Source organism: Nocardia mikamii NBRC 108933, from assembly GCF_001613505.1.
GTDB lineage: Bacteria > Actinomycetota > Actinomycetes > Mycobacteriales > Mycobacteriaceae > Nocardia > Nocardia mikamii.
In genome coordinates, this window is the sequence record NZ_BDCM01000002.1 from 114,144 (window position 1) to 229,486 (window position 115,343).

A 115,343-nucleotide genomic window follows, 5' to 3' on the forward strand; every position below is an offset into this window, starting at 1 on the left:
CGGGCCAGCCGGGCGACCTCCTGCGGGTCGTCGGCCTGCCGCTGGATCAGCGCCAGGGTCTGCAGTACCGAATCGTGCAGATGTGAGGCGATCTCCTCGCGTTCCTCGTTGCGGATGCGGGCCGCGCGTTCGGCATTGAGGGCGCGCATCATGCGAAGCCACAGCGGCACCGTCAACAGGCCGACACCGATCAGGGTGACCGCGACCGCGATCAGTGCCGACCCCAGCGAACTCAGGTCGATGCGGGCCAGCACCACCACGCCCAGCCCGACCACGATGAGCGTCGCCCCGGCCAGGATGCGCGTCCAGGTGAGCACGGTCGGCCGGGCGGGCAGACCCAGAATGGAACGCGGCCCCTCGGCATCGAATTCGCGCCACACCAGCGCGGCACCGACGGCGACCACGATGATCGGCGCCACGACTCGCGCCGCGGTCCCGTTGAACAGCCACGCCATCGAGACCGACAGCGCCAGCCCGAGCAGCACCAGCCCGACGGCCTGCCGCCGCTCGGATGCCGTGGGCGGCGGCCCGTCCGCACCGGAGGAGGTGAAGATCCACAGCAACCCGTAGGCCACGATCCCCGCCCCCATCAAGGCCGACAGCAGGACGAACGCCATCCGCACCTTGAAGACGTCGACACCCAGATGGTCGGCGATACCGCCCGCGACCCCACCGACGACCCGCCCACCGGATCGCCGCAGCAACCGCGGCTGCGCGAGGACCGGATCGGCGCCCCGGCCGTCCGGTCCGAGACCGTCCACACCGGCGCGAGGTTCGAACCCCACGCGACCGTCGAACCCCGAACGCGCGTCGAATGCGGGCATGGAGGGGTACATGCCTTCGATCCTGGCACGTCCCCCCGACAACCGACCATCGGGAGATACCCGGATTCCCGATCTCGGGGTGCCGGCGGCGCCGTGCCGGAACCGCCGTCTCATCGACGGGAACGGCGCCGTCTTCGCGGATCCGACCCTGCTCTGAGTGGCGTATCCGGGACCGTGAAATATCGCGGCGGACCGGCGCACCGTCCAGCCCTGCACGACGATCAATGCCGTCACTTCCGGCGACAGCGGGACCGGCATGCTCCTGGGCGATCCCATCAAGATGTAGTTCAGGTTCGTTTTCAGGGTGAACCCCGATGCCATTCGATACTGCTCACGGCCACCATTGAGCTATGACCACAGCGAGCGGCGGGACCGGCGGCACGAGCCGGACGGGATTCAGCGAACAGCTCCAGCACCTGTGGCGGACGCGTCCGACACGGCTGCCGGGACAGAGCCCGGTCGCCGGCGTGGCGTCCGGATTCGGCCGTCGTTACGGCGTGGACCCGGTACTGATCCGGGTCGCGTTCGTGGTGTCGACGATCTTCGGTGGTGCGGGCATCGTGTTGTATCTGGCGGCATGGTTGCTGCTGCCCCCGGCGGGTGATGCGGTATCACCCGCGGAGGGCCTGATCAGCCGCGGACACAGTTCGCAATCGTCCACCAAGACCATCGTCCTGATCGTCGCCCTGGCGATCGCGGTCACCACGATGGGTCCGGTGGGAGTCGGACTCGGCGGCTCGGGGGTGATCAGTTTCGCCCTGATGGTGGCCGGTTGGTGGTTGCTCTACATGCGGCAGCCGGAACCACCGTTCGACGGCTCGTATCCGCTGCCGGCCGAGGGCGGTATCGCGGCGACGGGATATCCGGGAGCGAGCTTCCCGGGTGGATCGCCGTGGAGCGGAAGTCAGTACGGGCCGTTCACCAAACTTCCCGACCGCTACGAACCGGAGCCGAACGGTGTTGCGGGCAGCCAGGTTCCGGCCATGGCCACACCACCAGCGAACGACAACGCCTCGACGGCAACCGAACCGATCGGCGCAGCCGCCACGGCCCCACTGCGGATCGATCCGGCCGCGGTGGGCCCGGACACTCACCCGGACGACGCACGCGCCGACTCGCCGGACACTGCGACCTCAGCCGACGAAGCGACCGAAAGCATCGCGGCCGAAGGCGTTCCGACGGAAGAGGCACGCGACCGACCGGCCCGTTCCACGTCCGCGGCCGATTCCGGCACTTCCGAATCCGTTGCCGCCGAATCGGGTTCGCCCTCCGGTGAGACGACCACGGGCGAGATGCCGGCCGACGATCGCCCCACGGTCGCGATGACCCGGCCGCTCGCCGTCGAATCCGAAGCGGCGGCAGCCTCCGACGAGCGCACGGCCGAGGACGAGTCCGACCCGGGTGATTCGTCGGGCCCCGGCGGAAGCGCCCGTCCCACCCCGACACCTCCCCCCGGCCCGCGCCCGATCGGCACCCGCCCGATCCCGGACCCGGCGCATATCGGCCCCACTCCGGCAGGCTGGGATCCGCTCGGCGTGGCGCCGATGGCCTGGGATCTGCCCACCCCCACGCAGGAACGCCCGGTCGCCGTCGTCCCCGCACAGCGGCCGCGGTCCCGGCTCACCCCGGTGGTGATCGGCCTGGCCGTCTTGGCGGCAGCGGCCGCGGGCGCGGTGGCCGCGGCGGGGGCGGACTGGATGACACCCGCGCGAATCGGCGCGGTCGCCCTGGCGGTGGTCGGCCTCGGTCTGCTCGTGGGAGCCTTCCTGCGTCGCGGTTACGGCTTGATGGTGGTGCTCGCGCCGCTGGCCGGATTCGTCATCCTCGCCTCGATGGTCGGCCCGGTCGAATTCGATCGCGGGGCCATGGGCGACCACGTCTGGACCCCGGCCACGGCCGCCGATCTGGCTTCGGAATACAAGATCACCATGGGCTCGGGCACCCTCGACCTGCGCCAACTGCCCCTGACCGAGAATCGCACGGTCCACGTGAATGTGCAGATGGGCGACTTCCGGGTGCTGGTGCCGGAATCGATGCGCCTGCACGCCACCTGCAACGCCAGCATGGGCGACGTGTCCTGTCCGCAGGGGCCCACCGGACCGGCCGACGGGCCGATTCTCACTCTCGACATCGATGTCCACGCCGGAAACGCGGAGGTGAAACGTGGCTGACAACGAAACGGCCGACACTCGGACCGACAGTCGGCGCGGACCGTCGTTCTCGCTGCTGCTGGCCGGAATACTCGCCCTGCTGGTCAGTGTCTGGGCCTTCATCGGCCCCACGTCGTGGCCCTTCCACAGTGCGGTCCCGCTGGGCTGGATCGTGGTGGGTGTCGCGGTGGTCGTGGGCATCGCCCTGGTGATCTCACCGCGACGAAAGAAATAGCCTCCCGGACACGAGGGAAAAAGGGGCCTGCCAGCCGACGCTGGAAGGCCCCTTCTCCGCTATCCGTCGAGACAGCCCCTCATTCCCATTCGATGGTGCCCGGCGGCTTGCTCGTCACATCGAGCACCACGCGGTTGACCTCGGCCACCTCGTTGGTGATGCGGGTGGAGATGCGTTCGAGCACCTCGTAGGGCAGGCGGGTCCAGTCCGCGGTCATGGCGTCTTCACTCGACACCGGCCGCAGCACGATCGGATGGCCGTAGGTGCGCCCGTCGCCCTGCACGCCGACACTGCGCACATCGGCCAGCAGGACCACCGGGCACTGCCAGATCTGCCCGTCCAGACCGGCGGCGGTCAGCTCCTCACGGGCGATCGCGTCGGCCTGCCGCAGGGTTTCCAGCCGGTCCGGGGTGACCTCGCCGATGATCCGGATCGCCAAACCGGGGCCCGGGAACGGCTGGCGCGCAACGATGTCCTCGGGCAGCCCGACCTCGCGCCCGACCGCGCGAACCTCGTCCTTGAACAGCAGTCGCAGCGGCTCGACCAGCTCGAATTCCAGATCCTCGGGCAGGCCGCCGACATTGTGGTGGCTCTTGATGTTGGCGGTGCCGGAACCGCCGCCGGACTCCACCACATCCGGGTACAGGGTGCCCTGCACCAGATATTCGACCGCGGGGCCGTGACCCTCGTCCTCGCCGGTGGACTTCACGACCTCGGCGACCGCATCCTCGAAGGAGCGGATGAACTCCCGGCCGATGATCTTGCGCTTCTCCTCCGGATCGGTGACGCCCTTCAGCTCACCGAGGAACTTGTCCACCGCGTCGACGGTCACCAACTTGGCCCCGGTCGCGGCGACGAAGTCGCGCTGCACCTGCTCGCGCTCACCGGCCCGCAGCAGGCCGTGATCGACGAACACACAGGTCAGCCGGTCGCCGATGGCGCGCTGGACCAGCGCGGCCGCCACCGCGGAATCCACTCCGCCGGACAGCCCGCAGATCGCGTGCCCGTCGCCGATCTGCTCACGCACCTGCTCGACCAGCGCGTCGGCGATATTGGCCGGGGTCCACGCCGCCGGGATGCCGGCGATTTCGTGCAGGAACCGGCTCAGCACCTGCTGGCCGTGCGGCGAATGCAGCACCTCGGGGTGGTACTGCACCCCGGCCAGCCGCCGGGCGCGATCTTCGAAGGCGGCGACCGGCGCACCGGCCGTCGTCCCCGTGACCTCGAAACCGGCCGGGGCATCGGTGACCGCGTCGCCGTGGCTCATCCACACCGGTTGCACCGTCGGCAGTCCGCCGTGCAGTACGCCGCCGTCGATGTTCAGTTCGGTGCGGCCGTACTCGCGGGTGCCGGTGTGCGCGACCGTGCCGCCGAGCGCCTGCGCCATCGCCTGGAATCCGTAGCAGATGCCGAAGACCGGGATGTCGAGGTCGAACAGCCGCGGATCGAGCTGCGGCGCGCCCTCGGCGTACACGCTGGACGGGCCGCCGGACAGGATCACCGCCAGCGGCTGCCGATCGGCGATCTCCTCCACGGTCGCGGTATGCGGTACCACTTCCGAGTAGACACTGGATTCGCGCACGCGCCGCGCGATCAACTGCGCGTACTGCGCCCCGAAGTCGACGACGAGAACTGGTCGCTGGGTTTCTGCCACCCGCACAGTTTAGTGAGCGCATCGGCGCACCTCGAGGGCGGGCGAGCCTGCCACTCGCGGCCGTGACCGCCCCCACTCCCCGGTTCGACGCCGGTCGTATCGACCGATGTCCGAAACGGCCTATCCGCCAACGCATATCCATGCTCGCCGGCCTCCGCGACGATCGCGAAGGCGGAGCAGCAGTAGTCGGCGACCGCTATCCTCGTGCTCGTGCCATTCGCCCGCGCGATCGATGCCGAAATCCATTACGAGGATTCCGGCGGTCGTGGTCCCGTGGTGCTACTGGGGCACGAATTCTTCATGGACCGAACGATGTTCGCCTCGCAGGCGGCCGCGCTGTCGCCGGAGTTCCGCATCGTCACCTGGGATGCGCGCGGACACGGACGCACCCGCGACGAGGGACTGCCCTTCACCTATTGGACGGCGGCCCGCGACGCACTGACCGTGCTGGATCAGCTCGGCGTCGAACGCGCGGTGGTCGGCGGCACTTCACAGGGCGGGTTCAGCGCCATGCGCACCGCGCTGCTCGCGCCCGAACGGGTGGCCGCGCTGATTCTGATCTCCACCGAGGCGCACAGCCCTACCCCGCAGGAACTCGCGACCTCGCGCCGCTTCCTGGACCGCTGGCGGGAGCCGAATATCCGGCACGCTCTCGCCGAGCACATGGCGCACTGGCTGATCGGCGACGACGCCTGGTATCGGTCGGTTTGGACCAAGCGATGGCTGGCGCGCGACCCCCACGAACTCGAGGTCGCGGCCGGATGCCTGCTGGCCCGCGACTCGATTCTGGATCGGCTGGGTGAAATCACCTGTCCCGCACTGGTCATCCACCCCACGCGGGCCGGCATCCCGCGCGCACACGCGCTGGAAATGGCACGGCGACTGGTCAGATCGCGATTCTGCGAGATCGAGGGTGCCCGGCAGGCGGTCAACATGACCCACCCCGCGCAGGTCAACGCCGCGATTCGCGACTTCCTGCGCGGGGAGGTGCTGACCCGGCTCAACTGATCCGGGTCACGGCGCGCGAACTCAGGCCCGCACGCTGAGGCCGACCCGCTGGAATTCCTTCAGATCGCAGTATCCGGCCTTGGCCATCGAACGACGCAGGCCGCCAACCAGATTCACCGACCCCCACGGATCGCTGGACGGTCCGTAGAGCACCTTCTCCAGGGTGGGCTGCTCGTCCGGCTCGGCGAACTGCAGCAGTGCGCCGCGCGGCACCGACGGATGCGCGGCCGCCGAGGGCCAGTACCAGCCGCGGCCGGGCGCGTCCTGCGCCAGCGCCAGCGGCACCCCCAGCATCGCCGCATCCGCACCGCAGGCGATGGCCTTGGCCAGCTGGCCGGAGGAGACGATGTCACCGTCGGCGATCACGTGGACGTAGCGACCGCCGGTTTCGTCGAGGTAGTCACGGCGAGCGGCGGCGGCATCGGCGATCGCGGTCGCCATCGGGACACCGATACCGAGCACCTCACCGGTGGTGGTGGCGCCGGGCATCGACCCGTACCCGACGATCACGCCGGCGGCGCCGGTGCGCATCAGATGCAGGGCGGTGCGGTGATCGCTGACGCCACCGGCCACGACCGGCACGTCCAGTTCGGCGATGAAGGTCTTCAGGTTCAGCGGTTCCACCGACGAGCCGGAGTCTTCCGCCGGCACCGCGCTCGCGCCGCCGACGTGCTCGGCGGAGATGATGGTGCCGTGGACGACCAGCAGGTCGATGCCGGCCTGCACCAGACTCGGAGTCAGAGCGCGCGCGTTCTGCGGGCTCACCCGCACCGCGACCGTCACCCCCGCGGCGCGCACTTGCGCGACGGCGGCGGCCAGCAGATCGGGCTGCATCGGCGCGGCGTGCAGTTCCTGCAGCAGTTCGACGGCGGCCTCGGGCCCCTTGTGCTCGGCGACCTCGACCAATTGCTCGATGCGCGCGCTCACATCGGCGTGCCGCGCCCACAGGCCCTCGCCGTTGATGACGCCCAGTCCGCCGAGGCGACCCAGTTCGATCGCGAATTCCGGCGACACCAGCGCATCGGTCGGATGCGCGACCACGGGGATGTCGAATCGGTAGGCATCCAGCTGCCATGCCAGCGACACCTGCTTCGACGACCGGGTGCGCCGCGAGGGGACGATGTCGACATCGTCCAGCTCATAGGTACGCCGGGCGGTCCGACCCATCCCGATCTCGACCATGTCCCGCACTGATGTCTCTCCTTAGTGTGTGCTGCCACGCCCGTGTGTGCGACGAACTTGCGCGCGCCGGCGTCACGACGTCGCGGCGATCTCACGCCGACGCGCGTCCATCCTCCCAGTTCCCGGCGTACGCCATACGCCGGGGGCGGTCCGTGTCGGACGGCAGGCATGGGGACCGGCCGGGCGTGGTCACCCATCGACACGACCGACCGGTATCTGATGGACCGCAGGGGGCCGGCTCATCCCGCCGACACGCCTTGTCTCCGAGGCACTTCCGCTATCCCGGCACAGCGGCCGACTTTCCGATGCGAATCCCGACTGGCGGACCCGATCCGCGGGGGCCTCCCGATGTCCGGAAAGCCGCCGCGACGACGGCGTGCACCGAGCGCGGGGGCAGGAACTTCGTCGTCGCCCCTCGCTCCGGCTCCTACTTGCCGCGGCCGGTGTAGTTCGGGGCCTCGACCGTCATGGTGATGTCGTGCGGGTGGCTCTCCTTGAGGCCCGCCGCGGTGATCTGCACGAACTGCGCCTGCTGCAGGTCGGAGATCGACTGCGAACCGGTGTAGCCCATGGCCGCGCGCAGACCGCCCACCAACTGGTGGATGACCTGGTTCACCGGACCGCGGAAAGGCACCCGGCCCTCGATGCCCTCGGGCACCAGCTTGTCCTCGGCCAGCACGTCGTCCTGGAAGTAGCGGTCCTTGGAATAGGACTTGCCCTGTCCGCGTCCCTGCATGGCGCCCAGCGAACCCATGCCGCGATAGCTCTTGAACTGCTTGCCGCCCACCAGGATCAGTTCGCCCGGGGATTCGGCGGTACCGGCGAGCAGCGAGCCGAGCATGACCGTCGACGCGCCGGCGGCGATGGCCTTGGCGACATCGCCGGAGAACTGGATGCCGCCGTCGGCGATCACCGGCACGTCGGCGGCGCGGCACGCGGCCACGGCCTCGAGAATCGCGGTGATCTGCGGGGCGCCGACGCCGGCGACCACGCGGGTGGTGCAGATCGAGCCGGGCCCGACACCCACCTTGACCGCGTCGGCGCCGGCCTCGACCAGTGCCGCCGCACCCTCGCGGGTGGCGATATTGCCGCCGACGACCTGGATCCGGTCGCCGACCTCGTTCTTGACCTTGGCGACCATCTGCAGCACCTGGGCCTGATGGCCGTGCGCGGTATCGACGATCAGCACGTCGACCCCGGCGTCGGCCAGGCTCATCGCGCGCGACCAGGAGTCCTCACCGACACCCACCGCCGCGCCGACCAGCAGACGGCCGTCGCGGTCCTTGGTCGCGTTCGGGTACTGGTCGGTCTTGACGAAGTCCTTGACGGTGATCAGCCCGCGCAGCCGGCCGTTGCCGTCGACGATCGGGAGCTTCTCGATCTTGTGCCGGCGCAACAGGCCGAGCGCGGCCTCGGCCGTGACACCCTCCTGCGCGGTGATCAGCGGCGCCTTGGTCATCACATCGGCGACCCGGCGGTTCTGATCGACCTCGAAACGCATGTCGCGGTTGGTGATGATGCCGACCAGCGCACCGGTCTCGTCCACCACGGGCAGACCCGAGATGCGGAACCGCGCACACATCGCGTCGACCTCGGCGAGGGTGTCGGACGGGCGGCAGGTGACCGGGTCGGTGACCATTCCGGCCTCGGACCGCTTCACCGTCTCCACCTGGGCGGCCTGATCGGCGGCCGACAGATTGCGATGCAACACGCCCATACCGCCGGCGCGGGCCATGGCGATCGCCATCCGCGCCTCGGTGACGGTATCCATCGCCGAACTCACCAGCGGAGTGCGCAGCGTGATCTCGCGGGTCAGCCGGCTGGAGGTCTCGACCGAGCTGGGGATCAGATCGGAAGCGGCCGGCAGCAACAGCACGTCGTCGAACGTGAGGCCGAGCATGGCGATCTTGTTCGGATCGTCACCACCCGTATGCGGGCGGACGGCTCGTTCGCCCATCACGGGACTACTCATCTGATCGACCCCTCCTGGACCTCGAAAGCACCGATACGGCACTCCGGCCCGGCATTCCGGGGACCTCGGTACCGATCGAGAACAGCTGATGGATGGTGGAGCCGAAGCGTGCTACCCGGCGCCTGTGTATCCATGGTATCGGCCGCCTGCGGGGGCGACCTCGTCGCCTCCGACACAGTGGTGGACGAGGGTGACAGCCGCGCAACAAGCGCGTCAAAATGCCTTCAGCGCTGGCGCGGAGGGGGTGGTTCTGCGTACCGTGGGATTGTGCGTGACCATCTACCACCTGGCCTGCCGCCGGACCCCTTCGCCGGAGATCCCTCCGACCCGTCGGCCGCGCTCGATGCCATTGAGCCTGGGGAGCCGCTGGACCCCCATGAGCGCCTAGCGGTCGAAGAGGATCTCGCCGATCTCGCGGTGTACGAGGCGCTGCTGTCCCATCGGGGCATCCGCGGTCTCGTGGTGAGCTGTGAGGATTGCCGGCAGGACCACTACCACGATTGGGACATGCTGCGCGCCAACCTGCTGCAACTGCTGGTCGACGGCACGGTCCGCCCGCACGAGCCCGCCTACGATCCGACGCCGGAGGCCTACGTGACGTGGGACTACTGCCGCGGATACGCGGATGCCTCGATGAACGAAGCTCTGCACGGCGACGGATTCGACGGCTTCGACGCCTGACACGTTCCGCCACAGCCGCGTAGTGCTCGCGCCGGCACAGCCGCGCGCACGTCCGGCGTGTGACTTTTCGCACTTCTGCCGCGTCTTTACTTCTGCGGAACTTCTGCCGAGTCTTTCGGCGCGCACATCTACCCCGGAAAACACGAATCCGACCGCCGGAATCGGCGATCGGTTCTCGTATCGGATATGTCGTACAGCCGGATATGTCGCTCTAGCCGACGCCGGTGTGCAATCCCCCACCGGCCGGCGGCACCACCACGGTCGGCGCCGAGGGCACCGACGGGCGGACCGGGGCGACGGTCTGCTGCTGCGGCTGCGTCGGCGGAACCACCGCCCCTCCACCGATGGTGGTCGGCGAATTGGCGGTGGGCTGATTCGTCGGCGGCAGTTCCTGAGTGGGTGGCTGCTCGTTGGTCGGCGGCTGCTGCTGTGTCGGCGGCTGCTCGTGCGTCGGCGGCTCGGCAGTCGTCGGTGGTTGCTGCTGCTGTTGCGTCGGCGGCTTGGAACCACTCCCCGGCTCGGTGCCCGGCGTACCCGGTACCGAACCGTTCGCTCCCGTTTCGGGCGCGGTCTGGCTGCGCATGATCTCCGGTCCCGGAGTGTTCTGCTTGGAACCGCTGCCCTCGTGCTGGCCCGGGTTGGTGGACTGTCCCGGCGTCGTCGGCGCGACCACGGTCGGAGTGGTCGGCGTCGTACTGGCCTTCGGCTCCAGCGACTCCAGCGCGGCGGCCACCGCGGGTGCGGTCGTCTTCAGCTGATCCAGCAGATGCTGCCAGCGCAGCTGCAGATCCTGCTTGCGCGAATTGTCGTCGACCTGGGTCGTGTTGGTGGAAGCGCTCTCCAACAGTGCCTTGGCCTGTTCCGGATGCCCCTGGTCGATCAGCGTCTGCGCCTTGGCCATATCGTCGTCGGCGCGCTGGGCGATCGTGGTCTGCGCCTGCTGGCTGAACACGACCTCCTTCACCCGCCACAACGGATCACCCGGCTGCGCGCCGTAGGAGAACGCCGTCGTCCCGCCCGCGATCACCGCGACCGCGGCCGCGGCACCCATCAGCGGGCGTACCAGTCGCAGCCTGCCGCGGCGATGGGCGTTGACCCTCGCCTCCCGCGCTCCGATCTCCTGGTTGATGGCCGCTACCACGGCGTCCAGATCGGGACCGGCCGGCATCGGAGTCTCGACGATATCGGCCCGCCAATTCGCGAGCAGGCTCGCGAGTTGATACTCCTCGGCACTGTCGGTCGCGACGGGACCGTCGCCGGCGATGGCGTCGATCAGCGCATCGTCGCGGCGTACCGCCGCGATATCCACCGGCCCGGAATCACCGGACTCCCCGGATGCCTCGGCATAGGGACCGCTGTTCGGCGATCCAAGCCGCGCCTTCCAGTCGCCCCGACCGCGCTCGCCATCCCTAGCCATACATTTCACCTGCCCTCGCCACTTGTGACTTGAGTTTCGCGAGCGCCCGATGCTGAGCCACTCGTATAGCTCCCGCCGTACTGCCCACGGCGACAGCAGTTTCTTCTGCTGACAAACCCATGACCAAACGCAGGATCAGGATCTCTCGATGCTTCTCCGGTAGCGTGGCCAGCAGACTGTTCATCTGCCGGCTCGTTTCGGATTCGAGAGCGCGCTGCTCCGGCCCCTGGTCGGTGGATATGACATCTGGTACTTCGGCCATCGCGTCCGCCTTGTTACGGGCGGCGTTGCGATGAGCGTCGGCGACCTTGTGCGAGGCGATTCCGTACACGAAAGCCATGAACGGCCGCCCCTGGTCCTGGTAACGCGGCAGGGCTGTCATCACAGCCAAGCAGACCTCCTGCGCCACGTCGTCCGCGGAGAGCTGCCCACGCTCCGCGGAACCGATCCGCGCACGGCAATAGCGAACTACCAGCGGGCGGATGATTTCCAGTACCTGGGCTAAAGCGGAACGGTCGCCCTGAGCTGCAGCAGCTACGGCGGCGTCCAACTCCTCGCCCGAGTGCGTCATCGTCAGAGATATTCCTGGCGTTACAAGTGGCACGGCCGGATTTCGACCGGTGCTTCCACCGGTCGGTGGAACGGAACCAACAATAGCGGCTCAGCTATGTGAGTCGGACAACATGGGGGATCACTGCTCACCCGGTTTCCGGACCGAGCCGCAGCCGACCGCCCCGACCAGCCAGGATCTGCGCGTACGCACCCGATTCCGCGGCAGCGCGGCGGGCGGGCTCCGGCTCGCAGACCCCGGCCCGCAACATCGCGGCGGCCCATCGCAACGGCAGCAATCCGTGTGCGGCGCAGTCGGAATCGACCAGCTCGGCCACGGCGCGGCTGCGATCGATGTCACCGTCGCCCGCGGCCGCGGCGGCCACCAGCAGCCGCGACTTCACTTGATGCCGAACCGATCCCATCCGCTCGGCGGCCGCCACAGCCGCCTCGGCGTGAGCCAGGGCAGGCTCGGCGACCAGTCCCGTACGGGGTGCGGCGAGGGCGGTTTCGGCGCTGACCCAATGCCAGCGCACCAGCGTTCGCAGATCCGCGGGTACCCGATCGAGTTCGTCGCGACAGCGCCGCAGCAATCGCGCGGACACCTGGGGCTGCCCGGTTCCGAGCGCGTCCGCGGCCAATCCGGTGAGCGCGTCGCAGACCGCCGCGGCACACATCGAATCGGCCGCCTTCCCCACCGGCAGGTTCACGACCAGCGCCGCCGCGCGCCCGTCCAGAATCGCCGCGCGCGCATGCCAGCCGAGTTGACGCAGCAACGACGCCTCGGTGGAGGCCACGAGCGAGCCGAGTATCGGATCCCTGGTCAGCCGGGCAGCCCGGAGCAATTCGGTGCGCGCCGCCGCGTATCGCCCTTGACCACCGAGGACGACCGCCCGCAGCCACGTTTCGGCGGGGTCGGTGGCGGCGGGAAGATCCGCGGGCGCGATCCCGGGGCGGCCGCCGAACGCCGCGTCGACCAGTACGGCCGCGCTCCCGGAGTCCAGCAACCCGCCGACTCGCGGGGACAAATCCAACACCAGCGCACCTTATCCGGAGGACTGCGGTGCCCCACGCCGCGCACGGGCTATTTCTCAGCGAAAAATCGGCGACACCATGTTTCCATCACGTAAATCTGCAACGAGCTAACCGCCGGCGCACCGAAGTGAAATTCGCATGCTTTTCGGATTATTAACCTGCCCGCCCCGGCTCGGCCATCCGGACTTCTTCCGTGCCACCGGGGCCAGTGTGCCACATCACATATCACACTCCCCAGCGTTGGCAAGTACAACAGGTCATTTCTTCCGCTAAGCACGGCGTGAACTGGGAAAATGCGAGAATCTACGGACACGTCGCAATACTGGCGAAACAAGTCAACCGGTCAGTATCGCTTTCCCGGTCCGGAAAGTAAACAGCATGCAGGTTAAATCTGAGATCTGCCGGAATTGCGATCACTGTCGACGTATCTATTGACGTGATTTCACTGCGCGACCTAACGTACTTCATCGCCGTCGTCGGCGCCGTGCGAAATTGCGGCGACCGCGTACTGCGATCGCCGGAGATCGGCGATACGGTCCGAGCCCGATCTCGGCGAGGTCACTGTCGCCCCCGCCCAGGGTCCGGACAGACCGCTGCTGACAAGCACCGCTCGACAACGCCGACGAGCTCGCACCATGAGGAGTTCACCATGCCCATGCCCACCCACCTCCCCGGTCCCAACGCCGACATCTGGGATTGGCAGATGCGCGGCTCCTGCCGCGGTGTGGACTCCTCCGTCTTCTTCCATCCCGACGGCGAGCGCGGACGCGCGCGCACCCAGCGGGAGTTGCGCGCCAAGGAGATCTGCCGGACCTGCCCGGTGCTCATGCAGTGCCGCAGCCACGCCCTGAAGGTCAGCGAGCCGTACGGCATCTGGGGCGGCATGTCGGAGACCGAACGCGAGCTTCACGCCCGGCGCAATCGCCGCCGGATGGCCGTCTGACCGGCGCACGCGAAATTCGGTCGCACCGCACCGATCCGAACCAGCTGGGGCGCCGAATACCTAGCAAACACCCGGCCACTGAACGTGGCCGGCGACACCGGTACAGCGCAGGTTCTCGGCCACCGCCGATTCGCCTGCCGCATGTTGACCAGCAGCCGCACCCAAGCCTCAGCGTTTCGTGAAAGTCATCGGCGTGTCACGGCGTGTCTTCATACACTCCTCGGCGTGTCGTTTTATGCGCGAAATCCGCTGGGCCACAGGTGCGTTGCTCGACGCACCCCACCTGGAAGGAGGTCATAGCGGCGCGCTACGGTAGTGGCCGATGACACAGAATGGAGCGTTGTGACAACGCGGCCGCCGGCCGCAGAGGGCGACTCGTTCCAAGGATCCATCGGGGACGGTCGGGTGGCCACACCGAGTGTGGACTCTGCGATCACGGCACGCGCAAGCGAAAGTATCGAGCTGGCGGCACTTCTGGAGCGCTGCGGACGGTCCGATCGGCAAGCATTCGCCGAGCTGTACGACCGCACGAGCGCCCGGGTATTCGGATTGGTGCTGCGTGTCCTCCACGATTCCGGTTACGCGGAGGAGACGACCCAGGAGGTCTACCTCCAGATCTGGCGTACCGCAGCCAATTTCGACCCGGCCAAGGGTTCGGCGGTGACCTGGCTGATGACGCTCGCGCATCGGCGCGCCGTCGACCGCGTCCGTGCCGAACAGGCGCACGCCCAGCGTGAGGTCACCTACGGCGCCGCGACTCTCGGCAACGAATTCGACGAGGTCACCGAGGAAGTCGGCCGCCGACTCGAACAACAGGCCGTACGCGAGAGCCTTGCCACCCTCACCGAAACCCAGCGCGAGGCGATCTCGCTGGCGTATTTCGGCGGCCGGACATATGCCGAGGTGGCGACTTACCTCGGAGTAGGGTTACCGACCGTCAAGTCCCGGATTCGGGACGGATTGACACGACTGAAGAAGAGTTTGGGAGTGACGTGAGATGAACGAGAGCCAGATCGATCTCGCGCATACGGTCGCGCTCGGATCGATCGGCGACGAGGACCAGCGCGCGGTGCAGGAGCTGTTCGACTCCGGCGATCCGGTACTGCGCGCGGACTTCGACACGGAAGTGCAACTGACCAGAGAAGCTCTTACCCTGTTCGCCTCGGCGTCGGCCGTCCAGCCACCCGCCACCCTCCGCACCCGGCTCCTGGCCGCGATCGCCGACGATCACGCCCCCGCCGCACCACACATTCGCCCACCGGCTCACCGCAACGGCGAGGAAGCCGGCCCTACCTCCCTCAACTGAGCCTCCGGGTAGACACCACGCTCCAGCTGGACAGCCACTCGCGACGGCCTCTCCACAACGCCAACGGCCCGTTCACGTTTCGAACGTGAACGGGCCGTTGCGGTTGCACAGGCTCCCGTCACCGAGACTTCGGCCCAGCCCGACCCCGCCGGAGCGAAGCGGAGGCCGAAGGGTCAGTGCGCGTGACCGTGGTGGTCGTCGGCCTCTTCCGCGGCCGGCTTCTCGACCACGGCGCTTTCGGTGGTGAGCACCATCCGCGCCACGGAGGTGGCGTTGAGGACCGCGGAACGGGTGACCTTGACCGGGTCGACGACGCCGTCGGTGATCAGGTCGCCGTAGGTCAGGGTGGCGGCGTTGAAGCCGTCCTTGCCCTCGCTGACCTTGCTGACCACGACCGCACCGTCGATCCCGGCGTTGGTGGCGATCCAGTACAGCGGTGCCCGCAGCGCCTGCCGCACGACCTCGACGCCGATGGCCTGGTCACCGGTCAGCGAGTCGCGCAGTTCGACCAGCTTGGTGGCCGCCTGCACCAGCGCGGTTCCACCACCGGAGACGATGCCCTCCTCGACCGCGGCCTTGGCCGCGCTGACCGCGTCCTCGACCCGGTACTTGCGCTCCTTGAGCGCGGTTTCGGTGGCCGCGCCGACCTTGATGACCGCGACGCCGCCGGACAGCTTGGCCAGCCGCTCCTCCAGCTTCTCGCGGTCCCAGTCGGAGTCGGTGGCCTCGATCTCGCCGCGCAGCTGCGCGACGCGCGCGTCGATGGCCTCCTGGGTGCCGGCGCCGTCGACGATGGTGGTCTCGTCCTTGGTGACGACCACGCGGCGGGCGTGGCCGAGCAGGTCCAGACCGGCCTCGCGCAGGCTGATGCCGAGGTCGGGGTTGATCACGGTGCCACCGGTGACAACGGCCAGGTCGTCGAGGAACGCCTTGCGGCGGTCACCGAAGAACGGCGCCTTGACCGCGACGACCTTGAGGGTCTTGCGGATGGCGTTGACGACCAGGGTGGACAGCGCCTCGCCCTCGACGTCCTCGGCGATGATCAGCACCGGCTTGCCGGATTCGGCGATCTTCTCGAGCAGCGGCAGGAAGTCGGGCAGCGAGCTGATCTTCTCCCGGTGCAGCAGCACCTGGACGTCCTCGAGGACGGCTTCCTGCTTGTCGTGATCGGTGACGAAGTAGCCCGACAGGTAGCCCTTGTCGAACTGCACGCCCTCGGTGATCTCCAGGTCGGTGCTGACCGTGGAGGACTCCTCCACGGTGACGACGCCGTCCTTGCCGACCGTCGTCAGCGCCTTGCCGACCATCTCGCCGATCTCCTCGTCACGCGAGGAGACGGTGGCGACCTGGGCGATGGCCTTCTCGCCGGAGACCGGCTGAGCGGCGGCCAGCAGCGCCTCGGAGACGACGTCGGCGGCCTTGCTCATGCCGACGCCGAGGCCGATCGGGTTGGCGCCGGCGGCGAGGTTCTTGAGACCGCCCTTGATGAGGGCCTGGGCCAGCACGGTGGCGGTGGTGGTGCCGTCGCCGGCGACGTCGTTGGTCTTGGTGGCGACGCTCTTGACCAGCTGCGCGCCGAGGTTCTCGAAGGGATCCTCGAGGTCGATGTCGCGTGCGATGGTGACGCCGTCGTTGGTGACGGTGGGGCCGCCGAACGCCTTGGCCAGCACCACGTGCCGGCCGCGCGGGCCGAGGGTGACCTTGACGGCGTCGGCCAGCTTGTCGACGCCGCGTTCCATTGCCCGACGAGCCTTCTCGTCGAACTCGATCTGCTTTGCCATGGTTGAGATGTCCTTGGGGTGGGAGTGGTGGACGGGCCTGCGACGACCCGCGGCCGGGAAGCGGGAGTCACAACGATCACTGCCCCGGGGCCCATGCGTGGGGCACCGGGGCAGTGGTCGTTACGGTGCGATCCGAATCGCGACGGCCGCGAGGGTCATCGGTCGGTCATCACTTGTCGACGACGGCCAGCAGGTCGCGCGCCGACAGGATCAGGTACTCCTCGCCGTTGTACTTGATCTCGGTGCCGCCGTACTTGCTGTAGATGACGACGTCGCCTTCCTTGACATCCAGCGGAATGCGCTTCTCGCCGTCCTCGTCCCACCGGCCGGGTCCTACGGCGACGACGGTGCCCTCCTGGGGCTTCTCCTTCGCCGTGTCGGGGATGACCAGGCCGGAGGCGGTCGTCGTCTCGGCCTCGTTGGCCTGGACGAGGATCTTGTCCTCGAGCGGCTTGATGTTCACGCTCGCCACGTTGAGCCCTCCACTTTCAGGGGATTCGGTCGTCCGGGGCTGTTCCCCGGACTCACGGTTTGGTCACGGTGTTGATGCGGCGTTCGTGGAGCCTTACCACTACCGCCGTGCCGACCCTGCGCACAGCCCCGTCGTCGCGGGTGCCGGGACCCTTGCCCAAAGTCGAGCTGGCACCTGAGCACAACCAGTGCCGACTAGCACTCTATACACGAGAGTGCCAGCGCTCAAGGGTGGGCAGTGCTGACTTCGCGACACGCCCGAGGGCGTGGCAATTGATCCGAAAAATCTGTAACGTTCGGATAACGGATTGTGACAGTATGTAAGACGGTTCCGTGATCGGTCATGTCGTACGACAGCTGTGTCGTTACGGCGTGCCCATCGGCCGTAGCCGTCACGCGATCCGACAAGTACAACCGCTTCACCAATCGCGCGACAACCTCGCGCACACCTGAGACGAGAACAAGACCGCACGTGATCGACGGCCGGTCCCGACCCTGAAAACGGATCGCACCTGATGGGACCGACAGCCTGACGGTATGGCGCCTCACCGGACCGCCTCCCCGACGGAGGAAGACCCGTCCCGATCCGCGCGCGGAGCATTCGCCGCACAGCGGATGCCCCTGTTGTCCGTTCGAGATGGTCGGTTCCACCATGGCCGTCCGCTCGACCAGCTCGAGAAGGGAGGTGAACATGCGAACATCCCTCGGTATCTCCGCCGGGAACGAGGTCGTCTGCTCGGCCGTCGTCGCCACCGCGCCCAACGGGGCCCAGAGTTTCGACTACCGCGTCGTGTCGGCGGATGTGGCACATTCCGATCCGGGTGATCTGGTCGCCTCGTCGATCGAACTGATGACCACGCAGATGCCCCGCGACTATCTGCACCGCGTCGGCACGCACTCGCCCGGCGCCTCGGCGCCGCAGACCCAGCCCGTCCCGGCCGGCGCCATCGCGGTCGCCTACCGCGATCGCGAGCAGGCGATGGCGATTCGCGCCGCGATCGGCCGGCAGCGCCGGGATGTGCAGCTCATCCCCGAAAGTACTGCGGCACTGACCTATTTGCGCGATACCGGCCTGCTCGACCGCTACGAGACGGTGGCGGTGATCGACCTCGGCGCCTCCGGTACGACGGTCACCGTGGCCGATCTGGCCGAGGACACCGTGCTGCGTTCCGAACGCACCGAGGCGATCAGTGGCTCCGCGGTGGACGAGCTGATCTACCACCACCTGCTGGACTGCCATTTCGCCCGCCGCGGCACCCGGCCGAACCGGAACATGCTGATCAATCGCAGCCGGGCGGCCAAGGAGCATCTGTCCATCGCCCCGGCGGTGACCATCGACCACGTCGCCGGGCAGGCGCTGAAGCTGACCCGCGCCGATTTCGCCGAACTGATCGCCGATCTGCTGCACGAGGCGGCCGACTACGCTCGCGCGGTCTTCGCACGCGCGCCGAAAGTCCCGGAGGCGGTGGCGATCATCGGCGGCGGCGCCAACATCGCCTCGTTGGTCGAGGGGCTCGACGCACTGCTCGACATCCCGGTGGTCTCGGTTCCGGAGCCGGAGGCGGTCACCGCGAAAGGTGCGGCGCTGGTGGCCGATTCGGCCCAGCCCTCGACCTTCTCCCCGATCGCCCTGGGGAGCGACGGTTCGGCCGGAACCTTCACCAAAGTGATCGGCACCCTCGTCGGTGCGGTCGTGGTGGTCGGTCTCGTGGTCGGCTACGGCGTCAAGGAACTCGTACCGACCGCCCATCAGGACGTGACTCCGGCGGGTACGACCGATACTCGGCTGACCACACCACCCTCGACCCCCACGCCCGCGGGCACACCGACGGACGGCACCGGGCAGAGCCGGACCGAACATCCGCCGGCGAGCAGCACCCAGCCGGGCAGTTCGGCACCCGGCACATCGCCGGGCAGTTCGCTGCCGACGTCCAATGCCGATCAGGTCCCGCCGGTCACGCCGACCACCAGCGCGCCGGTACTGCGGCCGGATCCGAATCTGCCGCAGATTCCGCTGCCGCCCAACCTGCCTCATCTGCTCGGTCCGCTGCTGGGAACCACCACACCGCAACCGGTTACGCCCGGCACGAGCACACCGAACACCCCGACGCCGGGCGCCGCGCCGACCAAGCCGGGCAGCACCCGGGTTCCGGTGCTGCCGCGTTCGAGTTCCGGATCCGCGGATTCGGACCCGGCCCAGCCCACCGAGCCGGGTGATCCGATTCCGTCCGGGCGGTCGGCAGCGCCCGGCACGGCGACCGTGCAGCCGCAGGATTGAGTCGACACCATCCTCTTCGGGACGGCGTCAGCGAATCTGGCTGGTGGACACCGAAAGTCCCGGGTCGGTCGCGACCGTCAACGGTGACGGTTCCGCGCCGCCCGCGATCACGTGAGCGCCCAGGGTGGCGATCATGACGCCGTTGTCGGTACACAAGCGCGGCTTCGGCACCCGCAGAGTCAGACCGGCGGCCGCGCACCGCTCTTCGGCCATCGACCGGATCCGGGAGTTGGCGGTCGCGCCGCCCCCGAGCACGAGCGTGTCCACATCGACATCCTGCGCCGCCCGCACGGCCTTCATGGTCAGCACATCGGCCACGGCCTCCTGAAACGAGGCCGCGATATCGGGGATCGGCAGTTCGGTCCCGTCGCGCTGGGCCGCCTCGACATAGCGGGCGACGGCGGTCTTGAGCCCGGAGAAGGAGAAGTCGTACCGCGGATCACGCGGCCCGGTCATCCCGCGCGGGAACGCGATCGCGGCCGGATCACCGTGGGCCGCGGCGGCATCCAGCGCCGGGCCACCAGGGAAGCCGAGATCCAGCAGCCGCGCCACCTTGTCGAACGCCTCGCCGGCGGCATCGTCGACGGTGCTGCCCATTTCGACGATCGGCTCGGCGAGATCGGTCACGTGCAGCAGATGGGTGTGCCCGCCGGAGACCAGCAGGGCCACGCACGGCGGCATCGGACCGTGTTCGAGGGTGTCGACGGCGACATGCCCGCCGAGATGGTTCAAGGCGAACAGCGGGATATCCCAGGCCGCCGCATAGGCTTTCGCGGCCGCCACGCCCACCAGCAGCGCGCCGGCCAGGCCCGGCCCGATGGTGACGGCCAGCGCATCCGGCTTGGCGATCCCCGCCGTCGACAGGGCACGCCGCATGGCGGGCACGATGGCCTCGAGATGGGCGCGCGAGGCGATCTCGGGAACCACTCCACCGAACCGCGCGTGCTGGTCGACGCTGGAGGCCACCTCGTCGGCGAGGAGTTCGCAGGTGCCGTCCGGATGGCGGCGCACGATGCCGACACCGGTTTCGTCACAGGAACTTTCGACACCCAGGACGATCATGACAGGACCTCGGAGTCGTGGGCGCGCTCGGCGCCCGGGTGCGGGAATCCGGTCATCGCCGGGCGGCGCATGGTGAACGCGTCGGCGCCGCTCGGCTGGTAGTAGCTCTTACGCAGGCCGATGATGTGGAAGCCGTGCTTCTCGTAGAGCGCGATGGCCGGCGCATTGTCGGTCCGCACCTCGAGGAAGACCGGTCCACCGCGCCGACCGGCCTCGGCCAGCAACGCGCGCAACAGCACGGTCCCGATTCCCCCGCGGTGCACGTCCGGATCGACACCGATGGTGTGGATCTCGGCCTCGGGATGGTCGAGCGTGCCCAGCAGCGCGATGCCCGCGTACCCGAGCAGGCGCCCGGCATCGTCACGCGCCACCAGATAGCGATTGTGCGAGCCGGCCAGCTCCGAGCGGAAGGCCACGTCCGGCCAGGGGTCGTCCTCCGGGAACAGCAGCAGTTCCAGTTCGACGCAGCGCGCGATATCGGCCGGGCCCATCGGTTCGATATGGACCACCGGCGAGGATTCGGTACTCATCGCACCGCCTGATAGCTGCGTTCGACCGCATCGGGCCGGCGCAGATACAGCGGTACCAGCGGCTCCGGGGTCGCGCGCGCGAGGATGTCGTGGGCCGCGCATCGCACCAGCCCCGCGGGCGACGGGGTCTCCACCGGCAACACCGGAAGATCGAAAAAGTCCACGTGCGAGGCCGATCCGGCGATCGCGGTCGCGTCCCCGGAATCGAGATCGACGGGTTTGCACACGCCCGGGCCGTCGACGCGCCCGCTGCGGCGATACCGCGCCCAGTACACCTCGCGACGGCGGGCGTCGGTCACCACGAGCAGTTCGGCGCCGGAACTCTCGTCCTGACCGCCCGGCACCTCGGCCCACGCCTCCGCGGCGATGGCGTCGAGACTGCAGACGCCGTGCACCGGCAGGCCCAGGGCGTCGCCGAAGGCGGCGGCGGTCGCCATACCGACTCGCAGGCCGGTGAACGGGCCGGGGCCGATACCCACCACGACCGCCCCGATATCGGTGCGTGTGCGGTCGGTCTCCTCGAGGCAGGCCAGGATCTGCGGGGTGAGCACCTCGTTGTGGGCGCGCGCGTCCACGGTCACCCGGGAGGCGAGAGTGCGGACCTGCGGCTGTGTGGCGGCCTGCTCCAGTTCCACCAGTCCTGCTGTAACGGCAGGCGTCGCGGTGTCGACAGCAAGTACAAGCATGATTGCCTCAACGATACCGGTTGGTCACCTCCCGTATGCCATCAGCGCCGTCGGCGTATCCGCATGTCGCAACCGCACCGCAAACCGCTGCGCGCGGGAGGTGCGCACGTCGCGACGAGGCGCCCGCGTGGGGGTCGTCAACGACCAAGTGCCGCAACGACTGCCGGGACGCCGATGCGGCGCCGCGCGGCCGGGCGGGCCGGATTGCGCGCTGCCGCGGATTCGCCCGATCGGCGTCGGTGGCGAGCATCACAACCGATCAGTACTGTCCGACCCACTCCCAGGTGGCGGTGCGCGTCTCCGATTCCGCTTCCCGATGCAGCCGCACCCGCAGATGACGGTCCGCGAGATGTTCGACCACCCCGAGCCCCCATTCCACCACCACGACCGACTCGTGCAGATCGGCATCGAGATCCAGGGCGTCCAGCTCGTCGAGATCACCGCCCAGCCGGTAGGCGTCGACGTGCACCAGCGGTATCGACCCCGGCGCCGCGCCGGCGCGATGCTGCCGCGCGATGATGAAGGTCGGTGAGCTGACCCGTCCCTCGACCCCGAGCCCGGCCGCGATCCCCCGGGTCAGCGCGGTCTTCCCCGCGCCGAGTGGACCGTCGAGCACCACCAGATCCCCGGGCCGCAGCTCGGCCGCCAGCTCCCGGCCCAGCGCCTCGGTATCGGCGACCGTGGGCAGCTCCCGGCGCTCGGCCGCGCCCTGATCGTCCGGTGCGCTGTCGCGACGCTCAGCCATTGCTCGCCTCCCGGCCCGCGCCGAATTCGACGGATGAGCCGCCGAAGACGCCCGCGCGCAACAGCAATCGCTCCAGCGCGGCGTTGATCAACTCGGGATACTGCAGATGCACCATATGCGCGGCGTCGGTGACCCGGATCAGATCGGCGTCCGGGAGCCGGGCGGCGAGTTCACGCGAATTACGGAACGGGATGATCAGGTCGTGGTCGCCGCCGACGACCAGCGCCGGCTGCGGTGCGAGCACCGGCAGTGCCGCCGATTCGTCGTGAACCTGTAGTGCTTCGAGGAATTTCACGATGGTCTCGACCGGTGTCCGATCGATCATCGAGGTGGTGAATCGCGACAGTGTGGGACTGACGTCGCCGTGGAACGAACTGACATGCAGTACCGGGGTGATCAGCTGGCGTGCCGTGACCCGTCCCGCCTGCACCAGTGCCGGGGAGGTGTGGACGAGTACCCGGAACCCGTCGATCGCCGGACTGCGCAACAGCTGTGCCGCACCGGCGCGGGTCACTCCGGCCGCGGTGGTGGACAGCAGAGCGGAAGCCAGCACACGGCGCTCGAACAATCGGGGATTCCGGGCGGCCGCCGCGAGAATCGCCATCCCGCCCATCGAATGCCCCACGAGCACCAGCGGCCCGTCGGGGGCGCACTCGTCGATCACCCGCAGCAGGTCACGTCCCAGCTGCGCGACCGTGCAGCTCGCACTGCTCGGCGTGCCGGAGCTGCCGTGCCCGCGCAGATCGAAGAACACCATGCGAAGCTGCTCGCCCCACTGCCGCGCCAGATCGCGGCGCTGAAAGTGGAACGAGTGCATGCTGTTACAGAATCCGTGCACGAAAACGACCGTGGCGGAGGGATTCTCGGCGCCGACGACGCGGGCGGCCAGCGGCACGCCGTCGTCGGCCACCACGCGGCGCGCGGGGTCGCGGTCCAGCAGCGTGAAATCCTCGTCGCGCAGATCGTCACCGCGGGCCGGCCAGGCGACGGCGGCGCCCATTCGCCGCAGGGCCTGCGCACCAGCCAGTGCGCCCAGCACGCTCGCGGATGCCACCCCACCCCGCAGCAGTGTGGACCGTACCCGCCGCGCGTTCCGAAACCGATGTGCCCGTTCGGGTTCCATCACACCACCCCTGCCTGTCCGGTATAGCCTCGCACGACACGGCCACGGGGGGAACACACGATCTCGTAGTGGATGGTGTTCATCAGTTCCGCCCACCGCTGTGGGTGCGGATCGCCGGGAGCCCCGCCGAACAGCACCGCGTGGTCGCCCTCCTGCACTCCCTGCCGGTTCTCGCCGAGGTCCACGACCAGCTGATCCATACATACCCGGCCGATGTTCGGATACTCCGCATCCCCGATCCGCAGTGCGATCCGGCCGCCCAGACCGCGCGGCACACCGTCGGCATAGCCCGCCGGGATGAGCGCCACCGTGGTGTCGTGCGGCGCGATCCACTCGTGGCCGTAGGACACGCCCTCCCCCTGCGCCACCCGCTTGACCAGGGCGACCCGGGCCCCGAAGGTCATGGCCGGACGCAGGCCGAAGTCGGAGATCTCCGGAATCGGACTGAGGCCGTAGACGGCGATACCGGGCCGCACCATGTCGAACGCCAGATCGGGCCGGGTGAGGGTGGCCGCGGAGTTGGCCAGGTGGACCACCTCGGGCTGCAGCCCGTAATCCTTGGCGACCGCGATGGCCTCGACGAATCTGTCCCGCTGCACATCGATGACCGGATGCTGCGGCTGATCGGCGTGGGCGAGATGGGAGAACATCGCCCGCAGATGCACCACCTGCTCCGCGACCAGCTCCTGCAGCAGCGCCAGCACGTGCGGGTATTCCGTGGAGGAGACACCGTTGCGGTTCAGGCCGGTGTCGAGCTTCAGTGTGACGGTCGCAGTGGTTCCGCTCGCCCGCGCCGCGCGCTCGACCGCCCGCAGATGGGCGGTCGAGGACACGCCGATCTCGACGTCGGCGGCAATCGCGGCGGCATAGTCCGCGTCGGAGGTGTTGAGCCAGCTGAGGATGGGCGCGGTGATCCCGGCCGCGCGCAGCTCGAGCGCCTCGGGAATGGTGGTCACCCCGAGTTCGGCCGCGCCTGCGGCCAGTGCCGCCCGGCCGACCTGCACCGCGCCGTGGTTGTAGGCGTCGGCCTTCACCACCACCATCACCGCGGCATCGCCCGCGTGTTCGCGCAGTATCCGCACGTTGTGTGCGATGGCATCCAGATCGACGACGGTCTCCACCTGCGGATCAGCGCTACTCACGGCTACCGATCCTGCCACGCGCCGCGCCGCGGCCACCCGGCGCGCCCGACCGGCTTCGGATCGGGTCGAGATCAACCCTTGCTTGGAGTGCACTCCAGCTCGTTAGCGTGGTTCACGCGGGCATACGCCGCCCGCCACCACCCATCCACCAGAGGGGTTTCATGAGCAAGGTTTGGTTCATCACCGGTGTCTCGCGCGGATTCGGTCGCGAATGGGCCCTCGCGGCCCTCGAACGCGGCGACCGGGTCGCCGGAACCGCGCGCAAGCCGGAGACGCTCGACGACATCGTCGCCGCCTACCCCGACACCTTCCTGCCGCTGCGGCTGGACGTCACCGACCGCGCGGGCGATTTCGCGGCGGTCGCCGAGGCGGCTCAGCGGTTCGGCCGCCTGGACGTCGTGGTCAACAACGCCGGTTACGGCCATTTCGGCATGATCGAGGAACTCACCGAGGACGAGATCCGCGCGCAGCTCGAGACCAATGTCTTCGGGGCGCTGTGGGTCACCCAGGCGGCGCTGCCGATTCTGCGCGAGCAGGGCAGCGGGCACATCATCCAGGTATCGAGTATCGGCGGGATCAGCGCCTTCCCGAATCTCGGCGCCTATCACGCGTCGAAGTGGGCGCTCGAGGGGTTCTCGCAGTCGCTGGCGCAGGAGGTCGCCGGTTTCGGCATCCACGTCACCTTGATCGAGCCGGGCGGGTTCAGCACCGATTGGGCCGGACCGTCATCGGTACACAGTGCGGAGAACCCGGCATACGACGAGGTGCGAGCGGCGCGCAATCGCACCCGTTCGGCCCAGCAGGCCGGCGAGCCGACGGCAACGCGGTCGGCGATCCTGGCGGTGGTCGACGCCGACAAACCGCCGTTGCGCCTGTTCCTGGGTACCGCGCCGCTGCGGATCGCCACCGCCGACTACGAGTCGCGGCTTTCGACCTGGCGCGAATGGGAGTCGGTAACGCTGGCGGCGCAGGGGGATTGATCCGGAACGAACCGTAGGGGACGCCGGCGGTACGAACCGGCGCTTCGCTCTCGGCACCCGGCCACCGAACCACCTCGGGGCGGAAAGTGCACGGCGCGAGCGGATCAGCCGGTCGCCGGTCGGCTTTCGGCAAGACTGCGCAAGGTCCGCACCGCGGCTCGTAGGTGCTGCAGCAGCGGAGTAGCCGAAATGGGCGCTCCCGCATCACCGTTCGCGTGAGCGGCGAGGTTGGCGGCGAGAGCATGGACGCGCGCGGCGGCCGCCGCCGCCCACGCCGGTTCCCGCCCCGCCGCCAGCAGGGCGCCGATGACGCCGGACAGGACGTCGCCGGCGCCTGCGGTGGCGGGCCAGGAACCGCCCGCCTCGTTGACGAGCGTCGGCTCGCCGGGGGTGGCGACCAGCGTGGACCGCCCCTTCAACAGGACCGTCACCTGCCATTTCTCGGCGAGTTCGCGTACCGCCGCCACTCGGTCGGGGCCGAGTTCACGGCCGGTCAGACGCGCGAATTCGCCTGCGTGCGGGGTCAATACGGTCGGTGCGCCGCGTCCGGAGACGAGCTCCGGCGTGGCGGCCAGCAGGGTCAATCCGTCGGCGTCGACCACCACCGGCAGATCGGTGGCCAGGATGTCCGTCAGGCGTTCGCGCGCCGCGTCGCCGGTGCCCGACCCCGGCCCGAACACCCAGGACTGCACCCGGCCGGTATCGGAAATACTCTCGGCCGCGATGACTTCCGGGAACTGCGCGAGCACTTGCGCGGCCGCGGTCCCGGCGTAACGCACCATGCCGGAGGTCGCGGCCACCGCGGCGCCGGTGCACAACACCGCGGCACCGGGATAGGTGTCGCTGCCGGCGTGGATTCCGGTCACACCCTGGGTGTACTTGTCGTCGTGCGGTCCGGGCACCGGCCAGTCGCGACCGATCGACACCGGCTCCAAGGCGGCCAGGGTCGGGGCGGGCAGCCGTAAACCGATGTCGATCAGCTCGATTCGCCCACACCAGGGCGCGGCCAGCGCGTGCACCGGTTTGTACGCACCGAAGGTCACCGTCACCGCGGCCCGGACCGCCGGGCCGTCCACCGCACCGGTATTCGGATCGACACCGCTCGGCAGATCGGCGGCGACGATCGGCGCCTCGACCGCCGCCACCAGTTCGGCGGCCCGCGGCCGCAGCGCACCCCGGCCGGAGATGCCGACGATCCCGTCGACCACCAGGTCCGGCGCGCCGAGCAGTTCCGCGGCCGATCCGGTGTCGGCCTCGCGAATCCGCCCGCCCGCCCGGCGCAGTGCCGCGAGCCCTTCCGCATGCGCGCGCTCGGGCGACAACAGCACCGCCGTCACCGCCACCCCGCGCCGGCGCAGCGTGGCGCCCGCCCAGAGCGCATCGCCACCGTTGTCCCCGGACCCGACGAGCAGAGTCACGGCCCGCCCGGCGACACCTCCGGTCCGTTCCCGCAGTTCGGCCGCAACCACATTCGCCAATCCGTACGCGGCGCGGCGCATCGGTACCCCCGCGGCGACCCGCTCGAACAGTTCGGCTTCGGCCGTTCGCACCTCGTCGACGGTGAAGTATCCCCGCAGGGCCGGTGCCATCATTCGCCTCCTCGTCGGGATCACGGTAGGAATCGCGCTCGAATCGGAACCTCCAGCAGAGTACGCCCGGAGAGCTCCGGTCTCCGGATGCCCGCGGTTGCCTCGCCGGCACCGCGCGCGGGTGCGGCGAACCGGACGCCACCGCCGGACTAGGCTCGTGGCCATGGCCCACCGCACCGTACGCATCCGCGCAGCGCGTTTCCTCCCGACCGCCGGAGCGCTGGTGGCTGCCGTGCTGATCGCCGGATGTGGTTCGAACACAACGACATCCACACCGTCGACCACGACCGCGGCCACACCGTCGGGCACCGCGGCAGCCTCGCCGACCTCCGCCCGACCGGCCTCGGTCACCGTGCGCGCCGAGGATATGAAGTTCTCCCCCGACGCCGTGACCGTGCAGGCGGGCGACACCGTGACCTGGAAGTTCTCCGACAAGGTGCCGCATGCCGTACAGGGCATCGGCGATGCGGCGATGGGCATCAACAGCCCCATCTTCACCGGCGGCGAGTGGAGCCACACCTTCGCGATCCCCGGTGTCTACCGCTACCTGTGCCCGCTGCATCCCGAGATGCGCGGCACGGTCACCGTGCGGTAGTCGCTGCCCCGTCCCCTGCCCGCGCCTCGCGACGGTTCAACGCCTCCACAGCCGTGACCAGCGGGGCGAGTTCGGGATCGGCCGCGGCCTCGCCGAGCGCCCGCGACAGGGCGGCATCGTGGGTGGGCCGCGCCTGTTCGAGCAGTTCGAGACCCACGGGCGTGACGTCGGTGTAGATGCCCCGGCGGTCGTCCGGACACAGATAGCGCTGCAGGAGACCGCGGTCCTCGAGCCGGGTCACCAGCCGCGTGGTCGCGCTCTGACTCAATGCCACCGAATCGGCGACCTGATTCATCCGCAGGTGGCCGCCGGGCCCGTCGTGCTGCCGGCTCAGCACGGTGAGCAGTGAATATTCGCGCACGCTGAGCTCGTGACCGGCCTGCAGGGCGCGTTCGATCCGCGCCTCGATCCGGTCGTGCAGCACGGAGAGCGCATACCAGCCATCCGCCAATCCGGTCAGCGCGGCTTCCGCGGTCATCGGCCCTCCTCCTGTCGCCTTCGTCCCCAGGATAACGCGCTTCCTCAATAGCGGGCGCTTGCAATTAACGCGCGTATGCAATTATTGTCTACGCCTGTAACGCCCGTCTACAACTTTGTGTGGAGGCTTGTACCGATGCCACTCGCACTTCTCGCACTCACCCTCGGCGCATTCGCCATCGGAACGACCGAATTCATCGTGGTCGGATTGCTGCCGGGAGTCGCGGACAGCTACGCGGTCTCGATCCCGACCGCCGGCTGGCTCGTCACCGGATATGCCCTCGGCGTGCTCGTCGGCGCGCCGGTGATGACCGGCCTCGGCACCCGCGTGTCACGCAAGCGCATGCTGTTGATCAGCCTGCTGCTCCTGATCGCCGGCAACGCATTGTCCGCCGCCGCACCGACTTTCGGCCTGATGCTGACGGGCCGCATCATCGCCTCACTGGCGCACGGCGCCTTCTTCGGCATCGGGGCGGTGGTCGCCGGATCGCTCGTCGCCCCGGACCGCCGCGCCGGTGCGATCGCCATGATGTTCACCGGACTCACCGTCGCGACCGTGGTCGGCGTTCCGCTGAGTACCCTGCTGGGTCAGCATTTCGGCTGGCGGCTCGCCTTCGCACTGGTCGCCGTCGTCGGCGCGCTCGCCTTCGGCGGAGTACTGGCGCTGGTACCCGATCGGCCCGCACCGCGCGATGCCCGGTTCACCCGGGAACTGGCGGTCCTGCGCAACCCGCAGGTCCTGCTGGCGATGGCCATGACCGTACTCGGCTTCGGCGGTGTCTTCGCCGCCATCACCTACCTCGCGCCGATGATGACCGAGGTCACCGGCTTCGCGGAAACCTCGGTCACCTGGATCATGGTGCTGTTCGGTCTGGGATTCCTGATCGGCAATCTGGTCGGCGGCCGCTACGCCGATCGTCACCTGCTGCCCATGCTCTACGTCACGCTGGCTGCGCTGGCCGTCGTCCTGGCCCTGTTCACACTCACCGCGCACAACAAGGTCGCGGCGGCGATCACCGTCGTCCTGATCGGAGCGCTGGGCTTCGCGACCGTGCCGCCGCTGCAGAAACGGGTTCTCGATCAGGCCGCGGCGGCGCCGACGCTGGCCTCCGCGCTGAATATCGGGGCCTTCAACCTCGGCAACGCGCTGGCGGCATGGCTCGGCGGGTCGGTCATCGCCGCGGGCTTCGGCTACACCGGTCCGAGTTGGGTCGGCGTGGTCCTGGCCACGAGCGCACTCGGCCTCGCCCTCTGGTCGGGCGCCCTGGAACGTCGCACGTCACGCTCCGTAGCTGCGACCGAAGAGCTTGTGGCCGTGGGAGATTGACCGGAGCGCCGACCGCTATTCGACGGTGACCGACTTCGCGAGATTGCGCGGTTTGTCGATGTCGTAGCCGCGGGTCTGCGCCACCTCGGCGGCGAAGATCTGCAGCGGCACCGTCGACAGCAGCGGCTGGAAGAGGGTCGGGGCGGCCGGGATCTCGATCAGATGGTCGGCGAACGGGCGGACCGTATCGTCCCCCTCCTCCGCGATCACGATGGTGCGCGCGCCGCGAGCCTGAATCTCGCGGATATTGCTGAGCAGCTTCGAATGCAGCACCGCGCGCCCCTTCGGGGAGGGCATCACCACGATCACCGGCAAGCCCTCCTCGATCAGCGCGATCGGGCCGTGCTTGAGTTCACCGGCGGCGAAACCCTCGGCGTGCATATAGGCCAGCTCTTTGAGTTTGAGCGCACCCTCGAGCGCGACCGGGTAGCCGACGTGGCGGCCGAGGAACAGCACCGTCGACTGATGCGCGAACCGGCGGGCGATCTCACGCACCTGCGGCGCGGTCTCGAGCACCCGCTCCACCAGCTTCGGCATGGCCTCCAGCTCACCGAACTCGCGGGCCACCTCGTCCGGGTACTTGGTGCCGCGCGCCTGCGCGAGGGCAAGGCCCACAAGGTAATTCGCGGTGATCTGAGCGAGGAAGGCCTTGGTCGAGGCGACGCCGATCTCCGGGCCGGTGCGGGTGTAGACCACGGCATCGGATTCGCGCGGAATCTGGGCGCCGTTGGTGTTGCAGATCGCGAGCACGCGCGCCTTCTGCTCCTTGGCGTGGCGCACCGCCTCCAGCGTGTCGGCGGTCTCACCGGACTGCGAGATAGCGACCACCAGCGTGGACCGGTCCAGGACCGGGTCGCGGTAGCGGAATTCGCTGGCCAGTTCGACCTCGACCGGAACCCGCGTCCAATGTTCGATCGCGTACTTGGCCAGCAGCCCGGCGTGATACGAACTGCCGCAGGCCACCACGAACACCTTGTCGAATTCGCGAAGTTCCTGGTCGGCGAGGCGCTGCTCGTCCAGCACGATGCGGCCGTTGTCGAAATGGCCCATCAGAGTCTCGGCCACCCCGGCGGGCTGCTCTTCGATCTCCTTGAGCATGAAGTAGTCGTGGCCGCCCTTCTCGGCGGCGGCCAGATCCCAGTCGATGGTGAACGGCCGGGTCCGCACACCCTCGGTCTCGCCGGCGAAATCGGTGACCACGTAGCTGTCGGCGGTGATCACCACGGCCTGGTCCTGACCGAGCTCGACCGCCTCGCGCGTGTGCTCGATGAACGCCGTCACATCCGAGGCGATGAACATCTCCCCCTTGCCCACACCGACGACCAGCGGTGTCGAGCGACGCGCGGCCACGATCGTGCCCGGATGATCGGCATGGGTGAACACCAGCGTGAACGCGCCCTCGAGCCGGCGCAGGACGGCCAGTGCGCTGCCGACGAAATCACCGGCCGTGGGCCCGGCCGCATAGGCCTGCGCGACCAGGTGCACCGCGACCTCGGTGTCGGTATCGCTGCGCAATTCGACCCCGGCATCCTCGAGCTCGCGCCGCAGCGGCGCGAAATTCTCGATGATGCCGTTGTGCACGACCGCGACCCGGCCCGCGAGGTCGCGGTGCGGGTGCGCGTTGCGATCGGTGGGCGCGCCGTGCGTGGCCCACCGGGTATGTCCCATACCGGTCGTACCGGCGAACGCGGCGGGACCGGCCTCGGCCAGCTCGGCCTCCAGATTGGCCAGCCGACCGGCCTTGCGCTCCACCGCGATAGTGCCCGCGCCGTCCAGGATCGCCACGCCCGCGGAGTCGTAGCCCCGGTACTCCATGCGGCGCAGTGCGTCCACGACGACGCCGAGCGCGTCCCGGTACCCGACGTAGCCAACGATTCCGCACATGGTGTCCCAGCCTACTTGGGCCGCGTGGACACGCGAATCGGCCTGCTATCGCAGCAGGTGGCGGCGTGTCCGGGCCGCTCCGCTCGCGACGGTGCCGCATTCCGGGCGACTCTCGGTAGAGTTCACCCCCGTGTCGGTGTCTGTGAAATCGCTTCTGAGCATTCTGACCAGCCCCGGTCCGCACCGGGTGATGCGCGGCAACCTCGGCATCGCCGGGCAGCCCGGTGTGGTGTACACGCCCGAAGAGGGCCACAACCTGCCGGCGGTCGCCTTCGGACACGGCTGGCTCGCCGGCGCCGGCAACTACCGCCGACTGCTCGAACATCTCGCGTCCTGGGGTTTCGTCGCCGCCGCACCCGACACCGAACGCGGCCCGCTGCCCTCGCACCTGAATCTGGCCACCGACCTGCTGACCACCCTCGACATCTGCGCGGGTGTGCGGCTGGGCGGCGGCAACATCAGCGTGCACCCGGACAAACTCGCGCTGGCGGGGCACGGAATGGGCGCGGGGGCCGCCGTCATCGCCGCCTCGCAGCGCAAGGTCGGCGCCGTGGCGGCCCTCTATCCGGCGCCCACCGCTCCGAGCGCGGAAGCTCTCGCACCCCAGATCGACACCCCGGCCCTCATCGTGGCCGGCGGTGTCGACATCTCCACCGGCACCTGCACCGCGCAGGCCCTCGCCACGGCCTGGTGCGGCCCGATGTCGCTGCGCACCGTCGACAAGGCCACCCACAACGGCATCGTCGAGGGCCGTCGCGCCCTGGCCGCCCTCGGCGCCGCCAAATACGAACCGAAGACCGAACGCATCACCCGCGCCCTCCTGGTCGGCTACCTCAGCTACCAACTCCTGGGCGACAAGAAGTATCAACCCTTCGCCGACCCCGAGGCCGACATCCCGCACACCGCGGCGGTCGACCCGGAAGCCACCGAAGAGCCCGAGCCCGAACACGTTTCGCCGCTGCAGCTCGTCCAGATGGCCCGCGCTCTGCGCAAGTAGAAGGCCGTCGCCCGGCGCGCCCGGGTATCCGGAACCGAAACCGCAGCGCGATCCGCTCAAAGGACGATACGAGCCCTGGACTCGTAAGCCGTTGTGCTACCGGCCAATCCTGATCTGTGGCGTACGAGCGCACAAATCCTGGCGGCCCCTCCGCGCCAGGACCTCTCGTTCAAGACGGCGAATTCCCCGACGGCACACCCGTCAACCGCACGGAAGGCTGGGGTCCCTTGTCAGTGCGCCTTTGCGCCGCGACCAGCACATCCAAAGCTGCCGCCGGGCCGTCGGTCGAAAACCGAAGGCACGCGGCTCACTTGCCCATCTTGCCCTTGTCCACCTGGACCCACTCGGTGCGGCCGTCGGGATAGTGGTGGAATTCCCACGCCGAGTAGTCGCCGCCGTCGTCGACGATGCTGACGTGGTCGGCGTAGCCGTCGTGGTCCATATCGGACCAGACTTCCATCGAGTGGTCGCTGTGGAAGGTTTCGGTGTCCAGGATGCCGTCGGCGTCGATGTCCTGGGACGGGTGGTTCAGCTCCACGGCGCCGATGCCGCCGAGGTCGGAGTGTGCGTCGACTTCCGGCAGGTCCAGGCCCGGCAGATCGCCCGAATGGATCATGTACGTGCTCCTCGAGGGACGTGCGGGAATTTCCTCCATCCTGGCATCCGGAAGTGGTGTGGCGCATCCCCGGTCCGGCATGTTGTGGATAACTTACCGGCGCCGAGGTGGGCCGAGGGTTTGCCTGTGGATAACTATCGTCCTGCCGCGCCCGGCTACTGCTTCGGGATGATGAGCCACAGGACCAGGTAGACGATGAACTGCGGGCCGGGCAGCAGGCAGGAGAGGACGAACAGCAGGCGGATCACGTTGGCGTTCCAGCCGAAGTATTCGGCGAGGCCACCGCAGACGCCGCCGATCCACTTGTCGGAGATCGATCGGGTGAGGCGGCGGGTGGGGGCGGTCATGACGCTCTCCTTCTGTCACGGTCGTGCGTGGTGATTCCACTGTGCTGTGCGGGCACCCTCGCGCGCATCGGGCGCAAGACCCATCCCGACCCTGATTTCCACGGCCCGGACTCGGGGTGATACCCCGAACCCGGCAGACTCATGGGCGTGAGTACGACTCTGCACGCGCACGGCCTCTCGGCGGGGCACGGAGACCGGGTGCTATTCGAGGACCTGGATCTGGTGCTGGCGCCCGGCGATGTGATCGGCCTGGTGGGGGTGAACGGAGCCGGCAAGTCGACGCTGCTGCGGATGCTGGCCGACCGCACCCCGCAGACGGGTCGGATCACGCTGAGCCCGCCCGATGCGACGATCGGCTACCTCGCGCAGGAACCGGAACGCCTGGCCGACGAGACGGTGGCCCGGTTCCTGGCCCGCCGGACCGGAGTGGCGGCTGCGCAGCGCACGATGGACGCCGCGGCCGAACGGCTGGCGACCGACGATTCCGCCGCCGAGGACTATTCGACCGCCCTGGAACGCTGGCTCGCACTGGGCGGCGCCGACCTGGAGCCGCGCGCCGACGAGGTGGCCGCCGAACTGGGACTCACCGAAAGTTTGCCGCAAGGCCTCGACACACCGATGGCCGCGCTGTCAGGTGGGCAGGCCGCGCGGGCCGGGCTGGCCTCGGTCCTGTTGTCGCGCTTCGACATTCTGCTGCTGGACGAGCCGACGAACGATCTCGACCTGGACGGCCTGGCCCGGCTGGAGAATTTCGTGACCGGGGTGCGGACGCCGTTGATGGTGATCAGTCACGATCGCGAATTCCTGGCGCGCACCGTCAACCGGATCGTCGAACTCGATCTCGCCCAGCAGCAGGTCGGCAGCTACGACGGAGGCTACGACTCGTACCTGGCCGAACGCGAGATCGCTCGCCGGCACGCGCGGGAGGCCTACGAGGACTACGCCGATACCAAGGCCGGGCTGGAAGCGCGGCAGGTGATGCAACGGAACTGGCTCGAGCACGGCGTGCGCAATGCGCGCCGCAAGGCTCGCGATCCGCGAAAGGTGGACTCCGACAAGGCCGGTCGCAAGATGCGGGCCGAATCCACCGAGAAGCAGGCGTCGAAGGTGCGCCAGACCCAGCGCCGCATCGAACGGCTGGAGGTGGTGGAGGAGCCGCGCAAGGAGTGGGAGTTGCGGATGTCGATCGCCTCCGCACCGCGCAGTGGCTCGGTGGTGGCGACGCTGTCCGATGCCGGCCTGTCGCGCGGCGAGTTCGTCCTCGGTCCGGTTACCACGCAGGTCGACTGGGGTGACCGGATCGTCCTGACCGGCCCCAACGGGTCGGGCAAATCCACGCTGCTGGCACTGCTGCTGGGCAAGGTAGCGCCGGATACCGGAACCGCCGCGCTGGGTTCGGGAGTGGCGATCGGCGAGGTCGATCAGGTCCGCGGACTGTTTCGTGGCACGGCCTCGCTCGCCGATACGTTCGGCGCCGAGGTACCCGACTGGCCGGAAGCGGAGATCCGCACACTGCTGGCCAAATTCGGGCTGCGCGGAGCTCACGTGCTGCGCGCCAACGACACCCTGTCGCCGGGTGAGCGCACGCGCGCCGCGCTGGCGCTGCTGCAGGCGCGCGGGGTCAACCTGCTGGTACTCGACGAACCGACCAACCATCTCGATCTGCCCGCGATCGAGCAGTTGGAGCAGGCCGTCGAATCCTTCGACGGCACACTGCTGTTGGTCACCCACGATCGCCGCATGCTCGATACCGTGCGGGCGACCCGGCGCTGGCACATGTCCGCCGGACAACTCACCGAAAACCGTTGAACCAGAACTCGCTCGGCGTAGCGATCGCGATGCCGCACGCGGCCGCCCAGGAAACCCGGATGGAACAGATACAACTCGGTGTGGACACCCGGGTCACCCTCCTGATCGCCGGTCTTCTCTTCGTCTGGGCCCTGCTGCTGGGCGTGTGGAAGTACCACGGGATGCGGACCTCGGCGGAGGGGCACGCGCATCCCTACGTCGATATCGCACACCGTGCGGCCCTGATGTACAGCTTCGCCGCGCTGCTGCTCGCGGTCTTCGTGGAACTGTCGGACTGGCCGACTGTAGTGAATCTCGTTGCGGCGCTGCTGGTTCTCGGCTTCTTCGCCGGTGCCGTCGCCTCCTACTGCCTGCACGGGCTGCGGCGGGATACGGCCAATCAATTCCGCGGCGACATCGGGCTGCCGCTGCGGTCGGCCATGTACGCGTTGATCGCCTGTGAGATCGGCGGCTTCCTCGTGCCGTTCACCGGGTTCGTGCACGCCCGGTTCTGAACCCGGATGTGGTTCAGCCGGCCGCGATCCCGGTGATCAGCGTGCGCCCCGATTCCGCTCGGGTGCTGATAATCTGGGTGAACGCATGCGGCTGTTCGTCCGGCTTCTGCTGGGTGAGGCGGACCTCCCACTGTCCCTCGTCGCCGGTTCGGGTGATCTGCACGCAGTAGCGGGTGCCGACCGGCACCTGATTGATGCCGCGCTGGATCTGGTCGGCCGGCGGCACCGACGAGTCGTCGGCGACGACCGCGCGGGCGGCATACCCCGAACGCTGAACGTAGTACGCCCGCTCGAAGGCCAGAATGGCGTCCGGACCACTCGCGGTGCCTCCGGGGTCGGTCCCGGAGACCACCTCCGCGGTGCGCTGCTGCTCGCAGCCGTCGGTGGCGATCGTCGAGGTCGCCGCGGCCGTGGTCGTGGGCGGCGGCGCGGTCGCGCTCACCGTGGTGGGCACCGGCACCGCCGCGACCATCGGTGGTTTGGTCGCGACCGGCTGGGACCGCTTTCCGGTGTGGATGACGGTCAGCACCACCGAGACGACGACGATGCCGACACCGATCAAAGTGAGTGCGGCCAGCAGCTTTTCACCGCGACGGTGGTCGCGGCGCGGGCCGGCCGGGCGTGGGCGCGGACGCCGCAACGCGGGACCGGGGTTACCGCCCGAGCGGTCGACGATATGCGGAACCAGCGTCGACTTGTCGACCAGATCCGGATCGGTCAGCGGCCCACCGACCGGGATGCGTCGCGGTTCCGGTTCCACCTCCGGCTCGGGCTCCGGGGTCGTGCGCTGCCCCGGTTCCAGCCACTGCTCCCACTCCCCCGACGGATAGGCGGTCGACGCCGGGCCGGGCCGCGCCGGCGGCACGGCGACGGCGCCGTGATACGCCGCCGCGGCCGGGCGGTTCGGACTTCGCCGGCCCGGCCGCCGCTTGCGGCCCTGCTTGCCGACGGGAGTCCGGACCATCGGCAGGCCGAGGTCGAACGGGTTGTCCTCCTGCGGGTCCGGCTCAGACCGTGTCATCGCCGAAGTCGCCGATCACGGCGGCGGGAACCGTTGTCTCGGCCGCCGGCACGGTGACACCGAGCTGGCCGTCGCGAGGTTTGTGGTCCTGTCCGCCACCGGACGGCGGCGGCAAAGCCATACCTCCGGCCACCCCGCCCGGATGCGCCGGCTCCGGCGGGGGTGCCGGTGCGGGGGCGGGCGCCGGTGGCCTCGGCATCGGCGCAGGGTCGGCAGGTGGCGGAAGGATCGACGACGGTGACGGGGGCGGCGGATCGGATTTGTCGGCCGGGGCCTTGTCGGCCGGCACCTTGTCGGGTGCCGGTGCGCCCGGAATGATCGAGCCCGGTCCCGTCGTTCCGGGGGCCGTCTTGCCGGGACCGAAGTCGAACAGCTTCGCCGAATCTCCGGAATTCCCCGCCGGATTGGTCTTGTCACCGGTCGCGTGGTCCGGGTTGATCAGCTGCGGTATCGCCTGGTCGACCGAGGAGGCCACCGTGTCGATGGTGTGCGTGCCGACCTCGGCGATCTTGTCGATCAAATGGGTACCGATGTCCACACCGGCATTGATGGCCGAGGTGCCGACCTGCACACCGGCCTGCACGAGCAGCTGCTGTAGTTGCAGCTGGGCCATCTGCGCCGGGTCTATCGGCTGGCCGGGCGCCACGCCGTATTGCGCTGGGGCCGTGCCGTATTGGCCCGGAATCGCACCGTAGGCGCTGGGCAGGACCGTAGCGGGCGTATCTCCCCATGACTGCGAGGAGTTCAGCGCGGCCGGCGTGGTGACCGTGAGCGGACCCATCTCGTCCAGACGGCGCGAGTGATCGTCCATTTCGGTGCGTGCGGAGGTGACGGTGGTGATCGCGTCGCGCAGCGCCTGGGTGGCCCGGTTGATCACCGCGTCGGTATCCGGCGCGGCGGTGGCGTTGCCGAGGATGGTTCGAGCGTCGCGCCGGAAATCGGCGATGATCCGGTCCATCCGGCCGGCCGCCCGCGCACTGGTCGCGTGGGCGTCGGCCAGGACGCCCAGGTAGGCCGGGCCCCGGTCGGAGATGTCACCGATCTGAGTCTGGGTGGTGCGCAATGCCGGAACGGCCGCGTCGGAGCCCGGACCCGTCCAGGTGGATTCCAGCGCGTGGACGCCGTCGCGGTGTGGTCCCTCGGTGTCGGCGGCCTGCGTGGACGCGCTGGACAGAGCGCCGGTGATGGTCGCGGCCGGCGTCGCGACCCCGGTGCCCAGTGCGGCACGCAGGTCCAGCAGCGGCCGGACCAGGGTCGCGACGATCGGCGGATCCACGGACGGATCGGATGTCGTTGCGGGCGTGGTGGTGTCGTTGCGCGCGGCGGTGGGCCGGCGACGCAATGCTGTGGGACGCCTCATGACCGCGACTCCGTCCGGGTGATCGCGATGGCCGAATCCTCGTCGGTGCCCTGCACGCCCGCGGTATAGGTGTGCAGTCCACGTCCGTAGGCCGAGACCAGTTTGCCCGCGGTCGACAGCGCCTGCGCGTGTTCGGAGACCGCGGCCGCGAATTTGGCGGCGAAGTCCGCTCCCACCAACCCCAGGTCGGTGGCCAGCTGCTGTGGATCGACCGCACCGGCTGTCGCGGACGCCGCCGAAGCGAGCTGTTGGGAAACGGTATTCGCGATGGCCGTATACGCCGCCATCGCCTCGGGATCGACCCGCATCACCGTATCCGGAGCGGATGCGGTGGCGGTCGGCGGCGGCGCCGAATGCGCGGAGTCGTCGAGCGTCGGAGACTTGTCAAGCTTCAGCGGGTCCACTGTTCCCCCTCACGGAAATCAAGCTTCGCTGTCGCGCCATGATCTGCGTCCAACCATACTTCCCGGAGCCGACAGTCGCGCCCCGATCTCCGGGACCGTCGGCGCGCCGACGACCTCCGCACGCCCCCTCCGGGATCCGTCGCCGACCGCCGACACTTGCGATGACCAGCCGATTTTCGAACGATGACGGGCGAGTCCCGCCATCGTGGCCGCGGCGCCCACCGCTCGGCAACGACCTATACAGCCGCACCCCTACGCGGCGTACGCACCCCGTTCATCGCGCCGCCGACGTGCCCGCGGCGCTCAGACCGCGGACACACACTTGGCGAGATCGTCGGCGAGTTGTTTGGCACGATGCGAATCGGTCGCCTCGACCATGACCCGGATCAGCTGTTCGGTCCCGCTCGGGCGCAACAGGACTCGGCCGTTGTCACCGAGCGCGCGCTCGGCCTCGGCCACCGCCTCGCGAACCTCCGGCGCGGCCGCGACCGCGGCTTTGTCGGCGACCGGGACATTGACCAGAACCTGCGGCACGGTCGTCATGACGCTCGCCAGATCGGCCAGGCCACGACCGGTTTCGACCATCCGGGCCATCAGTTTCAGACCCGTCAGCAGCCCGTCGCCCGTGGTGCCGTACCGCGGGAAGACCAGATGTCCGGACTGCTCACCGCCCAGGCTGTAGCCACCGCGACGCAACTCCTCCAGTACGTAGCGATCGCCGACCGCGGTGGTGCGCACGGTGATTCCCGCATCGCGGAGCGCGATGTGCAGACCCAGATTGCTCATCACGGTCGCTACCAGGGTGTCCTGCACCAGCTCGCCCGATTCGTGCATCGCCAGGGCGAGGATCGCCATGATCGCGTCGCCGTCGACGACGGAACCGGAACCGTCCACCGCCAGGCAGCGATCGGCGTCGCCGTCGTGGGCCAGGCCCAGATCGGCGCCGTGTTCGAGCACCGCGCGCTGAATATTTTCGAGATGCGTGGACCCGCATCGTTCGTTGATGTTGAGCCCGTTCGGCTCGGCGTTGATCGCGACCACGCGCGCGCCCGCCTCACGGTACGCGGCCGGGCCGACGTCGGAGGCCGCGCCGTGCGCACAGTCGACGACCACGGTGATGCCGGACAGATCGCGGCCGGTGGCCTCCACCAGATGTTCGACATAGCGCTCGTGGGTGCCGGCCAGGCTGTAATGGTCCTCGACATGACCATCGACGCCGGAGAGGCTGAGCACCCGGCCGATGCCGGCGCCGGTCGGGCGGACGAAACTCTTCGCGCGGACCAGTTCCTCGATCTTGTCCTCGACGCTGTCGTCGAGTTTGTGACCGCCCGCGGCGAAGATCTTGATGCCGTTGTCCGGCATGGCGTTGTGCGAGGCGGAGATCATCACGCCCAGGCAGGCGTCATAGGCGGCGGTCAGATACGCGACCGCCGGGGTCGGCAGGACCCCGACCGAGAGCACACTCATTCCGGCGGCGGTCAGACCGGCGGTCACCGCGGCCTCCAGCATCTCGCCGCTGGCGCGCGGATCGCGGCCGACCACCGCCACCGCGCGCGATCTGCCCCGGCCCAGCACCTGTGCCGCGGCCGCCGAAATCTGCAGTGCCAGTTCCGGACTCAGCGAGTCGTTGGCAAGGCCACGGACTCCGTCGGTACCGAACAAACGCCCCATCTATCTCGCCCCTCGAGTTGAATTGCGGTGAGCGCGGAGACCCTGCGTCGCGGACGCAGGCTGCCCGCCCCGGCCTACCGTCGATCGATACAGCACGAGAGCAGGCGCCCGGGAGTGGGCGCCTGCTCTCGTACGGGGTCGCGCCGGCCGTGCTCCCACCGGCACACCGTGCGGGTGCGGGTGGGAGCGGCCGCGCGCTGCAAGATCAGCGCTTCGAGTACTGCGGAGCCTTGCGGGCCTTCTTGAGGCCGTACTTCTTACGCTCGGTGGCACGCGGGTCACGCGTCAGGAAGCCGGCCCGCTTCAGGGCGGGGCGGTCGTCCGGGGTGACCTCGATCAGCGCGCGGGCGATGGCGAGGCGCAGCGCGCCGGCCTGACCCGACGGGCCGCCGCCGACCAGGCGGGCGTGCACATCGAAGGCTTCGGTGCGCTCGACGGTGACCAGCGGGGACTTCACCAGCTGCTGGTGCACCTTGTTCGGGAAGTAGTCCTCGATGGTGCGGCCGTTGAGCACGAACTGGCCGGAACCCGGGACCAGGCGAACCCGGACCACGGCCTCCTTGCGGCGGCCGACCGTCTGCACGGGGCGGTCGATCACGACCGGCGCGGCGAAGCCCTCGGACTCGGTGTACTCGGCGTCGTAGCCGGCACCCTCGTCGACGACCTCCACGGCGGCGTCTTCGACGTATTCCTCGTTGAATTCCTCAGGAGCGGTCACTGGGCCACCTGCTTGATCTCGAACGGAACGGGCTGCTGGGCCGCGTGCGGATGCGACGCGCCACCGTAGACCTTCAACTTGCGCGCGATCTGGTTGCCCAGCTTGTTCTTCGGGATCATGCCCTTGACGGCACGCTCCACGACGCGCTCCGGCCGGGTGTCGAGCAGCTGCCCGACAGACCGGGACTTCAGGCCACCGGGGTGCCCGGAGTGGGTGTAGAGGAGCTTGTCCTCGCGCTTGTTGCCGGAGACGGCAACCTTGTCGGCGTTGATGATGATGACGAAGTCGCCACCATCGACGTTGGGGGCGTAGGTCGGCTTGTTCTTGCCACGCAGCAGATTCGCTGCCTGCACGGCAAGGCGGCCGAGCACTACGTCAGTGGCGTCGATGACGTACCACTGCCGGGTCACGTCACCCGCCTTCGGGCTGTACGTAGGCACAGTGCTTCCCTGTCTGTCGTTGATGTTCTGCCAGCCAGGCGAACGGTCGAGTGATCCCGGCGGCCGGTGGAGACCCGGGGCTCGTGTGACGGCACGGACGAATTCGCGACGTACCGCACGCCGAACGACGACGATACCAGCACCGGTTCGGGGTCCCGAAATCGCCTCCGCACTCGTCAGATGTGAATCGGTGGACCCGAGTCGAACGTACCGGGGACCGTCGGGACGACGTAGTGCAGATTGTCGACCGCCAGATGCGCGCAGGGATGGTCGGCTACCGTTCGCATACCCGGCCCCGGACGCTCGACGGCGTTCGGGGTGACCGAGCAGGCCGGGCTGGCCTCGGGTGCGCGTGACACCTTGTCCACGGCCGGCCACGAGCCGAAATCGGATCCCGCGCCGAGACCACTCGGCGAGCGCGCGTCGAAGGCCGCGGCGCCGTCGGTCCGCGCATCGGAGGTTCCGGCTGCCGCAGCGGCGGCCGCCGCCGAGCTGTGTCCGGGAAGCGGCTGCGCCAGGTGATCCGCCTCACCGTCGGCATGGATCGCCAGCGCCGCCAGCGCTACCGCTCCGACGATCGTCGGGGCGCCGAACAGATTGTCCTTGACCTTGCTCCACAGTTTGCCCTTGTGGGCGTGTTCCTCTTCATCCGGTTGTTCCCCGGCCGATGACCGACCACCGGATTCGGTGGTCCGCTGATCATCGACCGGGCCGGCCGGGGGGCGGGTGAACCTGCTTTCCAACTGGCCGGCCTCCCGGGTCAACCGGGTGGTCGGCTCGCCGGTGGGCAGCGGCTGGGGGGCCGATCCCGGCCCGAGGTCACGCGCCGCATGCCGGCCCTCGGCGCCCCCGTGCGGATTCGGCGGCTCCGGGCGACGATGCGGTTCGGCGGGCGGGAGGGCGGGTTCCGGCGCACCGGCGTCCTGCCACGCATGACGGCCCGCGTTCTCGGACCGGGAATCCGACTGCGGCGCGCCGCGATTCGGGATGCTCTGATTCGACGCCGCCTGCATCGGCCCGGGTCGCGGCGGACCCGGCTGCTTCGGCACCGCGGTACCCGGCTGATTCGGCACCGCCGGACCCGGCTGATTCGACACCGCCGGACCCGGCTGATTCGACACCGGAGCCGGGCCCTGCTCCGCCTCGGCGTATTCGCTGTCGGTGACGAGCAGATGCGCCGCACCCAGCACCAGGGCGTGCATCGGATGATCGGCGACCCGCAGCCGGGCGCCCAGATGGTTCTGGAACGCCAGCCGCAGCGCGTCGTTGAAGCACACGTTGCCGGTGAGCAGCACCGTCGAGGTGTCGGCGCCGATCGAGCGGGCCGCGGCCATCACCTCGATGACCACGTTGTCCGCCGAATGGGCGTCCCGCATCGAATCCGGTGTGATCGGCACGCCGACCGATTCGGTGGGCTGCTCGTCGTCCCCGTCGACGGCCACCACCAGGCAGACCCGGCCGTCGGAATAGACGCCGGTCGCGCCCACGCCCCGGCGGCCGTGCGCGGGCGGCTGCACCAGCCCGAGGGCCCGCACGTAGCCGGACAGCGCCACGGATTCGGGCAGCGGGTCGGTGACGACGTCCATCTGCTCGACCAGACGGCAGTACTCCTCGACCTTCTCGTCGGGCCAGTCGTCCGGGAACGGCAACGCCACCACGTCGGGCTTGCCGCGCAACCGGGTGCCGATCGCGGCGAGCGGGTTGTAGAGCCGGGCACGGAACACCAACTCCGCCGGCCAGGTCGCCCCGGCGATGCGGATCTGCTGATGCCCGAGGATGTCACGCACGTCGGAGACCGCGATGCCCAGATCGGGCCGCTGCCGGTCCACGCCCGCGGTGTGCAGTCGCCCGGACTTGTCCGCCAGCAAATACGCAGGCGGCGTATATGTGCCTTCCACCTGGACCGGGCGGATCGGTGTCCCACCGCCACCGGCGGCCACGGACACCACATCCCATCCGAGATGTATCGCCCCAACTCGAGCCGTCACATGCATAAGTGTGCCTGCTGTCGCGCCGGGACGCTCGGGGCAGGCCCGATTAGTGCGGGCATTCCCCGTCGATGCTCGTAATCGGCCCCGTTCACGCGGCCGACTTCTTCAGCCGCAGACGCCACCACGTGAGCGTGGACAGCGCCGCGGTGAGCACGATCAACATGCCGGCGTCGAGTAACCAGAAACCGGGCGTGTGCTGCCAGATCGCATCGGGCTGGGCGTTGACGAACAGGGTGCGCAGATCGATGGTCGACGCGCCGCTGGCGAATCCCCAGCGCGACGGGAAGACGTACGAAAGCTGTTCCAGCACCACGCGATCGGTCACCGGAATCATGCCGCCGGCCATCACGAGCTGGCACATGATCATGACCACCAGCAACGGCATGACCTGTTCGTTCGACTTCGCCACGGTCGACAGCAACAACCCGACGACCACACACGTCACCGCGGTCAGCGCGATATCGACGTAGAGCTCCACACCGCCGGACGGGATGAGCGCCCCCTTCCCGGGCGGATTCTTCCCGGCCAGCACGATGGCCACCAGCACCGCCGATTGCAGCAGCGCCGCGACACCGAAGACCATCACCTTCGCCATCAGATACGCCGAGGGCAGCAGGCCGACGGCCCGTTCCCGCAGGAAGATCGGGCGTTCGCCGACCAGATCGCGCACGGTCAGCGTCGATCCCATGAAGCACGCGCCGAGGATGAGAACGACCAGCAGCTGCTGAGATTCACTGCCGCCGGTGAGTTGCGGATGCAATTGACCATCCGGCCCGAGAATCGGTGGGGCGGCGGCGAAACCGTTCTTTCCCGGCACAACCAGGCACAGCACACCCAGCACGAACGGCAGGACCACCAGGAAGGCCAGGTAGCCGCGGTCGGCCAGGATCAGGCGGACCTGCCGCCGCGACAGTGTCGACAGTTGTTTCCAGCCACTGGATTTCGGCGGCTGCCCCATCACACCGCGGGGCACGGCAGGCGGTGGCGGTGGCAGCGCCGCCTGCCGGGACCGATAGTTCGCGAAGGCGCGGTCCGGTTCGGCGGCGACCCGCGCGAAGATCTCCGCCCAGTCGCTGGTGCCGAGAAAGTCCCCGACCCCGGCCGGATGTCCGCAGAACGCGGTCTTGCCACCGGGCGCCAGCAGCAGCACCTGATCGCACATGTCCAGGCAGGCCACCGAGTGGGTGACCACGATGACGGTGCGCCCGGCGTCGGCCAACTCGCGCAGCATGGTCATGACCTGGCGATCGAGCGCCGGGTCGAGACCCGAGGTGGGTTCGTCGAGCAGCAGCAGAGCCGGACCGGTCAGCAGCTCCAGCGCCACCGAGGCGCGCTTGCGCTGACCGCCGGAGAGCCGATCGACGCGGGTCTCGGCATGTTCGGTCAGCGAGAGTTCCTTCAGCACGCCGTCGATGACCTGCTGCCGGTCGGCCTTCGAGGAGTCCGGCGGCAGCCGCAGTTCGGCGGCGAATCCCAGCGCCTGGCGCACGGTCAGTTGCCGGTGCAGCACGTCGTCCTGCGGCACCATGCCGATACGACTGCGCATGGCCTCGTATTCGGCGTGCAGGTTGCGGCCCTCGAAGGTGACCACACCCGCCGACGGATGTGTCGTTCCCGCAATGAGTTTCGACAGTGTCGACTTACCCGCGCCCGAGGGGCCGATGAGCGCGGTCAGGGTGCCGCGCCCGGCCTGCATGTTGACGTCGACGAGCAGTTGTTTGTTGCCCTCGACGACGAAGCCGACGCCGTGCACGCTCAGCCCCTGCTCGGTGACCGGCTTCTTGCGGTGCTTCAGCGTGCCTTCCTGCACGACGAAGTCCACATTGCCGATGGTGACGATATCGCGCTCGCGCAGCGCGACCCGCTGCTCGCGGCGGCCGTTGACGAAGGTGCCGTTGGCCGAGCCGACATCCTCGAGGACGAGACCCTCACCGCTCTTGACCAGGCGGGCGTGCCGGCGCGAGGCAAGCGGATCGTTGACGACGATCTGGTTGTCGCTGGTGCGGCCGATGGTCAGCCCACCGGCCGGAATGCGGTCGGCGCGTGCGATCGGTGCGGTCGAGGCCCGCGCACGCACCGGCGGCAGCGCCGAGGTGTCGGCCTTGGTGGTCATATTGACGTTCGGCACACCGCCCGAGCCGTGGGCCGCCGGAACCGGTTGGGACGGGCGCTGATTCGGTCGTTGCGCGGGCCGCGACGGCGGCTGTGGCGCGGCCGGGCGGCGCATCTGCCCGGATTGCGGTGTGGGATGGGACGGTTGCCGGCGCTGCTGCTGACCCCCACCGTGGCGATCCCCACCGTGCTGACCCCCGCCTCGCGGCCCGGCGTCCCGGGCGGGCGGATTCGGCGAACGGCCCGGTGACTGCGCCCGGGTGGGCGGCGCGGGCGGGCGGAATTGCGCCTCGGGCAGCAGATGAACCAGCGGCCCCGTGACCGCGTCACCGAGCCGGACGAGCATCGGCCGATCCACCGGAACGGGCCGCGTGATCCGCTGGGCGTCCACGAAAACCCCGTTGGTACTGCCGTTGTCGGAGAGCACCCAGGCGCCCCCCTGCCAGCCAAGTGTCGCGTGCACACGAGAGACCAGCGGACTGTCGACGAACACCGTCACCTCGGGCGCGCGGCCCAGGGTCACCTGCTGAGTGTTTTCGAAGATCCGATCGGTTCCCTCATGGCGCACGGTGATCTTCTGCGCCCCCGGTAATGACATGAGCCGGATAATATGCGATGGCCGTGACATCGGTGGGGCTCGAACGTGCCTCCGATCGCCGGGGGCGGCGCAGGTGACGCAGCGACTACCGGCCCGGGGAGGGATGGGGAGATGGCGAAACGCCCGGTGACGGCGACCCTCGCCGTACTGGTGCTGGCGGTCGGTCTACTGGCCGGCTGCACCATGACCACCGGTGGGCACGCCGTATCCATCTACGACGACCCGTTCCAGGTCGCCGGACTGCCCACCACCAGCGGCCCCAGCGGTCCCCGGCAAGGTGTCCCCGATTCGGCGCTGACCGCGACCGGTGGCGACAAGAGCGCGGTGGACACGTTGGCGCTCAATGCCATCGACGACATCCAAAGCTATTGGCGCGGTGAGTACCACAACGAATTCCAGGGCGACTTCACCCCCGTCACCAAGTTCTATTCCTGGAGCGCGAAGGCGCCGCGCTCACAGGAGGCGCAGTTCTGCAAGGACACGACCTATCACCTGGTCAACGCGGCGTACTGCCGGCTGGACAATTCCGTCGGCTGGGACCGGGGCGTCCTGCTGCCGATGATGCAGGACAGCTTCGGGAAGATGGCCGTGGTGATGGTGCTCGCGCACGAATACGGCCACGCCGTCCAGACGATGTCGCGCATCGTCACCGCCAAGGATCCGGTCATCGTGAAGGAGCAGCAGGCCGACTGTTTCGCCGGCGCGTTCATGCGTCACGTCGCCGAGGACAAGGCCGCGCATTTCACGATCAACACCTCCGACGGCCTCAACAACGTGCTGGCCGCGACGGTCGCGATCCGGGACGCCAATCCCGAGGATCCGGAATCGGTGCACGGCTCGGCCTTCGAGCGGGTGACCGCGGTGCAGATCGGTTTCACCGACGGCCCCAAGGGCTGCAAGGCGATCGACATGAAGGACATCGATCGCCGCCGCAAGAATCTGCCGCAGTCCTTCGGCGACGACGTCAATCGCGGCGAATTGGCCATCACCAAGGACAGTCTCAAGGAGTTGAGCAAGGCGATGGCGGCGATCATGCCGATCCCGTCCGAACCGACCTACGACTATCACGGCGCCCTCATGCACTGCAGCAACGGCGCCGACACCGTGCCCGTCACCTACTGCCCCGCGACCAATACGATCGGCACCGACATTCCCGCCCTCGCGCAGCGCGGTGCGGCGAATACCGATGAACAGGACGGGTTTCCGACCCGCGTCGGCGGTGACTACAACGCCTACGTCGTGTTCGTCTCGCGTTACGCGCTCGCGGTGCAGCGCAACGCCCATCAGCAATTGACCGGGGCGAAGACCGGCCTGCGCGCCGCCTGCCTGTCGGGCGTGATCACCGCGAGGCTCGCCGATCCGCATCGCGACGCCGGCCAGGGCGATATCGCGCTGTCTCCGGGCGATCTCGACAAGGCGGTGTCGGGTCTGCTCAGCGATGGGCTGGCGGCCAGCGACGTCGAGGGTAAGACCGTGCCGAGCGGCTTCTCCCGGGTCGACGCGTTCCGGGCCGGTGTCCTGGGCACACAGGAGATCTGCGAGGCGCGCTACTCCTGAACGCTCGGCCGACTCGGCCGAACGGCTCGCTCGGCTCAGCCGAACGGCTCGGCCGACTCAGCCGAACGGCGGGGGCGCGGCGGGCTCCAACCGCAGTACGCGGTTGCCGAGTTGGATCTCCGAGCCCTGGGCCAGCACCATCGGCTGATTCGGTTGCAGCCGAATCCAATCGCGATATCCGGCCGGCCGGGCCCGGGTGCCGTTGGTGGAGCCGCGGTCCACCACGGTGATATCCCAGTTCGTCAGCCGGATCTCGGCGTGAGCCCGCGACATTCCGCCGGAGGAGTCCTCGATTTTGACCGGCACCAGACCGCGCTGGGCGGCCTCCGAGTTCTCCGGGTCCCGTCCGATCACCGCATCGGCCGCGAGCAGATAGGTCATCCCGTCGTCGAGGACGAGCATGCCCAGCGGCGGCCGGACGACCTCGGCCGGTTGCTGGGTCTGGTCGACCGGCATCCCGCAGACCGTGCAGAACGCCGAGCGTGGATCGCTCGGATGAGCACGGGCGCATTTGAATCCCATCACCCGCACCGTCAGCGAGGTCGCGCGGGCCGTCGCCTCCATCCGGCGTTCCAGTTCCGGATCGGGGCCGGGGGCGGGATTGGTACCGCGCAACCGGGTTTCGGCCAGACGCGGATCCTCCGCCGGTTCGGGACGTGATGTCCCTTGCCGCGCATCGACTTCCGGTGACCGGTCCGGCCGGGTCGGCGGTGGTGGCAGTTGGGGCTCGGGTCGCTGCGCGTCCAGTTGTGACGTGGGAGCGTCTTCGGCGCGATGGTGCGCACCCGCCGCGGGCCGGACGGCACGATCACGCGCGCGCGTCCGCTCACCGTCGAACCAGACCACCGCCCCCGCGGCGGCCGCCACGCCTTCCACCAATGAGCCGATACCGCGTTCGGGCAGTTCCGGAATCCGGCCGCGCTCGTCGTCGATGAACAACGCCGCGGCGCGGGCCGGCGGCTCGATGAAGCGGTCGACGGTGAAGGCGGCATCCACGCCGCGGTAGTACTCGACACCCCGGGCGCCCGCGAGGACCGCGGTCACCGACCCGTGCAGGAAGATCGCCACCCCACCGGTATCCGAGCGCGAGAGAATACCCAGGTCGACCGGGCTGCCCTCGACCTGTTCGGCCTCCCGCATCAGCCAGCGGGTGGCCTCGCGCGCGATGATCCGGCCGGGTCCTTGCGGGGCGTGCTCGGAGGCCTCGGACACCATCTGCGCCAATGCCTCGGCGGCCCGCATCGCCGGTGCGTCGGGGTGAACCCGGCCCCGACCACGATGTGCGACGACCACCACAGCCCCCGCGACGCGCACGACGACATGGTTACCGGCGACAACCTCGACCTGCCGATCCATCAACGGAATCGGCCTCCGAGCGATATCAGCGCAGCGGTCACCACACGGACAAGGTTAAGGCAATCGTCGTCCATGAGTCCCCGCTGCCGGGTCCGGTCCGGTAATTTCGATGGCGGAGAACCGGGAGAGAGCACCGGGAGAAGGGGGGCGGTCCATGGACCGAACGATTCGCAGATCTCTGGTTTTCACGTGCGCCGCACTGCTGGCCGTGCTGACCGGTTGCGGTGTGCAGGGCACCCCGACCGCGGCCGAGATCGATGTCCGCACGCTCGATGTCGGCCCGTATCCGGTCGACCGCCACAGCTATGACGCCACCGCGGGCGGCAAAGGTGCGCTCGCGGAGGGGATGCGGATGTCGCAGGCGGTGGTCCCAGCCGTCCGCATCGACCCGTCGCTGACGATCGGCGCCGGCGGACGCGTCGTCCCCGACAGCACCGATGCCACCCGACGCCTGCTGGCCGCGGTCTCCAAACCGGTGCTCGACCGCAACAAGATGGTTGTCGCCTACGTCGCGGCGGGTTCCGACAAACCCGGCTCGCTGGACAGCGCGGCCGCGGCGACCTCGGTCACCGATCTGGTGTTGCGCTTCCCGGACGAGTCCGCGGCCCGGCAGGCCGCGCGCGAACTGGAGGACGTCGACTTCGGTGTCGCGCCCGACCTCAATCGCAAACTCGCACTGCCGAAATACTCGGACGCCTATATCCACTACCGTCCGGGGATTGCGACCATCGGCACCTTCATGGCCACAAGCAGTTCGTGATCTCACTGTTCATCGAGCGGCCCCGGTCCGAGGAGGCCGATCTGCTGGCCTGGGTTCAGAAGACCCTCGACGCCGAGGTGCCGGCACTCGATCGCTTCCAGGCGACCGCGGCCGGCGGCCTCGACGCACTGCCGGTGGACCCGGACGGCCTGCTCGCGCGCGCCGTGGTGCGCGACCGCTCGAACCGCACGCCCGATGTCGATCGCTTCGCTGTCTATGCCGCACCGGCATTCGTCCATATCTCCTCCGACGAGGCCACGCGTCAGCGGCTCGTCGACGACACCGGCATGGATGCCATCGCCGTCGCCGACAACAGCTCGGTGTTGCGCGTCCGCGACGCCGATGCCGGGGCACGCATGATCAAGGGGCTGATCGCCAGTTCGGGTGAGCAGTACGAGCCGGCCGATGCGCCCAAGACGGTGCCCGGGGCCAAATGCCTGACGCTCAACAGTTCGGGAGATCCACAGAAGGACAGCAGATTCCGCTGTTATGTGCCCTACCGGCGATACGTGGAGGTCGTCAACGCCAACAGCCGTGACGATATCGATCAGCGGGTCGATGCGGCATATGCGTTGCTGGCCAACAGCTTCTGACCGGTCGCGGGTGGCGCGGAGGCGTCACCGTACTGGAGTACTATGCCGCGAGACCCAGCCTGGGAAGGGGGAGCTGATGTCCACGGTCGATCTGATACTGACCGACAGCCGATTGTGGGCGCGCAGCGAATCGACCCATTGGGACGGCGCTCCCTCGGTGGTCCCGGCCAGCGACGGCACGAGTCTCGTGGTGGGAGAACCACTTCAACCGCCCTACCCCGCTGTCTCGGTAATACGGCTGGCCGCGGCCGACCGCATCGCCTTCGTCCCGATGCTGCCGACCGTCGCCGACGCCTTCGCCGCGATCTTCGGTGCCGTGCTGACGAATCTGCGGCTGCCCACCGCGTGTGGACGACTCACCGTGGTGAGCCCGTCGGAGTGGGGCACGCGCCGCCGCGCCGCGCTCGAGGCCGGCGCCCGCCGTCTGGTCGGCGAGATCAGCGTCGAACCGCTGGCATTGCGGGTGGCCGGACTGTCCGCGAGCACCTCGCAGCAGCAGCGCATCGCGGTGGTGGAACTGAATTCGCTCACCACGACCGTCACCCTGACCGGCCGTTCGGGCACCGAGACCTGGATCGAGGCCTGCGAATACGAGCCGACGATCGGATCCGCGGACCTGGCCGAGGGGCGTGGCGTGGAGGCCGTCGTCGACGTCGTCGATCGTCTGCTCGGCGGCCGGAAGCCCAGCTATCTCGTGGTCGTCGGTGCCACCGAACCCGCGCTGCTCGACGCGATGCGCGCGGAATTGTCCCGGCGCTACGGTTTCGGTGTCGACCTGCGCGCGATGTCCGGCGTGGACCTGGTCCGGGGCGGGCCCGCGATGCCCGTCGCGGCCGAACCCGCGCAGTTCGCCCCGCAGACCCCGTGGGCCGGTTCCCTGCACGAGCATGCGGCCGCGACCGCGCGGCCACCGAAGCGCCGCACTCCGCTGCTCATCGGCGCCGCTGTGGTCGCGGTGGTCGTCGCGGCGGTGGTGGCCGCCGTCGCGCTGACCCGTTCCGGCGGCGAGTCGCCGACAGCTCAACCCACCGCGGCTCGCCCCTCCGCCGTCGCGTCGCCGCCCGCGGCGCCCGCACAACCTGCCGAAACCTTCGGACGGGTCGGCGCGGTGGTCCCGGCGGGCTGGCATATCACCAATCGCTCGGGTGCCCGGGTCGACATTTCCCCGAACAACGGTGCGCGCGAACGCATTTCGCTGGTTCAGAAGGACCTTGCCCCGGGCTTCGGCGGCGAGGACGTCGCCGCCACGCTCGAAACCCAGATCGCCAAGCGCCCGGACGGCACCGTCGGGCCGCTGCAGCGCAATGTGATCTTCGGCGGGCGCCCGGGGATGTCCTACGAGGAAACTCCCGGTGACGGCACCACGGTGCGCTGGCAGGTTCTGGTGGATTCCGGCCTTCAGGTCAGCGTGGGATGCCAATACCCCACCGGCGACTGGCATCCCATCGCCGCGGTATGCGAGAAGTTCGTCGGCGATCTGCGCCCGGGGGCGTGACACCCGGCTCGGACCGATGCCCGCATACCGGGTGCCGCCGCCGGTGAGGGGCACCTCGTCGGAGACGGGTGCTATCTTCTTCGCAGCGTCGGCCGAACAGGCACCTGTGTTCACCGGCGTGGAGCCTGTGGGAGGGGACTATGCGAAAATCCGTGCGCGTGCTGGCCGCTGCCGTGGCCGCGCTGACGCTGGCCGCGACGGGATGCGGCTCCGATCCGACTCCCGCTCCGGCCGCCGAGCCGACGGTCGATCTCAACGGTCTCGACGTGGGACCGTACGACGCCACGCCGCGCGATATGGGCAAACCCACCAATCCCGGTCAGGCCGCGTTCTACGAGGCGGAACGACTCGGCAGCACGATGCCGCTGCCGATGGATATCGACCCGGCCTTCACCCACACCGGCAAACTCGACACCCTGGTCTTCCTCGATCCGAAGACGTCGGTGATGAAGGATTTCACCGACCTGAGCAACTTCGCCGAAGACGCCCCGGACCTGATCAGCGGCTTCGCGTCCTACGGCCGCGACGACCCGGACAATCTGGGCAGCGAACTGGTCAACGCGGCCATGATCTTCCCGACCGAGCAGCGCGCGACCGAGGTCGCCGCGGCCCTGGAGCGGCGCGATTTCGGCCGCGATCCGCAGACCCAGGCGGTGGCGATCCCCAATTATCCACTGGCGCACGCACATTGGGTACCGACCAAACAGGCGATCAACAACTGGTATCCGGCGGGGCGGCTGGTCGTCTTCACCTCGGTCTACGACCAGGCGAAGAACTGGTTCAACAAGGTCGATCTTCCGGCACTCGTTTCCCGCGTGCAGAAGAGTCTCGACACCGTCCTGCCCGCGCTCGCCACATTTCAGCCGACACCGCCGGACAAGTTGATGGACCACCCGATCGACATCGACGGGATGCTCGGCCGGACCATGATCCGGCCGAAGGAGGCGACCGGCGAATGGCTCAACCCGCCCGGGGTCTACCTCGGACGCGCGGGGCTGCACTTCAGTAGCGATCCGGGCGAGTCCCGGGTGTGGTACGACCGCGACGGCGTCGACCGCTTCGCCGATTACGGCAACGAGGTGTATCGGGCCCGCGACACCGCGGCCGCCGCGGATGTCCGCGACGAACTGGGCGGAGCGGAGAAGCATTTCAAGCAGGCGGCGGCACCGAGGAACCTTCCGGTCGCGAAGTGCCGGGAATACAACGGCAAAGAGAAGTTGGCCGTCCGCTTCTACTGCTCGGTGTACTACGGCAGATATGCCTCGCTGGCCTGGGGTGAACAGCTACTGGATGCGCAGCAACGCATTTCGGCCCAGTACACCATTCTGGTGAAGGCGGACCCGAAATGATCACACGATTCGTCCGGGCGGCGGCCACCGCGGCCTGTCTCGCCGGGCTCCTGGGGGCGACCGGGTGCGGCGCGACCGTCGGCGGCTGGGCCGGCCCCTCGGAAATAGATGTCCGGAAACTCGACGTCGGCAACTACGACGTGCGGCCGCTCGATATCCACGTGGACTACCGGCCGGGCTTCGTCAACGCACCCGAGGCCGCCGGCATGCGCCTTGCCGAGTACGTGGTGACCGCGGATCAGATCGACCCGGCGCTGACGAAACGCGAGAAGGCGGGCAGCTTCTCCGCCGGCGTCCTGCCCGATGCACTCGGCAAAGAGGACGAGATGGAGGCCGTCGCCAAACGCGACCACATGGTGTACGGATTCTCGACCGCGGCCAGCGACAAGGACGCGGGCTGGGGTTTCTCCGGCTGGCCGAAACCCGAGAAGCCGTATTCCACCGTGCTCGCACTGTCGGTAATGCAGTTCAACGACGCCGCGAGCGCCACCCGGGCCGCCACCGATTTCTACAACACCGATTTCAACGCCTACAAAGACCAGAACCAGTCGGTATCGCTTGCGAAATATCCTGACGCGCACGCACATTGGCTCCCCGGAACACCGTCGATCCGCTCCTTTCTCGCGCACGGCCCCTATGTGGTGTCTGTATTGGCCCTCACTCCTACCCCGAACCTGAACAGTCTCACCTCCCTCACCGAGAAGGCCCTGGACGTCGAATTCCCGCTGTTGGACCGGTTGCAGCCGATCTCCGACGAGGACACGGTCAAACTTCCCTGGGATCCGAATTACCTGCTCAGCCGTGCTCTCAACACCGGCCAGTCCGGTCGTCCGCAATACGGCGACGACAACGGCGTATTCGGACCCCACGGGATCGTGCACTACCTGCCCGACCGCAAGGCCGCCGCACAGAGTGCCGCCGCGCTGAAGGCCGCCGAATTCGCCAAGACCTCCGACGCCCTGGTGCTGCGCGCCGGCGACGCCGCCTCGGCGAAGAAGGCCGTCACCGATCGCGTCACGTTCCAGGGCGGTGGCCCGGCCGTCGACGCGGTACCCCAGATCACGGATTCGGCGTGTGTGGAGAACGGTACGAAGAACGCCGATTTCGGCGGTCCCAAGCGGTATACCTGCATCGTCGCCTACCGCAATTACGTCGGCTATGTGACCTCGAATCAGCTGGTCGACGTCCATCAACGCGCGGCCGCGCAGTACGCCCTGTTCGCCAACAGCCAGTGGCAGCCGTGACTCGACCGCTCACCTCGAAGTCCAGTAAGCTCCGCGACGATACGCGGCCCGCCGAACTACCAGGAGTTTGTTACAGATGGTGATGAGTCCCGGCACCATCGTCGGTGGGTATCGGATCGTTCGCCAACTGGGCGCCGGCGGGATGGGCACGGTGTATCTCGCCAAACATCCCAGCCTTCCGCGCATGGACGCCATCAAGGTGCTCAGCGGCGAACTGTCGTCCAACCACGAATTCCGGGGCCGATTCGAACGCGAGGCCAATCTCGCTGCCGGTCTGGACCATCCGAATATCGTGTCGGTCTACAACCGCGGTGAAGAGCACGGCCAGTTGTGGATCGCCATGCAGTATGTCGACGGCACCGACGCCTCGGCCGAATTGGCCCGCGACCCCCATTCGATGACTCCGCTGCGCGCGCTGCGCATCGTCACCGAGGTCGGCAAGGGCTTGGACTACGCGCACCGCCGCGGGCTCCTGCACCGCGATGTCAAACCCGCGAACTTCCTGCTGTCGGTCCCCGAGGACGACGACGAGGAACGTGTCCTGCTCACCGATTTCGGCGTCGCCAAATCCACCGACGACGCGACCGAACTCACCCAGACCGGCAGCTTCGTCGCGACGATCGCCTACGCGCCGCCGGAACAACTCCAGGGCATGGCGGTCGACAGCCGCGCCGACATCTACAGCCTGGGCTGCGCGTTATACAAACTGATCACCGGCCAGAACCCGTACCCCGCAACCCAACCCGCGATGGTCATGATGGGGCATCTCTACGAGCCCCCGCCCCGCGCCACCGCCGTCAACTCCGGCCTCCCACCCGCGATCGACCACGTCTTCGCGCGTGCCCTCGCGAAAAACCCCGCCGACCGCTTCACCAGCTGCCGTGAACTCACCGACGCCGCCGCGAACGCCCTCACCCCCGGCCACACCCCGGTCCGCACCACCACCTCCCCGACCTACCCCATCCAGGTCTTCGACCCCCGCCCGCAGACCGACCCCCGCACCCCACTCCCCCACCAGACCCAATCCGGTATCCGAACCCAGACCGGCCCCCGCCCCGACCCCGACCTCTCCCGCCTCCTCGAACCGAAACCCAAGAGCCGCAAGCCCCTGATCCTCGGCGGAGTCGGCGCACTCGTCGCCGTGGCCTTGGCCGCCGGCATCGGAGTCTGGGCGACACAGGGCAATTCGGGCGGGACTGGGCCGGCGGCCACGTCGGCATCGTCGGCAGCGACGACGACCGCGGCAGCGTCGTACACGTCGGTTGCGCAAGCGCGCGAAGCGAATCCGACGTTCGCGGGCAAAACCATCACGATCGTCGATGTCACCAACGACGACAAACTCGCCATCTACCTGGAGGGTACGCCGCAGACGAAGTTTCTCGAAGACCTGGGGTTCGTATACAACCTCAACTATTCGAAGAAGGGGGACGAGCCGTCACCGCGGCCGATTTCGGACACGGACTACGACGCGTTCAAATTTTCGGACGACAGCTACGTTCTCGCAGTGCGGAGTGACAAGAGCGCCGGCGGCGGAGGGCTTCTGGGGCTGCCCTTCCAGTTGACCAGCTCACGCGCCACTGTCGTTCCACTCGACGATGCTTCCGCCGTTGCGGCGATTCGAAATTGGGGTGCGAATTCCGAGCAGGCCATGCTCACCAAGCTGGTCCCATTGCTGCACGACCGCGTGCGGTAGGAGCAAGCCGCAGACTGCATTTCATCTGCGGAGATGGCAGGAAAACGTATGGGGAGGGATATTTGCGAAAGCCGAGTATGCCTGCAGCCACGCTGCTGGCGGTCGTCATCGCGTTCAGCGCCGCATGTGGCTCCGGCCAAGGAGAATCCGGACGGATGGATCCGTCTCCACATGTCAGCGTGAACGACCTCGACGTCGGCAGTTTCGCCACGTCACCCGGCAAGGTCGGGAGCCCGAACCCGGCCCGGGCCAGGATCATGGAGGGACAGCGGCTCGGTAGCGTCGCTCCTCTCGCGATGGAAATCGATCCACGCTTCAAGTTCCAGACCGGTGTCACCGATTCTGACGTACACGCGTGGCTGGACCCGTCGATCGCCGGCATCGACTCCGAAAATCTGGATGAGGACACAAAAGGGTTCATCGCGGGTTACTACACATGGGGTAGGTCCGAGAAGGACCTCGGAATAGCCCAGACGATTTCATACTCGATACTTCTGTTCACTGATGAGGATTCTGCGACGCGCGCAGCCAGATTTTTGTATGATCGCACGCTTTCAGATCACATACATGGATCGCCCGAAATGGATTTTCAGCCGGTATCCATCGACGCGCACGCCGATACACTCGCTTACTGGGTTCCCGGTGAAGAATACCTGCATTCGTATACCCCGCACGGCCGATTCGTCATCTATTCGGACGTTTCGGACGGCGCAAAGAAAAAATTGCACGAAGAATCACGGGCGGAGTTGACCGAGTTGACCACCAAAAGTCTGTCGGTCATTACTCCTGCGATAGACCGCTTCACGCCGACCCCTCCCGATCAACTCGCCACGGCGCCGGTCGACCACGACAACCTACTCGGCAGAACTCTGCGCCGTTCACCCACCGACAGCGCGAAGGAAGCCCCTGGATTTTACGACCGGCACGCCGCGCTTCATATGTCATCCGATCCCGGCGCCGATGCCGAATTGTTTGCCGCGACCGGAATGGATTGGATGGCCAGTAACGGGAGCCGCCTCTATCGCGCGAAAGACGCCGCCGCCGCGCAGAAGCTGCTCGTTGCCTACTCCTCACCGGAAAAGCTCGATCGACTGGTCAGCTCGCCCAAAAATCTTCCCTGGATTCGATGTTATGAATACCGGGGTGATGATTACGGGAGATTCAGATTCCGCTGTTATCTCCGGTACGACGAGTACGTTTCGGAAGTCAGTTCCAACCAGCTCATCGACGTTCATCAGCGGGCATCCGCTCAATACGCGATCCTGGAGAACTTCAACTAGTTGCGGAACCCTTTCAGGAATCGAGCCAAATCATGAGCAAACTCTCACGCTCTCTGCTACTAGCTTTTGCCACATTGGTCACGGTGACGGGTTGCGGCGACGTCAGATCCGGTTTGGCGGTTGCGGGGGAGATCGATGTCCGGCGCCTTGATATCGGTCAATATCCGATTGAACCTGTCGACACCTATCAGGAATACAGCCACACTGTAGAGAACGGCTCGGCGTTGGCGGAAATTCGATTGATGAACCACATGGTAACCGGACTCGATGTAGATTCGAATCTGAAGTACGGCACCGGGGTTCAGAATTTGGAGAAGAGCTGGGATTTCGAACGAGTCCTGTCCAAAGCAGGCGCCGCTGCGGCCCTTCGAAACAAGCCGATGTTCGGTTTCGCCTCCGGTAGTAGCGACCACGAGCCGGACCTGACTGGACAATCTATTCCGTCTGCAACGCTGATTACTCTCGCAATAATGCAGTTTCCGAGCAGCGACAACGCAAATCGCGCTGCCTCGGAAATCGAGAAGGCGGACTTCGATGTAGCACCCGACCGAAACCAATCTGTGCGTCTGGGGAAGTATCCGGAGGCTCATTCCCATTGGCAGCCCGGGACGCCCACTATCGGCTCGGTCATCGCCCGAGGTCAGTATGTAGTCAGTACGTTCGTGCAGACCCCGGACGGAAAACTGGACAATCTCACGACTCTCGTCGAAAAGACGTATGACAAACAGTTGCCGATGCTCGACTCACTGTCCCCTCTGACAGCCGAGCAAGTGCTCAAACTAGAACCGGGCCCTGACGACATGATGAGACGGGTTATCAACCCGAACAAGTATTACCTTCCTCGTAACGGATCGCTGGGCACGTACGAGGAGCGGGGATTTCTGCAACTTCAAACCGATAGAGCAGCAGCGAAAGCACTCTACGAATCCACACACATGGATCGGTTCGCCGTGTCGGACGCCTACAGCCTGATGTCGCGAGATTTCAACGCCGGAGGTAACGCCCAGGCATTCGGAAAAGGAATAATGCGGAATGTCGACGGTGGCGCCATCGTATATCGAACCGCTGGTCAATCCTCCGCGGCCGATGCCTATGACAAGCTCTTGACCGATCCCGACGCGCGCTCGACGCCCAAGAACCTTCCGGACTCCAAATGCAAACAGCTTCCCGACAACGGCTATTATCGGCAGTTCACTTGCGCGATACGATACCGGGATTATGTCGCCGTCACGTGGAGCCGCCAACTCGACGACGCGCAGCAACGCGCGGCCGCACAATACGCGTTACTCGCCAACAGTGAATGGATGTAGCAGGGCGGGAGAGAGACCAGGGTAGCGATACAAAAAGGGCTGGCCACATTCGATTGGGAATGCGGCCAACCCTTTCGACAGCCCCGCGATCAGCCGCCGATGATCTTCGCAGCCAGAATATCCGCGCCCTGCATCGCCTCACCAGCGTTTATGGTCTTGACGCCGAGCTGCGCGAGCGCAGCCGACATTTCATTCGACTGCTGGCTCCAGTTGACCTGGACCTGCTGGAATGCCTCGGCGCCGGCACCTCCGAAGTTTTCACTCATGAACGCCTGGAACTTGCGCTCCATGTCCTCGAGCTCGGAGGTGATGTTCTTGGCGACAGTATGGAGCTCGCCACCGCCGTCGTTGATACCACCGAAGTTATATGAGATCGAACCGAAGTCGGCCATTAGTTCTCCCCTTGTGAATGTACGTATTCAGGATGATCGAGCGGGTCCAGGGTCACATGTTCAGCAGCGAATCCACCTCTTTGAGGTGGTGCAGCTGATCCATCTCGACGTGGCCATACTTCTTGTTGACATCCTGGAGGTTGTCGGCATTCTGCAGGAGACTGTCGTTCATTCGCTTCGCTGCATCCAAGAAGCGTTCGAAGGTCGCCTGCAGGGCATCGCCGGCCCCGCCCTGCAAATGATGCGCCAAGTCCGCTGCGCTGGACCGCGCGGTGTTCACGTGCCCCTCGATAGTGGAGTGCAGCTGGTTCATCTCACTGATGAACGTATCGAGTTTTCCACCATCGAGATTGAATGACTGCGCCATAATAAGCTCCTCTGGTTTCTTCACCGTCGCCTGCTGATGACGGCAGTGGTGGTCCCTACATGAAAGTTGGACGCAGCTCGTACGCTGCCGGTTCCAACCACCTATCCCGATCCGACCGTGCGAGACCAAGCGATCGGCTACTCAAACGGTCATACGTCATGATTGACGGTTTGCCACCTCCCCCTTCGACATCGGACAGCTGCCACTGACCGAGAGTGTCCAATTGGCACCTAGCGTGCCATCCAGCAGACGGGTTGTCCACAATCATTCCGGGCTCCAGGCCGTTTGGATGAGACTTGTCCCCGCCCGCGTGGCCAGTGTGCCGCGGCCCGGTGGCATTTCGCTCGGCCGGATGCCTGCGAGCAAGATGCCCTCCTCACGGTTACCGCTCATGATGAGAGCGGTCGTGCCCACATCCTTCATCCTCGACACCAGCGGCTCGTACAGTGCCCGGGAGGCTCCACCCGACCTCCGGGCGATGATCAGATGGAAGCCGATATCCTTTGCGTGCGCGAGGAACTCGACCAGGATCCCTAGTGGGTTTCCGCTGGAGGTCGATACCAGGTCGTAGTCGTCGACGACGACATAGACCTCGGGACCGGTCCACCATGAACGATCACGCAGTTGCTGCTGGGTCACGTCCGGGCCCGGCATCCGCTTGCGAAGCAGGCCAGCGAGTTCGGCCATCATCTTCTCGAGTATCTCCGAGGAGGGTGCGTAGCCGGCCAGATGATCGGTCTCGATCACACCCAGCAGGGTTCGGCGATAGTCGCCGAGGATCAGCTTCGCCTGGGTGGGTGTGTTCGACTCGAGGATCCCCCTGATCACGCTGCGCAACAGGTTCGTTTTGCCGCATTCGCTGTCACCGAAGATCAAGAAATGCGGCTGCTCGGACATGTTCAGCAGGACCGGCGCAAGCTCGGATTCGTTCAAGCCGATCGGGATTTGCAGGTTCGGATGCCGGGTGTCCACACTTGCGGGCCAGTTGCCGAGACTGCGAAGAATGTCCTCGCGCGTCAGCAATTCAGGCAGCATGCGAACCTGCCGCGCCGGCCGACCTGGCGTCATTCGCGCGATTGCTGCAACGGAATTCGCTACGGCCGTACCGAGATTCTCCGGATTCGAATCTCCGTCCACACGCGGCAAAGCGGTCAGCATGTGCTTTGCGTCCGGGGTCATACCGCGCCCCGGCCGCCCCTGTGGAACCAAGGCAGCGACACGACGGCCCAGATCGGAATCCATCGGGTCACCCAGACGCAGTTCGATGCGGGTGCCGATCTGGTCCTTGAGCGCGGGACGCGCTTCGGCCCAGCGGTTCAGCGCGATCACGACGTGCACACCGTACGAGAGACCCTGCGTGGCAAGGTTCATAATCGGCTGTTCGAGGGGATCGAAGTCCTGACGGATCGATCCGAAGCCGTCGACCACGAGGAAGACATCGCCGAACGGGTCCTCGTGTGCGCCCGTGGCCGCAGGACTGGCCGACGGGTCGGTACCGCGCAGCCTGCGGAAGTCGGCCATCGACTCGATGCCCAGTTGGCGGAAACGCATTTCGCGCTGACGGACGATGGTGGTCATCTCGGAGATGGTGCGGCGGACTTTGTCCACGTCCAGGCGTCCCGCCACAGAACCGACGTGTGGGAGGCCCTCGATCCCGGCCAGCGTGCCACCACCGAAGTCGAGGCAGTAGAACTGCACCTGTTCTGCGGTGTGGGTCAACGCCATACCCATGATCAAGGAACGGAGTGCGGTCGATTTACCGGACTGGGGACCACCGACAATGGCGACATTGCCGCGGGCACCGGACAAGTCGATCACCATGGGGTCGCGCCGCTGATCGTACGGGCGGTCCACTGTTCCTATGGCGGTGCGCAAACTCGCGACGGGACTGTACTCACCGGTGAGTATCGAGCGCGGAATGAGCTGGTCCAGTGTCGGCGCCTCGTCCAACGGTGGCAGCCAGATTGCGTGGGCGGGGCGACCGTGTCCCTGGATACGCGATACCAGCATGCCCAGGTTGGAGATCTTTTCGGCGCTTTCGTCCTGCTGGACTTCCTCGATCATGCTGGGCTCGGGCGGCAGCGGGAGCCGATCGCTGGCTCTGAAAGGCACCTGCCCGGCGATGAAAGGCCTTGCATTGATGTCGATCTCGCCGCCGACAATTCCTGCCTGGGTCACCTCTCGCTGCGATCCGCCACCCACGTAGGGGCCGGAGACGTAGGAAGCCTGGAAACGCTGAATCTCACCGGAGTCGGACTTCAGATATCCCCCACCGGGACTGTTCGGAAGGTTGTAAGCATCGGGAACGCCCAAAACCTGGCGAGACTCGTTGGCCGAGAACGTCTTCAAACCGATGCGATAGGACAGATGTGCTTCCAGTCCTTTGAGCTTTCCTTCCTCCAGGCGCTGCGAGGCCAGCAGCAGATGCACGTGGAGCGAGCGGCCCAGACGGCCGATCATCACGAAGAGTTCGGCGAAATCAGGGTGCTGGCTGAGCAGTTCCGAGAACTCGTCGAGCACGACGAACAACGCCGGTATCGGGTCGAGATCCGCTCCGGCAGCGCGCGCCTTCTCGTATTCGAGGACATTCGCGAAATTGCCCTTGTCGCGCAACTCTTCCTGGCGGCGGTTCATCTCGCCCGCCAGCGCGTCCTTCATACGGTCGACGAGGTCGGCTTCCTCCTCCAGGTTGGTGATGATGGCCGCCACATGCGGAACACCCTCCAAGCCGAGGAAGGTCGCACCACCCTTGAAGTCGACGAGAACCAGGTTCAGTTGGTCCGGCGAATGCGTTGCCAGCATCGACAACACCAGAGTCCGAAGGAATTCCGACTTACCCGAACCGGTCGCACCGATACACAGGCCGTGCGGCCCCATTCCGCCCTCGGCCGCCTCTTTGATATCCAGATAAACCGGCAAGCCGTCGGCGCCTACACCGAACGGCACCCGCAACCGGTCGCGACCGTAACGTGGTTTCCATCCGCTTTCCGGATTGAAGGTCCCGATATCGCCCAGGCCGATCAGCTTGGCCCAGCTATCGATGACCTCTCCATTCTCCTCGATCACGGTATCGCCGCCGCGCTGGACCGCCGCCACCCGGAACGGGGCGAGGCGCCGCGCGACCTGTTCGGCCTGCCGCGCGCTGATGCGGTCGATGAGGGCGAAGCGTTCCATATTGCCGGTGGCGCCGCGGCCGACGCATTCACCGTTCTCGACGACCATCTGGATGCCGCGCGAAACCGCCAGGCGCGGAGCGTAACTGCACAGATCGACGATGGTGACGCCCTCGTAGCCGGATTCCCGCAGCGAGTCCTCTTCCGCCTCGAGCAGGCCACCGTCGACGATGATGACGATGTGGACCAGATTCTGATTGGCGGGCTGGTTACGGGAATAGCGAACCCGGTTGTGCAGCAGAGGGTTCAGGCCGTCGGCCAGTTCGCGGATGGAACCGTAGACCATGCGCTCGGTACCCACGCCGTCCTGGGAGTCCGGATGCTGGGTGTGCGGGAGCCATTTGGTCCACTCCCATTCGGCGGCGGTGTCGGGGCCGCAGACCACCGCGACGAGAACCTGGTCCGGCGCCTGAAACATGCACAGCTGCAACAACATCGCGCGCGTCATATCGCGTGCCTGAGCACGGTCGCCGTTGAGCTGGATGGTGGCGAAACCCTTGACCGCGATGGCGGTGGGCAGGTCGGGGACCGTGGAATGCGTACGCACGAAACGACGCAACGACACGGCGGCGATCGGCTCGAGTTCCTCGACGGGGCCGGTTTCCGGCGAGACCAGACGGGTGGCCAGGCGCTGTCCGCCCAGGCCGATGCGCGCGTGGCAGAAGTCCTTGTCCCCCGGACGACGTTCCCACATGCGGCTGGTGCCGGCCAGCATCCACACCAAACCCGGTTCGGGATGGCTCCATTCGACCGCCGCGCGCTGCTGGGAGGCGGTTTCGTCGACGTCCTTGCGGACCTGGTCCAGGTAGCGCAGATAGTCCTTGCGGTCCTCGTTGGCCTCGGCGGCCTTCTGCCCCTTACCGCCCTGACCGGCGAACATGCCGACCATGGAGAAGACCATCATCATCGGGAACATCATGCTCATCGGGTTGGAGGCGATACCTCCACCACGGGTGAACATGATGGCCATCATTCCGACCATGCCGACGACCATCACGACGGGCATCAGTTTGCCCATGAGACTGCCCGGTATCGCGCGTGGAATCTCCGGCGGCGGTTGCAGTGTCACTTCGCCGCCCGGTGACCTCGGAACCTCCCGGCGCGCACGACGCTGGAACCTGACAGTGCTCATCGACGGAAGATCCCCCTTCGGCGGCTGTACTGCGGACTCAGTGTAGAGGCAGCGGCCGACATGTCGTACAGTTCGACCAGCATTCTGCACGGATCGGCCGCGCGACCGCAAACCGGAGCGCACGCTGAAACACCAGGTAGAGACGGAGTTGGGGGAAGCGTGACGCACGCGCGACTGGACCATATCGAAGAGGATTCGAGCCGCGGAATCGTCCGGGCGCCCGATCTGGCGCGGGTGACCATTCTGGCCAAGCACACGCAGGTCGATATGGCGATTCCGGTCGACGTTCCGGTCGCCCTGGTCATTCCGAGCGTGGTCGACATGGTCGCGCAGCACAGTCGCACCAACGATTTCGACAACAGCGGTGAACAATTCCAGCCCGCCGAATGGGTGCTGGCGCGCATCGGGCAGCCGCCGTTCTCCAATTCGCTCAGCCTGGGCGAACAGGGTGTGCGCGACGGCGAACTGCTCATGCTGGAAAGCGCCGACCACGTCGCGCCCAGTCCGCTGTTCGACGACATCATGTACAACGTCGCGATCGCCGATGCCGACCATTTCCGTAGCTGGTCACCGCGGGTCGCGCGGATCACGGGTTCGATCATCGCGATCCTGACCATGCTCGCCGGATGCACGGGCCTGCTGGCGGCGCCGGATGCGATGGCGGGCTGGATCACCGGGTCCATCGCCGCGGTGCTGACGATTCTGCTGGTGGTGGCCGGCACGGTGATGAGCCGCATGTACGGCGACACCGCCTCCGCGCTGGTGCTCGGCGGCTGCGCGCTGCCGAGTGCGTTCGCCGCGGGCATGTTGATCGTGCCCGACCATTACGGCTGGGCGAATCTGCTGCTCGGTTCGGTACTCGTCGGCGCGACGGCACTGCTGGCCTGGCGCGTCAGCGGTGTCGGTCTGGCTCTGTTCATCGGCGCCGCAACACTTTCCGTGTTCGCCATCCCGGCGGCCTTGGTCGGCCTGCTGACCTCCCAGCCGGTCAAGGCCATCGGCGCGGTCGCCGCCGCGCTCGCGCTCGGCGCACTGTCGCTGGCACCGCGAGTGTCGATGCTGCTCGCGAAATTGCCGCTGCCGCCGGTACCTTCGCCCGGCACGCCGATCGATCCCACCGAGGACGATCCCGACGACCACCGCGCACTGCCGACCATGGATGTGCTGCGCACGAAATCCGAACGCGCCCGGATGTATCTGGCCGGCCTGGTCGGCGCGACCACCCTGGTGACCGTGATCGGCGCGCTGGCCTCGACCGATCCGTCCGCGGACAGCCCCTACTGGCCCGGTATCGCACTGGCTCTGGTCTGCGCGGTGGTGCTGATGTTCCGCAGCCGCACCTACGTCAGCGCGGAACTCGCGGTGGTGCTGCTCGCCGGCGGTGCGGCCATTCTGCTGATCATGACGGTCGGCGCGGCCTTCGTGGTGGAACAGCCGCTCGCGGTGTTCGGCGCAGCCATGGTGATGCTCATCGCCGCGCTGATCCTGGGCACGATCGTGCCGAACCAGTCGGCGACGCCGCCGATGCGACGCGCCGTGGAGCTGCTGGAATACGGCTTCGTGGCCGCCGTCCTGCCGCTGGTGTTCTGGGTAGCCGAGCTGTACACGCTCGTTCGATCGCTCTGAGCCGCTCATGAATCCGAAAATGTTCGGGCGCAGAGTAATTCGGGTCGCAGTGGTCGTCGCGGTGCTGGGTTTGAGCGCCTCGGCGGGAGCGGGTGCCGCGATGGCCGACAAACCGGTGGTGAACCCCGGAGCGCTGCCGTCCGGCGGCAACCCGGTCCCGCCGGACGCGACGGAGCAGCCGGCGAATTCACCCTGCGCCAGCACCAGCACCGGCGGTGAGGGTCCGACCGTGCCGACCGCGCAGCGCAGTCTGGAACTGGACAAGGCATGGCAGTTCTCCAGTGGCGCAGGGCAATTGGTAGCCGTAATCGACACCGGTGTGATGCGCCATCCCCGGTTGCCGGGCATCATCCCGGGCGGCGACTACGTCTCCTCCGGCGACGGCACCGACGACTGTGACGCCCACGGGACCTTCGTGGCGGGCATCATCGCCGCGACTCGTCTTTCGACACAAGGCTTTTCGGGTGTCGCGCCCCAGGCGCAGATCCTGAGCATCCGGCAGACCTCGAGCTACTTCCAGAAGAAGGGCGCCGGACGCGACAAGGGTCCCGACGCCATGCCCGAGGGCTACGGGACCACCCACACCCTGGCGCAGGCGGTGCGCCGGGCGGCCGATATGGGCGCGACGGTCATCAACATGTCCGAGGTGGCGTGCCAGGCCGGGGCGATTCCCGACGACGACCTCGGCGCCGCGGTGCATTACGCCGCCGTCGAGAAGAACGTCGTGGTCGTCACGGCCGCGGGCAACAACGACAAATGCAAGGGAACAAACCCCGTCATCGACCCGCTGGATCCCAGCGCGGATCCGTGGACCAAGGTCGATATGAACGTCTCGCCCGCGCGGTGGGACGATTACGTGCTGTCGGTCGGCTCGATCGACGACAACGGCCAGCCCTCGAAGTTCACCGTGCCGGGCCCGTGGGTCGGTGTCGCGGCGCCCGGCGAGAATCTGACCTCGCTCGACCCGCACTGGGACGATCCGCGCAGCAAGGGGACGGCCGTCGCGAAGGTGGATCAGCAGGGCAAGGCCGAGCCGATCTCCGGAACCAGTTTCGCCTCACCATATGTCGCTGGCGTGGCGGCCCTCGTCCGTGCCCGATTCCCGGAGCTCAGCGCGCTCGACGTCATCAAGCGCATCGAGGCCACCGCCCACGCCCCGGCCGAGGGGTGGAATCCGTATGTCGGATACGGCGCGGTCGACCCGGTGGCCGCGCTGACCGCGCAGGTTCCGAACTCGTTGCCGCCCAAGCGGCCCAGCGCCGCCAAGAGCTGGCAGCTTCCGGTGCCGACCACGCCCCCGGCCCCCGATCACACCTCCCGCAATGTGGCGCTGATCGGAACCGGTGTCATCGCCGTACTCGCCGTGCTCGGATATCTCGCCTCGTTCCCGCTGCGCCACCGCTTCGGCGACCGCGGCGAGTGACATTCACCCCGGCTCGCCGAACCGCCATCGGGTCGCCCCGCCCGGCTCGACCGTCGACAGCGCCGTCGCCGCGCGCACCGCGATGCGGTAGACGTGCCAGGGCGGCGGGCCGGCCGACGGCGCGCTGAAGTCGGCGGTCAGGGCCGCGCCGGAATCATCGACCCGGCACGGCCAGCCCTCGCCGGCCCAGTCGGCGGCCCGCTGCGCCACCGTCGCCGGGTCGGCGACGCGTTCGGCGGTGCCGTTCACGCTGAGGTCGAAGGTGTCCAGGGCGACGCTGAGCGTGCAGCGCGGATCGCGAGAAATGTTGCGGGCCTTGCGTGTTCGCGGACCGGTCTCGAACCAGAAGGCGCCGTCCACCCAGAGTGCGCCCACCGCGGTGACATGTGGGCTGCCGTCCGGATCGATCGTGGCCAGCCAGCAGGTGTGCCGGTCGGGTCCGCCCGTCCCGGGCGCCTGCGGGAATCCGGCGTCCAGACCGGCTACGACGGCGGACCAGTCCAGCGGATCGAGGTCGTACAGTTCGGCGAGGTTGGTCGTCTGCATGGTGTCCATGGTGTTGCGACGAGGCGCGGCCGCCGTATTCATCGCCGGGCGCGCCGTCACATAGTCCGTTATAGGCGATATGCCCTGGTCGTCGGGGACGAATCCGTCCAAGATCGACACGAGCGGCGCGGCGATGACTCAATATTTCTGACAGCGGCGGTCCAGCGGTACGGCCGTCGCGGGTCGTCGCACGAGGGGCAGGAACAGCCATGACAGTCGCCGGCAGGCAACGTCTCACTCCCGATCAGCGCAATTCGTTCATCGCGGCCCAACTGGGCTGGACGATGGACGCCTTCGACTTCTTCCTGGTCGTCTTCGTCTATGCCGATATCGCCGCGTCCTTCGATATGCCGAAATCCGACGTCGCGTTCATCACCACGGCGACGCTGATCATGCGGCCGGTGGGCGCGCTGTTGTTCGGTCTCTGGGCCGACCGGGTGGGGCGGCGCATTCCGCTGATGGTCGACGTCGCGTTCTATTCGGTGATCGGGTTCCTGTGCGCGTTCGCACCGAATTTCACTGTGCTGCTGATACTTCGGCTGCTCTACGGCATCGGCATGGGTGGCGAATGGGGGCTCGGCGCGGCGCTGGCGATGGAGAAGATCCCCGCCGAGCGGCGTGGTTTCTTCTCCGGACTCCTGCAGGAGGGCTACTCGTTCGGCTATCTGCTCGCGTCACTGGCCTCGCTGCTGGTGATGAACTGGCTGGGCCTGTCCTGGCGGTGGCTGTTCGCACTCTCGGTGATTCCGGCCCTGATCATCCTCGTGATCCGGACCCGGGTGGGGGAATCCGAGGCGTGGGAGAGCAGCCGGGAACATATGCGGCGCACCCAGACGTCGTTGCGTGATGTGGTGATGAATCCCGTCGTGATCCGCCGCTTCGCCTATCTCGTACTCCTGATGACCGCGTTCAACTGGATGAGCCACGGCACCCAGGACGTCTACCCGACCTTCCTGTCCGCGATCGACAACGGCGGCGCGGGATTGTCCTCGGCGACCGCGAAATGGATTGCGGTGGTGTACAACATCGGCGCCATCATCGGTGGCCTGGTGTTCGGCAGCCTGTCGCAGAAGTACGGCCGCCGCTACACCATCATCTTCTGCGCACTGCTCGGATTGCCGATCGTGCCGTTGTTCGCCTATTCGACGACCGCGGCCATGCTGTGCCTGGGATCGTTCCTGATGCAGCTGGTGGTGCAGGGCGCCTGGGGTGTCATCCCGGCGCATCTGACCGAACTGTCGCCCGATGCTATTCGCGGCTTCTATCCGGGTGTGACCTACCAGCTGGGTAATCTGCTCGCCTCGCTCAATCTGCCGATCCAGGAGCGGGTGGCCGAGAGCCACGGCTATCCGTTCGCCCTGGCCGTCACTATCGTGCCGGTGCTGATCGCGGTGGCCTTCTTGACCCTGATCGGCAAGGAGGCCAAGGGAATTCGGTTCGGCACGAACGAGAGCGCACTACCCGAAACGCCCGCCCGGCAATAGCCGGGCCGGCTAGTTCTGCGGTTGCTGCGCGGACTGGTCCTGCTTGGAACGCACCAGCTGTTCGGCCGGATTCGGGTCCGGCGCCACGCCGTCGTGGGCCACCATGGCCTCCTGGCGCCCGAGCGTCGGACCGGCGGCGAGCAGGCCGACGATCTGATACGGCGCGAGTTCGGGTTTGGCCTTGTCGGCGTCCATTCCCAGTGCCTTCTGCGCCGCGGCGTCCTTGATGCCGTAGCGCACGCCGGTGTCGGCGATGAAGAACATGCTGTCGCGGCGCTGGCTGTCGGCCTCGATACCCGTGGTCTGGACGAAGAATCCCGAGCCGGGTGTGGAGTAGAAGGCATCGACGTTCGGCCCGGAGCCGTCGGCCTGCGCCAGCGGCGTGGTCTGCGCGCTGTCCGGAATCGGCAGCGAATGTCCGGTCAGCACAGCCAATTCCGCGCGCTTACTGCCGTCGGCCTTGTCGGCCGCACCGGACAGTGGCTTCCAGGACATGCATTCCACCGGCTGATCCTTCGAATCGACGATGGACGGCGCGGACGTCGGATACTGCTGCACCGGAAGGTCGTTCGACGGCGGCGCCTGGGTGCTGTCGTACTGGCTGATCTCGGGATTTTCCGAAGCCGTGGGGTTGGAGTTGCGGATGATGTCGGCGGTCAGCGGCGAGATGGGCTGCAAACCGTCGTGCAGGACCACGTAGTACTGATCCTTGGTGTCGACATGCACCACATCGCCGATGCGGTGATTGCTCAGTGAATAGGCCGGGGTGCCACCGGGATCGACGATTTTCGGCGGCGTGATGGGCAGGACCTCGGGCACCGCGTTCAGCAGACCGGCACTGATCGGACGTGGAGTCATCCCGCGGATCTTCAGCGCCTCGGTCACTTTCGGATCGTTCATGTCGACCCGAGCCCGCTGATTGTCGTAGATCAGATAGGCGGCGTCGCGGCCCTGCACCAGCAGCGCCTTGCCCGAATCCAGCTTGGTCGCCTTGGAACCCAGCGACGGATCACCGGCGAGCACCGTCGTGGTCAGATCGCGGCTGCCGTCGTTCTTCAGCTCGTCGCAGATCGACCATGCGCGCCCTTTGCCGCTGCTGTCGAAGTTCAGCGAGGACGGGGCGCCCGGAATGCCGATCAGCGCTCCACGCGGCTTCTTCGCCAGCTCGGATTCCTTGATGGACACCGCTTTTGCCGGTTCGCCGACCGCGAGCCGCGCCGACGCCAGATTCAACGACGGGTGCACGACACCGTCGATGACGGCGTAGACCGCGCCGGAATCCTTACCCAGCAGGATCTTGTTGTCGCCGATCGACCCCTGCGGCCGCAGCAGCGCGAGCACACCGCAGCCGGCCAGCGCGACGACACCCAAAACCAGTCCCGCGGCATAGGCGCGCGACTGCGAGCGCATCGGATCGTGCAGCATCCGCACATCCCGGCGTACCAGGGCGTGCTCCATCCGCCTGACCAGGAAGCGATAGCCGCTCACCTGCCAGCGCGTAGTGGGCTTTGAAGGCATGAGTCCTCCCCCGAACAGTGCTCGCGTTCGCCCAACACAGTACAGTTCAGCAGGACGGAAGTTCAGCTCGGCCATCGAAGAATCGGCCGACACCGGGTACTTGGGGGACGACGATGGCCGAATCCAGCGGCACCAACAGCCGCCCGCTCCTCGGACGGATCTCGCTGCCGAATCTGCTGGCCGCACAGTTACTGGGGCTGGTCGTCGGGCTCGTCGTGTTCGCGGTCGGCGTACCCGGCTGGTACGCACTGGGTGCGGCGGTGATGGCCGGGCTGGTGCTGCTCGTCCCGATCGGCAAGCGCACCATCGCCTCGTGGATCGCCACGGTGTGGCGCTACGTCACCCGCCAGGACTACGACCTCGGCGATACCGTCGATTTCCGTGGCCCGGACGGTCGTTCGCTCGGTCTGTACTGGGAGGGCAGTCGCGTCGTCGCCGTCGTCGAGGTGCTGCCACCCAAGGGCGGTCTGACCCGGATCGACCGCAACACCGTGCACGCCTCACACCTGCTGCCGCTGCCCGAACTGGCACAGTGCCTGAGCCAGCACGACATCCTGCTGTCCGGTATCGACATCATCAGCCACGGACACCGCAGCCGCTCCGGCACGCCCGCAGGGCCGATCTACGAATCGCTGCTCGGTCCACTGCCCGCGACCGCTCACCGAACCGTATGGCTCGCAATCAGTTTCGACGCACTGGCCTGTCCGGAGGCCGCGGCGCGGCGCGGCGGTGGCACCGAGGGCGCGGGCCGGGCGGTCACCATCGCGACCCAGCGCATCGTGCGCGCGCTCGAGGACGCCGACTGCGCGTCCCGCGTGCTCACCGCGCCCGAGATCCGCAAGGCCGTCTGGCAGATCAGCGCCGGAGTCGACCCGCGGGCGCTCACCCATCGCTGGCGCTACGCGGAACTGGGCAACAGCGTGAACATCGGCGCGGCGGTCGATCCCAAGCAACTGGGCTCGGATCTGCTGGCACAGCTGTGGGTCGCGCCGTCGCGGGGCACCACGGTCGCGGTCCGGCTGCGGCCGGGAAGTTCGCCCGAGACGGTGAACATCGGCGCGGCCTGGCGATTGACCGCCAGGGAGCTGCCGGAGAAGACCAAGCGCAAGGGCATGGTGTCGCTGAGCGGCCGGCATCGCCAGAGCCTGCTCGCCCACCTGCCGATCGCCATCCCGGGCGTGGACGACACCGTACCGATGAGCGAGTACCCGATCGACGTCGTCGGCGTCCTGCATCTGCCCTCGTCGGGCTGCGGCCAGCTGATCGGCTCCGACGAGGACGGGAATGGCGTTGCCGTTCGCCTTGTCGGACAAGGCATTTCGACCGTCTACGTAGCGGGCGAGCTGTATCTCGCGCAGCAGCTGGTGTTCCGCGCACTGGCCGTCGGCGAGCGCATCCTCATCCGTACCGATCGCCCGCACGCGTGGGAGCAGCTGGTCACCACGATCGGCAATCCCGAGCGCCTCACCATCGCGGTGGAAACCCATCAGAGCGATGCCGGATTCACCGCGGCCGTGGTCGACGGTGTGCTCGCGCCCGCACCGCACGCCGGCGTGACCACGATCTACGTCACCGGCGATCCGATGGACTGGCCGGCCACCAACCCGGATCTGTCCATCCATCAGCCGGGCGCGATCGGCAACCACGTGGTGATGCGAACCGGAACCACCCAGGTCGATCTGACGCTGGTCTCGATTCCCCGGGAAACGACCTATATCGGCAGTCCGCGGGGCCGGCGCCCGATGCCGCAGCAGGATCCCCGGCAGCGAATGACGCAGGCGCACAACTAGTTTCGACGGACTCCTCGGTCGGCACACAGACCGACGACGCCCCCGGAACCGGCTCAGCCCGGATACGGGTCGGTTCTGCGCGCCGTGCGCAGATGGCGTGCCCACCACGCCCATTGCCGCAGGAGCCGCTGTGCGGCGTCGACGGCGGCGCCGTCGGCGGTGTTGCCGTCCGCGTCGAATTTGCGTCTGGCCTCGTGGAAACTCACGCTCTCGCGCAGCGAGACCATGTGGATCTCCGCGACGACCTGGCGCAACTGCTCGATCGCCCGCAGGCCGCCCGACAGTCCGCCGTAACCGACGAATCCGATGGGTTTGGCCCGCCATTCGCGTTTGGCGCTGTCGAGCGCCGTCTTCAGCGAGGCGGGGTAACCGTGGTTGTACTCGGAGGTCACCGCGATGAATCCGTCCGCGGCGCCGATCCGCTCCCGAAAGGCCTCCACCTGCGGCGTCGTCGTCAGGTCGGTGGGCAGGGGGGTGTCTGCCAGATCGATGACCCCGACGTCGAGGCCCGCATCGGCGCGGGCCGTGCGGAGGAACCAGTCCGCCACCACGGGCGCGAACCGCTCGGGCCGCACACTGGCGACGATGACCTCCAACCGCAGCGGATCGTCCATGGCGCCAGCCTAGTCGGCACCCTCTCGCCGCACCGACGGCCTGCTCGCCGAACGTGCCGGCGGCACCGATACCCTGTGGCCCGGGTGAAAAATCTTCGAGCGCCATATCGGACGGCTGTGGCCGACCGGGCACCGCGGATCGATCAGAAGGGGGCGAAACTCGTGATTCTCGGACATTGGTTGCTGATCGAAACACTGGATGTTCCGCCCACCTGGTCGGTGCTCGCCGTCGATACCGCACCGCGGCGCTGGAAGTCGTTGGCCCGCACCGTGCCCTCCCGGTTGATGCCGATCCTCACCGCCGCCGCCGCGAGCGGTGAGACCGTCGAGCGGCAGCTGCCGAAATCCCGTCACGCCTGGTCCGGGCACCGCGCCCGGGCGATCGCACTGACCGGGCCCGACGACCGGGTCCACGCGGTGCAGATGTGGGTGGGTCCGGGCGATCCACCCGCGCCGCCGCCGGTCGCCACGCATCTGCTCGACGCCCGCACCCGGCGCACGGAAGTGCGATCCGCGGGTCTGGGCCCGGCATTCGACCGCAAGCGCAGCGTCTGGATCGGGGCCGAATCGTTCGAACATGTGGAGCGTTTCGACGATGCCCTGGACCTGGCCGCGATCGTGGCACGCGCCACCCCCGGATCGCGCTGGTGCGGCGACATCTGCGTGCGCACGCCGGATGGGCTGCGCACGTTGATGATGGCGACGCGCAACTCCGCCGCCGATCCCCACCTGTGGCGCGGCATTCTGGCCGATGTCACCGAAAGCGTTCCGCCCCAGCCCAAGTCGTTCGAGGCGGCGACGGTCGAAACGCTGGTCGGCCGCAATCCGGGAATGTATCTGGCGGTGGTCGACACCGAGCGGGTCAGGGTGATCCGGTGGATCAGCCCGCCGGTGCCGGGACTGGACTGGTCCGGCGGCACCGACGAACGTACGCTGCCGCATCCCGGCGACCGGGAGCGAATCATCGCGGCGCGCACGGCGATCCGGGCCGGCGCGCCGTCGTGGACGCTGCCGAACCTGCGGCTGGCGGATACGACCGGGGGGTGGATCACCGTGAACGTGGAGGTCTCACCGCTCCCTCACGGCCCGGACGGAACCGGCACTCCACATTTCGCGCTCGCCCGGATCGATCTGCGCGAGCCCGGTACTCCATAGCGTTCGATGCGGTGCGCCCGGTCCGGCCCGTCAGGGCAGTTCGAACGGCAGCGCCACCCCGGCGTGCACCGTGCAGTGTTCGCAGGTCTGCGTACCCTCCACACCGGCGACCGCGCGGCGCACCAGGGTCTTGAACGGCACCAGGTTGCGCTCGAATTCGGCGAAGACGGCGGCCGCGCTGACGCCTTCCCCGGTCTCCAGGCCCGCATCGAGGTCGGTCACCAAAGCGATAGCGGCATAGCACATTTCGAGTTCGCGAGCGAGTACCGCCTCCGGATATCCGGTCATGTTGACCAGTTCCCACCCCTGCCCGGCGAACCAGCGGCTCTCGGCCCGGGTGGAGAAGCGCGGGCCCTGCACCACGACCATCGTGGCGGCCGATCGCATCGGCAGTTCGGGCACCGCCGCCCGCGTCGCGATCGAGCGCAGGTCGTCACAGTACGGATCGGCGAAGGAGACGTGGATGCCGCCGTTGTCGAAGTAGGTCTGCGCACGGCCGGAGGTCCGATCCACCAGCTGGTCGGGAACGGCCACGGTGCCCGGCCCCCAGTCCGCCCGCAGGCTGCCCACCGCACACGGCGCGAAGATCCGCCGCACGCCGATCGACCGCAGCGCCCACATATTGGCCTGATACGGCACCGTATGCGGGGAATACTCGTGCTTGCGCCCGTGCCGCGGCAGGAAGGCGACCTGGCGGCCCTCGACTTCTCCGACCGTGATCGGCGCGCTCGGCACACCGTAGGGCGTCTCGACCTCGAGGGTGGTCGCGTCGTCGCCGAAGAAATCGTAGAAGCCGCTACCGCCGATGATGGCCAGCGCGGGGCGGGGATCCGAACTCATGCCCGCAATTCTCGCGTACGCCGCGACGGCGGCTCCCGCCGCCTCACCCCGCACCGGCTACCCTGACAGTACCCCTCGAATAATGTACCCTAGGGGGGTATGAACCACCAGGGCGGGAGCGAGGAACAGCCGGTGAGCGAGGATCAGATCAACACGGATCGGACGGCCGAGGCGGCCGCGCAGCCCGGGCACGACCACGCCACCCACGGCTACATCACCGCCAAGGACGACTACCTCAAGCGGCTGCGCCGGATCGAAGGGCAGGCGCGCGGCCTGCAGCGCATGGTCGAAGAGGAGAAGTACTGCATCGACATCCTTACCCAGGTCTCGGCCATGACCAAAGCCCTGCAGGCGGTGGCCATGGGCCTGCTGGAGGACCACATCAGCCACTGTGTGGTCGATGCCGCGGTCCAGGGCGGCCCCGAGGCCGACGCCAAGATCAAGGAGGCCACCGACGCCATCGCGCGGTTGGTCCGCTCCTGAGCGTCGGCGGGATTCGCCCACGACCGCCGCTGACCTCGGCCGCGGCGGTCGCGAGGGAGGCGATCAGACTCGCGCGGCGAGCGCCGGAGCCAGCGCGCGCAGCACCCCGATGTGGTCCTCGTCGGTGACCTGGATGGCGACCTGATCGGCGCCCGCCTTCAGGTGTTCGACCAGCGCGTCGGCGATCTGATCGGCCGAGCCGTGCAGCGCGAGCGCGTCGATCAGCCGGTCACTGCCGGGCGGCGTCAGGTCCTCGTCGCCGAAGCCGAGCCGGCGCAGATTCGCCACGTAATTGCGCAGGTTCAGGTAGAACTCCGTCCGCGGGCGGGCGGTCAGGCGCGCCTGGACGGGGTCGGTGCTGAACGAGATCTTGTGTTCGGGCACGAGCAGCGCATCCGGCCCCAGGATTTCGCGAGCCTGCCGGGTGTGTTCGGCGGTCACGAGGTACGGCAGCGCTCCCGCGGTGCGGTCGGCGGCCAGCTTCAGCACCCGCGGTCCGAGTGCCGCGAGCGCGAGCTGCTGTTTCGGGACACCGTTGGCATCGAGGACGTCGACATAGTCGACGAGCGCGTCGTACGGCTTGCGGAAATCCGAATCCTGCTCGGGATGCCCGGCGCCGAAGCCGAGGATGAAACGGCCCGGGAAGCGCCGGTCGATGCGGTGGAACGACTCGGCCACCTGTTCGGCGGGCGCGGACCAGATGTTGACGATGCTGGTGCCGACCGTCAGCGTCTCGGTCTCCTCGAGCAGCGGCTCCACGGCCGGTAGATCCGCCGGGGGCGAGCCGCCCAGCCACAACGTGCTGTAACCGAGACTCTCCAGCTCACGAGCCTGCCCCGGTTCGAAGCCGGCGTAGTACCGCCAGACGCCGAATTTGCCGATATTCACGGTTCGCGCACCTTCTGTCATAGTCGTTGCGAACTCCGTTGCGCGGGCGACTATTCCGCCCGGCGCCGGAAAATTTCCCGCTTCCCAATCTGGCACTCACATGAAGAGAGTGCTAAATTTGGCATCGAACAGCTTCCGGCGCTCGCCGCCGAGGCGGGCGTCATCACTGGATATGGAGGTGATTCCTGTGCTGAGGTTCGACCCGTTCCACGACATCGACACCGTTGCCCGGCAGCTCCTGGGGGACGCCGCCGGAACCACACGCGCGCCGCGTTTCATGCCGATGGATCTGTTCAAGGCCGGTGACCACTACGTCCTCAATGCCGACCTCCCGGGTGTCGATCCCGGTTCGGTCGACGTGAGCGTGGACAACGGCACCCTGACACTGAAGGCGCAGCGCAGCCTGCCCGGTGACGAGCACGTGCAATGGATCGCGTCGGAACGATTCGCGGGAACGTACATGCGCCAGCTGTCGCTCGGCGACGGCATCGATACCGACCACATCAGCGCCACCTACAACGACGGCGTGCTGTCGGTGACCCTGCCGATCGCCGAGAAGGCCAAGCCGCGGCGCATCGAGATCGGCGGCATGGGCCGCGGCCCGAAGACCATCGAGGCCGGCCACTCCGAGAGCAGCTGACCGGCCGCGACCGGTATGTGCCCGCGCCCATCGGCGACAGACACAGATGAGTGCGCAAGCCGCACAACACCATTCACCGGTGCAAGGTGGCCGCAAGCGCGGGCGGAACCGAGGTTCGTCGCAGCGCGAAGGAGGTGAGAAACGCACAACCCTCGAATAGCGACTCGTACGGCCCCGCGGACGCCGCGGGGCCGTCGGCCGTCGGCCGTCGGCCGTCGGGGGCAGGTAGCGACTGTCAGCTTCCGCAGCAACCGTCCGGATCGGGAATCGTGCGCATCTCCCGGGTTTCGGCGTTGCGGGCGGCGAGGTCGGCATCCGCCGGGTAGTCGACGGCGATCAGACTCAATCCGTGGGCCGGCGCCACGGTGACGGAGCTGGATCGTTCCCGTTCCGCGAGAAGGCTTTCCACCCACTCGGAAGTACGGCGCCCCTCCCCCACCGCGAGCACCGCGCCCACCAAGCTGCGGACCATGGACCAGCAGAAGGCGTCGGCGCTGACAAGGGCGGTGAGCATCCGCGCGGGGCGGTCCACGGACGGTTCCGGGGCTCCGCCGGACGCATCGCCCCGATTCGCCGAGTCGGCGGCGAGCGCAGCGGCGACAGGCGTCGTCACCCAATCGAAGCGCTGCAATTCGCGGACCGTCGTCGCACCTTCGCGCCGACGGCAGAATGCGGCGAAATCGTGCAGCCCCAACAGCTTTCGCGATGCCTCACGCATGGCGTCGAGATCGACGCCGGGGCGGCAGGCCACCACACTTCGGGCCAGCAGCGGCGGCGCCCCGTAGGGCGCGGTAGTGAGCCGATACGCGTAGTGGCGGCGGATCGCGGAGAAGCGGGCGTCGAATTCCGTTGGCGCGGTGCGGATTCCGGTGACCCGGACATCCTTCGGCAGGAAGCGCGCCAGCCGGTGCAGCAGCTTGTCGTAATCGGGCAGCGCGGTCGTGTCGAAATGCGCGACCTGCCCCTCGGCATGGACTCCGGCGTCGGTCCGGCCTGCCACCGTCAGCTGAATCGGTTCGCGCAGCACCTTGCTCAGCGACTCCTCGAGCACCCCCTGCACGGTCCGCAGGCCGGGCTGGCGGGCCCAGCCGGTGAAATCGGTGCCGTCGTAGGCGATATCGAGCCGTACTCGAACCGCAACCGGGGTTGCCGCCGGATCCTGTATGGTCACAGCCATTTCCTGGTTAACATGAGCGAAGCCCGCCGACCCGGAGGGGACGGCGGGCTCACTCGTGAATTCCCGACGCAGATCGAGAGGTCCCCGCGCGTGGCGGGGACCAACTCATTCCGCCTTGTCCTCGGCGGGAGCCTCGGTGGACTCCGCCTCGGCAGCCTCGTCGGCCTTCGCCTCGGCAGCTTCCTCGGCCTTCGCCTCGGTGGCCTCGTCGGCCTTGTCCTCGGCGACCTCGGTCTTGGCCTGCTGGGCGGCGACCCGGCGAGCGCGATCGGCCTCGTTGGTCACGGTCTTCTCCCGGACCAGCTCGATGATCGCCATCGGCGCGTTGTCACCCTTGCGGGGAACGGTCTTGATGATGCGGGTGTAGCCACCCTCGCGGCCCTCGAACGACGGTCCGATGTTCGCGAAGAGCTCGTGCAGGACATCCTTGTTGCGGATGACCTTGAGCACCTCGCGGCGATCGGCCAGCGTACCGGCCTTGGCCTTGGTGACCAGCTTCTCGGCGTAGGGGCGCAGCGCCTTGGCCTTGGCCTCGGTGGTCGTGATCCGACCGTGCTCGAAGAGCGCCGTGGCCAGATTGGCGAAGATCGCCTTCTGGTGCGACGCCGACCCGCCGAAGCGAGCACCCTTCTTGGGCTTGGGCATGGGTTGTTCTCCTTAGGAAAGGCCGAACGGGGCTGCCACCCCGGAAGGCCTAGAGCTGTTCGGTCTCGGCGTAGTCCTGCTCGCCGTTGTCTGCATCGCCGAAGGAGCCGCTGTCACTCCAGGTTCCGGTGGCGGCGTCGTAACCGACGACGCTCGACGGATCGAAGGAGGCCGGGCTGTCCTTCAACGACAGGCCGAGCGAATGCAGCTTGACCTTGACCTCGTCGATGGACTTCTGGCCGAAGTTGCGGATGTCCAGCAGATCCGATTCGGTCCGCGCAACCAGCTCGCCGACGGTGTGCACACCCTCGCGCTTGAGGCAGTTGTACGAGCGCACGGTGAGGTCCAGGTCCTCGATCGGCAGCGCGAACGAGGCGATGTGGTCCGCCTCGGCCGGGCTGGGCCCGATCTCGATACCCTCGGCCTCCACGTTCAGCTCACGCGCCAGGCCGAACAGCTCGACCAGGGTCTTACCGGCCGACGCCAGCGCATCCCGCGGGGAGATCGAGTTCTTGGTCTCGACGTCCAGGATGAGCCGGTCGAAGTCGGTGCGCTGCTCGACGCGGGTGGCCTCGACCTTGTAGGTCACCTTCAGCACCGGCGAGTAGATCGAATCCACCGGGATCCGGCCGATTTCCGCACCCGAGGCCTTGTTCTGCACGGCCGGGACGTAACCGCGACCGCGCTCGACGACGAGCTCGATCTCCAGCTTGCCCTTGTCGTTCAAGGTGGCGATGTGCATGTCCGGGTTGTGCACGGTCACACCGGCCGGGGGAACGATGTCACCGGCGGTGACGCTGCCCGGGCCCTGCTTGCGCACGTACATGGTGACCGGCTCGTCCTCTTCGGACGACACGACCAGGCCCTTGAGGTTCAGGATGATGTCGGTGACATCTTCCTTCACACCCGGGACGGTGGTGAACTCGTGCAGCACGCCGTCGATACGGATGCTGGTCACCGCGGCCCCCGGAATCGAGGACAGCAGGGTACGGCGCAGCGAATTGCCGAGGGTGTAACCGAAGCCCGGCTCGAGCGGTTCGATGGTGAACTTCGAGCGATTCTCGGCCAGAACCTCTTCGGCCAGTGTGGGTCGCTGTGAAATCAGCATGAGGATCTCCTCCTTCAGGGGCGCCCGCTATTTGACGCCCACGAACTGGGGTGTGGATGAGCACGTCGGGTACGGTGCTCACCCACCAGCAGCACGAACGGCTTACTTCGAGTAGTACTCGACGATGAGCTGTTCGTTCAGCGGCACATCGATCTGCGCGCGTTCCGGAAGCTGGTGGACCAGGATCCGCAGCCGGTTCGGAACGACCTGCAGCCAGCCCGGGATCGGGCGATCGCCCTGGGTCTCACGGGCGACCTGGAACGGCAGCGTCGGCAGCGACTTCTCCTTGACATCGATGATGTCGTACTGGGAGACCTGGAAGCTGGGGACGTCGACCTTGCGGTTGTTCACCAGGAAGTGGCCGTGCGAGACCAGCTGGCGGGCCTGGCGGCGGGTGCGCGCCAGACCGGCGCGGTACACGACGTTGTCCAGACGCGACTCGAGCAGCTGCAGCATGTTGTCGCCGGTCTTACCCTTGCGACGGTTCGCCTCTTCGTAGTAGCGGCGGAACTGCTTCTCCATGACACCGTAGGTGAAGCGGGCCTTCTGCTTCTCCTGCAGCTGGAGCAGGTACTCGCTCTCCTTGATCCGCGCGCGGCCGTGCTGGCCGGGCGGGTAGGGACGACGCTCGAACGCCTGGTCGCCTCCGACGAGGTCGACACGCAGACGACGCGACTTGCGGGTGATGGGGCCTGTATAACGAGCCATTTTTCGCTAAATCCTTTCCCGCTAGACGCGACGCCGCTTGGGCGGACGGCAGCCGTTGTGCGGCTGCGGGGTGACGTCGGAGATCGTGCCCACCTCGAGGCCGGCGGCCTGCAGCGAGCGGATCGCGGTCTCACGGCCCGAACCCGGACCCTTGACGAACACGTCGACCTTCTTGACGCCGTTCTCCTGCGCCTTGCGGGCGGCGTTCTCGGCGGCGAGCTGCGCGGCGAACGGGGTCGACTTACGCGAACCCTTGAAGCCGACGTGGCCCGACGACGCCCACGAGATCACGTTGCCCTCGGGGTCGGTGATCGAGACGATCGTGTTGTTGAACGTGGACTTGATGTGCGCGTGGCCGTGCGGAACGTTCTTCTTGTCCCGGCGACGCGCCTTCTGGGACTTCTTGGGGCCGGAGGCCCGACTCTTCGGAGGCATCGGTTATCCCTACTTCTTCTTGCCGGCGACGGTCTTCTTCGGACCCTTGCGCGTGCGCGCATTGGTCTTGGTCCGCTGTCCGCGCACCGGCAGGTGGCGGCGGTGGCGGATGCCCTGGTAGCAGCCGATCTCGATCTTGCGGCGGATGTCGGCCTGCACCTCACGGCGCAGGTCACCTTCGACCTTGAACTCCGACGCCTCGATGTAATCGCGCAACCGGGTGACGTCGTCGTCGCTGAGATCCTTCGACCGCAGGTCGGGGCTGACGCCGGTGGCGTCCAGGATCTCCTTGGCGCGGGTACGACCGATGCCGAAAATGTAGGTCAGCGCGATCTCCATGCGCTTCTCGCGCGGGAGATCGACGCCCATCAGACGTGCCATGTGGCAGCTTCCTTAACTGTTGCGGAGGTCTGCTCCCTGTCCGTCCCCTCGAATGGGGCCCCGGCCTCCGTTCCGGGGGTAGGTCGTCCGTCCGCTCTCCGCTCGTTTCCGAGGCGGCGAGCTCGCCGACGGCGACTGGCGCTGGGAGGTCTTCTTTTCTGTGCCAATCCGAACTGCGTTCGGTGCTTGGCTGGTGAACCCCTGCGTCGGGGTGCAGTCCAGGTCAGCCCTGACGCTGCTTGTGACGCAGGTTGTCGCAGATCACCATGACCCGGCCGTTACGGCGGATCACCTTGCACTTCTCGCAGATCTTCTTGACGCTCGGCTGAACCTTCACGTCCGTCCAATCTGGTTGTGGTTCACACAGGGGTGTGAACACAGGTGTTCCCCAGTCGTATGACTGGGGAAGTCTTTTGCCGCAGATCCCGAGGCCGGGGCCCCGAAATGCCACGAGAGCCCCGGAGCCGCGACTCCCGAACTCCTCCGGGGATCGCTCCCCGGAAACTCACTTGTAGCGGTAGACGATGCGACCGCGGGACAGGTCGTAGGGAGAAAGCTCCACGACCACGCGATCCTCGGGCAGGATGCGGATGTAGTGCTGACGCATCTTGCCGCTGATGTGCGCGAGAACCTTGTGACCGTTCTCCAGCTCGATGCGGAACATCGCATTCGGCAGTGGCTCGATAACTCGACCCTCGACCTCGATGGCCCCGTCTTTCTTCGCCATATCCTCCGCGATCCCGCTTGCGCTGAGACCCTGTGTGGTCCCAACTCTTCGGCTAGCTTGTCACTGCAGTTACCGGTGCACTCCAGTCGACCCGGTGCCATACTCTTCGTAGTCACGTGCGGACATGCAGTCACATGAACTACACGCATTCGCATGAACACAGACGTCGGGCAGGTGCACCGCCGACCAAGCTTACCCGTGTGCCCACGATCCGGCCAAATGCGGTCCCCTCGCGCCGTCGCTAGTGGTCGGCGAGCGGGCCGCGCCCGGTGAGCGGGCCCCACACCGCGATCAATCCCAGCATCAGCACCAGCGCGATCGTGATGACCGTGAACACCGTCCCCGGACCGTGGCTGTCCAGCAGCGGAAGCAGCAGGAACGGCTGGATGGCGGTGCTCAGTTTCGACAGAGAATAGGCCGTACCCGAGGCGGTGCCGCGCACGGTCGTGGGAAACGACTCCGGTAGATACGTGTGCAGGGCATTGGAGAAGACGTTGCTGGCCAGGGTGAACAGGCCGCCCGACAGCAGGATCAGCGGCACGCTCGCCGCGAATCCGAAGATCAGGCCGAACAGCGCCATCAGCGCGGCCGAGGCCATCACCAGATATTTGCGCTCGACGCGCTCGATCAGCGGGATCGACAGCAGCGAACCCAGCGGATAGCCGAGGTAGGTGACGGTCAGATAGCCGAGGGAGTTCACCACCGTGAACCCCTTGTGCTGCAACACCAGCACCGCCAGCGTGCCGAAGCCGTAGTAGCCGAAGACCTGCAGGATCATCACCGCGGAGAACAGCAGGGTGCGGCCGCGGTTGGCGCCGCGCAGGATTTCGGTGAACGCCACCTTCGCCCTGGTGGTCGCGGCCTTGTCGTGCTGGGCCTGCCAGTGCGGCGATTCGGGCATGTGCCGGCGGGCGACGAACACCAGCGCGGCGCCGAAGCCGCCGAAGACGAACAGCCAACGCCAGCCGTCGGTGCCGAACGGTTCCAGCGGAACCAGCCAGCGAGCCAGGAATCCGACGGTCGGCACCGCGCAGAAGCCGATGGTGTAGGCGATGGCGATCATCCGGCCGCGGACCTGCGGCGGCATCACCTCCGACAGGTAGGTATCGGAGACGGTCATCTCCGCGCCGATGCCGAGTCCGGCGAGCACGCGGGTCGCCATCAGGAACCAGACGTTGGGGCTGAACGCGCCGAGCAGGGTGAACCCGGCGTACACCCCGATATTGATCATGAACATCCGGCGGCGGCCGAACAGGTCCGAGAGCCTGCCGATGACCAGGGCGCCGAGGAATTGGCCGACGAAGGCCGAGGCGAGGATGCCGCTCAGCTGATAGGTCGACAGCGCGAGCTGCTGCTTCAGCACGCCGGTGATGGTCCGGCCAGGAACAGTTCGTAGAGATCGAAGAACAGGCCCAGGCCGACCAGGGCGACGAGCTTGCGATGGACCGGCCGGACGGGAAGTTCGTCCAACCGGGCCGCGCGGGGATCATCGCCCGCGGTGATTGCCATTTCGATACGCTCCCGACCTCGCAAATAAGGGGCAACCGAACCGCCGGCAGGCGGCGTGGCGCGGCGTCCGACCGGCTCGTCGGCTGTGGGTAGGACGCCCGTCACGGCCGATAGCCCTCGCGTAAACTACCGGCTGTCCAGGAAATCGGTCCAGCAGATCCCAGGGGGACACCCGTGAGCGTGCGCAGCGAGCGAATTACGGACGCAGCGCCCTCGAACCCGATCGGCGCGATCCTCGGCGAGGCCCCGGCCACGAACCGCGGTGAGGTACTGCCGTGAGTCGCAACAACAATGATCTGCCCATGCTGCCCCCGTGGCTGTCGGAGAGCGACGTCACGCAAACGGGGTACGAAGCGCCGGTCGAGAACCTTCCGCACGAGGAGTACATCCCGGAGGACAACGGTCCGCGGCGGTTGTTCTCCCGCAAATCCGACGACCGGGCGGAGTCCGACAAGAAGGAGTCCGACCGGAAGTGGCGGAAATCCCGCCGCAAGGACAAGACAGATGCCGAGCCGGCCGCCGGTGAGGGGTCACCGTCGTGGGGGCCGCCGGGAACCGCCGGGCCGCACGGCGATGCGCAGCCGGGGCCGGAATCGTTGCGCGGCAACGGTGTTCAGGGCTCCGAGCCGATGCCGTGGCAACAGCCGTCCGAGGGCTACGGTTCGGACGGCACCCAGGGTGTGATCCCGGCCGACTTCCGTGCGCAGCAACAGAATCAGTTCGCGCAGCCGCCGGCTCAGCAGGCGCAGGCGTGGAATTCGTCGCCATCCGCATCGTCCTCGGGCCACGACTTCGGCCGCCCGCCCGCTACCGCACAGCCGATTCCCGCTCCGGCGCCGCAGCAACCGCAGCCGACCACGCCAGGCCTGGACCAGGCGTCCGGCCCGCTTTCCTCCGCGCCGCTGTCCGGCGAGTTTCCGGCGGCACCGCCGCAGACTCCGGCCCGCCCGCCGATTCCGCCCGCACCGCAACATCTGTCGAACACTCCCCTTCCGGCCGCCGAAGGCGCGGATGCGGAGCTGACCGTGCGGGTGACCCGACGGCCCGACCTGCCGCCCCCGCCGCAGCAGTCGGCCCCGACTCCGCCGCCGCTGCCCGAGTGGCCTGACCCGACTCCCCCCGCCCGTTCCGGACCGCCGCCCCGGCTCGGCGTGCCGGAAGGGTACGAGGACGCGCCGTCGGTCCCGAACAACGCTGGCGCACAGGAGTCTTCACCGGCCGACACGCCTTTCGCGCCGACAGCAAACGCGCCCGGCCTGCCGCAGCAGGTGGCGGATGCCGGCCCCGCCTCGGCCGAGGTGCCGCCGACGGGAACCACTCCTCCCGTTCCGATGCACGGATCGGCTGCAAGTCCGTTCGGTTCGGGCCCGGTCGCGAGTGACCGGGCCGAGAACGTGGGCGGCGGGGCTTCCGGCGTCACCGAGGAGGCGCCCGCCTGGCTCGGCCGCGTGAGGGAACAGTCGGCCGCGCAGGCCGATTCCGCGCCCGCGCGCGACGACGCCGCCGAGGCCTCGGTCGCGCCGATCTCGGATTCGGGTGCGCCCGGCGAGACCGCCGTATCGAATACTTCCGGCGCGGACCTCCCCGCCGCAGCGGATGTGACGGGGAACGGTGGCGCCGGCACGTGGGATGCCTTCGCAACCGGCACTGCCCCGGTTCCGCACGGTGGCGCAGCTTCCGGACCGCGGTCTCTCCACCCGCCGACGGCGGGAACCCATGCCCCGGAGAGCGATTCGGGCGCGTCGTCGGTCGTCGGTGGTGTCGGCTTCTACGGCTCCGGGGACGCCGGTACCGGCGCCGGTTCGGCAGATCAGCAGTGGAGCGGGCGACATCGGCTCGACTCCGAGCGGGTGCCGGCTCAGGAACCTGTCGTGCGACCCGGACCGGATGCCGGTGCCGCGTGGAACGGACCGGATGCGCCGGCACCGCGGCCCGACACGCATCAGCAGCTGCCCGAAGGCACCGGTCCGCAGTACGGCGGGGCGCCGCAGGCATCGCAGTATCAGCAGCCGCCCGCTGCGGACTTCGGTACGCACACAGCACATTCCGGCCCGATGCCGCAGGCGCCGAATGCCGAATCCACGATGGTCGCCGGCTCCCAGGGCGGATCACAGCCTCGGATCCCACAGCCGGCTCCGGACGCCCAGTGGCACAGCGCGCCGCAACCGCCACCGGCGGTACCGGGTCCGGCGACCGGTCCCGAACAGCAGTGGGCCGCACGACAGGCCGATCAGTATTCCCAGCCGCAGCAGTACGCCCAGCCGAATCCGTATATGCCGGCGCAGCAGGCCGCTTCGCCCGCGCAGTATCAGCACGCCCCCACCCCGCAGGTCCATCAGCAGCAGGCGCAGTATCAGCAGTACCAGCAGGGTCAGCCGCCGCCGCAGTACCCACCGAACGGTGTGACGCCCTCGCTCGAGGATGTCCCGATGCGCCGGGCGAAGAAGGCCCCCGGATCGGGCTGGCGGCGCGCGGTGCACCACATGTCGGGCGGCGCCATCAATCCGGGTATGTCCGCGGAGGAGTTGCGCCTGCAGGAACTGGTGGCGCGCATCCGGCAGCCGGTGCGCGGCGATTACCGGATCGCCACCCTGTCCCTGAAGGGCGGTGTCGGCAAGACCACCACCACCATGGGCATCGGCTCGATCTTCGCCTCCATCCGCGGTGACCGCGTGATCGCCGTCGACGCCAACCCGGACTTCGGCACACTGTCGCAGCGGGTGCCGCTGCAGACCCGCTCCACGGTGCGGGACCTGTTGCTGGATCAGCAGATTCGCAGTTACGGCGACGTGCGCCGGCACACCTCGCAGGCCACCAGCCGGCTGGAAGTGCTGGCCAGCGAACGTGATCCCGCCGCGTCGGAATCGTTCAGCGAGGACGAGTACCGCCAGGTGCTGCGCGTGCTGCAGCGGTTCTACAACATCATCCTCACCGATTGCGGTACCGGACTGATGCATTCGGCGATGGCGGGCGTGCTGGATCTGGCGCATTCGCTGGTGCTGATCTCGTCGTCGGCGATCGACGGCGCCCGCAGCGCGGCGGCGACGCTGGACTGGCTCTCGCTGCACGGGCACGATCACCTCGTGCGCAATGCCGTCGTGGTGATCAACCTGCCGCGCGAGGGCTCACCGAATGTGGCGATTCAGCATCTGCGCGAATACTTCCTGGCCCGGTGCCGCGCCGTACACGTCATCCCCTACGATCCGCATCTGGCCGAGGGCGCCGAGATCGACCTGGCCCGGCTGCACAAGAACACCAAGCGTGCGCTGGTGGAACTGGCGGCGACGGTGGCCGACGATTTCGCCACCGACCATCGGCGGTTCGGCGGCTACTGAGCGCTGCGGTCCTGCCAGGCCATCGGGGTCGCCCGGACCTCGGCGATGCTGCGGCCGCGGCGACGGCGGAACAGTCCGCGCAGGGTGCCGGCGTTGAGATAGCCGACTCGCGCGGCGACCGTCTCCACGGTGGCATTGGTGGTGCGCAGCAGCCGGGTGGCGCGCTCGAGGCGGATGTCGTTCACGAAATCTCGTGGTGACATTCCGATTTCGGCCTGTGTCGCACGCTGCAGGCTGCGCACGGTGACACCGAGTTCGCGGGCGGCGTCGGTGATCAGGAATTGCTCGGCGATATGTCCGCGCACCCAGCGTTCGAAGGCCGCGACCAGTGAATTCCCGCGCGCGATCACCTGCGGAACGATGTAGTCGCGTTGCTCGCCTCCACTGCCGGCCAACAGCATCCGGGCCGCGCGTTCGGCTTGGGCGGGACTGCGACCGGCCACCGTGGCCAATGCGAGGTCGAGATGGGCCAGGGCCGCCGCCGCCGTCGCGATGTGACCGGAGCGGCACAGCACGCGTCCCTCGTCCAGGTCCACGTTCGGATAGCGGCGGCGGAAGGCCGGGCCGAGCCACCAGCTCGTCGTCGCGGGCAGCCCGTCGAGCACCCCGGCCTCGGCGAGGAAGAACGTTCCCGTGCACGCGGCCGCCAATGGTGTCCCCGCCAGGTGCGCCTGCGAAATACGTTCCAGCACCGGCAGGTTGGCGGGCGCGGCGATCAGGTCGACCACCGCGTCCGCATCCATCGCGAGTACGGCGGGCACGATGATCGGGCCGATGTCGCCGGGCACCTCGGCCAGCGGTGTGGTCGGGATCAGATGGCCGTGGCCGGAGCGGACGCTGCCGCCGAGCGCGACGGTGTGCACTCGCCATGGTTCGGGCTCCAGCTCGGGATCGCCGACGAGCGAGTTCGCCGTGTTGAAGACCTCCAGCACAGCGGCGAGACCGAGGTCACCGACACCGTCCACGACGAATACCGCTACATCCATGTCGCAAACAGTACTGAATGCGTCGGATACGACACTGATATTCCGCGCATCCGCCGCCTAGTGTTGGCGTATGACGATGTGGGCGAACAGAGGTGCACGATGCGCATCGTGAGCAGTGTGTGTCATCTCTTCGAATACGAGGTCACCGCGGCGGGGCCGTGCGCGGTCGCGCTGGATCCGGCGGCGGTGCGCACCCGGAAATTGTTCGTGGACTGCCTCGTCCTGCAGGTCGCGGTCGAGCCGGGTGATGCGGCGGCCCTTCCGGCGGCGGTCGAGGTCGTGAAAACCATTGCGGCACACGACGACGCCGGCTACATCGTGGTCGAAAGTGTGGCGCCGTGGGCGCGAAGCGACCGACGCGGGGCGCACGAGGACATACTCAGCGGCCTGGCGGATGCCCTGGACATCGTATCCGAGCTCACCGAGCGCTTGGAGGAACGCGGCGAGCTGGTCCATCTGATGCCGTTCGGCTGGAACACGATTCGCTTCACCGAACTGGCCGGTGGGTCGCGACCGCGACGGGTGACCCGGCTGAATCCCGCGCCGCTGCCGGCGGATCGGTCGCGGCACAGCCGCGCACCGCGGATGGCGGGCTCGTGCCGATCGCTGAGTTACTAGATCGCTGAGTTACCAGGCCGACTCACCAGGTCGGCAGGCGACGCCGTCCGGCGAGGACGTCACGCACCAGATCGTCGTAACCGTCGGCCAATTCGGCCAGGTGATGCCAGGCACCGTGCAGCACTTCGTCGTTCGCGTCGAGGGTCATCAACGCGTGGTGCGCGCGCACCGACGCCTCGGCCAGCCGGTCGATGACGGCGCCGATCGTTTCGGTGTGCAGGGTGGCGCCGGAGCTCTGCTGCGGGACGGCGCGGACGATCCAGTCGTCGATCGCCATCACCAATTCCATTCGCCGTCTGCCGATTTCGATCATCAGCGCGGAGTCCGGATCCGGGGTGGAACCGCCGCGGCCGAGCTGGCGTTCGAACAGCACCGCCAGGTCGCGCGCGAACCACAGGATCGGGCCGCCGATCACGCGGTGCCCCCGGCACGCGCGCAACAACAGATCCGAACTCGGTAGAACTTCGGTCGTCAGGAACTCGACCGCCGCCGGTGTGTGTGGTGTGTCGGGCAATGCCACGACCACCATCGGGGACGTCTCCAAACCAGCCACGTTGCCTCGCCGTCGTCGCCGTACAACCAATGGTCAGGACGTTCATTACAATAAACCTCTGAATGTGTGTGTCAAGGGTCACACTGCCCCGTCAACCAGCAGAGTAGACTTTCCTTCGTTGAAGGTACAACCGAGGAGCGAGATGGCCGCCGGTCCGAGGTACCAGCGAATCGCCGACGTCCTACGGGAGGCGATCCGCGACGGCACGTACAAACCTGGTGATCGCCTGCCCAGCCACAACGAGCTGGCCGACCAGATGCATGTCTCGATCACCACCGCGCGCAACGCGATTCAGGTGCTCGTCGCCGAGAACCTGCTGTTCACAGCGACTTCCCGGGGCACGATCGTGCGCAGCCAGGAGGTCCTGGAATCCGTGGTGACCAACCATATTCGACGCGACCGCCCCACCTCGGCACATGACATCTTCTCCGAGATCGCGCGCGCCGCCGGGCGGGAACCGGCCAAGCAGTTCAGCGCCCGGATGGAACCGGCCGGTGCGGAAGTCGCGCACTGGCTGGGTGTGCCGAAGGACTCCTGGGTCGTCTCGCGCACCGTGGTGCAGTACCTCGACAACGAACCGTGGTCGTGGGAGGTCAGCTACTACCCGCGCGACCTCGCCGAACTCACCGGAATCGATTCCCCGCACGACATTCCGGAGGGCACCACGCGGCGGCTGGCCGCACGCGGCTATCCCGAAACCGCCCATCGGGATACGGTCGTGGCCCGCCCGGCGAGTGCCGACGAGGCCGCCGTCCTGGGCGTCGGAGCCGGCACCATGCTGCTCGATCATCTGCGCATCGGCGCCAGCAGCAGCCGCATCATGCGGGTCACCCGCCAGCGGTCGCTGGCCGCCCGCAACCGGCTGGCCTACGAACTGGGTGACGACGAGGGCACCGCCCTGATCCGCAAAACCCTGGGGGCGCCGCATCCTCCGGGCAACTCCCACTCCTTCGGTAACTCACTGGTACCCGGATCACCATGAGCATCCGCATCCGCCAGGCCCGCTCGGCCGACCTCGGCAACATCTGCCGACTACGGCTCCAACGCACGGCCTGGCTTGCGGCACGCGGCTCGGACCAGTGGACCCGGCAGGGCCGAGGGCTGCCGATCGAGCGGTTCGCTCACGCGGTCGGCCGATCGGTCTCGGCCGGGGAGACCTGGGCCGCGGAGGTCGGCGGCGAATTCGCGGGAACCGTCACCGTGAACGATCGCGCGGATCCCGGGCTGTGGTCGCCCCGGGAGATCGCCGACGCGGTGATCGTGCACTACATGATCGTCGATCTGCGCTTCGCCGGATACGGTGTCGGCCGGGCACTGCTCGCCCACGCCGCCGGGCTGGCCTTTGTGCGGCAACGTCATTGGGTGCGATTGGACGCTTGGACCAGGAACACCGAGCTGCATCGGTACTACCGCGCGGCGGGATTCCGGCTGGCCCGCATCGCGAATCCGGCGGTCAGCGGTCCGTCGGCGGCGCTGTTCGAACGCCGCGCCGACAGCTGGGAGTTACCGGAACCGATCGTGCGGCGCCACCTGCTCGCGGACCGAGGCGATCCGGTGCCCTGACTCAGACCGGCGGCAGATAGCTCACCTGCACCATTTCGTTCTCGCGGGCACGGGACACGAGCGTGCCCCGGCCGGGTGCGAGCTTGGCAGACCGCACGTCGCCGAGCAGTTTGCCCTCGTCCTTGGGCGCCGACATCAGCAGCGCGTCGACCGAGAGGTCCTTCATCATGCCCAGCACCTTGTCGTACAGCGCCCGGGAGGCGCCGCCGGAGCGCCGTGCCACGATCAAGTGCATACCGATATCGCGGGCCTGCGGAATGAATTCCAGCAGCGGTTCGAGCGGATTGCCCGCACCGGTGGCGACCATGTCGTAGTCGTCGACCACGATGTAGATCTCCGGCCCGGTCCACCAGCTGCGATCCCGCAGCTGCTGCGGCGTGATGTCCGATCCCGGAATCCGTTGCCGCAGATAGGCGGCGACCTCCTTGATCATGTCGAACGACGTCTGCCCCGAGGTGGAATAACCGGCGAGCTGCTGGCCCTCCAGGACGCCGAGCATGGTGCGCCGGTAGTCGATCAGGATGACGCGCGCCTGTTCGGCCGTCGAATTCTCGGTGATGCCGAGCACGATGTTGCGCAGCAGCGTGGTCTTGCCGCACTCCACGTCGGCGAATGCCATCAGATGCGGCTGCGCGTCGAAATCCATGACCAGCGGCGCCAATTCGTTCTCGCCCAGACCGACCACGACCCGGGTGGCGCTGCATTCGATGCCGTGTTCCGCCGCCTCGGCGAGCACCTGTTCGCGCGGCACCCGCAGCGGCAGCATCCGGACCGCCGGCGCGCGCCGGTCGCCGTAAAGTTCGGCGAACTGGCCGCGCGCCAGCGCGATACCGTCGGAGAGAGTCGCCGGATCGGAGTTGGAGTCCAGTCGCGGCAGGGCGACCAGCATGTGCAGCTTCTCCGGGGTCAGACCGCGGCCGGGACGACCAACCGGAACCAGAACCGCTGTGCGCCGGTCCATTTCGGAGTCGCTCGGGTCGCCGAGGCGCAGTTCCAGCCGGGTGCCGACGAGATCCTTGACCGCCGGCCGGATCTCGCCCCAGCGGGTGGCGCCGATCATCAGGTGGATGCCGTAGGACAGGCCCTGTGCGGCCAGCGCGTTGAACGCCGGTTCCAGCACGTCGAATTCGGCACGGATGGTCGCCCAGCCGTCGACCACCAGGAAGACGTCACCGAACAGGTCTTGCGACAGCGGGTCCGACGCCCGCTCGGACGGACTCCGCTGCGCCAGTTCGGCCTTGCGGCGGCGGAACTCGTGGATCGACTCGATGCCCAGTTCGCGGAACCGCTCCTCGCGCTGATGCAGCAGGGTCACCATCTCGGCGACCGTGCGGCGCACTCGGTCGATGTCCATGCGCCCGGCCACCGAGCCGACGTGCGGAATATCGGCCAGGCCCGCCAGCGTGCCGCCACCGAAGTCCAGGCAATAGAACTGCACCTGCTCCGGCGTGTGGGTGGCCGCGGCCGCCATGATGATCGACCGCAAGGTGGTCGACTTACCCGACTGCGGACCGCCGACCACGGCCAGATTGCCCTGTCCCGCCGACAGATCCACGATCAGCACATCGCGGCGCTGTTCGTAGGGCTTGTCGATGACACCGATCGGCCACCACAGCCGGCCGTGGCGGTTCACCGGCGATCGCCAGTCCGGATCGGGCAGCAGCATGTCCACCGACGGTGATTCGTCCAGCGGCGGCAGCCACACCTCGTGCGCCGGGCGGCCGTGACCGCGCAACCGGTCCACCACCACGTTGAGCAGCGTCTTGGGCACTGCGTCGGCGGGTGCGCCGGGTGGCAGCTCGAGCTCCGCCTCGGGAGATCCGGGCGGCGGCGGAAGTTCGGGCCGGCCCAGCGGCCCGCGTGCCGGCGCCGCCACCGGCGTGCGCACCGGGACCGGCGCCGCGGTGAAGACCACCGGCTCCTGACCGCCGCCGCGTTGCCCGCCGCCGGTGCGGCCGGGCGCGTTCCCCGCGGGTGATTCGTACGCGCCGGAGACGTAGCAGGCGTTGAACCGCAGCGGGTCGTCGGCATCGCTCTTGAGGTAGCCCGAACCCGGCACACTCGGCAGGTGGTAGGCGTCGGTGATGCCGAGGACCGCGCGTGATTCGTTGGCGGAGAACGTGCGCAGGCCGATCCGGTAGGACAGATGGGAGTCGAGGCCGCGCAGTTTGTTCTCCTCGAGTCGCTGCGAGGCCAGCAGCAGGTGCACGCGCAGCGAGCGGCCCAAGCGGCCGATCATGACGAACAGATCCGCGAAATCCGGTTTCTGCGAGAGCAGTTCGGAGAACTCGTCGACGATGATGAACAGCGCGGGCAGTGGATCCAGCGCCGCGCCGGCCGCGCGGGCTCGCTCGTATTCGGTGACGTTGGCGAAGTTGCCGGCCGAGCGGAGCAGTTCCTGGCGCCGGGTCATCTCACCCGAGAGCGCGTCCTTCATACGATCGACGAGGGCGATCTCCTCCTCCAGGTTGGTGATCACCGCGGCGACGTGCGCGAGCGATTCCAGTCCGAGGAAGGTCGCGCCGCCCTTGAAGTCGACCAGCACCATGTTCAGCTGATCCGGCGAATGCGTCGTCACCATGGACAGCACCAGGGTGCGCAGGAATTCGGACTTACCCGAACCCGTTGCGCCGATGCACAATCCGTGCGGCCCCATACCGTTCTCGGCCGACTCCTTGATGTCGATCTCGACCGGCGTGCCGTCGGGTGTGATACCGATCGGCACCCGCAGCCGCTCGCGATCGTTGCGCGGGCGCCACACCGAGGCCGGATCGATCTGCGCGGCATCGGGAATCTTCAGCAGTTCCATCAGGCCGGGCACGGCTCGCGATTCGTCGCCGAGGCTCACGATCTGGGCCGCGGTGGCGACCCGGTAACGGGCCAGCGCCCGCGCCAGGGTCTGCGCTTCGGCGATGGTCACCGGGTCGGAGGTGGCGAACTGTTCCACACCCGCAGCGGATCTCGCGGCGACGGTACCGTCGGCGACCACCAGCTGCAGGCCACGGCGCACGGCGAGTCCGGCCTGCGGCGCGGTCAGGTCGAGGACGGTCACCGAATCCAGGCCGGCGTCGCTGACGATCCGCTCGGTTCCGCTGACGTAGCCGTCGTCGATGATCACCAGCAAGTGGATGCGCCCCGCGGTGGGCTGCGCGTTGCGCATGAACCGGCCGCGCTCGAGCAGTTCGGCCGCCATGGAGGTCTCCAGTTCGGCCAGCGACCGGTACATCATCCGCGCCGCCCCCATGCCGTCGCGGTCGACCGGATGTTGCAGGTGCGGAAGCCATTTCGCCCAGGCCCAGGCCTCGGCATCCGGGTCGGCGCAGATGATCGCGACCGCGGCGTGGTCGGGGCCGTGGAAGGTCACGTATTCCATCAGCATGGCGCGCACCAGCATGCGCGTCTCGTCCGGGCGGCCCTCGATGTTGATCGCCGGAAACGCCCGCAAGGACAGGGCCGTGGGCAGGCCGTGCACCACCGAATGGGTGCGCACGAAGCGGCGCAGTGCCACCGTGGACACCGGCTCGAGGTCCTCGAGCGGGCCGGTCTCCGGACGGGCCAGTTTGGTGGCCAGCCGGTGACTGCCGACACCGACGCGCACATGCCCGAAATCCGGGTCGTTGGGCCGGCGTTCCCACATCCGGCGGGTACCGGCCACCGCCCGCAGATCGGCCGGTTCCGGATGGCTCCAGATCAGCGACTGCAGCTGTGCGCCACCGGTTTTGCGGACATCGCGGCGGACCTGGTCGAGGTAGCGGAAGTAATCCTTGCGTTCCTCGTTCAGTTCGGCGGCGCGCTTGGGCCCGCCCGAGCCACGCATGCCCGCCATCATGCCGACCATCGACATCAGCATCATCATCGGGAACATCAGCATGAAGGGGTTGGCGAGCAGATTGCGCCCCATCATCACCATCATCGCGATCATGCCGACCACCGCGACCACCATGACCACGGGCATGAGCCGCATCAGCAGGGCGGGTGGCACCGGCCGCGGGATCTCCGGCGGGGCGGTCAGCGCTACCTCACCTCCCGGTGCCCGCGGCGGAGCGATCCGCGGTCGGCGCACGAATCCGTCGGTCGACATGCCTACTCTCCTCGAGCCGAGTCGGTCCCGGTGGGAGCCGGGGTGGCGGAAAGGTATCCGGCGGCCGGATCGTCGGCGGCCGGCTCGGGCCGCCTGCGCCGATACGGCAGGGCGGCGGCCCAGCCGACGGCCAGCAACGCCAGCAGCGCGCCCGAGCCGATGATCGCCACCCGGCGCGGCAGTGGGTCGGGACCGCGATCCGGGTCGGGCGGCGCGATGGCTCGCGGCACCTGCGCCGCCTGTCCGGGTGGCGGCGGCAGCTGCGCGGTGAGGGCCGCCAGCGGATCGATGAGCCCGAATCCGACCCGGTCGTCGCGGCCCGCACCCGGGTTGTGCGCGGTCCGCTCGATCCGGTCGATCACCTGCGCCGCGCTCAGATCGGGAAATCTGCTGCGCACCAGGGCCGCCAGGCCCGAGACGAACGCCGCCGAGAAGCTGGTGCCGTCGATGGTGAGCGGTCCCTCGTCGCCGTGTTCGGTGTCGACCAAGCCGGTTCCGCCCGGCTTGCTGTCGAGGGAGATGATCGAGCGGCCCGGCGCGGCGACGCCCACCCAGGGGCCGTGGATCGAGAACGGCGAGGTCGCTCCGTCCGGATCGGTCGAGGCGACCGACAGCACGTACGGGGAGAACCAGGCCGGGCTGATGACGGTGCGCACTCCGTTCCAGCCGCTGGTGTCGTTCTGGGCCGAGCAGGCCGCCTGGTCGAGATTGCCGGCCGCGGCGACCACCACGACATTGCGGTCGGCGGCGTATTTCACCGCCGCGCCCAGTGCGCCGTCGGCGGTTTCGGAACCCGCTGGGGTGCACGACACTTCGGAGATGTTGATCACGGTGGCGCCCATGTCGACCGCGCGCACCACGGCGGCGGCCATCGTCAGGACGTCACCGTATCCGCCGGCGGCGACCTTGCCGGTCTCGTCGTTGTTGCGGTTCTTCGCCTCGTACTGCAGGCTCAGCTGCCGGATGGCCAGGATCTGTGCCGCCGGGGCGACCCCGGAGAAGGCGTCGGAGGGGCTCGGACGCGCGGCGATCAATCCGGCGACCAGGGTGCCGTGGCCGTCACAATCCTCGGTGCCGTCGCCGGCGGTGACGAAGTCGCCACCGGGCTGCAGATCCGGCAGGCGCGGATGGCGGTTCACACCGGTATCGATCACAGCGACCTTCTGCCCGGCACCGCGACCGAACTTCCAGGCGCGGTCCAGGTCGAGAATCCGCTGCGGCAGTGGCGGATCCCGCGGAATCGCACCGGTCAGATACGGTTCGGCGCAGACCGCGCGCTTCTCGGTCGGGTCCGGCGGACCGTTCTTGGCGTTGACTGCCAGCGCCTGCCCGAGAGCGCCCTCGTCGATCGCCGGCGGGGCGACCGCGGTCGCGGGACCACCGCCGAGCAGCGATGCGCCGAGTACCACCGCGGCAGCGGCCACGCGCAGCCGGCGAGTAGCGCGGCGAACGAAACCCGCTGTCGGACAGATGTTTGCGTAGCGCAGCACAGCCATCGCCCGATCAGATGTTCCGCGCGGCCGAGTAGACGTCCATCAGCCACAGCGACAGCGGCACGATGGCGATGATCAGCAGGTACTCGAAGATCTCGATCGCCCGCCGCAGCACCGGCGACACATCCGCGCGGGGTCCGAGCACGCCGAAGGCGACCACCGCCGCGGCGACGATCAGCAACAGGCCGGCACCGACGGCGCGCCAATCCGCGTGCGTCACAGCGGCGCCGGCGATGACGGCGAGCGCCACCACGGTGCCGCCCGCGATCATCGTCGACGCCTGGGTGAGATCCGCGTACGCCCGGCCGCGCAGGCACAGCACCACCGCGGTGATCGCCGCCAGCGCCAGCCCCTGCCAGCGCGCCTCCCCCAGCGGATCGGCGCCCAGGATCGCTCCGAAACCCGCTGCGAGCGTGGCGCCCACGAGAATTCCGGACTGGTACTGGTTGGCCGCCCGGGCACGGCGCTCCAGTCCCGCCGCCGAGGGCAGTGCGGTCGCGCCGATTACACCGATGTCGGCGATCGTCGGGCGCGGTTCGTGATCGGTGGGGTCGATGGCGCCGCCGGCGGTCGGCACCGGGGGAACCGGCAGGCGCGCGGCGGCGACGGCCGCCCGGGGAGCCATCGTGATCAGCACCAGGCCGGCGATCAGCACGCCGACGGCGATCTTCGCGATGTCGAAGTCCCACACCATCCGTACGGCCGCGGCGGCCGCGAGCACCGCGGCGCCGGTGACCACCGCGGCGACCACGAGTGATCCCGCGCGGGTCATCGAATACAGTGCCAGCGCCACGACCAGTACCGCCACCGCCGAGAACAGCAGGTGTGGCGACCCCACCCATCCCGGGGTGAGCAGGCCCGCGCTCGCGCCCAGCAGCGCAATCGCGAACAGCGACAACACGATCGCGGTCGTGCGCTCGGCCGGATAGCGACGTGCGACGATCACGGCGGCGCCGGCGGCGAGCACACCCGCACCCAGTGCGATGAATCCGTTCCCGATGCCGGTGCCCTTGCCGGACACCAGAACCGCTACGGCGACGAGTACCGCGATCAGCCCGGAGCCCAGTCCCATTCGCCGCGCCGCCGTCGGTGACCAGGCGTCTCCCGATTCCGCGGTGAGCCGCGAGACGGCGTCGATCACATCGTCGAAGAGTGCGGGCGCCTCCTTGGCGGTCACCGAGCGCAACACCAGCAACTCACCGTCGAAAACCTCAGCGTCGGTGAGAGATTGGTGCGGCGGGATGGGGTCGCGGCCGATCCGCGCCAGCGTCCAGTGCTGTGCGCGCACGGGCGCGCCCTCGTCGTGTTCGGTCAGGTCGGGATTGCGGGAATCGATCAGCTCGACCAGGTCGGTGATGTACGCCGCGACCGGCACGGTCGCGGGCAGGCCCACATCGAGTTGAGTATTTCCGCCGATCACCGACACTCGGCACAATTCCGGGTCAACGGCCCCCACGCCGCTGCTCGACGACTCGGTCACGGATTACAGAACTCCCTACGATTTTCGTCGCTGTATTGCGACGTTCCAAACTTAACCGAGATCGGCTGTCACGGCAGCCGGTATGCTGAGCGAGAATTAGCACATTCACGCGTTTAGGGGACTGTCCGTATGACCGGCAACCGCCAAGCACAACGCGCCTTCGATGCCGGCGTATTGTCATTGGGTATCGCTATCGACGGCCAGGAATCCACGCCCGATCTCGAATATGCGAAGCTCGCATTCCAGCGCGCCACCGAATGGGATCCGGGCATGTGCGACGCCTGGCTGGGCCGGGCCGCGGCCGGGGAGATCACCCCCGAGGTGGTGTTCAACCTCTACAAGACCAGCGGCTCCACCCTCTACCGCGAGCAGCGCCGGCTCGGCCTGGCGCCGCGGCAGCTGGCGGGCCGGTTCGTGGTGGGTCAGTACATCGACTATCCGCTGGCCGGGTACACCGAGATCTGGCTGGCGCAGGCGACCCAGCTCATCTCCGCCGGGGATTACGACGAGGCCGAGCAGGTGCTCGACGAGCTGGCCCGGCATCGCGCGGGCCTGCTGTCACAGCCCGATCAGGACCTCGACGACCGGATCTGCCAGTACGTTCGCGGCCTGCTGCACTACACGACGCAGCGCTGGCCGGACGTGATGACGGTGCTGGCCGGTTCGGCGGACTGGCAGGACTCCTACCTGGCCGCGGGCGCGCACGTCATGGTGGGCACGGCCTGTGCCCAACTCGGCCTGTTCGGCGAGGCGATCCGCCGGATGGAGGCCGCCGAGAACGGCCCGATTCCGGCCGCCGCCACCACCGCCCGGTTCTGCCGCGGGTTGTGCCTGCGCGAGATGGGCCGCGAGGACGAGGCCCAGGCCCTGTTCGAGAAGGTGTTCTCCGAGGCGCCGGACTTCGCCGCGAACACGCAGGCCATGCGCGATCGCAAGTACCGCCTCACGGTGACCTCGAAGGAGCTGATCGACGCGCGCACCGACCGCTGGGATCCGGCCTCGGCGCCCACCGCCGAACAGGTCGAGACCGAGGAGCGCGGCGACCGGGCCAAGCGCCTGCTCGAGGTCGCCCGCGCGGAGCTGGACGAGCAGATCGGCCTGGCCGCGGTGAAAACTCAGGTGGCGAAACTCCAGGCCACCGCGCAATTGGCGAAAATCCGAGCCGAGAAAGGTATGTCCAGCGCGCCACGCGGACAACACCTTGCGTTCACCGGCCCGCCAGGAACCGGTAAGACGACGATTGCCCGAGTGGTGGCAAAAATTTACTGTGGGTTGGGTTTGTTGAAAACCGATCGACTGGTAGAGGTAAAGCGTTCGGATTTCGTCGGTGAACATTTGGGAAGCACCGCGATAAAAACGAATAAATTGATCGATTCCGCGATGGACGGAGTGCTGTTCGTCGACGAGGCGTACACGCTCATTCAGACCGGTCTGTCCGGTGGTGACGCGTTCGGCCGCGAGGCGGTGGACACCCTGCTGGCCCGGATGGAGAACGACCGGGATCGGCTGATCGTCATCATCGCGGGGTACGACGGCGAGATCGACCGGTTCCTCGCCTCCAACGACGGCCTGGCGTCCCGCTTCGCCAAGCGCGTCAAGTTCGATTCCTACACACCCGAGGAACTCGGCCGGATCGGTCAGTTCATTGCGAGCAAACGGGATTCGGAGGTTTCCGAGGATGCGCTGGAACTCCTGCAGGCCGCGTGCCGGGAGCTCTACGAGCGCCAGGTGGTGGACCAGAGCGGCGAGCAGCGACGCGCGGTGGACCTCGCCGGTAACGGCCGGTTCATCCGCAATGTGATCGAGGCGGCCGAGGAGGAGCGCGAATTCCGGTTGGCCACCGACGAATCCATCGATCTGTCGGCGGTGGACGAGACCGTGCTCATGCGGATCGAGGGCGCCGACATGGCCAAGGCACTGGAAGGTGTGCTCGGCGGACTGCGCTGAGCCGCAGGGCGACCGGTCGCCCTGCCGGGCGGCCGGGGCGATCAGTTGTTCTTGCCCGGCGGTGGGATCGGCCGGGCACAGGCCATGGCGCTCGGGCCCGCGTCCGGGCACTGCGGCAGGCTGTCGTGACTCATCAGCGCGTCCTGCCGGGTCAACGCCGGGCCCGCCGACAAGGCCTCCACGATCGGCTTCGGCGCCGGCTTCGGAGTCTTCGGCATTCCGAGGACCTTGGCGGTGTCGGCATCCGGGATGCCGTATCGAATCCCGTTGTCGCCCACATAGAACAGCGGCCCGTTGCTCACCGCCCCCGGCTCCGCGCCGACCGACCGCACGAACTCCCCCGTGCCCGGGCGCAGATAGACGCCGTCGATCCGATCGCCGGCGCCGTCCGCGGTCGCCGGGACGACCGGCTCCGCATCCGCGGCCAGGGGCAGCGCGCGGCCGGCCAGCAGCGTCACCGTGGCGCGCGGGTCGTCGGCGGCACGGGTCCACGACAGGCAGGCCACCGGATCCGCGTCGGGTGCGAGTACGGTCGGAACCTGCTGCGGGAAATCGTCGATCGGCAGCCGGTGCAGCACCGGAATACCGACGATGCGGTCCGGCGGGACGGTCGAGATCTCGTTCATACCTTGCGAATTCGCGTCACGGATCAGGCCCGCGGCGAACGGCGTGATCCGTTGCACGCCGTCGGCGAGGACCACGTACAACTCGTCGGCGTCCACGCCGTGGACCCTGATCACACCGCCTACCGGCACATCGGACAGCTTGCCCGGGCCTGGTGCGCCGTGCCCGGCGATCTCCGGAACCGACAGCGGCGGAACAGGTTCGGTGGCGTCGAGCAACGCGCCGCCGATCGGGCGCGGGCGCTGATCCCGCAATCCGAGCGAGCGGACCAGAACGGAATCGCCGGGATCGATCTCGGCCCGCTTACCGTCGTAGACGAGGAACGTCTTGCCGCCGTGGGTGGCCAGCAGCGCCTGATCCGCGCGCACCGGCACCGCGTGGGTGCCGCCGGCCGGATTGTCCAGCGGCCCGGCGATCACCGTGGTGAGCGGACCGGTCGCGGCGGCGCCGCCCCCCGTCGAGGACGGCAGCAGGTTGTCACACATCGTCCAGGTGGACCGCCGGGGATCGCCCGATCCGGACAGTGCACCGGGCGCGCCGGGAATGCCCAGCAGCGGACCGCGCGGCTGCGTCAGTTTGCTGTCCTTGACCGAGGCCGGGGAGGCGGCGGCGCCGGTGATCAGCCGCGCCGAGGCCAGGTTGAGCACCGGATGCAGCGTTCCGTCCACGAGAACGTAGAGCGCGCCGGAGTCCTTGCCCATCACGATCTTCGAGTCACCCACGGATCCCTGCGGGTGCAGGAAGGCCAGGATCGCGGCGCCGGCCACACCCAGCAGGCCCAGTACCGCGCCGATCACCAGCGAGCGGAACTGGGTACGCATGGGGTCGTGCAACATCCGCACGTCGCGCCGCACCAGGGCGTGTTCGTAGCGCTTGAGCAGGAACCGGTAACCGTTGACTTGGGCACGGGTGGTCAACTGCGCCGGCACAACCGCCTCCCGATACCCACTAGCTGATTCCGATGACCCGATTCGAGGGCGCGAACCGTATTCGGCCGCGCTTCGACAGACTAGCGAAGCCGAACGAGTTCGGTCCATTATGTGCGCATGAACTCCCCCGCGCGCGGAGATAAAGACACACCGTCCGACGATGATTCATCCGATGCCTCCGAAACCGGCTCGAACGCACCACAATTGCGCTCGACGGAATTCTGGCTCTTTCACCTGCTCCCCCTGCGTCTGGTGCTTCCGTCGCTGGTCACGGCGGCTGTGGGCGCGTTCGCCGCCAGGGTTTTCACCCCGTTGTGGTGGGTTCCGGCCGTCGTTGCCGCGGCGGTGACGATCGTCGCGCTCACGCCGATTCGAGGCACTTCTCTCGCACAATCCCTGGCGCGTGGAATTACCTTTCGTTGGCAATTGTTTCGTAATCGTTCCACCGCCGTTCAACATTCGCCATTCAATGTTCCACTGGCCGAAGGCGGAAGTTACGGAATGCGCTGGGACGGTGACCGGCTCATCACCATGTTGCGGATCGACGCCCAGCCGCGGACGGTGACCCGGCTCAGCCCGAGCGGTCTGCTCGGCGACGATATGCTGCCGCTCGCCGAGATCGCCCGCTGTCTCGATCAGTTCGACATCCGGCTGGCCGCCATCGACGTGATCAGTACCGGATCGCGCAGTGCCGGCACCGGTGCGGTGGCACGCGCCTACGAGAGCATCCTCGGACCGCTGCCGGCCGTGGCGCATCGGACGGTCTGGGTCGTGCTGCGGCTCGACCCGCTGGCCAACGCGCCCGCCGTGGACCGGCGTGGAGGCGGGGCGGAGGGCACCTTGCGGTCGGCGGTCGTGGCCACCCGGCGGGTGGCCAACCGGCTCGCCGCGCGCGGTCTGTCTGCGGTCGCGCTCTCGGCGACCGAGATGAATCAGGCGGTCGCCCAGCTGACCCTCGGCGCGACGCCGGAGGAATTCGAGGAGACCACGGACAGCCTGATCCACAACGGTTTTCACCACACCACCTACCGCATGGCACCCGAGGCCCTGGGCTCGCGCGGCATCGCCGAAGTGTGGTCGACGCCGACGGTGACCTCCACGATCACCGTGCGGCTGCAGCGGGTGCCGGATGCCGGGCCCCGTACCGCCGCGACCACCGACACATCGATCGCCGTGACGGCGACCGCACGCTTCGCGACCCGCGACGCGCCGTGCCGGGTGCGCTCCGCCGGACTGATTCCGCTGCCCGGAAAGCAGCGGCGCGCAATGCTTTTCAGCCTGCCGCTGGGCACCGGAGTGCCGGCGCTGCCGCTGGACAGCTACCTCGGACCGCCGGACGCCCTGGATCGGGTGCCGATGCCGATCGCCGGCTGCGGACAGCTCATCGGCGCCGACGACTCGGGCCAGGGCGTGGCGCTGCCGCTGGTGAGCCGGCACGTGCGCCGGGTCGAGGTGATCGGCTCACCGCTGGTCGCCAAACAGGTGATCCTGCGCGCCATCGCGTTGGGCGCGAGTGTGGTGGTGCATACGAATCGGCACGACGAATGGCGGCCGATGGTCGGCTATGTCGATATGCCGCAGGCGCTCACGCTCGCCACCTGGTCGGCCGGTTCCCAGCAGGCCAGTTCGTATCGGTTCGCGACCATGGTGGTCTTCGACGGCGTCGCGCCGAGCGGGCACCACTCCGACGCGACGGTGATGCTGCTGCGCCGGCCCGGGCAGGCAGCGGACGGATTCGAACCCGACGTCACCCTGATCGAGGATCCCGAGACGGCCAACCTGGTCACGGTGCGCACCGAGGCCGGACAGACCCGTGTGTACATGGTGGCGACACCGGAGGAACTGCGCTACGTCGGCGCACACCCCGCCGTTCCGGCCTGACGCCGGCCGAGGCCGGATCGGCGGTTCCGGCATGTGAAGCGGCTGCCCGCCGAACGCGGGCGACGACAGCGAAAGGCCCGCCCGATCTGGGACATCGGACGGGCCCTTCGTGGTGAAAACCGCGGTGCGGGACTCAGCCGCCGAAACCGTTGGCGACGACCTTGTCCGCGGCGGTCGCGTTGTTCATCGCGGCGGAGACGGCCTTGGACAGCGCCGACACCTTGCCCATGGCGGTGCTGGGGTCGCTGTCGCCGTTGATGTCACCGAACTGCTGGTCCCACTTCTGCTTCGACTTCTGGAACGCCTCCAGACCGGCGTTGCCCTCCCAGGCCTGGGCCAGCTTGGCCGCGCAGTCCTGCAGGTTGCTCGCCTCGGACTGCAGATCCTTGTGGAAGCCGTTCAGCAGGTCGGAAAGCTCCTGGAGAACTGTTCTTTCGTAAAGCATGTCGCTACCTTTCGTACGTGTGCGGTGGAGCGGTTGTGCTGGATTCGCCTCAGACGCCGAGGTTGGTCAGACCACCGGTCTGCGAGATGAGCTGACGGAACTCGTTCTCGTTCTCGCTCTCCAGGCCGGTGTAGGTCTTGTTACCGTGGCCGACTTCCTCGGTCATCTCGTTGAGGATCTGGTTCAACTTGGCCGCTTCCTCGTCCCAGTCCTGGGCGGCCTTGTTGCACGCGGAGAACGCGTCGCCCTGCCAGCCGCGCTTGGCGGAGTCGACCGCCTCGGTCACGCGGGCGATGGTGGCGCGGATCCGATCGACCGAGTTGGCCATATCGGTCTGCGCCTGCGAAGTACTCGCTGCATCGTTACTGATTTGCTGTCCGGCCATCGTCAGGCCCCTCTCTGTGTTTTCCGGTAATGCGGCGTATTCCGGTCATGCGGTTCGGTAGTACAGGTGGTCACTGGCACGGGTTTCGCGAGCTAGGGCATCCACCTTCCCCCGGGCAAGGTGCCGATCAGCGCCGTAATCGCCTGTGCGACGCGGTGATCGGATCCCGGTGTGAAGGTGGTCCACATCCGCTGGTCGGATGCGGCGCCCGGGCTGGCCGCGATCCGGCCCCGGGCGGTGTCGTACACCGCCACGGCGCCGGACGATCGGGTGGTGATGCCGTCGGCGTGGACGTAGGCGACGATCTCGGCGTGCGCGTGGCACTGCGACAGCGCCATGCCGAATTCGATCGCCGCGCGTTCCGCGACGTCCAAGCCGTACAGCGCCTCGGCGAATTCGGTTGCGGCCGTCGCGTTGTCGAGACGCTGTGCGAGTTCGTCGGTGGCCGCGCTGAAGTTCGCGATATCCGCGGGTTCGGCGGGGCCGAGTACGTCCAGAATCGGGCGGGCCAGCGCCGCACCGTCCTCGTCGGCCCAGATGGTGCGGACGTCGATTTCGTCACCGGTGCGGGCGGCGACCGCGTGCCCGGCGCCGCGCCGCGCCACGGACACTCGGCACACACCGGCCCCGGTGACGATCCGCGCCGCGAGTTCGCGTTCCGGCTGGGCCAGAATCGACAGGGCCGCACCGAGTTCCGGATCGACGTCGTCGTAGCGGTCCACGAGCCCGGCACCGCGCAGCCCGCGCAATGCCTCGACTCGCGCGGCGGTGAAGGCATCGATCGAGTCCTGCCGCGGACCGACCTCGAGTACCAGCGGCAACGTCTGCACGCCGAGCAACTCGGCGACGGCCAGGACGGCGTCGTTGGTCAGGGTCGCCATAACTCTCCTTACGCGGGGCTCGCGGTTCCGGTCGCGGGCGGCGCCTCGACACCACCGAGAACCGGTGGGGCGGCCGCGAATCCGGCATCGAGCTCGAATTCGCCGACGCCGGGCGCGTCCGCCACCCCGGCCCTCGCGGTGCGTTCCTCCTCGGACTGCGCGGCGGCGGGGCCGGCCGCTGCGGGGACCGCTTGGCCCGTCGCCGTGCCGGTCTGCGTGGGCGAGGCCTGCAGCGCGGTGAATTCGGCCGATTGCGCGGCCCGGGCGACGGTCTGCACACGGGTGCCGGTGAGGGTGCGCGGCATGTCGAAGGCGGTCAGGGCCGGCATGGCGGGCATACCGGGGACGGGCGGCATCACGGGCGCCGATTGGGCGGCCACCGCGGCGGCTGCCTGCTCTCCCGCGAGGGCGTCGCCGGTGGCCAGCACCGGCGGCGCGAGCTGCTGCCACGGCATCGCGAGCGGTTCGGTGGCGGCCTCGTAGGTGCGCATCACCCGGGCCGCACCGGCTTTGGCGACATCCTGATCGGCGCTGATGTCGGCGGCGGCGCCGACCAGCGGCGCGCCCATCGCGGCTCCGATCGCCTGCACGGTGCGCATCGCCTGTTCCAGTGCCGCGATCTCCGCGATATGCGGCATCGCCAGCCGAGCCACTTCGTACGCCGCGGCCTGTTCGGCGGCGTGGGTGGCGTTGCGCCCGGCGGCGGTCGCGGCGTCGAGCAGCCAATCCCGCATCCGGGCGATACGTTCCAGCACCTCGTCACTGCGGTCGGACTGCCAGTGGCCGCGGATGTCGGAGACGATCCGGTCGTAATCCAGCACGGCGGCACCGAAATTCGCGGCCAGGCGTCCCCAGGCGGAAGCGGCCTCGGCCATCGGCACCGAGCCCGGACCCGTCGTCAGCTCCCGCGCCAGCCGCTCGGTGGGCCTGGCTTCCCAGACCACCCCGGTGAAGCCGTCACCCGGCGGTTCGACCATGTCGTCGTGCCCCGATCAGGCCGTGGCGCCGAGGTCGGCGGCGTTGTCGCTGTCCATCCGGGACAGCCCGCGCGACTGCGCCCGAAGGGTGGCGGCCAGTTTGCGCAACTCCTGCACGCCGAGGTTGCCGGACGAGTCGAACGACGCGCCGACCTCGGTCAGCGTCGTCGCCGCGCGCCGCGACACCTCGTCCACACCGGGTGCGGCGACCGACAGCGCCGGAGCGTCGGCCTGCAGGCCCGCCGCCAGACGGTCGGCGAGTGCGTCGAGATCGGCGGCGGTGCGCGCCGCGACTACGGGATCGAATTCCATCGCGAACTCCTAGAGGGTGAGAGCTTTGTCCGGTGGCTCGGTGTCCGGGGTGGTGGTGACCGCGTCGGCGGCGCCGACCACGGGAAGGGAGACTCCGGCGATATCGCCCACAACGTCGTTACCGTGGGCGGCCGTGACGAGCTGACCGCGCACCGCCTCGCTCGCACTGCCGGAATCCGAAGCGGCACGGGCCATTCCGGCGGCGCCCGCTCCGGGCGTCATCGGCATCATGCCCGGGCTGCCGGTCGTGCCGGTCGAGGCGATCGCGGACTCGGTGCTCGCGGTGACCGCCGCCTCCGTCATGATCGACGGGGTGCGCGCGGCCTGCAGCGGCGACGACATCTCGGGTGCGCCGGCCGCCGGAGCGCCGACTCCGCCGGGCGCCCCGGCTCCGGATCCGCTTGCGGCCGGCGCTCCGCCCGACGGCGGGACCGGCGCCGCGATCGGTTTCGCGGCGCGGCCGGTGACACTCGTGGCCGCCTGCGCGCCCGCGCCGCCGACGGCCGACAACGATTGCACCATCTGCAGTGCCTGCGAAACGTATTGCGCCGCAGTGCCCGCGGCGCCGCCCGAACTCGTCGCGCCGGTGGCCGTCGACATGCCGGACGGGGTCGCGCTGAGCCGGGACGTGGTACCGGCCACGGACTTCAGCGAGGACTGCGGCACCGGCACCCGCTGCGCGGCGACATTCGACACCCCGTGCGGCACATTGGTGATCTTGACCTTCTGCCCGGTGTGCGCCATCTTCGCGCTGTGCGCGGTCAATTCGACGCGCGTCTTGGTGACCACGGCGAGCGCCTCGGCCAGCGTCTGCGCCGACATCGCCAGCACGAACACCTGCCCCGGTGGGGTCACGATGAACGGGGCTGCCGCCGCGAGCGTGGTCAGATACTGCGAGGTGATGCCCGTCATCAGCGCGTTGCCGGTGAAGACGCTGCCGGCCGCGGCGGTGGTGCCCAGCGACATCTGCGCGCCCTGCCCCGCCACCGCCGTTCCGTCGGCGGCCGCCTGGGTCGATTTGGCCGCCGCCGACAACGCGCCCGCGCCCTGCCACAGCGACATCGCCGTCTGTATCGCCGTGGTGCCCAGCTGAACGACGGTCTGCAAGACGGCCGACACCTGGGAGAGCACCTGCGTCTGGTCCGCGCCCGGGCCGGAGCCGAGTTTGCCGGTCCCGAAACTGCTGGCCAGATCCGTGATCGGTTTGGTCAGCGCGTGCAGGTCGAGCACCGGCAGCGGCGGTAGCTGCGGCAGCGGTGGGGCCGGCGGCAGCTGCGGCAGGCCCGGCAGCCCCATTTCCCGCAGTACGTCGTTGACCGGCCGGTCCACGATCGACCCCATCGCGCTCTGGCGCAACAGGTCGACGATCGACCGGTCCAGGCCCGGTTCCATCACGCGCGACCGATTCCGCCGAGCAGGTCGGCGTTGTCCTGGTCGGTCGCCGCGTAGGTGGCGGCACTCTGATGCGCGGTGACCGCGGTTCCGGCGTGCACGGTCGCCAGCTCCACGACCGAACTCAGGTGATTGGCCTGCGCCAGCGCGTATGTCGCGAGAAAGTCCTGGCCGATCAATCCGAAGACCGGAACGGCCGCGGCGATCGCCACCGCCTGGTTCACGGTGCCCGCGGAGAGTGTTTCGGTGGCCATCGCGGCCGCCGTGTCCCCGTAGCGACGGATCGCCTCCGGTACTGCTACCAACTCGCCCATCTGAAAGCCCCTGCCCGGTAAGCCGATTCGCGCTCCGCGTGACCGGCGGATCGAACATCTACCGAGCAATTGCAACAGGCGACGACGTAGATTGGCACGCGCGCAGCTTAAGAACGCGTTACGCGTCAGTGAATCTCGCGCGTACCCGCGCCGTTCTCCTCGTTGAACGCGGCGACCAGTTCACCGCGTCGCGTGAACGCCCGGGCGGCGGCGCTGCGCGCGGTGGACACTACCACCTGCTCGAATTCCGCTGGGGTGAGTCGATTCACCAGCGGTGAGAAAATGAGATCGAGCAATGCCCCGTTACCGTCCACCTCCACCGTGACGGCACCGTCCGGTGAGGTTTCGCGGGCGCGCACAGCCGCCATCCGGTCGCCGAGGTCGCGCATGCGTTCCAGCTGCCGCTCCGTGCGAGCGACCAACTCGTCCATCACCGAAACACCCGTCGGATCAGGCGGATTCGTCATCGGTTCCACCGTGTTCGCGTCGTCTGCGGCGTCGTGGGCTACCACTCCACCGACCTCAGCCAGCTCTGCGGCTCCGTGTCGTACTCCTGCTCGTCGATCAGTTCCTGCCGTTCGACCTGCTCCGCCGTGGGCAGTCCGGTCAGGGCGAGCAGGTCGCTGCTCACTCCGGCCTCGGCGAGTTGGCGTCGCCGCGCGAGTCCGGCACGATCGGCCGCGCGCGAGCACAGGCGGAGCAGTTCGGCGGCCAATTCGGTGGGATCGCGGCGCAATTCGCTCGCTTCGATCGAAATGCGCAGCGGCAGGCCCTGTTCGGTGGTCTCGACCGCTATCGCGCCCGATCTGGTTGTCGCGGTGGACATCGTGCTCCTCGTGGGTCGGTCGGAATCGGCTCGTTCGGCCGCGGGATCAGACGCGCTCGTCCTTGATGGCGCGGATGACGGTGATGATCTCGGCGTTGACGGCGGCGATCAGGCCCTGCCGGTCCACGCCGGTGGCGGTGCGCGGCGGTCCCGCCTGGATCACGTAGCGGCCGTCGCCGGACAGGTCGCGCCAGTCCAGATGGCGGACGGTACGACCACGCGGGCCGAAACGCGAGACGCCCTGGGCGATTTCGATCGTCCCGGAGCGTTCCGGGACGGTATCGAGGAAACGCTGCCCGGCGGCGTCGGCGGGCTCGTCGTAGCTGTCCCACAGTTGCGGGGCGCCGCCCGCGCTGTCGGCCGATATGTAGTGCGTTTCGGCGACTCCGGCCGCCGATTCCGGATCGGGCGGCAGCAGGATGTGCCCGGAGAGGCCGGCTTCGAGCGGCGGCAGCGCATCCGCGACCATATCGGCCAGCCGCAGCGGATCGCACTGCACCATCGTGAAGCCCCCGGCGTGCAGCAGGGTGCGCCCGGGCAGCTGGGTCAGCAGGTAGCCGCGGTCCTCTCGGCGCGCGGCGAGCAGCCGGACCGCCCCCTCACCGCGATGTGGATCGCGGCCGTCGAATCCGGTGACCAGGACGGCGAGATCGGGGCGCGTGCAGTCGCGGACCGCGTCGAACAGGGTGTGGTCGGGCCGTGCCAACATCCGGTCGCGCAGCCGCGTACATTCGCGCTGGAAGTCGTCCTCCAGCGGAATGTCGGTGGTGTAGACGAACGGACGCGGCGGCCCCTCGTCACCGAAATGCCGCCACAGGACCACGAATTCGAGATCGGTGAAGCTCCAGCTGCGAGTCATTTCTCGACGACCGGTTTCACGACCACGGGCGCATCGCCGAGCGCGTCCTCGAGATGCTCGACCGAATCCAGATAGGCGGGCCGCTTGTGCTCCTTGCCCTGCTGGTTCTGCGCGCCCGCTCCGGCCGCTCCCGGCGACCCGGGTGTGCCGGCCATCGGCGCGGCGCCGGCCCGGCCGGTCGCGGAATCCACGGTATCGGCTCTCAACGCAGTGCTGAGCGTGCTCGCCCGCGGGAACAGCTTCGAGGCCTGCGCCAGATCGCGACTGAGCGCGGGCAGTCCCGGCACCCCGGCACCGCCGCCGGGCACACCGCCACCGCCGCCGCCCGCACCGCCTCCGGCGCCGGCCAGGGCGGACAGCGGATCCGAGCCGTCCATACCCGGAATACTCAGCCCCGGAATATCACCCAGCCCGGCCTTGGCGAGCGCGTCCTGCTGCTGTTGCTGCGTCAGGGTCTGAGCAACCTGCCCGAACGCCTGCATCAGCTGCTGTACGCCCTGCTGCGCGGCCGACATCAGCTGCTGGACAGCGGACATGACCTGCTGCTGTTGCTGCTGTTGCTGGGCGGCCGCCTGCTGCTGCTCCTGCTGCTTCTGAAGTTGTTCCTGCTGCTTCTGTTGTTGTTCCTGCTGTTGCTGTTGCTGCTGCTGTTCCTTGTGTTGCTGCTGCTGGGCTTCCTTCTGCTGCTTCTCGAATTCCGCGGCCTGTTTCTGCTGCTGCGCCAACGCCTCCCGCTGCTGCCGGGCCGCCGCCTCCTGTGCGGCCTTGGCCTGCGCGTCGTTGGGTGTGCCGCCCGGAGTCGAACCGCCCGGCGGGGTCGAGCCGCCGGGTGGGGTGCTGCCGCCCGGCGGGTTCTGACTACCGGGCGGGTTCTGACTACCGGGCGGATTCTGGCTGCCCGGTGGGTTCTGCCCGGTCGGGTTGTACGGATCGGCGGGAATCTGGCCGAAGGCCGCGGCGGCCGCGGGCAGTACCGGGACGTGCGACGAGGACTGGTTCATCCCGAAGACGTAGGTGCGACGGAAACTCTCGCGAACGGTTTGGATCCACTGCTGCTGCGTCTTCGCGTCGGCATCGTTGTTCGGCGGCATGCTGTACTGGGTCTCGTTCAACCACCCCGAGCTGTAGACGAGCAGGTCACCGGTGCCCCTGATCGCGGTGGCCAGCCCCGGGATGCTCTTGCCGTAGGCCTGCACCGCCGCCACCGCGGTCTCCTTGCCCGGTCCGCTCCACTTGTCGACGGTCACCGAATCGATCTTGTTGAGCAGATCCGAGTACACCTTGTTCACCTCGGTCGCCATCCACCACCAGGTGCCCGCGTGGTTGGCGAGATTCTCGGCCACCTTGTTCACCCGGATGTAGTTGCCGACCTGGAACAGGTCGTACCAACTCATGTAGTCGGGCGCTTCGGGGCTGATGGTCGAGGACTGGAACGACTGCAATCCCGCCTTGTTGTCCATCGCGTTGACGGGATTCTTCATATCGTCGGTGGTCCCCGGCACCTTCGGCGGATCACCCAGCGGGTCCAAGCCGTCGGCGTCCCACATGTAGTCCGGTTTACCGCTGACGTTGTCCAGCAGCGCGGAGTTGAAGCCGTCCATCTTGCCGTAGGCCTTGCCGGCCGCGATGAACGTGTCGATCATCTGGCCGAGGATCGTCTTGTGGTCCTCGAAGACCGTCTTCAGATCGGTGGCCTCGGTACCGAATTTCTTGCCCAGCGCGGTTCCCGACGCGAGATTCGACACCGGCGAGCCCGCGGTGAGGTCGTCGGTGTAGAGCTGCAACGTCTTCAGCGCGGCGATCGTGCTCTCCGCGGCCGCGGCCACCTCCAGGGCCACGTCCGGCTCGAACTTCAACGCATCCTTACCGGACGTGTGGTTCTTCGTGTAGTCACTCAACGCCGGCCACGGATTACCCGTAGCGACGGGCGTAGTCGGATCGGGCGCCATCGGTCGTGCTCCTCGAATTCGGTACCAGCGGAAGCTGCGCGTTCACCCCGTCGGCGATACCGGCCGGAGGTCGTTCCCGCCGCAGTCGGAGTGCCGAATAACAAGTCCCGCATCATCTTTCGAACATGCTGCGACCTGCGAGCAACACCGGTGGCAACGGCGGTTGAACGCGGGGTGAAACACCGGCGGCGAGTGTCATCCGGCCCGCAGGGCGCCGCGCCGCTCCCGGAATCGCTGTTCGAAACCCTCGACATACACCGACGGCGCGATCGAGGACGAGGACTGTTCCAGCACACCGTCGTCGGCGACGTAGAACACGGCCCGCCCGATCGCCACCTCGCCGGGTTCGGCGGGCACGTACACCATCCAGCCCACCGAGATCCGATCCGCGTGCAAACGATCCAGCGGATATCCGTCCGTGTCGATCCCGGCCTCGTCGAGATGACCACGCACCCGCTCGAGCGCCTCGGGCTCGGGCAGCGGCACCGGTCCCGTCGGCGTCGCACCGGCCAGGGTGAGCTGGTTGAAAGCGCCGTCGATATCGAATCCGCCGTCGTCGCCGAAGACGGCGACCAGGGTCTCTCGGGTGACCACATTCGCCTCGGCCGCGGCGACCAGAATGTCCACCGCGGAGCGCAATTCGTCGTCGGGCTCGCCATCGATCACGCCGCGGATCACCTGTGCGACCGTGGCCGAGGTCCACACGCCCGGCAGCGCGTCGCTGAGGTGATCGGCCGACGGTGACTCACCGCGATACCACCGCCCGTCCTCGAACCAGTAGCAGAACGACAGCAACCCGTCGCCGAAGCGCGGATTGAGCACCGAATTCGACACCCATTCCGGTGCACCGGCATACAGCTCCGGCAGCGGTGCGCCACCGTTGTATGCGGCATCGAGCGCCGGCGCCTCCCACACCCCTCCGGAGAGCACGGCCCGGCCGCCAGGCATCAGATACAGCGTGCTGCCGCCGCGCCGGGCGCCCTCGAACCAGCCCAGGGAGGGCAATACGCGCGGACCCCACTGCGATCCGGCGGCGACGAAGGCGGCCGCCATCACCGCCCACCGGCTCCACAACGTGGACAGATCGGGAAAGTCGTCGTCCGACACCACGGGCACCACACCCGCGGCTCGATCGGCGCGAGCCTGCCGGGCCGCGACCGCCGGCGGGCGGGACTGCCGGTCGCCGTGCCCGATGTAGGCCCCCAGCCAGACCGGCACCCGATCGCGCGGATACGCCTGCAGATCGGCCAGATACGCCTCCGGCGCCAGCAGTTGATCGTCGGGGAACGGTTCGTCACCGTAGTCGTAGTCCACCTGGAGATGTCCCGCCCGGTCCAACCGGACGAACATGCGCCACCAGGGACCGCTGGCGAAGGCCGCCGACAGATCGCGGTGCTCACGCACCAGTTCCAGGACCGGCTCGGGCGGATCGGCGCGCAGCACGCGGTCCTGGTCGTCGGTGAAGACGACCTCACCGCCGCCGACCACCACCGTGATGGCGAAGACCGCGGTCAGCTCGTGCCAACCCTCCGGTGCGACCGCCGCCAATTCGCGGGCGATCCCGTGCGCCAACTCCCGGGCGCGAGCCTCCGGATCCGCTGCCGCCGCGAGGGATTCGGGCACACCCCCGCCGAGGGTGAAGCCGACGTCCGGTTCGTCGCCGGAGGCAGGAGCCGCGTGGTCGTCGGGTACGGAATCCGGTGCGGAGGCCGCTGGTGTGCTTACCGGTCGGGCCGACACCGGTGTGGCATCCGGATCGGATTCCGGTGGCGAATCCGGGTTGTGGTCGTCGGGGCGGGTCACGTCGCGGTGTTCTCCTCGTTCGCGTCCATCGTCCGGCGCGGCCGGCTGCGGACATCCTCATCGGTGCGATGTTCGGTAACAGTGTGCGGTGCTGCGCTTTTCATCGCACACCCCGGACTTCGGCGAAGATCTGCGTACGGCGAGCGGGATTGTCGAGCACATCGCGAATCCACAAGCCGAGGTCGAGTTCCGGTTTGCGCTGGCGGTAGCGCACCGTACACACCGCCAGTCCCGCCCGGGTCACGGTGAACTCGGTATGCCGGCGCCCGGCGCGCTGCCAGTGCACGATGACCGCCAGATCGTCGGCATCGATCAACTGCCCCGCGACGCGCAGGAACAGCCGATCGTCGGTGCGGAAGAAGACGAACTCCACACCGTCCAGATCGCCGTACACCCCGCTGAACGGGCCCATCGGCTCGGCCGCCTCATGCAGCGATCCGGTGAGCGGATCGACCTCCGCACAACGATGACCGTTGAACTCCTGCACCAGGATGCGGGGTGCGGCGGGCGCCGGCGAAGCGCTCGGGTGTACGGGGTGGCGCACCGAGGCGGAGGCCGGGTGGCCGCCGTTCGGCATCGGTGGAGCGAACGGCGGGAAACCGTTCTGGGGCAGGTTGTTCTGCTCTGCTGTGACCGAATCTCGTTGCGTCGCATCGTGTCCTGACGCGCCCGTATCGCCGAGCGAGAAGGGGCGATCCACGGAGAACTTCCGATCGTGGGCGTTCCCGCTTCCGAATCTTCGGTCGTATCCGGTGCCGTTCCCGTTCCCGGCTCCCGGGTCGTAACCGGTGCCGTACCCGTTCCCGGCTCCCGGGTTGTAAGCAGTGCCGTGACCATTATCGGTGCCGTACCGATCGCCACTGCCATTCCCGGACTCGCCGTGATCCAGGGGAAGCACTGCGGGCGAATTGCCGACGGGCGCATTCGGGTAGAGCGCCGACTGTGGCGGAAAATGTTGCGGCACAGTTGGTTCGATAGTCGGACGCCCCGCGCCCAGCGGCGCACCGAACGGGTTGGGAATGGTTCCGGCGGGCTTCACGCGCGACGGAAACTGTTGCCCACCTCCATCGCCCGGCCCGTCTGCCGCATCCGAAAGCCACGGCGGTACAGGGATGTGCGGGCGGGCCTGCGAATCCGGCACCGGAACTCGTGGGACATCCGTACCCGAGGAGCACTGACCCCTACCGGGCGCGCGGTCATGCCCATCAGGCCGGACATGCGAACCGCCGTCACCACCACGATGGCCGCCACCGTCACCCGCACGGTCGGGGTCATGGGGATGGTGCCTCGGGCCGCAGTCGCCAGGACCTGGACGCTCATTGTCGTCGGGGTCGTGATGGCGCCCGCCGTCATGGCCGGGACCGTGGTGCTGCGGGCCACCGTGGTGGTTGCCGTCAGCGTGACCGTGGCGGTGATGACCGTGACCGTCATGGTCGTGATGACCGTGGCCGTCGGGGTCGTGATGACCGCGACCATCGTGGTCGTGATGGTCATGGCCGTGATCGCCGCCGTGATCGTGTCCGTGGTGGTGATGACCATGGTCGTCGTGCCCGCGCTCGTCGTGATCGTGGTGACCGTGGTCGCGATGGCCGTGATCGTGGCCGCGGTCGTGCCCTCCGTGATCACCATGGTGATCGTGGTCGTGACCGTGATGGCCACCGCCGGGGGCGTGATGGCCTACGCCGGGCTGTCCCGGACCGGGCTTTCGCGGCGGCTGGTGGGGTGACGGCGGCTGATGGGGCGGCGGCTGATGCGGTGGCGGGGTGGGGACCGGTGCGGGCGGGAGGTTGACGTCGATGGGTTTCGGCGCGTAGTCCGGCCACTCGAATTCAGCGTTGTGCGGGACGTGCGGGACCGGCGTGATGTACGGCTTGCGCGGATCGCGAGCGCGCGGGTTCGCCGTGCCCGCGCGATCGGGCCCGCCACCGTCCGGCGGTTGCTGCCCAGCGCGTCGGCCGGTACCCGAGGAACCATCGTCTCCGGACTCGGAATCCGTTCCGCCTTCGTCCGATCCGGCCCCGCGCCGGCCACCGCCGCGCGGTTGCGCGGGGCGCGGTACCTCCGTCCGGTCCCCTTGCGGATCTCCCTTCTGTCCGGATTCCCCGGAA

At 68.2% G+C, this 115,343-nt stretch carries 101 protein-coding genes and 1 pseudogene (2 of these 102 cut by a window edge); 36 read left to right on the top strand and 66 right to left on the bottom strand.

Translation table 11 applies throughout. The features are described 5' to 3' along the window. A protein-coding gene (locus NMI01S_RS01100; protein WP_245716649.1) for an ATP-binding protein crosses the window boundary here: on the bottom strand, positions 1 to 836 show its 5' portion. Its footprint begins 679 nt before the window's first position; the window shows 836 of its 1,515 coding nt (coding positions 1–836); its start codon is at positions 834 to 836; the stop codon falls past the left edge of the window. Positions 837 to 1,174: 338 nt separating this feature from the next. Between NMI01S_RS01100 and NMI01S_RS01105 the strand changes: the two genes are divergently transcribed. Further along, positions 1,175 to 2,995: a PspC domain-containing protein gene (locus NMI01S_RS01105; protein ID WP_062994173.1), complete on the top strand. Its 1,821-nt coding sequence runs from the start codon at positions 1,175 to 1,177 to the stop codon at positions 2,993 to 2,995. Next, positions 2,988 to 3,209: a hypothetical protein gene (locus NMI01S_RS01110; RefSeq protein WP_062994174.1), complete on the top strand. Its 222-nt coding sequence runs from the start codon at positions 2,988 to 2,990 to the stop codon at positions 3,207 to 3,209. Before NMI01S_RS01105 ends, NMI01S_RS01110 begins: the two co-directional genes overlap by 8 nt. A 79-nt stretch (positions 3,210 to 3,288) precedes the next feature. Here the strand turns inward: NMI01S_RS01110 and guaA are convergent, their stop codons facing one another. Beyond that, a complete protein-coding gene (guaA, locus tag NMI01S_RS01115) occupies positions 3,289 to 4,869 on the bottom strand; it encodes a glutamine-hydrolyzing GMP synthase (RefSeq protein WP_439956214.1) in 1,581 nt (526 codons plus the stop codon). Between the two features lie 204 nt (positions 4,870 to 5,073). Between guaA and NMI01S_RS01120 the strand changes: the two genes are divergently transcribed. Beyond that, positions 5,074 to 5,871, top strand: coding sequence for an alpha/beta fold hydrolase (locus NMI01S_RS01120; protein WP_062994258.1), 798 nt, complete (start codon positions 5,074 to 5,076; stop codon positions 5,869 to 5,871). A gap of 21 nt (positions 5,872 to 5,892) precedes the next feature. Here the strand turns inward: NMI01S_RS01120 and NMI01S_RS01125 are convergent, their stop codons facing one another. Both NMI01S_RS01125 and guaB read right to left on the bottom strand, forming a co-directional pair. Next, complete coding sequence (locus NMI01S_RS01125) at positions 5,893 to 7,062, bottom strand: GuaB3 family IMP dehydrogenase-related protein (protein WP_062994175.1); 1,170 nt, start codon at positions 7,060 to 7,062, stop codon at positions 5,893 to 5,895. A gap of 418 nt (positions 7,063 to 7,480) precedes the next feature. After that, entirely contained in the window at positions 7,481 to 9,025 is a 1,545-nt protein-coding gene (guaB, locus tag NMI01S_RS01130) for an IMP dehydrogenase (protein WP_223273388.1), read from the bottom strand. Positions 9,026 to 9,292: 267 nt separating this feature from the next. Here guaB and NMI01S_RS01135 point away from each other — a divergent pair, with 267 nt between their 5' ends. Next, the gene (locus NMI01S_RS01135; RefSeq protein ID WP_025347353.1) at positions 9,293 to 9,706 is read left to right on the top strand and encodes a DUF5319 domain-containing protein; all 414 of its coding nucleotides are present in this window, start codon (positions 9,293 to 9,295) and stop codon (positions 9,704 to 9,706) included. 211 nt (positions 9,707 to 9,917) lie between these two features. Here the strand turns inward: NMI01S_RS01135 and NMI01S_RS01140 are convergent, their stop codons facing one another. From NMI01S_RS01140 to NMI01S_RS01150, 3 genes are all read right to left on the bottom strand, one after another. Continuing rightward, complete coding sequence (locus tag NMI01S_RS01140; RefSeq protein ID WP_084512118.1) at positions 9,918 to 11,123, bottom strand: anti-sigma-D factor RsdA; 1,206 nt, start codon at positions 11,121 to 11,123, stop codon at positions 9,918 to 9,920. Further along, positions 11,116 to 11,694 carry a sigma-70 family RNA polymerase sigma factor gene (locus NMI01S_RS01145; RefSeq protein ID WP_030513512.1) on the bottom strand — a complete coding sequence of 193 codons (579 nt, stop codon included), beginning with the start codon at positions 11,692 to 11,694 and terminating at the stop codon, positions 11,116 to 11,118. The genes NMI01S_RS01140 and NMI01S_RS01145 overlap by 8 nt, the downstream gene beginning before the upstream one ends. 127 nt (positions 11,695 to 11,821) lie before the next feature. After that, complete coding sequence (locus NMI01S_RS01150) at positions 11,822 to 12,709, bottom strand: hypothetical protein (RefSeq protein ID WP_245716650.1); 888 nt, start codon at positions 12,707 to 12,709, stop codon at positions 11,822 to 11,824. 647 nt (positions 12,710 to 13,356) lie between these two features. On the opposite strand from NMI01S_RS01150, the gene NMI01S_RS01155 reads away from it, so the two are divergent. From NMI01S_RS01155 to NMI01S_RS01165, 3 genes are all read left to right on the top strand, one after another. Continuing rightward, entirely contained in the window at positions 13,357 to 13,650 is a 294-nt protein-coding gene (locus tag NMI01S_RS01155; RefSeq protein WP_030513510.1) for a WhiB family transcriptional regulator, read from the top strand. 420 nt (positions 13,651 to 14,070) lie between these two features. Beyond that, a complete protein-coding gene (locus tag NMI01S_RS01160; RefSeq protein WP_039776622.1) occupies positions 14,071 to 14,646 on the top strand; it encodes a sigma-70 family RNA polymerase sigma factor in 576 nt (191 codons plus the stop codon). Position 14,647: 1 nt separating this feature from the next. Further along, positions 14,648 to 14,956, top strand: a complete 309-nt coding sequence (locus NMI01S_RS01165; protein ID WP_245716651.1) for an RskA family anti-sigma factor — start codon at positions 14,648 to 14,650, stop codon at positions 14,954 to 14,956. Positions 14,957 to 15,129: 173 nt separating this feature from the next. Here the strand turns inward: NMI01S_RS01165 and groL are convergent, their stop codons facing one another. Together groL and groES are read right to left on the bottom strand one after the other, a co-directional pair. Further along, positions 15,130 to 16,737, bottom strand: a complete 1,608-nt coding sequence (gene groL, locus NMI01S_RS01170; protein ID WP_062994177.1) for a chaperonin GroEL — start codon at positions 16,735 to 16,737, stop codon at positions 15,130 to 15,132. Positions 16,738 to 16,906: 169 nt separating this feature from the next. Beyond that, positions 16,907 to 17,209, bottom strand: coding sequence for a co-chaperone GroES (gene groES, locus NMI01S_RS01175; protein WP_030513506.1), 303 nt, complete (start codon positions 17,207 to 17,209; stop codon positions 16,907 to 16,909). Between the two features lie 690 nt (positions 17,210 to 17,899). Here groES and NMI01S_RS01180 point away from each other — a divergent pair. After that, positions 17,900 to 19,486, top strand: a complete 1,587-nt coding sequence (locus NMI01S_RS01180) for a DUF7159 family protein (RefSeq protein ID WP_157125996.1) — start codon at positions 17,900 to 17,902, stop codon at positions 19,484 to 19,486. A gap of 27 nt (positions 19,487 to 19,513) precedes the next feature. Here the strand turns inward: NMI01S_RS01180 and tsaD are convergent, their stop codons facing one another. From tsaD to alr, 6 genes are all read right to left on the bottom strand, one after another. Continuing rightward, the gene (gene tsaD, locus NMI01S_RS01185; RefSeq protein ID WP_062994178.1) at positions 19,514 to 20,548 is read right to left on the bottom strand and encodes a tRNA (adenosine(37)-N6)-threonylcarbamoyltransferase complex transferase subunit TsaD; all 1,035 of its coding nucleotides are present in this window, start codon (positions 20,546 to 20,548) and stop codon (positions 19,514 to 19,516) included. Next, positions 20,545 to 21,078: a ribosomal protein S18-alanine N-acetyltransferase gene (gene rimI, locus NMI01S_RS01190; protein WP_062994179.1), complete on the bottom strand. Its 534-nt coding sequence runs from the start codon at positions 21,076 to 21,078 to the stop codon at positions 20,545 to 20,547. The genes tsaD and rimI overlap by 4 nt, the downstream gene beginning before the upstream one ends. Next, on the bottom strand, positions 21,075 to 21,764 hold the full coding sequence (gene tsaB / locus NMI01S_RS01195; RefSeq protein WP_062994180.1) for a tRNA (adenosine(37)-N6)-threonylcarbamoyltransferase complex dimerization subunit type 1 TsaB: 690 nt from the start codon (positions 21,762 to 21,764) through the stop codon (positions 21,075 to 21,077). Before tsaB ends, rimI begins: the two co-directional genes overlap by 4 nt. A gap of 259 nt (positions 21,765 to 22,023) precedes the next feature. Continuing rightward, complete coding sequence (tsaE, locus tag NMI01S_RS01200) at positions 22,024 to 22,509, bottom strand: tRNA (adenosine(37)-N6)-threonylcarbamoyltransferase complex ATPase subunit type 1 TsaE (RefSeq protein ID WP_062994181.1); 486 nt, start codon at positions 22,507 to 22,509, stop codon at positions 22,024 to 22,026. Then, the gene (locus NMI01S_RS01205) at positions 22,502 to 23,632 is read right to left on the bottom strand and encodes an alpha/beta fold hydrolase (RefSeq protein ID WP_062994182.1); all 1,131 of its coding nucleotides are present in this window, start codon (positions 23,630 to 23,632) and stop codon (positions 22,502 to 22,504) included. The genes tsaE and NMI01S_RS01205 overlap by 8 nt, the downstream gene beginning before the upstream one ends. Continuing rightward, a complete protein-coding gene (gene alr / locus NMI01S_RS01210) occupies positions 23,632 to 24,774 on the bottom strand; it encodes an alanine racemase (RefSeq protein WP_245716652.1) in 1,143 nt (380 codons plus the stop codon). The genes NMI01S_RS01205 and alr overlap by 1 nt, the downstream gene beginning before the upstream one ends. Positions 24,775 to 24,935: 161 nt before the next feature. Between alr and NMI01S_RS01215 the strand changes: the two genes are divergently transcribed. Continuing rightward, on the top strand, positions 24,936 to 25,754 hold the full coding sequence (locus tag NMI01S_RS01215; protein WP_062994184.1) for an SDR family oxidoreductase: 819 nt from the start codon (positions 24,936 to 24,938) through the stop codon (positions 25,752 to 25,754). Positions 25,755 to 25,858: 104 nt separating this feature from the next. Here NMI01S_RS01215 and NMI01S_RS01220 read toward each other — a convergent pair whose 3' ends face one another. Continuing rightward, on the bottom strand, positions 25,859 to 27,346 hold the full coding sequence (locus tag NMI01S_RS01220) for an NAD(P)H-hydrate dehydratase (protein ID WP_245716653.1): 1,488 nt from the start codon (positions 27,344 to 27,346) through the stop codon (positions 25,859 to 25,861). Positions 27,347 to 27,506: 160 nt separating this feature from the next. Between NMI01S_RS01220 and NMI01S_RS01225 the strand changes: the two genes are divergently transcribed. After that, positions 27,507 to 27,938 carry a plastocyanin/azurin family copper-binding protein gene (locus NMI01S_RS01225; protein WP_062994185.1) on the top strand — a complete coding sequence of 144 codons (432 nt, stop codon included), beginning with the start codon at positions 27,507 to 27,509 and terminating at the stop codon, positions 27,936 to 27,938. On the opposite strand, the gene NMI01S_RS01230 is transcribed toward NMI01S_RS01225, so the two are convergent. Continuing rightward, the gene (locus NMI01S_RS01230) at positions 27,925 to 28,416 is read right to left on the bottom strand and encodes a MarR family winged helix-turn-helix transcriptional regulator (protein WP_062994186.1); all 492 of its coding nucleotides are present in this window, start codon (positions 28,414 to 28,416) and stop codon (positions 27,925 to 27,927) included. The genes NMI01S_RS01225 and NMI01S_RS01230 overlap by 14 nt on opposite strands. Positions 28,417 to 28,551: 135 nt before the next feature. On the opposite strand from NMI01S_RS01230, the gene NMI01S_RS01235 reads away from it, so the two are divergent. Beyond that, entirely contained in the window at positions 28,552 to 29,742 is a 1,191-nt protein-coding gene (locus tag NMI01S_RS01235) for an MFS transporter (RefSeq protein WP_062994187.1), read from the top strand. A 15-nt stretch (positions 29,743 to 29,757) separates the two neighbouring features. Here NMI01S_RS01235 and glmS read toward each other — a convergent pair whose 3' ends face one another. Beyond that, positions 29,758 to 31,626 (bottom strand): glutamine--fructose-6-phosphate transaminase (isomerizing), encoded by a 1,869-nt coding sequence (gene glmS, locus NMI01S_RS01240; RefSeq protein ID WP_062994188.1) that lies wholly within the window; start codon positions 31,624 to 31,626, stop codon positions 29,758 to 29,760. Positions 31,627 to 31,756: 130 nt separating this feature from the next. On the opposite strand from glmS, the gene NMI01S_RS01245 reads away from it, so the two are divergent. Then, on the top strand, positions 31,757 to 32,623 hold the full coding sequence (locus tag NMI01S_RS01245; protein ID WP_062994189.1) for a dienelactone hydrolase family protein: 867 nt from the start codon (positions 31,757 to 31,759) through the stop codon (positions 32,621 to 32,623). Between the two features lie 307 nt (positions 32,624 to 32,930). Here NMI01S_RS01245 and NMI01S_RS01250 read toward each other — a convergent pair whose 3' ends face one another. Both NMI01S_RS01250 and NMI01S_RS01255 read right to left on the bottom strand, forming a co-directional pair. Further along, the gene (locus tag NMI01S_RS01250) at positions 32,931 to 33,239 is read right to left on the bottom strand and encodes a DUF6802 family protein (protein ID WP_030513482.1); all 309 of its coding nucleotides are present in this window, start codon (positions 33,237 to 33,239) and stop codon (positions 32,931 to 32,933) included. A gap of 155 nt (positions 33,240 to 33,394) precedes the next feature. Then, positions 33,395 to 33,586: a PspC domain-containing protein gene (locus tag NMI01S_RS01255; RefSeq protein WP_062994190.1), complete on the bottom strand. Its 192-nt coding sequence runs from the start codon at positions 33,584 to 33,586 to the stop codon at positions 33,395 to 33,397. Positions 33,587 to 33,727: 141 nt separating this feature from the next. Here NMI01S_RS01255 and NMI01S_RS01260 point away from each other — a divergent pair, with 141 nt between their 5' ends. Next, on the top strand, positions 33,728 to 35,395 hold the full coding sequence (locus NMI01S_RS01260; RefSeq protein ID WP_439956215.1) for an ABC-F family ATP-binding cassette domain-containing protein: 1,668 nt from the start codon (positions 33,728 to 33,730) through the stop codon (positions 35,393 to 35,395). Positions 35,396 to 35,454: 59 nt separating this feature from the next. Continuing rightward, the gene (locus NMI01S_RS01265) at positions 35,455 to 35,889 is read left to right on the top strand and encodes a hypothetical protein (protein WP_062994262.1); all 435 of its coding nucleotides are present in this window, start codon (positions 35,455 to 35,457) and stop codon (positions 35,887 to 35,889) included. Between the two features lie 13 nt (positions 35,890 to 35,902). On the opposite strand, the gene NMI01S_RS01270 is transcribed toward NMI01S_RS01265, so the two are convergent. From NMI01S_RS01270 to NMI01S_RS01305, 8 genes are all read right to left on the bottom strand, one after another. Further along, the gene (locus NMI01S_RS01270; protein WP_062994191.1) at positions 35,903 to 36,910 is read right to left on the bottom strand and encodes a DUF8176 domain-containing protein; all 1,008 of its coding nucleotides are present in this window, start codon (positions 36,908 to 36,910) and stop codon (positions 35,903 to 35,905) included. Next, on the bottom strand, positions 36,897 to 38,270 hold the full coding sequence (locus NMI01S_RS01275; RefSeq protein ID WP_062994192.1) for a hypothetical protein: 1,374 nt from the start codon (positions 38,268 to 38,270) through the stop codon (positions 36,897 to 36,899). Before NMI01S_RS01275 ends, NMI01S_RS01270 begins: the two co-directional genes overlap by 14 nt. Then, positions 38,267 to 38,674 (bottom strand): type VII secretion target, encoded by a 408-nt coding sequence (locus NMI01S_RS01280; protein WP_245716654.1) that lies wholly within the window; start codon positions 38,672 to 38,674, stop codon positions 38,267 to 38,269. The genes NMI01S_RS01275 and NMI01S_RS01280 overlap by 4 nt, the downstream gene beginning before the upstream one ends. A gap of 303 nt (positions 38,675 to 38,977) precedes the next feature. Further along, a complete protein-coding gene (glmM, locus tag NMI01S_RS01285) occupies positions 38,978 to 40,345 on the bottom strand; it encodes a phosphoglucosamine mutase (protein ID WP_062994193.1) in 1,368 nt (455 codons plus the stop codon). 205 nt (positions 40,346 to 40,550) lie between these two features. Next, positions 40,551 to 41,063, bottom strand: a complete 513-nt coding sequence (rpsI, locus tag NMI01S_RS01290; protein WP_062994194.1) for a 30S ribosomal protein S9 — start codon at positions 41,061 to 41,063, stop codon at positions 40,551 to 40,553. Continuing rightward, positions 41,060 to 41,503, bottom strand: coding sequence for a 50S ribosomal protein L13 (rplM, locus tag NMI01S_RS01295; RefSeq protein ID WP_036498285.1), 444 nt, complete (start codon positions 41,501 to 41,503; stop codon positions 41,060 to 41,062). The genes rpsI and rplM overlap by 4 nt, the downstream gene beginning before the upstream one ends. A 176-nt stretch (positions 41,504 to 41,679) precedes the next feature. Further along, positions 41,680 to 43,491 (bottom strand): hypothetical protein, encoded by a 1,812-nt coding sequence (locus tag NMI01S_RS35735; RefSeq protein ID WP_245716655.1) that lies wholly within the window; start codon positions 43,489 to 43,491, stop codon positions 41,680 to 41,682. A 91-nt stretch (positions 43,492 to 43,582) separates the two neighbouring features. After that, complete coding sequence (locus NMI01S_RS01305; RefSeq protein ID WP_062994196.1) at positions 43,583 to 46,204, bottom strand: FHA domain-containing protein; 2,622 nt, start codon at positions 46,202 to 46,204, stop codon at positions 43,583 to 43,585. A 111-nt stretch (positions 46,205 to 46,315) separates the two neighbouring features. Between NMI01S_RS01305 and NMI01S_RS01310 the strand changes: the two genes are divergently transcribed. Continuing rightward, entirely contained in the window at positions 46,316 to 47,761 is a 1,446-nt protein-coding gene (locus NMI01S_RS01310; RefSeq protein ID WP_062994197.1) for a neutral zinc metallopeptidase, read from the top strand. A gap of 57 nt (positions 47,762 to 47,818) precedes the next feature. Here NMI01S_RS01310 and NMI01S_RS01315 read toward each other — a convergent pair whose 3' ends face one another. After that, positions 47,819 to 49,117 (bottom strand): FHA domain-containing protein, encoded by a 1,299-nt coding sequence (locus tag NMI01S_RS01315; RefSeq protein WP_062994198.1) that lies wholly within the window; start codon positions 49,115 to 49,117, stop codon positions 47,819 to 47,821. 352 nt (positions 49,118 to 49,469) lie between these two features. Between NMI01S_RS01315 and NMI01S_RS35740 the strand changes: the two are divergent. From NMI01S_RS35740 to NMI01S_RS34650, 8 genes and pseudogenes are all read left to right on the top strand, one after another. Continuing rightward, positions 49,470 to 49,954, top strand: a pseudogene (locus NMI01S_RS35740) (DUF7373 family lipoprotein); the annotation flags it as partial. Positions 49,955 to 50,044: 90 nt separating this feature from the next. Then, positions 50,045 to 50,470 carry a DUF7373 family lipoprotein gene (locus NMI01S_RS35745; RefSeq protein WP_439956217.1) on the top strand — a complete coding sequence of 142 codons (426 nt, stop codon included), beginning with the start codon at positions 50,045 to 50,047 and terminating at the stop codon, positions 50,468 to 50,470. Between the two features lie 76 nt (positions 50,471 to 50,546). Continuing rightward, positions 50,547 to 51,965: a type VII secretion-associated protein gene (locus tag NMI01S_RS01325; protein ID WP_062994199.1), complete on the top strand. Its 1,419-nt coding sequence runs from the start codon at positions 50,547 to 50,549 to the stop codon at positions 51,963 to 51,965. A gap of 140 nt (positions 51,966 to 52,105) precedes the next feature. Next, on the top strand, positions 52,106 to 53,314 hold the full coding sequence (locus tag NMI01S_RS01330; protein WP_062994200.1) for a DUF7373 family lipoprotein: 1,209 nt from the start codon (positions 52,106 to 52,108) through the stop codon (positions 53,312 to 53,314). Continuing rightward, complete coding sequence (locus NMI01S_RS01335) at positions 53,311 to 54,558, top strand: DUF7373 family lipoprotein (RefSeq protein ID WP_062994201.1); 1,248 nt, start codon at positions 53,311 to 53,313, stop codon at positions 54,556 to 54,558. The genes NMI01S_RS01330 and NMI01S_RS01335 overlap by 4 nt, the downstream gene beginning before the upstream one ends. A 76-nt stretch (positions 54,559 to 54,634) precedes the next feature. After that, positions 54,635 to 56,251 (top strand): serine/threonine-protein kinase, encoded by a 1,617-nt coding sequence (locus NMI01S_RS01340; RefSeq protein WP_062994202.1) that lies wholly within the window; start codon positions 54,635 to 54,637, stop codon positions 56,249 to 56,251. A 77-nt stretch (positions 56,252 to 56,328) separates the two neighbouring features. After that, complete coding sequence (locus NMI01S_RS01345) at positions 56,329 to 57,531, top strand: DUF7373 family lipoprotein (RefSeq protein ID WP_157125997.1); 1,203 nt, start codon at positions 56,329 to 56,331, stop codon at positions 57,529 to 57,531. A gap of 32 nt (positions 57,532 to 57,563) precedes the next feature. Further along, entirely contained in the window at positions 57,564 to 58,841 is a 1,278-nt protein-coding gene (locus NMI01S_RS34650) for a DUF7373 family lipoprotein (protein ID WP_157125998.1), read from the top strand. Positions 58,842 to 58,930: 89 nt separating this feature from the next. Here NMI01S_RS34650 and NMI01S_RS01355 read toward each other — a convergent pair whose 3' ends face one another. The 3 genes from NMI01S_RS01355 to eccCa (NMI01S_RS01365) all read right to left on the bottom strand — a co-directional run bounded on the left by NMI01S_RS01355 (position 58,931) and on the right by eccCa (NMI01S_RS01365) (position 63,905). After that, positions 58,931 to 59,233 carry a WXG100 family type VII secretion target gene (locus NMI01S_RS01355; RefSeq protein ID WP_062994205.1) on the bottom strand — a complete coding sequence of 101 codons (303 nt, stop codon included), beginning with the start codon at positions 59,231 to 59,233 and terminating at the stop codon, positions 58,931 to 58,933. 52 nt (positions 59,234 to 59,285) lie between these two features. Next, positions 59,286 to 59,600, bottom strand: a complete 315-nt coding sequence (locus tag NMI01S_RS01360) for a WXG100 family type VII secretion target (protein WP_062994206.1) — start codon at positions 59,598 to 59,600, stop codon at positions 59,286 to 59,288. Between the two features lie 264 nt (positions 59,601 to 59,864). Beyond that, entirely contained in the window at positions 59,865 to 63,905 is a 4,041-nt protein-coding gene (eccCa, locus tag NMI01S_RS01365) for a type VII secretion protein EccCa (protein WP_062994207.1), read from the bottom strand. A gap of 159 nt (positions 63,906 to 64,064) precedes the next feature. Between eccCa (NMI01S_RS01365) and eccD (NMI01S_RS01370) the strand changes: the two genes are divergently transcribed. After that, the gene (eccD, locus tag NMI01S_RS01370; RefSeq protein WP_062994208.1) at positions 64,065 to 65,531 is read left to right on the top strand and encodes a type VII secretion integral membrane protein EccD; all 1,467 of its coding nucleotides are present in this window, start codon (positions 64,065 to 64,067) and stop codon (positions 65,529 to 65,531) included. A gap of 7 nt (positions 65,532 to 65,538) precedes the next feature. Beyond that, entirely contained in the window at positions 65,539 to 66,954 is a 1,416-nt protein-coding gene (gene mycP, locus NMI01S_RS01375; RefSeq protein WP_245716658.1) for a type VII secretion-associated serine protease mycosin, read from the top strand. A gap of 3 nt (positions 66,955 to 66,957) precedes the next feature. Here mycP (NMI01S_RS01375) and NMI01S_RS01380 read toward each other — a convergent pair whose 3' ends face one another. Continuing rightward, the gene (locus tag NMI01S_RS01380) at positions 66,958 to 67,560 is read right to left on the bottom strand and encodes a pyridoxamine 5'-phosphate oxidase family protein (protein WP_245716659.1); all 603 of its coding nucleotides are present in this window, start codon (positions 67,558 to 67,560) and stop codon (positions 66,958 to 66,960) included. A 149-nt stretch (positions 67,561 to 67,709) separates the two neighbouring features. Here NMI01S_RS01380 and NMI01S_RS01385 point away from each other — a divergent pair, with 149 nt between their 5' ends. Next, on the top strand, positions 67,710 to 68,984 hold the full coding sequence (locus tag NMI01S_RS01385; RefSeq protein WP_062994209.1) for an MFS transporter: 1,275 nt from the start codon (positions 67,710 to 67,712) through the stop codon (positions 68,982 to 68,984). Between the two features lie 9 nt (positions 68,985 to 68,993). On the opposite strand, the gene eccB (NMI01S_RS01390) is transcribed toward NMI01S_RS01385, so the two are convergent. After that, positions 68,994 to 70,577 (bottom strand): type VII secretion protein EccB, encoded by a 1,584-nt coding sequence (eccB, locus tag NMI01S_RS01390; RefSeq protein WP_369689894.1) that lies wholly within the window; start codon positions 70,575 to 70,577, stop codon positions 68,994 to 68,996. A 38-nt stretch (positions 70,578 to 70,615) separates the two neighbouring features. On the opposite strand from eccB (NMI01S_RS01390), the gene eccE (NMI01S_RS01395) reads away from it, so the two are divergent. Beyond that, complete coding sequence (eccE, locus tag NMI01S_RS01395; RefSeq protein ID WP_062994211.1) at positions 70,616 to 72,292, top strand: type VII secretion protein EccE; 1,677 nt, start codon at positions 70,616 to 70,618, stop codon at positions 72,290 to 72,292. Positions 72,293 to 72,345: 53 nt separating this feature from the next. Here eccE (NMI01S_RS01395) and NMI01S_RS01400 read toward each other — a convergent pair whose 3' ends face one another. Further along, the gene (locus NMI01S_RS01400) at positions 72,346 to 72,906 is read right to left on the bottom strand and encodes an NADPH-dependent FMN reductase (protein ID WP_062994212.1); all 561 of its coding nucleotides are present in this window, start codon (positions 72,904 to 72,906) and stop codon (positions 72,346 to 72,348) included. A gap of 117 nt (positions 72,907 to 73,023) precedes the next feature. Here NMI01S_RS01400 and NMI01S_RS01405 point away from each other — a divergent pair, with 117 nt between their 5' ends. Beyond that, positions 73,024 to 74,061, top strand: a complete 1,038-nt coding sequence (locus tag NMI01S_RS01405) for a GAF domain-containing protein (protein WP_245716660.1) — start codon at positions 73,024 to 73,026, stop codon at positions 74,059 to 74,061. Positions 74,062 to 74,091: 30 nt separating this feature from the next. Here NMI01S_RS01405 and NMI01S_RS01410 read toward each other — a convergent pair whose 3' ends face one another. Continuing rightward, positions 74,092 to 74,901 (bottom strand): S-methyl-5'-thioadenosine phosphorylase, encoded by an 810-nt coding sequence (locus NMI01S_RS01410; RefSeq protein WP_062994267.1) that lies wholly within the window; start codon positions 74,899 to 74,901, stop codon positions 74,092 to 74,094. Between the two features lie 132 nt (positions 74,902 to 75,033). Here NMI01S_RS01410 and NMI01S_RS01415 point away from each other — a divergent pair, with 132 nt between their 5' ends. Next, the gene (locus tag NMI01S_RS01415; protein WP_439956216.1) at positions 75,034 to 75,384 is read left to right on the top strand and encodes a metal-sensitive transcriptional regulator; all 351 of its coding nucleotides are present in this window, start codon (positions 75,034 to 75,036) and stop codon (positions 75,382 to 75,384) included. A gap of 63 nt (positions 75,385 to 75,447) precedes the next feature. On the opposite strand, the gene NMI01S_RS01420 is transcribed toward NMI01S_RS01415, so the two are convergent. Then, positions 75,448 to 76,293, bottom strand: a complete 846-nt coding sequence (locus NMI01S_RS01420) for an LLM class F420-dependent oxidoreductase (RefSeq protein ID WP_062994213.1) — start codon at positions 76,291 to 76,293, stop codon at positions 75,448 to 75,450. A gap of 166 nt (positions 76,294 to 76,459) precedes the next feature. Here NMI01S_RS01420 and NMI01S_RS01425 point away from each other — a divergent pair, with 166 nt between their 5' ends. Continuing rightward, positions 76,460 to 76,912 (top strand): Hsp20/alpha crystallin family protein, encoded by a 453-nt coding sequence (locus NMI01S_RS01425; RefSeq protein ID WP_062994269.1) that lies wholly within the window; start codon positions 76,460 to 76,462, stop codon positions 76,910 to 76,912. Positions 76,913 to 77,147: 235 nt separating this feature from the next. Here NMI01S_RS01425 and NMI01S_RS01430 read toward each other — a convergent pair whose 3' ends face one another. From NMI01S_RS01430 to NMI01S_RS36355, 10 genes are all read right to left on the bottom strand, one after another. Continuing rightward, positions 77,148 to 78,089 (bottom strand): tRNA pseudouridine synthase A, encoded by a 942-nt coding sequence (locus tag NMI01S_RS01430; RefSeq protein WP_062994214.1) that lies wholly within the window; start codon positions 78,087 to 78,089, stop codon positions 77,148 to 77,150. A gap of 105 nt (positions 78,090 to 78,194) precedes the next feature. Beyond that, positions 78,195 to 78,734 carry a 50S ribosomal protein L17 gene (gene rplQ / locus NMI01S_RS01435; protein ID WP_062994215.1) on the bottom strand — a complete coding sequence of 180 codons (540 nt, stop codon included), beginning with the start codon at positions 78,732 to 78,734 and terminating at the stop codon, positions 78,195 to 78,197. A 49-nt stretch (positions 78,735 to 78,783) separates the two neighbouring features. After that, positions 78,784 to 79,842, bottom strand: a complete 1,059-nt coding sequence (locus NMI01S_RS01440; RefSeq protein ID WP_062994216.1) for a DNA-directed RNA polymerase subunit alpha — start codon at positions 79,840 to 79,842, stop codon at positions 78,784 to 78,786. A 102-nt stretch (positions 79,843 to 79,944) separates the two neighbouring features. Beyond that, positions 79,945 to 80,550, bottom strand: coding sequence for a 30S ribosomal protein S4 (gene rpsD, locus NMI01S_RS01445; RefSeq protein WP_030513444.1), 606 nt, complete (start codon positions 80,548 to 80,550; stop codon positions 79,945 to 79,947). Between the two features lie 21 nt (positions 80,551 to 80,571). Beyond that, on the bottom strand, positions 80,572 to 80,985 hold the full coding sequence (rpsK, locus tag NMI01S_RS01450) for a 30S ribosomal protein S11 (RefSeq protein WP_025347281.1): 414 nt from the start codon (positions 80,983 to 80,985) through the stop codon (positions 80,572 to 80,574). 9 nt (positions 80,986 to 80,994) lie between these two features. Further along, positions 80,995 to 81,366, bottom strand: coding sequence for a 30S ribosomal protein S13 (gene rpsM / locus NMI01S_RS01455; protein ID WP_030513443.1), 372 nt, complete (start codon positions 81,364 to 81,366; stop codon positions 80,995 to 80,997). A 223-nt stretch (positions 81,367 to 81,589) separates the two neighbouring features. Beyond that, positions 81,590 to 81,703: a 50S ribosomal protein L36 gene (gene rpmJ, locus NMI01S_RS01460; RefSeq protein WP_025347279.1), complete on the bottom strand. Its 114-nt coding sequence runs from the start codon at positions 81,701 to 81,703 to the stop codon at positions 81,590 to 81,592. Between the two features lie 168 nt (positions 81,704 to 81,871). Further along, a complete protein-coding gene (gene infA, locus NMI01S_RS01465; RefSeq protein WP_003886926.1) occupies positions 81,872 to 82,093 on the bottom strand; it encodes a translation initiation factor IF-1 in 222 nt (73 codons plus the stop codon). Positions 82,094 to 82,334: 241 nt separating this feature from the next. Next, positions 82,335 to 83,456, bottom strand: a complete 1,122-nt coding sequence (locus tag NMI01S_RS01470) for an MFS transporter (RefSeq protein WP_245716661.1) — start codon at positions 83,454 to 83,456, stop codon at positions 82,335 to 82,337. Continuing rightward, entirely contained in the window at positions 83,450 to 83,602 is a 153-nt protein-coding gene (locus tag NMI01S_RS36355) for a hypothetical protein (RefSeq protein WP_245716662.1), read from the bottom strand. Before NMI01S_RS36355 ends, NMI01S_RS01470 begins: the two co-directional genes overlap by 7 nt. Positions 83,603 to 83,877: 275 nt before the next feature. Here NMI01S_RS36355 and NMI01S_RS36360 point away from each other — a divergent pair, with 275 nt between their 5' ends. Beyond that, the gene (locus NMI01S_RS36360) at positions 83,878 to 86,937 is read left to right on the top strand and encodes a nucleotide-binding protein (RefSeq protein ID WP_369689895.1); all 3,060 of its coding nucleotides are present in this window, start codon (positions 83,878 to 83,880) and stop codon (positions 86,935 to 86,937) included. On the opposite strand, the gene NMI01S_RS01480 is transcribed toward NMI01S_RS36360, so the two are convergent. After that, positions 86,931 to 87,923 carry a GlxA family transcriptional regulator gene (locus tag NMI01S_RS01480; RefSeq protein ID WP_062994217.1) on the bottom strand — a complete coding sequence of 331 codons (993 nt, stop codon included), beginning with the start codon at positions 87,921 to 87,923 and terminating at the stop codon, positions 86,931 to 86,933. The genes NMI01S_RS36360 and NMI01S_RS01480 overlap by 7 nt on opposite strands. A 108-nt stretch (positions 87,924 to 88,031) precedes the next feature. On the opposite strand from NMI01S_RS01480, the gene NMI01S_RS01485 reads away from it, so the two are divergent. Next, positions 88,032 to 88,541: a hypothetical protein gene (locus NMI01S_RS01485; protein ID WP_157125999.1), complete on the top strand. Its 510-nt coding sequence runs from the start codon at positions 88,032 to 88,034 to the stop codon at positions 88,539 to 88,541. Between the two features lie 22 nt (positions 88,542 to 88,563). Here NMI01S_RS01485 and NMI01S_RS01490 read toward each other — a convergent pair whose 3' ends face one another. After that, the gene (locus NMI01S_RS01490) at positions 88,564 to 89,085 is read right to left on the bottom strand and encodes a DUF4254 domain-containing protein (protein ID WP_245716663.1); all 522 of its coding nucleotides are present in this window, start codon (positions 89,083 to 89,085) and stop codon (positions 88,564 to 88,566) included. A gap of 151 nt (positions 89,086 to 89,236) precedes the next feature. On the opposite strand from NMI01S_RS01490, the gene NMI01S_RS01495 reads away from it, so the two are divergent. Both NMI01S_RS01495 and NMI01S_RS01500 read left to right on the top strand, forming a co-directional pair. Continuing rightward, positions 89,237 to 90,076, top strand: coding sequence for a GntR family transcriptional regulator (locus NMI01S_RS01495; RefSeq protein ID WP_062994219.1), 840 nt, complete (start codon positions 89,237 to 89,239; stop codon positions 90,074 to 90,076). Further along, positions 90,073 to 90,657 carry a GNAT family N-acetyltransferase gene (locus tag NMI01S_RS01500; protein ID WP_062994220.1) on the top strand — a complete coding sequence of 195 codons (585 nt, stop codon included), beginning with the start codon at positions 90,073 to 90,075 and terminating at the stop codon, positions 90,655 to 90,657. The genes NMI01S_RS01495 and NMI01S_RS01500 overlap by 4 nt, the downstream gene beginning before the upstream one ends. A gap of 1 nt (position 90,658) precedes the next feature. Here the strand turns inward: NMI01S_RS01500 and eccCa (NMI01S_RS01505) are convergent, their stop codons facing one another. The 3 genes from eccCa (NMI01S_RS01505) to eccD (NMI01S_RS01515) are packed head-to-tail and all read right to left on the bottom strand — an operon-like array spanning position 90,659 to position 97,711. Beyond that, positions 90,659 to 94,738: a type VII secretion protein EccCa gene (eccCa, locus tag NMI01S_RS01505; RefSeq protein ID WP_062994221.1), complete on the bottom strand. Its 4,080-nt coding sequence runs from the start codon at positions 94,736 to 94,738 to the stop codon at positions 90,659 to 90,661. 2 nt (positions 94,739 to 94,740) lie between these two features. Beyond that, positions 94,741 to 96,234, bottom strand: coding sequence for a type VII secretion-associated serine protease mycosin (gene mycP, locus NMI01S_RS01510; protein ID WP_084512126.1), 1,494 nt, complete (start codon positions 96,232 to 96,234; stop codon positions 94,741 to 94,743). A 7-nt stretch (positions 96,235 to 96,241) separates the two neighbouring features. Then, on the bottom strand, positions 96,242 to 97,711 hold the full coding sequence (gene eccD, locus NMI01S_RS01515) for a type VII secretion integral membrane protein EccD (RefSeq protein WP_062994223.1): 1,470 nt from the start codon (positions 97,709 to 97,711) through the stop codon (positions 96,242 to 96,244). A 129-nt stretch (positions 97,712 to 97,840) separates the two neighbouring features. Between eccD (NMI01S_RS01515) and eccA the strand changes: the two genes are divergently transcribed. After that, positions 97,841 to 99,658: a type VII secretion AAA-ATPase EccA gene (gene eccA / locus NMI01S_RS01520; RefSeq protein WP_062994224.1), complete on the top strand. Its 1,818-nt coding sequence runs from the start codon at positions 97,841 to 97,843 to the stop codon at positions 99,656 to 99,658. Between the two features lie 41 nt (positions 99,659 to 99,699). On the opposite strand, the gene eccB (NMI01S_RS01525) is transcribed toward eccA, so the two are convergent. Continuing rightward, positions 99,700 to 101,211: a type VII secretion protein EccB gene (eccB, locus tag NMI01S_RS01525; protein ID WP_062994225.1), complete on the bottom strand. Its 1,512-nt coding sequence runs from the start codon at positions 101,209 to 101,211 to the stop codon at positions 99,700 to 99,702. A gap of 117 nt (positions 101,212 to 101,328) precedes the next feature. Between eccB (NMI01S_RS01525) and eccE (NMI01S_RS01530) the strand changes: the two genes are divergently transcribed. Continuing rightward, on the top strand, positions 101,329 to 103,092 hold the full coding sequence (gene eccE, locus NMI01S_RS01530) for a type VII secretion protein EccE (protein WP_062994226.1): 1,764 nt from the start codon (positions 101,329 to 101,331) through the stop codon (positions 103,090 to 103,092). Between the two features lie 133 nt (positions 103,093 to 103,225). On the opposite strand, the gene NMI01S_RS01535 is transcribed toward eccE (NMI01S_RS01530), so the two are convergent. The 13 genes from NMI01S_RS01535 to NMI01S_RS01595 form a co-directional block, all read right to left on the bottom strand. Then, on the bottom strand, positions 103,226 to 103,537 hold the full coding sequence (locus NMI01S_RS01535) for a WXG100 family type VII secretion target (protein WP_036498239.1): 312 nt from the start codon (positions 103,535 to 103,537) through the stop codon (positions 103,226 to 103,228). A gap of 49 nt (positions 103,538 to 103,586) precedes the next feature. Continuing rightward, the gene (locus tag NMI01S_RS01540; protein ID WP_030513428.1) at positions 103,587 to 103,922 is read right to left on the bottom strand and encodes a WXG100 family type VII secretion target; all 336 of its coding nucleotides are present in this window, start codon (positions 103,920 to 103,922) and stop codon (positions 103,587 to 103,589) included. Between the two features lie 92 nt (positions 103,923 to 104,014). Beyond that, positions 104,015 to 104,803 (bottom strand): ESX secretion-associated protein EspG, encoded by a 789-nt coding sequence (locus NMI01S_RS01545; protein ID WP_062994227.1) that lies wholly within the window; start codon positions 104,801 to 104,803, stop codon positions 104,015 to 104,017. An 8-nt stretch (positions 104,804 to 104,811) separates the two neighbouring features. Next, on the bottom strand, positions 104,812 to 105,780 hold the full coding sequence (locus NMI01S_RS01550; protein WP_062994228.1) for a PPE domain-containing protein: 969 nt from the start codon (positions 105,778 to 105,780) through the stop codon (positions 104,812 to 104,814). 15 nt (positions 105,781 to 105,795) lie between these two features. After that, positions 105,796 to 106,092 carry a PE family protein gene (locus tag NMI01S_RS01555; RefSeq protein ID WP_062994229.1) on the bottom strand — a complete coding sequence of 99 codons (297 nt, stop codon included), beginning with the start codon at positions 106,090 to 106,092 and terminating at the stop codon, positions 105,796 to 105,798. Positions 106,093 to 106,101: 9 nt separating this feature from the next. Then, positions 106,102 to 107,487 (bottom strand): hypothetical protein, encoded by a 1,386-nt coding sequence (locus tag NMI01S_RS01560; protein WP_157126000.1) that lies wholly within the window; start codon positions 107,485 to 107,487, stop codon positions 106,102 to 106,104. Further along, entirely contained in the window at positions 107,484 to 107,798 is a 315-nt protein-coding gene (locus tag NMI01S_RS01565; protein WP_036498234.1) for a type VII secretion target, read from the bottom strand. Before NMI01S_RS01565 ends, NMI01S_RS01560 begins: the two co-directional genes overlap by 4 nt. A 125-nt stretch (positions 107,799 to 107,923) precedes the next feature. Beyond that, positions 107,924 to 108,265: a YbaB/EbfC family nucleoid-associated protein gene (locus NMI01S_RS01570; protein WP_157126001.1), complete on the bottom strand. Its 342-nt coding sequence runs from the start codon at positions 108,263 to 108,265 to the stop codon at positions 107,924 to 107,926. 38 nt (positions 108,266 to 108,303) lie between these two features. Beyond that, positions 108,304 to 108,624: a hypothetical protein gene (locus NMI01S_RS01575; protein ID WP_062994231.1), complete on the bottom strand. Its 321-nt coding sequence runs from the start codon at positions 108,622 to 108,624 to the stop codon at positions 108,304 to 108,306. A 46-nt stretch (positions 108,625 to 108,670) separates the two neighbouring features. Then, entirely contained in the window at positions 108,671 to 109,483 is an 813-nt protein-coding gene (locus NMI01S_RS01580; RefSeq protein ID WP_062994232.1) for an ESX secretion-associated protein EspG, read from the bottom strand. Continuing rightward, positions 109,480 to 111,432 (bottom strand): hypothetical protein, encoded by a 1,953-nt coding sequence (locus NMI01S_RS01585; RefSeq protein WP_157126002.1) that lies wholly within the window; start codon positions 111,430 to 111,432, stop codon positions 109,480 to 109,482. Before NMI01S_RS01585 ends, NMI01S_RS01580 begins: the two co-directional genes overlap by 4 nt. Before the next feature lie 195 nt (positions 111,433 to 111,627). Continuing rightward, entirely contained in the window at positions 111,628 to 113,235 is a 1,608-nt protein-coding gene (locus tag NMI01S_RS01590; RefSeq protein ID WP_245716664.1) for a hypothetical protein, read from the bottom strand. Between the two features lie 100 nt (positions 113,236 to 113,335). Beyond that, positions 113,336 to 115,343, bottom strand: partial view of a WXG100-like domain-containing protein gene (locus NMI01S_RS01595; RefSeq protein WP_062994234.1) — the final stretch only. The gene runs 15,788 nt beyond the window's last position; the window shows 2,008 of its 17,796 coding nt (coding positions 15,789–17,796); the start codon falls outside the window, past its right edge; it ends in the stop codon at positions 113,336 to 113,338.

Coding starts and splice junctions, on each gene's coding strand:
- NMI01S_RS01105 (WP_062994173.1), top strand. CDS start 1,175: ATGACCACAGCGAGCGGCGGGACCGGCGGCACGAGCCGGACGGGATTC.
- guaB (WP_223273388.1), bottom strand. CDS start 9,025: ATGAGTAGTCCCGTGATGGGCGAACGAGCCGTCCGCCCGCATACGGGT.
- NMI01S_RS01140 (WP_084512118.1), bottom strand. CDS start 11,123: ATGGCTAGGGATGGCGAGCGCGGTCGGGGCGACTGGAAGGCGCGGCTT.
- NMI01S_RS01145 (WP_030513512.1), bottom strand. CDS start 11,694: ATGACGCACTCGGGCGAGGAGTTGGACGCCGCCGTAGCTGCTGCAGCT.
- NMI01S_RS01155 (WP_030513510.1), top strand. CDS start 13,357: ATGCCCATGCCCACCCACCTCCCCGGTCCCAACGCCGACATCTGGGAT.
- NMI01S_RS01165 (WP_245716651.1), top strand. CDS start 14,648: ATGAACGAGAGCCAGATCGATCTCGCGCATACGGTCGCGCTCGGATCG.
- groL (WP_062994177.1), bottom strand. CDS start 16,737: ATGGCAAAGCAGATCGAGTTCGACGAGAAGGCTCGTCGGGCAATGGAA.
- NMI01S_RS01180 (WP_157125996.1), top strand. CDS start 17,900: ATGCGAACATCCCTCGGTATCTCCGCCGGGAACGAGGTCGTCTGCTCG.
- tsaD (WP_062994178.1), bottom strand. CDS start 20,548: ATGATCGTCCTGGGTGTCGAAAGTTCCTGTGACGAAACCGGTGTCGGC.
- rimI (WP_062994179.1), bottom strand. CDS start 21,078: ATGAGTACCGAATCCTCGCCGGTGGTCCATATCGAACCGATGGGCCCG.
- tsaB (WP_062994180.1), bottom strand. CDS start 21,764: ATGCTTGTACTTGCTGTCGACACCGCGACGCCTGCCGTTACAGCAGGA.
- tsaE (WP_062994181.1), bottom strand. CDS start 22,509: ATGGCTGAGCGTCGCGACAGCGCACCGGACGATCAGGGCGCGGCCGAG.
- NMI01S_RS01205 (WP_062994182.1), bottom strand. CDS start 23,632: ATGGAACCCGAACGGGCACATCGGTTTCGGAACGCGCGGCGGGTACGG.
- NMI01S_RS01215 (WP_062994184.1), top strand. CDS start 24,936: ATGAGCAAGGTTTGGTTCATCACCGGTGTCTCGCGCGGATTCGGTCGC.
- NMI01S_RS01220 (WP_245716653.1), bottom strand. CDS start 27,346: ATGATGGCACCGGCCCTGCGGGGATACTTCACCGTCGACGAGGTGCGA.
- NMI01S_RS01225 (WP_062994185.1), top strand. CDS start 27,507: ATGGCCCACCGCACCGTACGCATCCGCGCAGCGCGTTTCCTCCCGACC.
- NMI01S_RS01230 (WP_062994186.1), bottom strand. CDS start 28,416: ATGACCGCGGAAGCCGCGCTGACCGGATTGGCGGATGGCTGGTATGCG.
- NMI01S_RS01235 (WP_062994187.1), top strand. CDS start 28,552: ATGCCACTCGCACTTCTCGCACTCACCCTCGGCGCATTCGCCATCGGA.
- glmS (WP_062994188.1), bottom strand. CDS start 31,626: ATGTGCGGAATCGTTGGCTACGTCGGGTACCGGGACGCGCTCGGCGTC.
- NMI01S_RS01250 (WP_030513482.1), bottom strand. CDS start 33,239: ATGATCCATTCGGGCGATCTGCCGGGCCTGGACCTGCCGGAAGTCGAC.
- NMI01S_RS01255 (WP_062994190.1), bottom strand. CDS start 33,586: ATGACCGCCCCCACCCGCCGCCTCACCCGATCGATCTCCGACAAGTGG.
- NMI01S_RS01260 (WP_439956215.1), top strand. CDS start 33,728: ATGGGCGTGAGTACGACTCTGCACGCGCACGGCCTCTCGGCGGGGCAC.
- NMI01S_RS01265 (WP_062994262.1), top strand. CDS start 35,455: ATGGAACAGATACAACTCGGTGTGGACACCCGGGTCACCCTCCTGATC.
- NMI01S_RS01270 (WP_062994191.1), bottom strand. CDS start 36,910: ATGACACGGTCTGAGCCGGACCCGCAGGAGGACAACCCGTTCGACCTC.
- NMI01S_RS01275 (WP_062994192.1), bottom strand. CDS start 38,270: ATGAGGCGTCCCACAGCATTGCGTCGCCGGCCCACCGCCGCGCGCAAC.
- glmM (WP_062994193.1), bottom strand. CDS start 40,345: ATGGGGCGTTTGTTCGGTACCGACGGAGTCCGTGGCCTTGCCAACGAC.
- NMI01S_RS01305 (WP_062994196.1), bottom strand. CDS start 46,204: ATGTCATTACCGGGGGCGCAGAAGATCACCGTGCGCCATGAGGGAACC.
- NMI01S_RS01310 (WP_062994197.1), top strand. CDS start 46,316: ATGGCGAAACGCCCGGTGACGGCGACCCTCGCCGTACTGGTGCTGGCG.
- NMI01S_RS01315 (WP_062994198.1), bottom strand. CDS start 49,117: ATGGATCGGCAGGTCGAGGTTGTCGCCGGTAACCATGTCGTCGTGCGC.
- NMI01S_RS01325 (WP_062994199.1), top strand. CDS start 50,547: ATGTCCACGGTCGATCTGATACTGACCGACAGCCGATTGTGGGCGCGC.
- NMI01S_RS01330 (WP_062994200.1), top strand. CDS start 52,106: ATGCGAAAATCCGTGCGCGTGCTGGCCGCTGCCGTGGCCGCGCTGACG.
- NMI01S_RS01335 (WP_062994201.1), top strand. CDS start 53,311: ATGATCACACGATTCGTCCGGGCGGCGGCCACCGCGGCCTGTCTCGCC.
- NMI01S_RS01340 (WP_062994202.1), top strand. CDS start 54,635: ATGGTGATGAGTCCCGGCACCATCGTCGGTGGGTATCGGATCGTTCGC.
- NMI01S_RS01345 (WP_157125997.1), top strand. CDS start 56,329: ATGCCTGCAGCCACGCTGCTGGCGGTCGTCATCGCGTTCAGCGCCGCA.
- NMI01S_RS34650 (WP_157125998.1), top strand. CDS start 57,564: ATGAGCAAACTCTCACGCTCTCTGCTACTAGCTTTTGCCACATTGGTC.
- NMI01S_RS01355 (WP_062994205.1), bottom strand. CDS start 59,233: ATGGCCGACTTCGGTTCGATCTCATATAACTTCGGTGGTATCAACGAC.
- NMI01S_RS01360 (WP_062994206.1), bottom strand. CDS start 59,600: ATGGCGCAGTCATTCAATCTCGATGGTGGAAAACTCGATACGTTCATC.
- eccCa (WP_062994207.1), bottom strand. CDS start 63,905: ATGAGCACTGTCAGGTTCCAGCGTCGTGCGCGCCGGGAGGTTCCGAGG.
- mycP (WP_245716658.1), top strand. CDS start 65,539: ATGAATCCGAAAATGTTCGGGCGCAGAGTAATTCGGGTCGCAGTGGTC.
- NMI01S_RS01385 (WP_062994209.1), top strand. CDS start 67,710: ATGACAGTCGCCGGCAGGCAACGTCTCACTCCCGATCAGCGCAATTCG.
- eccB (WP_369689894.1), bottom strand. CDS start 70,577: ATGGCCGAGCTGAACTTCCGTCCTGCTGAACTGTACTGTGTTGGGCGA.
- eccE (WP_062994211.1), top strand. CDS start 70,616: ATGGCCGAATCCAGCGGCACCAACAGCCGCCCGCTCCTCGGACGGATC.
- NMI01S_RS01400 (WP_062994212.1), bottom strand. CDS start 72,906: ATGGACGATCCGCTGCGGTTGGAGGTCATCGTCGCCAGTGTGCGGCCC.
- NMI01S_RS01410 (WP_062994267.1), bottom strand. CDS start 74,901: ATGAGTTCGGATCCCCGCCCCGCGCTGGCCATCATCGGCGGTAGCGGC.
- NMI01S_RS01420 (WP_062994213.1), bottom strand. CDS start 76,293: ATGACAGAAGGTGCGCGAACCGTGAATATCGGCAAATTCGGCGTCTGG.
- NMI01S_RS01430 (WP_062994214.1), bottom strand. CDS start 78,089: ATGGCTGTGACCATACAGGATCCGGCGGCAACCCCGGTTGCGGTTCGA.
- rplQ (WP_062994215.1), bottom strand. CDS start 78,734: ATGCCCAAGCCCAAGAAGGGTGCTCGCTTCGGCGGGTCGGCGTCGCAC.
- NMI01S_RS01440 (WP_062994216.1), bottom strand. CDS start 79,842: ATGCTGATTTCACAGCGACCCACACTGGCCGAAGAGGTTCTGGCCGAG.
- rpsD (WP_030513444.1), bottom strand. CDS start 80,550: ATGGCTCGTTATACAGGCCCCATCACCCGCAAGTCGCGTCGTCTGCGT.
- rpsK (WP_025347281.1), bottom strand. CDS start 80,985: ATGCCTCCGAAGAGTCGGGCCTCCGGCCCCAAGAAGTCCCAGAAGGCG.
- rpsM (WP_030513443.1), bottom strand. CDS start 81,366: ATGGCACGTCTGATGGGCGTCGATCTCCCGCGCGAGAAGCGCATGGAG.
- infA (WP_003886926.1), bottom strand. CDS start 82,093: ATGGCGAAGAAAGACGGGGCCATCGAGGTCGAGGGTCGAGTTATCGAG.
- NMI01S_RS36355 (WP_245716662.1), bottom strand. CDS start 83,602: ATGGCAATCACCGCGGGCGATGATCCCCGCGCGGCCCGGTTGGACGAA.
- NMI01S_RS01480 (WP_062994217.1), bottom strand. CDS start 87,923: ATGGATGTAGCGGTATTCGTCGTGGACGGTGTCGGTGACCTCGGTCTC.
- NMI01S_RS01495 (WP_062994219.1), top strand. CDS start 89,237: ATGGCCGCCGGTCCGAGGTACCAGCGAATCGCCGACGTCCTACGGGAG.
- NMI01S_RS01500 (WP_062994220.1), top strand. CDS start 90,073: ATGAGCATCCGCATCCGCCAGGCCCGCTCGGCCGACCTCGGCAACATC.
- eccCa (WP_062994221.1), bottom strand. CDS start 94,738: ATGTCGACCGACGGATTCGTGCGCCGACCGCGGATCGCTCCGCCGCGG.
- mycP (WP_084512126.1), bottom strand. CDS start 96,234: ATGGCTGTGCTGCGCTACGCAAACATCTGTCCGACAGCGGGTTTCGTT.
- eccA (WP_062994224.1), top strand. CDS start 97,841: ATGACCGGCAACCGCCAAGCACAACGCGCCTTCGATGCCGGCGTATTG.
- eccE (WP_062994226.1), top strand. CDS start 101,329: ATGAACTCCCCCGCGCGCGGAGATAAAGACACACCGTCCGACGATGAT.
- NMI01S_RS01535 (WP_036498239.1), bottom strand. CDS start 103,537: ATGCTTTACGAAAGAACAGTTCTCCAGGAGCTTTCCGACCTGCTGAAC.
- NMI01S_RS01540 (WP_030513428.1), bottom strand. CDS start 103,922: ATGGCCGGACAGCAAATCAGTAACGATGCAGCGAGTACTTCGCAGGCG.
- NMI01S_RS01545 (WP_062994227.1), bottom strand. CDS start 104,803: ATGGCGACCCTGACCAACGACGCCGTCCTGGCCGTCGCCGAGTTGCTC.
- NMI01S_RS01550 (WP_062994228.1), bottom strand. CDS start 105,780: ATGGTCGAACCGCCGGGTGACGGCTTCACCGGGGTGGTCTGGGAAGCC.
- NMI01S_RS01555 (WP_062994229.1), bottom strand. CDS start 106,092: ATGGAATTCGATCCCGTAGTCGCGGCGCGCACCGCCGCCGATCTCGAC.
- NMI01S_RS01565 (WP_036498234.1), bottom strand. CDS start 107,798: ATGGGCGAGTTGGTAGCAGTACCGGAGGCGATCCGTCGCTACGGGGAC.
- NMI01S_RS01570 (WP_157126001.1), bottom strand. CDS start 108,265: ATGACGAATCCGCCTGATCCGACGGGTGTTTCGGTGATGGACGAGTTG.
- NMI01S_RS01575 (WP_062994231.1), bottom strand. CDS start 108,624: ATGTCCACCGCGACAACCAGATCGGGCGCGATAGCGGTCGAGACCACC.
- NMI01S_RS01580 (WP_062994232.1), bottom strand. CDS start 109,483: ATGACTCGCAGCTGGAGCTTCACCGATCTCGAATTCGTGGTCCTGTGG.
- NMI01S_RS01585 (WP_157126002.1), bottom strand. CDS start 111,432: ATGGCGCCCGATCCGACTACGCCCGTCGCTACGGGTAATCCGTGGCCG.